This is a genomic window from Acinetobacter sp. 251-1, from assembly GCF_030329305.1.
In the GTDB taxonomy this organism is placed as follows: domain Bacteria; phylum Pseudomonadota; class Gammaproteobacteria; order Pseudomonadales; family Moraxellaceae; genus Acinetobacter; species Acinetobacter piscicola_A.
This window is the reverse complement of record NZ_JACANS010000015.1, coordinates 1-100,530: the sequence shown is the minus strand read 5'-3', so window position 1 is coordinate 100,530 and position 100,530 is coordinate 1. Positions and strand designations below refer to the sequence as shown.

Here is a 100,530-nt window from a genome sequence, read left to right as displayed (position 1 = left end):
CCCACTTACCCAAGTTACGCCTTAAATTTGGATCAATTAGGGGCGCTTTGCATTTCAAATCTTTGTGCAACAAAGCCGTTATAACCTAAATCTGTTATCGCAATACGATTATTTAGTGCAGCAGCTTTCTCAATCCATACATCGTGGTTTTTGTCACCTAAATATTCATCTGCGAGTTTTAAATATGCATCACTATAACCTTTCTTTGCTTGTGACAAATAAAAATTCTTTATTTCACGATTTAAATTATCTTTGAAAGTACTCAAATTTTTATCTAATTCTAAATTTCCAAACCGCTCTAACAATATAATTTTCTCTCCAATTGAAGGCTTAGAAACTAATTTATATTCTCCCACTGCGTCCTTTAATTGTTGTATATATTTATTTTTAAATTCTTCAGTTGAAGGTAACTTTAATTTTTTCAGTGCTTCTTCTTCACAAAACTGCATTCGATATCCTGCCCCCCAAATATCTCCAGTCTGCAAGCCTTGATTTAAATAATCGCATTGTTTTAAATTATATCCTCGATCGCGATACTGTTCATTCAAATCTGCTATAGCAAGAAATGCTCTACTATTTCTTTCCTTCACCCCTTTTATAATCAATGGCATTAATGCATTTATTATTTGTTTTTTATCTGGTGTTTGAAACATATTTTCCTGAATTTTAACTTCAGAGATTAAATTATCTATAGCATCCCAGTTACCCTTTTTAGCTGCTGAAATTCTCAACTCATCATTTAAATATGGGTTTTCTGGTAAATATCGAAAAGCTGAGATGAAATTATAATACTGACTTAATAAATACATCGCCTCTGCATCACCCTCATCAGAGGCTTTTTTCAGCAATGCAATGGCTTTTTGATGATCAATACCGACATTTTCACTGCCTGTTTGCAACTCTTTGGCTTGAGTGACTAAAGGATTTTCAGCAAAGGCAAAAGGCGAAATAAATATCCCTATGGCAAGAATCGATGTTAAAAAAAATGATGTTTTAAATTTTTTTAAAGTTTTATGGTTTTGCATGATTTTTTGCATATTTAGGCTCAAGTTTTTAATTAAAATATTTTGAGCAGCAATTATGCACTGAATCATTCACCATTCAGTACATAATTTACAATTTTATAAATCAAATCAAAATGTTGACAGCCCACTCCATTCCATAAATCGATACACGCCATATTTGAATGTCGATTCATCCGCAAACTTTGAATAATCCACACTCATATTGCGACCATTTAAGTTCGACCAAGCCGTATTAAAATACTGTGTCGCATCCAGAAAAACCTGCTGTTGCGGATTGCCCACAACACGTAAATCTGTTTCCAAATTATAGTTTTTCAGATTACGTGCGGTAAAATTGGCAGAACCTAAAATCAACTCTGCAGACTGCGCATTACGTTTGATGATCATCTTGCTATGACATTGCTCGCCTTGTGTATTGCACCAACGCACATCAACACCTGCATCATGCAATTCAGACGCCACTTGACGGTTTGGAATGCCATTTTTCTGACGACCGAATGCGTCTTTATTTGGATCAAGCAAAATACGCAATTTCACACCACGTTGCTTTGCAGCAATCAATCCTTTGACAATTTTACGCTCTGACAAATAAAACATTGCCAAATCAATTTGATCATTGGCTTTTGCACTTTCTAATAATTTTAAAACTGCATCATAAATTGCGTGTTCAGTCAGCACTTGCACTTGGGGATTGGCTGGACTTTCAGGTAATTTCCCCACGATCACAAAAGGTGTGTCTCCACCTGACATCTGTGCCACAGGTTGTTCAGACTTCAACACATCCGTTGCGACAGCACCATTCACCATCAATGCCACATTAGAATGACGAGAACTGCCATCATGCGGATTTGCCGAAGTGACAATCGTTTTCCAACCTTCGTTCGTATCAACCACAATGGTTTTACGGTGATTGGCTTTGAAATTAAATAAGTTTAAATAACTACGAAGGGTGATCGGCTCTTTACCAAATGGATTGTTTAACCAACCTTTTTCAGCATTATTGCCGACATCTTGACAGCATAAATACCAAAAACCAGACCATGTCGGATTTGAAGCCCGTAGTGGGGTAAGATTGGTTTCAATCACTTCAATGCCACCTTGACGCAATTTACGATATTGTTCAGGGGCAATTCCACCATAAACAGAGTTAATGGGGTCAGTAATAAATTTAATTTCCAGTGTAGGATTGACCACTTTTTGATTAATCAATGCTTCGGTTAATTGATGGGTTAATGCTCTTTGCTGAACTTTAGACTCACCCACCTCACTGTTAAATAGAAACATATCCACCACGATGGTGGTTTTTGCTTGTTTAATCAAAGCTAAAATTTGATCAAAAATATGATGATCTAGCTGCTGTTTACCTTGTGCATCGATATAGGTTTCATCTGCAATAAATTTCACATCAGCATACCGTAAAGGTCCAGTAAAATTCAGTCCTTGTGGTAAAGGTTTCACTGTATGATAAATCGCAGAAGATAAATAACCCAATGCCAATGCAGCAAAGATTAAACTTAAATAACGACGTTTTGACCAATTCAACTTACTGTGAATTTTATGAAAGATACACATATTAAAAAACCTAGTCTACTGCTGTCAGACTAGGTCGAATCTCTTTTATTTTCAATAACGATTTGGTGAATGAATTTAAATTTTAGAATTTATAATCCACACCGATGACAAAGTTTCGTCCCATTTGTGGAATGGTTGACAAGAATGAGCTATGTTCATAGACCGTTTCATCGAGTAAATTATTGGCATTCAAATAAACTTTGGCAACTTGTTTATTGGCAAACGGATGCTGATAAGCCACACCGACATTCACCATATTGTAGCCTTTGGTTTCTCGCTCATAAGAAGCAAATTTATCTTGATTAAACACATGTGAATATTCAGCAGAACCTGACCAGTTTTCATCAAAATTTGCATTTACACGTGTACCTAAACGACCTGCGGGCACACGAGACGCATTTTCATTGTCAATTTTGCCACGTACATAGTCACCAAAAATCGTTGTTTTATACATATCATTCCACTGATAAGCCACTTCTGCTTCAGTGCCATAAAACTTGGCTGTATCTTGGCTATATTCAATCAGACGGAAATTTTCGTACTGATCCAAAGTTTTGGCATAAATGTAATTATCAAACCAATTATGATATAGATGAACATGATAACTGAGCTGATCCCCATCATAATGCAGCCCAACTTCAACATTATTTGACTTTTCTTTGTCTAAATTTTCATTGCCTAATTCATAAGTATTGGTCGCAAAATGTCCACCCTTTGAATATAGTTCTTGTGCCGAAGGTAAACGTTGCTGATGCGATGCCGATAAAGACAATGTGTAATCTGGCTTAAATTCCCAATTTGCTGCACCTGAAACAGAAAAGGCATTGCCATCAAAGTCTTTTTGCGTTGAATCAATATCAATTTTTTGATGATCAAAACGAGTCCCTAACTCTAAATGCACATCACCTAACTGACGATGCTCTAAACCAAATAGACTATATTTTTGAGTTTTATTCGGTGCAAAAATCGCTTCTTCACCTGAAATATCGAGTTTTTGCTGGCTTGCTTGTAGCCCCCACACACCTTCCCACTGCGCTAAAGGATTGTGCACCAATTCAATACGCCCTTCATAACCTTTACTTTTGAAAGTGGTCATTGCCTCATCACCTTCAATTTCATCATGTTGATAATCTGTATAACTGGCTTGAGCACGTAACTTTTTAAAGCCTGCAAATGGATTGTTTAATTCTGAGCGGAAATCATAACGTTCCGTTTTTAAATCGATCCATGGTCCTGCACCTGAGTGATCATGATCATGTCCTTCGTGATCATGTGCCGATTCATCTTCATGTTCATGGTCATCATGTCCGCCACAATGTAAATGATCGCCATGTGGATGACATGATTCATACTCATGACTATGTCCGGGTAAACCATATTGATCTTGGCGGTTGCTATAAGACACGCCTGCAAAACCTCGCTCACCAATCCAAGATAAACCAACATTGACATTGTCTGATTCAGAGAATGTATTGCCCACACGACGCTCTTTCGTGCTGTGTGTATGATCGCCATGATCTTCGGTTACGCTATAATTGGGTGCAATATAATCATTGGCTTCACGCTTTAAACCTTCGACGCGCAACGCAACATTTGAGCCTAAGCCAACTGTCATCCCCGCATGTGCTAATTTTTCATCATTACCTGAGTTATAGCGTAGGCCGACATCCCCTGCATAACCGTCTTTTGGCATTTTTGTCGCAATTTTAGAGTCAACAACATTGACTAAACCACCAACCGAGCCCGCACCATACAGTAAAGTCGAAGGCCCTCGAATCACTTCAATTTTTTCAGCCAATTGCGGGTCGACAGTGACCGTATGGTCGGGTGACAAACTGGATACATCCATACTTTCAGTCGCATTTTGTGTGACTTTTACGCGTGCACCTTCTTGCCCACGAATCACAGGTCGGCTTGAACCTGCACCAAAACTATTAGAATACACACCTAATTGTTGTTTTAGTGCTTCACCTAAAGTAGAGCCACCTTGCTGTAAAGTGTCCCGAGAAACGGTTTGATCGGCAACACCAAAATCTTGCTTTGACTGTTGTAAAGGATGTGCGGTTAAAGTCAATGTATCTAATTGTTGAATGCCGTCCTCATTGGCAATCGTTTTTTGCTGTGGTGTAGCTTGTTCTTCAGCCCAACTGCTTGTAGAAAAGACAGTCAAAATAGAGAGTGTCAAAATATGTTTTGAAAAAGACATGTGATTGCGCTCGAAGCATCATATTTTAAAATTATTGTTATATTATAACATTTCAATATAATTGCAATAAAAAACATTCTGCTTATCAGAAATCGTTAGAATAATAGAGTTTTATATTTTATTTTTTTGATATGCCTTTTACCATTTCTCATGCTGTTTTAGCGCCACCGATTTCTAAACTGACAGGACATCGTTTGCCGATTGCTGCATTGGCGATTGGCTGTATGACACCTGATTTATATCGTTTATTTACCGATGCAAATTATGATCAATCACACCAATGGTCAGGCTTGATCTTTCCCAATCTATTAATGGGCTTATTTTTCTGTGGACTTTGGTATGGGTTGTACCGCCCAATGCTATTTGCCTTTTCAGGGCTCAACAAAGCGTTAAATCTAAAAAATTTAAATGATTACTCAGGTTTTATACTCAGTATTATTGTGGCAGTTTTGGTTGGTGTAACCACACATATTATTTTGGATGGTTTTACTCATGTTGATTTTCGAACGGTTGCGTTTAAGGACGTTTTAAGTCGCCAAATTTCTATTTTTCAGCATAGTTATCCTTTACATCGAGTTTTACAAATTGGCATGTCAGCATTGGCATTACCCATTCTATTTTGGATGATTTATCGCCACCACCAGCATTTTAGGTATACACAACCGATCCATAAAAATATTAAAATTTATGTCATTGCACTCTTTTTTATCTCTATATTTTCAGGTTTTTTAAGTTACTTCAATTTTTCTGAAAGTCTCACTGCAAGTACATTTTCCGATGATTTATATCAGTATATCGGCAGATCAATTAATTATTTCTTTAGAGCATTTTTAGTCGTTTTTAGTTTGGGCAGTTTGATTTTTATCATTTTGCAGAAAACCTGTGCAATATTTTCCAAATCTTAAAATCTTTCATTATTTTAATTGAGCAATCCACGTGAATTTTTATAGTTTTTCGCCCAAGTCCTTGTGACAACATGCTCAAAGAGGCATAATCTCAGTTTACATTTTTAGGCGGTGCGCTGTTTACGTACCCGCTTCCTTAACCCATATAGTTGGATTTCTAACGCTATGATGCGAACTCATTACTGCGGCTCATTGACTGAAGCCCAAATCGACCAAACCGTGACATTATGCGGTTGGGTTCACCGTCGCCGTGACCACGGTGGTGTAATCTTCCTTGACATGCGTGACCGTGACGGTCTTGTTCAAGTGGTGATTGACCCTGATACACCTGAAGCGTTTGCAACTGCAGACAAAGCACGTTCAGAATTTGTATTAAAAATCGTAGGTCGTGTACGTCGTCGCTATGAAGGCACAGAAAATGCCAATATGGTGAGTGGTCAAATCGAAGTTTTAGGTAAAGAAATTGAAGTTCTTGCTTCATCTGAAACGCCTCCATTCCCATTGAATGATGAAAACGCAAACATTTCAGAAGAAATTCGTTTGAAATATCGTTTCTTAGACATCCGTCGTCCAGAAATGATTGACCGTTTACGTTTCCGTTCTAAAGTGACTAACTTAATCCGTAATTACTTAGACGAACACGGTTTCCTTGACGTTGAAACACCGATCTTAACACGTGCTACCCCTGAAGGCGCACGTGACTACTTAGTACCAAGCCGTGTTTCAAATGGTAGCTTCTACGCACTTCCACAATCACCACAATTATTCAAACAATTGTTGATGGTGGGTGGTGTAGACCGTTATTACCAAATCGCGAAATGTTTCCGTGACGAAGACTTACGTGCTGACCGTCAACCTGAATTCACTCAAATCGACATCGAAACATCGTTCTTAAACGATGACGACATTATGGATTTGATGGAAGGTATGACGGTTAAGATGTTCGATGAACTTCTTGGCGTGAAATTCGACAAATTCCAACGTATGACGTATGCAGATGCAATGCGTGACTATGCATCTGACAAACCTGACTTACGTATTCCTTTGAAATTGGTTGACGTTGCAGACATGATGCAAGACGTTGAGTTCAAAGTATTCGCAGGTCCTGCAAAAGATCCTAAAGGTCGTATCGTTGCACTTCGTGTACCAGGTGCAGGCTCACTTCCACGTAGCCAAATCGACGAATATACTAAATTCGTGGGGATCTACGGTGCGAAAGGTTTGGCTTATATCAAAGTCAACGAACTTGAAAAAGGTATCGAAGGTCTTCAATCTCCAATCGTTAAATTCATCGAGCCAATCGTGCTTGATTTGTTGAAACGCGTTGGCGCTGAAAATGGCGACATCGTGTTCTTCGGTGCAGATAAAGCCAAAGTTGTGAACGATGCAATGGGTGCGTTACGTATCAAGATCGGTCATGACATGAATATGGCAACTTGTGAGTGGGCGCCACTTTGGGTTGTTGACTTCCCAATGTTCGAAGAAACTGATGATGGCAAATGGACATCTGTTCACCACCCATTCACACTACCAAAATCAAGTGTTGAAGAAGTGAAGAACAACCCTGGTCAAGCACTTTCAGTTGCTTACGACATGGTCTTGAACGGTACTGAAATCGGTGGTGGTTCACTGCGTATTTATACTTTAGAAATGCAAAAAGCGATCTTTGAAGCGCTTGGTATTTCTGAAGAAGAAGCAGAAGAGAAATTCAGCTTCTTGTTAAATGCATTGAAATTCGGTGCGCCTCCTCACGGTGGTTTGGCATTCGGTCTTGACCGTCTTATCATGTTGATGACAGGTTCATCTTCAATCCGTGACGTGATTGCATTCCCGAAAACCAAGACTGCTGAATGTCCATTGACTCAAGCACCAGCACCTGTTGAAGCAAATCAATTGCGTGACCTTGGCATTCGTTTACGTGAAAAACCAAAAGCTGAAAATAAAGAAGCTTAATTCTTTATTTGAGTGATAAAACCCTGCCTTTGTGCAGGGTTTTTGATTTTTTACGATGAATATTTCCCCATATATTGACTAAAATGATGTTTTGATTGTTTTTGATAACTCATCTGACTTTAAAAGTGTATATGATGAGGTACGCCAAAATAAATATTTTGAAAGTTGGAAATTTCATTCATTTCCATCCTCATTTTGTTCATAAGATTTTTCAAATACCTTGTATTTTAGCCCTGCAATGTTTCTGACGTATTCCTAATCTTTATAACATTTTATTTTCTTCCATTTATTTTTCTCATCATTCAATCTGTCAGATCTTTTTATGTATTATATTCTTAAGTTTATAGCACGCTTTCCATTGGGTGTCTTACAACGCTTTGCCATATGCATTGCAATAATAATGCAGTTTTTTAACTCCTCAATAAAACGAAATACCCATATAAATCTAAAAGTTGCATATCCCACTTTAAGTGATTCCGACCATCATGTCATGCTCAATGAGAGTATCAAAAGCCAATATATGACCTATCTAGAGTCAATCAAATGTTGGGGAATGCCTGCTGCTTATAGTTTAAGCTTGCTTAAAAATATCTATGGTGAAGAGCATTTTGTAAATGCATTAGCAAATAAAAAGGGCGTTATTCTGGTCGTTCCACATTTTGGTTGTTGGGAGCTTTTAAATACATGGATCAATGTATACGCCCAACCTCTCATCATGTACAAACCGAATAAAGTTGCAGGGATTAACCGATACTTATTAGAAGCACGTCAAAAATCAAATGCAAAACTTGTCCCAACAGATGAAAGTGGGATTCGAGCAATTTTCAAACATTTAAAAATGGGGGGATTAACGGTGATTTTACCTGACCATGTACCTAAACAGTCCGGTGGAATTTACTCTCTTTTTTATGGGCAAAATACGCTTTCAAGTACCTTGGTTTCTAAACTTGCACAGAAAACACAATGTAATGTGATCGGTTTAAGCTGCATTCGCAATACAGACCATCGTAGCTTTGACGTGCATTGCACTCGCCTATCTCATGAAATTTTATCAAAAAACTTACAGCATTCTGTGGATTGCCTCAACCAAGAAATGCAAAGAATCATTGACGGTGCACCTGAACAATATATTTGGTCATATAAACGTTTTAGAAAAAATGCTGATCAAATCAATATCTATAAAAAATCTTGACCTTATCATCCGCTCTATTTTTTACAGACTTAGATTTAAGGAATATTATAAAGTCTAACTCAAAAATTAGTTGTGCTTATTGAATTGAGATTAGGTCTTAAAAATGGCATACTAATGGTGCTCTTTGGAACGGTAATTTCTCTCATGGCTATGCGTCCCGATGTTCGTCGTCATACGATCATTCTTATTGCGTTTTCACTTATTCAATGGGGCTTTGTCTTATATATACTCAATCATCAATTGTTTGATTTAGACAAATATCAACGTATTTTATTATTTTGCTTGAGTTGTTTTGGTGGTGCATTTGTCATTATGGGGGCACTTATCTATTTAGTTGTGAAAGGCAATACAGATCGTTAATTCAAATATGGTCAACACATAAATAGAAATGCTATTGATCACAATTAAGATATATACATAGGCATAAATTCAATGCCTATTTTTATTTTAACTCATCAATCATTTTATTCTAGAATTGAATCGATTAAAAACGATAAATAATGACTACTTTTTATATGGCAAGCTTCATATAATATTATCTTTTAAATAGACCGATAACCTTTAATCTATTATCACGAATCGTAATGGACAAGATACATTATGCTTGAAATTATACAAAACAATCTTTATTCTAGAAAATCAACCGTGTTTATTTCCATGTTATTTCTAGTATTTTTCATTTATTATATAATAAATGAAAAATTTAGAATCTGGTATATTTCACTTGCTTTTGTACTTGCTTGTTTCTACGCATTAAAAAAAAATATAGATTTAATAAAACCAAACTTAACACTTATCATATTTTGTTGTATCAATATTTTAACCTGTACATTAAATTATTATTTATTTGATCGCTTAGATGACCTCCCGAGTAAAGGTTATCTAAAAACCTACAAACGTTTAATTGATCAGTACCTTTACTTTTTAGCTTTCTTAACATTACCGACAGTTTTTTATGCTTATAAATTCACACCTAAAATATTTTATGCAATCTTATATATTGCTATTCTATTTACAGGAGTTTATGTTACATATTTCAATATTATCTTTGACTTTAATCGTGGACAACTCTCAGCGTATTTCAACCCGATTATCACCTATAATATTGGTTTAATCTCTCTCACGGTTTTAGCATTATTTTATGCATTTTATGATCAAAGTAAGAAATCTTATATACTTTTAACCCTAACTTTACTCACGATGTTTAGCCTAATTTTACAAGGTACTCGTGGAGCATGGTTAGCTCTTCCTTTTATTTCTATTTTAATTACAATTACTTACATTAAAAAACAAAGTAAAAAATGTCTATTTTTTATAGCCACCATATTGATATTTATTACAATTAATATTGCATTACCCAATTCTCCATTAAAAAATCGGATCAATGCTTTTCATCAGGATTCGACTCATATTCAAGACAGTAATTATCAAAATAGTACAGGGATACGATTACTACTTTGGAAAAATTCAATTGAATTATTTAAAACTCAACCCGTTTTAGGTGTTAGCCTTTATGGCATAGAAAAAAATAATTGTGAGTTGAAAACACAAGGAAAACTTCCAGAATGTTTCCAACATCAACATAGTATTTATTTTAATGAACTCGCTGCAAATGGTTTACTGGGGATATTTGGATTATTCACGACGCTACTTTTACCTTTTATTTATTTTGTCAAAAACTACAATCCATCTGACGAAAAACTCAAATTATTATCACTGTCTGGCATCGCCTTTGTATTTTATTTTGCCGTATGTGGTCTTACTGAATATTATTTATTTTTTCTAAATACGACTTATCTATATTTTTTAACTGTTGCAACACTGATGAGTCTCATTCAGTTAGAAAAACTCAAAATTCAGCAAAAAATATAAAAACAAATAAAACTCCCCCTAAAACTGGGGAGTTTTAAATCATTAAGAATAATATTTTTTCAAAGTAAATTTATATAATCTTTTGATTAATGATATTTTTAAACGCTCAAAAAAAGATTTTTTCCGAACTTTCTTTAGCTGTAGCGTTTTCCGCTCTTGTTCCAAATAACTCTGACCTGCCGCACACTCAACCAATTCAGGATGATTAAATAAATGTGTTGCATAAAAGTTTAATTGTTTATCCTCATCATATAACTCCCCCCAATGATCATAAACTTTTGGAGAATGATGATAATCAACAAAGGCTTGTGCCATTTTACGATCGACAATATAGGCATAAGCATAAGAAAAACGACGAATATAAAGTAAATTTACATTCAAAACTTTTTTATCCATTAACGTTTGCGACAAAAATTGCCCTCTTACATGCCGATTGACATGTAATTGAATACCACCGAGACTTAAAAAAAACTTTTCCTTTAATCCAAGCTCTGCAACTTTTGCCTGTAATACATCTAAATCAATATCAGCGATAGATATCGCATCATCTTCGAAAATGCATGCATATTGTTGATCTGACGCTAAAAAATCTGTCAAAGCAGCAATATGCGATAAAGTACAGCCAAGCTCTGCTGGACTTAATGGTCTTTGCTTAGATGCAACTGCAAGCTTAAAATATTCTGCGGTAGGTATATTGGCACCAATAACCCCAAACTTTTGAAAATCATGATGATATCGCTTAAATGTTTCTTGTGAAAAAAAAGAATTTAAGCGAGGACTTTCAGCACGTTCAATGCTGATAAGATATTTTTTCAAAATTTCACCCAAAGCTTTAAATCATAAAATAAAAACAATTTTATCTGATATAGGATATGATTGATATTAACCAAGACGCTAGTGTTTATTCATGTATATGAATTTTAGGAATTTGATCAAAATTAAATTTTTTCAATTTTTTTTCAGCATAAATAATTAAAAGGAATAAAATTGAAATTAAGATAATTCCAAAAATATTAAAAATAAAACTAAAAATATCAGCATAAGATATTTTAAAATTAAATAAAGCACATAACCCTATTAATATTAAAAATATCTTAATTGTTTTAAAAATTTTCTTTATGCGCTTATCCATTTTTAATTTTAAATAAGCAACATTTAATGGAGAAACTAAAATTTGATCGTAAAAATGATTATTTTCTCTATATAATTGATAATATGCCTGATGTACGATATCTTTATCTCTATTCATTAAATCTGTGAGACTTGATAAGTCTTCATGTTTTCTATAAGAAAATAAATATTCAGGTATAATAAAAACATTTGAATTTAGCTTTGTTATTCTTAAGTATAAATCCCAATCTTCACATACTTTTAGGGATGGATTATAGCCTTCTACTTGATCAAATAATATTTTTTTCACAGCAATAATCGATGGAAATAAAGTATTATGAAAATAAAAATTATCTAAACTAAAAGGTTTTATTTTTATTTTTTTTTGAGAACGCCCAATTTCTTTAACATAGCATGCAACCATCGCAATATTATTATTCTCTAAAAAAGCACCCACAACTTTTTCTATATAAGAAGCATCAATTAAATCATCGGCATCTAAAAAAACAAGTATCTCACCTTTCGCCTGCTGAACCGCATTATTTCGTGCAGCAGCCACCCCCATATTCTGTTGTTGAATAAGTTTGATGCCTGATAAATCATAATTTATTATATCTAAAATGGATGTAGAAGATCCATCATCAATAATAATATGTTCAATATTTTTATAAGATTGTCTTTTAACACTTTCAATTGTTTCAATAATCGTTGCGTGATTATTAAAATAAGGAGTGATAATAGAAACCAAAGGATTTTTTTTCATAAAAAGTTTAGATTAAACTAAATACTTATTCATTATACATGAATTCAATACAAAATTTAAGGATATTTATAATTTTATTAAAATTCAAATAAAATCAGCATATTACATATAACACCAACCCCACCCAATCAACGAAAATAATTATCATTCAATGACATTTATATACTGAGATTGAATATATGCATTAAATGAATTTAACTTAATATCTTTAATATAATTTAATTTATGAATCATGGTTTTATTCACTATATCATTATATTTTTCTTGATCCATCTCTTCATTTTGTACAATTTGCAATAAATGAACAACAGTATCATCTAGTTTTAAAAAATTAGTTTCATTTAAATATTTATGAGTTAATTGATTAAACATAATTTGAAAAAAGAAATAATGTGGAATATTGCTTTGTGTCTTCCAATAATTCAACATAATCTCTAAACAACTATGCATAAGTGGGTTACCTTTTTTTCCAACAATAAAACTATTTAATATATTTACAACGTGTTCATTCCCCCAACCAAAGTAATCTGAATTAAAAGCTGTCCAAAATTCTTGATGTTGTGCAGAGTCTACGCGTTGAAACATAAAAAAATCTTGTTGTAAAATAATAGGATCTATTGGTGCCGTTAATAAAATAGTCGCATCAATCCAAACGCCACCATATACATCTAATAACGCTAAACGGATTAAGTCGGCAAAAAATGCAGGTTTAAACTGCGGATTTGTTTTTTTGTCCCAGACAAAATCAGGTAAATCTAAATATTCTTTGACACTTTCTTCATCTAGCCGAATGACATGATAGTCACCTTTGAAACGATCAACAGAAGCAAAACATAGTTTTACTGTGTCATTTTGCTGTGCGGCAGCCAAGCCTTGCCCCCAATACTGCCAAATAATTTTTTGGTGTGAAAATTGTTTTTTAGCTTTGAGCTGAAAAGACGCTAATTTTCCAGCAAAATATTGATCTAAAAAAATATTCCACAATTGAGCGACATGTTGTTTTTGTAAAATATTGGCATATTGTGCCTCTTGTTTACGTTTAGCTTTCGCTACAAATAATGAATAAAAAGTACGCCAAGGCTGTTTTTTTAAACGCTTTAAACGTATAGTTCGTGCTTCATCTTGAGAAAATAAATGCATTATATTTGCTGTTAATTCAATATTTTCTGGCTGATCTTCTACATGCATAGACATTAGAAATATCCCATGAACTTTTTAAAACGGTTTACGAAATTACTATGGGTTTTTTCATCATAGCGCTTAAACACATCAAACCACTGATCCTCACCCAAATAATGTATTTCAAATAAATCGGGTTGTACTAATAAGGTTTGTAGATAAATGCCTTGATCATCATCAACAATATTTTGCTCAAGCATTTGCTTTTGACACATATAAACTAATTTTGAAAAATTTACCCATTTTTCAGGTGCCGCAACAATCACCCCTCCAATAATGAAAGCCTGATTGTTAAAAATAGCATGCTGTACACTTTCAGCAGTTAATTCAAATGTCTTTTTAATCGAGAAAAAATGCACTTTATTTTCCGCAAATGTAAAATTCCATTTTTTAATTTTACTGAGCATTTTTAAATTACGACAATAACCAAAATCTACCCATGCAGCCAATTGACTATGAACTAATCCTTCTTTAATCGCTTTATTTACGAAGTATGATTTTAAATTTGTAACCAATACATATTCAGGCGACCAGTACTCAGGATTTTTTAATTGCTCAGCCCCAATTTTTTCACGAAAAATTTCACTGTTTTGAATCTTCGAAATTTGCTGTTTAATATCAGCAAATTTTTCATCTAAACAAACATTAATAATCGTTGTTGGCTTATCTCCACGAATTTCTCTAATTTGATCGACATAATCCTGACTGGTAAAAATCACCATGTCATTTTCAAGTTGTGCTAGGTTTGAAAAATATTTGAAATATTTTTCATTAGAACGTTGTAAGTAACATGGATGTCCATTTTCTACGCTCCATCCGCCACGCCCAATATCAAAGAACGCTGTAATAATCGTAATTGACATTTTATTACCTTATTTGGGATATTGACTTAACATGATTTTAAAAATTCTTTTTAAAATAGAAACTTTCCATTTATGAAAAATTGATTTTTTAAATTTTTCTTCTTTATTCAACAATTTGCGCTCTTGCTCAATATAGCTTTGCCCTGTCCCCATTTCATCAAGCTCAGGATGATCAAATAAAAACGTCGCATAAAACTGACATGTTGGATCATAATCACGCATTTGTGACCAATGATCACATCCTTTTGGCATCTCATGATAACGTATTAATAATTCAGCCATTTTACGATCAATAACATAAGCGTAAGTATAAAATAATCGCCCAAAATATACAGGATGCAGCTTCAATACAGGAGCTTGATTGATTGTATTTTCTAAAAAAGTACCTCGTACCGTCTTACTACTTCTCAGTTGAATCCCGCCCATACTAAGAAAACTACACTCTTGCAAATTTAAAGCTGCAACTTGTATCTCTAGGTCATTTAAATCAATATCATTTAGACAAATTGCATCGTCTTCAAAAATACATGCATATTGTTCATCAGATGCTAAGAAATCTTTAAATGCATTCACGTGCGACAAAGTACAACCCAGTTCAGCAGGACTAAGTGCTTTTTTACGTCCCGCCACTGCAAGTTTAAAATATTCAGCAGTCGGCAATTGCGCACCAATCACACCTATTTTTTTAAATTCATTTTGGTATTTTCCAAACGTTGGTTGTGCGAAGAAGCTTGCCAATCTTGCGCTGCCTTCCTTTTCAATACTAATTAAATATTTTTTCACTGCACGAACCTGAAACATTGATTTGGAAAAGAGCCATTATATTTCATTCGCCATTTAAATAGTATTTCCCATGTCATCGATCAATAGATTTTTTACAACAACACGATTATGATGGTCGTTTTTATTGATATGATCGCTTGATATGACTGCACTTGGTTTTTCTTCTGAGTATTACCATATAAAGATTGAAGAACTGCTTCAACTCAGTGATTCAAAGCTTGATCTGCAACTAAAAAATCAATTTCCACATTTCCAAGCAGATGCTGTGATCTTATTTATCGGTCAAGAATCTAAAAATATTGCCGACAGTCTATTTCAAGGGCGTGAAACCTTAATAAAAGCCCAACAACAAGGTTTAACCCATTTCCCTACATGGATCATGTTTGAACAACGAGCACCACATTTAGGCGTGCTAGGGCTACTTAAACCCATTCGTAAAAAATATCTAGACTTTTCAACACAAAGCTATGAAATTGCACTTAGCGATATTATTGATAATCACCTTGAACGTAATTTAAAAACTGAAGAAACTGCTTATAATTATAGCGATCGAAATAAATGGGGTGTGCCAAAAGATCAACGCCAAAGCCGCTTCCACGATATTGATATTTCATTTAAAGAACATGGTTATGATAAAAATCATCCCATGGCAATTATGTTATGCCGTGGTTTAGGTGTAAAAGATAAATTACATCAGGGACATCATCGGATGTTTTTTTGCCGAAAATACAATATTCCTTATGTACAAGTACAATTTTTAGCAACCAATAGTTTTTCAGGGCATTTAAAAACCTTCTTTTTATGGTTAAATAAAACCCTTAAATACAAGCAAGTGAACTAGATATGGCAACAGTTTCTATCTCGGTTGTTTTAACCCATTTTAATAAAGGTCCACTCTTACAACGAACAATAGAGTCCTTGCAACCAGACTTGCCTGAACTTTTAGAAATTATTGTGGCAGATGATGCTTCGACTGATCCAAATTGGAGAAATTTTTCCCAACAATTAGAACAACAATACCCTAAAGTTAAAATTATTCACAATATTGATAATAAAGGTCCTGCCAACCGTCTCAATCAAGGAGCCAATGCAGCACAAGGTGATTATCTGTTTTTTATGGATGCAGATGATGTACTCGCACCTAATCGCCTGAAACAAATTGTCGAATTGATGCAAGCTCAAAACTGCGATTTATTTTATGGTAATAAAGTTAAAATTCGTGATTTAGCAGAAATTCAACAGTATCCAACTATGGATACTTCTAGCATTGAACAACCACTGACCTACATGATTCAGCACAACATCATGGAAATGTGTGTCATGTGTTCAAAAGAGGTCTGGCAAAAATCTCAAGGTTGTAACTCAAACTTATTTATTCAAGATGAATCTCTGGCTTTAGAATTAGGTGTAGTTGCACAGAAATTATTATTTACCGAAACTGCCACCGTTTTTGTAATTTTAGATGCTGAAGAAACCAAAACCAAACGAGGTGATAACCGTTTATCTCAAAATTTAAATCAACAACATTATGATATGTTTTTTACTATTTATGATTTTTTAAATACGCATGATTTAAATCAAACACAGCAAAACTTACTGAAGAAAAAAGCGCTTTCCACCTATTGGAAAAGCCTAAAATCTCGTGATCAAAAAAGTTTAAAAGAGTTTTTTTATTATGCTTTAGCCAAAAGAAATCCACAAAAATGGTGGAGTTCTCGTGCTGAGCAGCTTAAATCTTACTTCTCTCAATTGGATCATGTTCGCAAACCACGTGCATAACTGATTAATACATTTTTCTGCTTTTATTTGAAGAGCTGTTCGAGAATATATTCCATGTCCATTCCTAAAGTGATTCACCAGATTTATTTGCAAGGTGAAGCCAATATTCCTGATAATATCAAAAAATCAGTGATTGAATTGCGTGAACGTAATCCTGATTGGGAATATCGCCTTTATGATGAAACACAAATTTTACACTATATTCAAAAATATTATGATCAAAAAACATTAGATACTTATTTATTGATCCAAGAGAATTATGCTGCTGCTCGTTCTGATTTTTTTCGTTATTTACTCATGTATCAAGAAGGTGGGGTTTATCTCGATTTAAAAAGCTCATGTGCTGTGCCTTTTAATGACATTTTACGTGCAGACGATGAGTTTATTATTTGCGGTTGGGAAAATGAAGAAGGACAACAATATCAAGGTTATGGAATTAATAAACATCTAAAATTTTTAAAATATGGCGAATACCAACAATGGAATATTATTGCAAAACCACATTCACCATTTTTAAAAGCAGTCATAGATGAGGTCAGTTTTCGGATCCATGACTATACCCCAATGAAATATCATGTGGGACGTAAAGGTGTACTGAACACTACAGGACCTGTGCCCTACTCCATTGCTATTGAAAAAATAATTCAAACACAACAATATAAATATCGTTATGAGCGTTTTGCTGGTCAGTTTGGGCTGATTTATATCAATGCAGATACAACCGTGGTGAATAAAAATCACTACCGCCTACAAATCAACCCTGTGGTTAAGCTCAACATATTTAACCAAATACTTTATAAATTATGGCTTTACTTACTGCATCCAAGAAAAGCCTTTAAACGGCATAAATAATTTCTTTGTAAGATTAAGCTCGTTTACCCAACTTCAAACGTAGTCTTACTGCAAACATTGAATCCTTACCGCTGATTTTAATCCGTTGTAGCTGCATAAAGTCAGGGCTTAGACCATCAATGCCTTCTTTGGTGGTAACTGCATTGTGATAACCTGCCTGTTTTGCCAAATCGACATCACGTTGTGAATAGATTCCAAAGGGATAAGCAAAACTGGTCACCGCTTGCTGAGTCAGTTGCTCCAGTTGTATTTTAGAGTCCTGTAACTCATGTAAACACTGCTCATCCGTCAGTTTATCCAGATTGGCATGAGTTAGGGTATGTGACCCAATTTCAACCACAGCACCTTGTGCCAAAAAGCGGACTTGTTCATCATTGAGTTTAGGCTCACGTGCCAATTCACCACTATTATGATGGGCTTTTTTATAGGTGGACCAATCACGATCATGACGATCAACCACCACATAAATCGTGGCTTTGGCTTGATATTTTTCTAAAATAGGATAAGCATTTTCCAGATTATCCAGATAGCCATCATCAAAAGTAATGGCAACCGTTTTTTCAGGGTGTTTGCCCCAATTCTGCTGTAATTCCTGCATGGTCACAAAGTGAAAACCTTGTGCTTTCATCCATGCGATTTGCTTTTCAAACTCAGCAGGTTTGACTCGTAATTTATTGAACTTCGCACCCTCTATATGCTCGCGCACCATGTGATACATCAGAACACGCGGACGTTTCCAATCTACAGCAGGTTTCCACCATGCATATTTCATGCTAAATGCAATCATTAAAACCAACAGTAAAATGAGAATATAAATCACGGTCATGGCCAGTTATTTTGCTAAAAGATATGTTGCCACACGATCTGCTTCTTTAAAAGTCTGTGCTTGTGGTAAATCGGCAATGTTTTCAGCAGTGGAAATCAAATGCGCTGTCAAAATCTGATCGATAGATTGCGTGATTCGATCTTGCTTGCTGCGATCAATTAAAATCACTCCGACTCTACACCCTGCCGTCAATGCCTCAAAAATCATTGAAACACTGTCCTCTGTCACCCAAACTGCTTCTGTCTGTTGCATTTGCTCAAAAATCCAGCCTTGTGGTGTTTGCTCTACAGGAAAAATTTGCAATTTTTCTGCACATTTTTTTTGCTTTAATTGACTCAAAAAATCTGCGGGTGTACGTCTTGATGTGGTTAAAATGATATCGCCATGCGGATTTTGCTGAACAATATTTTCAATTGCAGTTAAAACTTTTTGATCATTCCATGTATGACGTTTCGATGAACCACCCAGTGCAATCAAAATGCGACCTGAAATATGCCGTTGCTCATCCACAATAGGATTCAGCGCACCTTTACTCACAATCACATTGCCCTGTTCTGCCACAGCATCATGTTCAGGAATCACAGCATAATCAAACCATGAGCATGGAAAATTTGGCTTCATCAAAATGACAGTTTTTGCCTGTTTATAGATTTTCCCCAACAACAAAACCCTGAATTGAGTATGGCTTCCCACCCCAAAGATATAATCAGGTGTTTGTTGAAGCTGAGGAATTTTATGTTGCATCATTCCCATCATTAAAGGAAAAATCGAAAGCTCCGCAATTGAGATTTCTTCAAAAGTGACAGCTTGCTGAGATTGTCTTTGCATCGCTTTAAACAAGCCCATTGCCTGTGAACGATGTCCTGCTTTTCCATCACTAACGTAGACAATATGCATGAAAACCCTTATTTAACAGCTCTAAAAAATCATAAAAAAAGGCGAAACCAAGTTCCGCCTTTTTATCTTAACCGATCAACTTATTTTACGTAAGTCAACCAGTGTGCATATTTAGGATCTTTACCCTGAACTGCATCAAAGAATGCTTTTTGAATTTTCTCAGTGATTGGACCACGCGCACCAGAGCCGATTTCACGGTCATCATACTCACGGATTGGCGTTACTTCAGCAGCAGTACCTGTGAAGAATGCTTCATCACCAATGTAGAATTCATCACGCGTAATACGACGTTCAAATACTTCAATACCAAGGTCTTTCGCAATAGTAATGATGGTTTGACGAGTAATCCCATCCAATGCACCACCTGCAATATCAGGTGTATGCAATGCGCCATCTTTGACTAAGAATACATTTTCGCCTGAACCTTGACATACATAACCCTGTGGGTCCATCAACATTGCTTCGTCATAACCAGCTTGAGCAACTTCTTGATGGGCAAGAATAGAAAGCGTGTAATTGCCCGCAGCTTTTGCCTTACACATCGTCACGTTCGGATGATGATGCGTAAATGATGAAGTTTTAACACGAATGCCTTTCGCCATTGCGTCATCACCAAGGTAAGCCCCCCAACTCCACGCTGCTACAGTTGCATGAATCGTGTTGTCTGTTGCAGCAATCCCGAGTTTTTCCGAACCAATGAAAATGATTGGACGTAAATAGCAAGAAGCTAATTTATTTTCACGTACAACATCAATTTGAGCTTGTTCTAAAGTTGCTTGATCAAATGGAACTTTCATTTGATAAATTTTTGCAGAATTTAACAAACGTTTTGTATGGTCTTGGAGACGGAAAATCGCGGTACCATTTGGTGTTTCATAAGCTCGGACGCCTTCAAACACACCCATACTATAATGTAAAGTATGGGTTAAAACGTGAACTTTCGCTTCACGCCAATCAACCATTTGTCCATCTTGCCAAATAAAACCATCACGATCAGCCAAATTCATGGCACACACTCCAAATTTTTACACTATTATTCACTTTCCAAAGCGAAAGTCGCTGTTGGATCAATTAATCTTTGCCATAACTTACAAACGACCTCTCGGGTATCGTGCCAATCAGCTGCGCTAACTTGCATATTATGATTTGCAAGTGCTAAGCGATGGCTCTCGGCGCGTTCACTAAGATAAGCTTGAATCAGTGCGGATACATCGTCGCTGGATAAGCAACCTGCCTTTGCGGCATCCTCAAGAATTCTAACATTGTCGGAATAATGGGCGAGATCAGGATTCGTCCCACTCCAGGCTAATACAACATACTGTGCCATAAATTCAATGTCAACGATACCACCTGCATCCTGTTTTAAATGAAAAATTCCATCTTTTTTCTGTTCTTTTGAAGAACCTAGATGATCTTTCATCTTTTGCCGCATTTTTAATACTTCTTGTCGAACTGTTTCTTCTTCTCTTGGCAAAGTCAGAATTCGACAACGTAGTTGCTCAAACTTGCTTCTTAAGATTGCTTCCCCTGCGATAGAACGTGCTCGTACAATGGCTTGATGCTCCCATAACCATGCATTCTTTAATTGATATTGTTCAAATGCTTTTAGACTGGTCACTAAAAGCCCAGCTTCACCTGATGGACGTAAGCGCGTATCCACCTCATAGACTCGACCATCGAGTGTTTGCGTGGTCATTAAAGACATAAATTTCTGTGCAACGCGCATAGCAAATTCAAAACCACTAATGATTTTCATGCCATCGGTATCGGCTTGCTCATCCATATAATGAATAAATACTAAATCTAAGTCCGAACCATAACCCAACTCAATTCCACCCAATTTACCATAGCCTGCAACAACAAAAGCCATGTGATCAAGTGAACAGCGCTGTCCTTCTGCATCTAATGGATAACCATGCCGTTTCGCCACAGTTTGATAAGCCAAATTTAAAGTCGCAATGACAGATACTTCAGCAATATCAGTCAGTGCATCTGAGACTTTCATGAGGGGGCTTTCAGCCAGTACATCACTTGCCGCAACCGTCAGAACATTCGATTTTTTGAATAAACGCAATACACGCATTTGATCTTCAACTTGATCAATCTCAATGCGTAATAACTGTTGGCGTAAAGAATCTTCCAAATCTTTGCGTTTTGGCAATTCAAAATCCATCGACAAAAATTCATCTAATAACACTGGATAATGAGTCAGCTCTTCACAGATCCAAGGGCTTACCGTTGCCATTTTAACTAAACGCTGCAATGCCCCTTTGCTTTCAATGAGCATGACTAAATAGACAGTACGGCGCATCACCGACTCGACCAAAGGCATCAAACGCATGAGCGCCACTTGCGGTTTATCTGATTGTAAAATCGCTTCAATCAAATGCGGCCAGAACTCTTTTAAGCGCTGTACTGCTTTGGCAGGAAGTTTTTTAATGGCATGTCCGTACCAAAATTCATGAATTAAATTTTTTGCATTTTCATCTAAGACATTTTCTAATTGTTGCTCAAGTTGACTAAAACTTTCCGCAGGTGAATCGTAGCCTTTTTCTTTAATTAGATGTTCAAATTGGTAAATGACTCTACTACGCTTTTCATTTAATACATCAAGAAACTGTTGCCAATCCTTAAAACTCAAAGTATCAACAATACGCTGTCTAAGTTCTGGCTCAGTTGGCAAAGATTGGGTTTGTTGATCATTCAATGCTTGAATAGCATGCTCAACACGACGTAGAAAAAGATAAGCATCCTCAAGATCTAGAACTGATTGTAAGTCTAGTAGTCCAACTTCACCCAAGTGTTTTAGGCTAACTAGGCATTGCCGATCTTGTAATTCTAATTTTGAACCTCCATAAATCAGTTGAAATACTTGAACAATGAATTCAACCTCGCGAATCCCTCCAGCACCTAGCTTAATATCATCAGCAATATTACGACGTGCAACTTCGCGCTCAATCATGGCTTTCATTTCACGCATCGCTTCAAAAGCCGTGTAATCCACGTACTTACGGAAAACAAAAGGTCGTGTCATTTCTAACAGCTCATCCCCCTCTTTTCCACCTGATACGATACGCGCTTTAATCCATGCATAACGCTCCCATTCACGTCCATGCTGACTGAGATATTTTTCTAATGCCACATGACTAATGGCAAGTGCGGAACCATCACCCCAAGGACGTAAACGCATATCAACACGAAATACAAAACCATCTGCGGTGATATGCTCAAGCAAATAAATCAGCTTTTGTCCCCAATGAATACAAAACTGTTGTACATCAACACACTTACGACCGTTGGTTTCACCCTGTTCATCAAAAGCAAAAATCAGGTCGATATCACTCGATAAATTCAGCTCTTGCGCACCCAATTTCCCCATTGCAATGACAATCAGATCTTGCACTTTGCCATTATAACCAATCGGTTCTCCATACTTGGCAATCAATGGAATTCTGGCAAAATCTTTAGCCGCATTAATACTTGCATCTGCAAAATCGGAAAGTTCACGTGTTAAAGTAACCACATTTGTAAGCTGATTAGCATCTTGCCAAATCCAACGAAACATTAAACGTGCACGTAAAATACGAATGGCTTTCATCCATTGCAATTCATCTGAAATTCCAACTAAGGTTTCATGCACATATTGTTGAATTTTTTCGGTTGAAAGCGAATACTGAAACTGATCAATAGCATAATCTTGTTCTAAAAAAGCCTGATGTAAACTTAATACTTGTTCTGCGTATTGACTGGCACGTAACGTTTTTTGCAATTGCTCAGCATTCATTTGGAAAGAGCCTATACTTTTTAATTCACCTTATCTTTATAACAGGTTATCACTGCCACGGGCAGATTTCAGAGGCAAATTTCCGGCATTTTTAGTCAAAATATTAGACATCACGAACGCTTTGCACTCTACTTAAATGCTGTTGATGAATGTTTTATACATTGTTTTTCTGACACGTTTTTTTATCGATTGATGCAGTCACTAAAGCTTGATGACTGTGCTTCGCTGTAGGCAATATCAAAGTAAAGACTGTCCCCTCTCCCATTTTAGAGCTCACTGAAATCACACCATGATTTAAATCAACAAAACGTTTACATAGAACCAAACCTAAACCTGTTCCTCGCTCACCAGATGTTCCTTTAAAGCTGGCATTGATTTCAGGCTCAAAAATGTTCTGCATTTGTTGTTCTGTCATTCCAATCCCTGTATCACGGATTGAAATTTCAATGCCTTCTAGACTTTCTTTTGCACTAAGAATGACTTTGCCTGAACCATCAACATGAGTAAATTTCAATGCATTCGAAACTAAGTTTTGAATAATCGAAGTCACCATATTGATATCAGCATATACTTTAAGATGCTCTGGCACCTCATCCACTAACTGAATATTTTTTTTGATAGCCAACATATTCAGCACATCATAAACAATCTTTGTAGATTGTTTTAAATTGAAGTTAATCGGGTGATAAACAAAGCGCCCACCTTCCGCCATTGCCCAATTCAGTAAATTCTCCAATAACGTATAAGTTGACATGGCAGTATCGTATAAATATTCAGCAATATTCTGAATACTTTCACGATCTAAGGTATCTTGCTCTTTCGCTAAAACCTCAGAAAAACCAATCAAGCCATGAAATGGTGCTCGTAAATCATGTGCAATGATTTGGAAAAATTTAGTTTTACTAAAATTGAGTGCACACTCTTGTTCATAAAGTTCTAAATAATTTTCCGACTCTGTTCTTTTTTCTAAAATCGTCACCAAACCAGAACTTAATTCATCTAATAAACTCATTTGTTCGACAGTAATATCTTCCTCAGCATCATCAAAAAAGATGACCTGACCAAATGATTCGCCTGTTTCACTATATTTAAAATTTAATCCCACTACACGTTGATGAGGTATATTTAAACCACGTAAATGTTGTGAAAATTCTTGATAATTATGATGTTTGGCAGTAATCATTAAATCTTGTTCAAAATAAGGCAGTAAACTTTTATTTTTTTCGATAACGAGCATTCGAAAATCGTACAATGACTCGGTATACCAGGCATAAGGTTCATCATGAAACGAAAAAATTGCTTTTTTTAAATTCAATATGCCACGTGCAACCCGCATATAACGCTCAATTTTATTATCCGAGCTATTTACACCCAACAATAAAGAGAGTTTACAAGCACTTAGCTTATCAGCCTTACTCATTTCTAAGAGTTCTAATGTCATGGCTGCCTCATGGGACGAGTAAAAGAATGTATGACCTAGTTTATTTACAAGATGTCACATTTTATAATATAACAACAATATGTCTAGAATAATACAACCTTCTATCGGTAATAATTCTAAACTCTACTTGATTTAAAAATGATTAAAAAATCAATTACATAAAAACATGATATATAAATTAAAATATAGTCCTATACTTCATTTGGATGTATTAAATTATATTTACCTACATTTGATGATTCTTTAAATCAGATTTATAAACCGAAAAATAGATATATATCCTTCATATAAATTATATTTTAATTTAAATACCATCAATCAAAAATAGATAAAATTAAATAATGTTAAAATTTTACTGATTTTCATTGATATATTTAGTTTCTATCTTATACAAATAATACAATGACCGTTTTCTATTCTAGCTCTATTTTGTTCGATGCTCATACGTCATTACTGTACACCTAATTAAGCATATTTAAACAAATTCTGTTATCATGTCACTAAGTTATAGATTTGCAAATATTGACAGGTTGTGTATTGTTTCGCCAGAACACACACGGTGTTCAATGTGTGAGTGTTTGTCGCGATATAAAAATAAGAAATACTGCGCTGTTACAATTCACTCTCATTCTACACCAAACTTATCCTACACGAGTTGTTCTGTGTTTTGTCGTATAGATCAAGAAACTGAAGGTATTTTCAGATTTACAACCCATGTGACAGATCTCGTCATGAAGCAGTCATACAAGCTCTAGTATCATTTTTTAGCGAAATGTCGTTATCACTAGATCTTACATTGACTGAAAGGAAATGAACATTGATACTTTCAATGTTTTTATTTAAGCAAATCGGTTCGTAGGGACTGAACCACAAGTTTAGTCCTCAAAAACATAATCCAAAGCAAGGGGCTATATATGGCTGGTGGAAAGTCAACTATCATTTACACATTGACCGACGAGGCGCCACTGTTAGCGACCTATTCTCTGCTACCGATCATTGAGACCTTTACTAAGCCCGCTGGCGTAGAGATCGTTAAAACCGACATCTCTGTTGCTGCACGTGTGCTTGCAGAATTTACAGACTATCTAAAAGATGAGCAAAAGGTTAACAATAACCTTGCTGAATTAGGTCGTCTTACTCAAGATCCTGATACCAATATCATTAAATTGCCAAATATCAGTGCATCTGTTGCTCAATTAACAGCATGTATTAAAGAGCTTCAATCGAAAGGTTTTGCGATTCCTGATTACCCAGAAAATCCAACAACTGATGAAGAGAAAGAAATTAAAGCACGTTATGGCAAATGCTTAGGTTCTGCTGTAAACCCAGTTTTACGTGAAGGTAACTCTGACCGCCGTGCACCTACTGCCGTAAAAAATTATGCAAAAAAACATCCACACTCTATGAGTGAATGGAAACAGTGGTCACAAACCCACGTTTCACATATGGATGAAGGTGACTTCTATCACGGTGAAAAGTCAATGACTTTAGACCGTGCACGTAATGTGAAAATGGAATTGATCACCAAGTCAGGTGAAACTATCGTTCTTAAGCCAAAAGTTGCGCTTCAAGACGGTGAAATCATCGACTCTATGTTCATGAGCAAAAAAGCACTTTGCGACTTCTATGAAAAAGAATTAGATGATTGTAAAGAAGCGGGCATTTTGTTCTCTTTACACGTGAAAGCAACCATGATGAAAGTTTCACACCCGATCGTATTCGGTCACTGTGTGAAAATTTATTATAAAGAAGCTTTTGAAAAACATGCCAAATTATTCGCGGAACTCGGTATTAACGTAAACAACGGTATGGCAGGTCTTTATGAAAAGATCGAAACCCTACCGACTTCTTTACGTGAAGAAATCATCGAAGATTTACATGCTTGTCAAGAACACCGCCCTGCTTTAGCAATGGTAGATTCTGCAAAAGGCATCACCAACTTCCATTCACCAAATGACGTGATTGTAGATGCTTCTATGCCTGCAATGATCCGTGGTGGCGGTAAAATGTGGGGTGCTGACGGTAAACAGTATGACTGTAAAGCCGTAATGCCTGAGTCTACATTTGCCCGTATTTACCAAGAAATGATCAACTTCTGTAAATGGAATGGTAATTTTGACCCACGTACGATGGGTACTGTGCCTAACGTTGGTTTGATGGCGCAAAAAGCTGAAGAATACGGTTCACACGACAAAACATTTGAAATTACTGAAGCGGGTGTAGCGAACATTACTGACCTTGAAACAGGTGAAGTATTGATGTCGCAAAACGTTGAAGAAGGCGATATCTGGCGTATGTGTCAGGTGAAAGACGCACCGATCCGTGACTGGGTAAAACTTGCAGTAACGCGTGCGCGTAACTCTGGCATGCCTGCAATCTTCTGGCTTGACCCGTACCGTCCACATGAAAATGAATTGATCAAGAAAGTTCAAACTTACTTGAAAGATCATGACACTGCTGGCTTAGACATTCAAATCATGTCTCAAGTACGTGCAATGCGTTATACACTTGAACGTGTAGCGCGCGGTCTAGATACAATTTCTGTAACAGGTAACATTTTACGTGACTATCTCACAGACTTGTTCCCAATCATGGAATTAGGTACTTCTGCGAAAATGCTTTCTATCGTTCCGTTAATGGCGGGCGGTGGTATGTACGAAACTGGTGCAGGCGGTTCTGCGCCTAAACACGTACAACAACTTGTTGAAGAAAACCACTTACGTTGGGATTCTTTAGGTGAGTTCTTAGCACTTGCTGTTTCTTTAGAAGAAATGGGCATTAAAGAAGATAACGCGAAAGCAAAACTTCTTGCGAAGACTTTAGACCAAGCAACAGGTAAACTGCTCGACAACGATAAATCTCCATCACGCCGTACAGGTGAGTTGGATAACCGTGGTAGCCATTTCTATCTTGCTAAATTCTGGGCTGAAGCTTTGGCTGCACAAGATGAAGATGCTGAGCTTAAAGCGAAGTTTGCACCACTTGCTAAAACACTTGCTGACAACGAAGAAAAAATCGTTGCTGAACTTGCTGCAGTGCAAGGTAAAGCTGCTGATATCGGTGGTTACTATGCAGTAGATACAGCAAAAGTTGATGCAGTAATGCGTCCAAGTGCAACTTTAAATGCAGCACTTGAAGCAGTACAATAAGTGATCTAGCACAAATTTATTTGTGTGATAAAAAACCGATGCCAAGGCATCGGTTTTTTTATTTATAAATGCAAAACTTATACAGATGATTTTTCAATCAACATCGCATCACCATAACTAAAGAAACGATATTTGCTTGCCACTGCATGTTGATATGCATTCAAAATATTTTCTTTACTTGATAATGCCGAAACCAACATCAGTAAGGTTGATTCAGGTAAATGGAAGTTCGTAATTAAACGATCTACGACACAGAACTGATAACCTGGATAAATAAAAATCTGTGTATCCCCTGTCCAAGCACCAATTTTCCCACCACAAGCTTGTGCAGCACTTTCGACTGCACGTGTTGCCGTTGTACCAATGGCAATCACTTTATTACCACGAGCTTGCGTATCTTGAATCATTTTTGCAGCAGATTCTGATACTTCACACCATTCACTATGCATAATGTGATTTTCAATATCTGTGGTACGTACTGGCAAGAAAGTGCCTGCACCAACGTGTAAAGTGACAAAAGTTTTATTGACACCTTTTTGGGCTAATTTGGCTAGAAGGTCTTCATCGAAATGCAAACTTGCTGTTGGCGCTGCAACAGATGCTAACTTAGTCGGGTCATTAAAAACTGTTTGATAGCGTTCAGTGTCAATCGCTTCAGCTTCACGATTAAAATATGGTGGAATCGGTAGCTGACCATAAACCTCTAAAACTTGTAAAATAGGTTGTGAAAACTCCACGACAAATAAATTTTCATGTCGACCAGTGACAGTCACTTTGACTCCATCTTCACCAATAAATAATTCAGCGCCTGCTTTGGGAGAATTACTGGCTTTGATATGACAATGGGCAATGGTTTGGTCAAAAATACGTTCAACGAGAACCTCGACTGCACCACCTGTTGCACGCTTACCTTTAAGGCGAGCTTTCATCACTTTGGTATCATTTAACACCATTAAGTCACCTTCTTCGAACAAATCTAAAATATCGGTGAAATGATGGTCTTGGTATGACCCATCTGCATTGAGATGCAGTAAACGTGATGCACTACGTGTGTCCAAAGGATAGCGAGCAATAAGCTCATCGGGGAGGTCAAAGTTAAAATCAGAAAGTTGCATAAAACGAAAATTTAGGAAATAAAACTCGACTTAGTATAGTCTTTTTTATACTTTATCGCAGAAATTGCTGCTTTTTAATCCAAAAAAATCACATCTGAATTAAAAATAAACAAATATGAAATATCTTGATTGACAATGATCTGAAAAACGCTATTATAGCCACACAACCTCTCCCGAGGTGGTGAAATTGGTAGACGCGGTGGACTCAAAATCCACTGTCAGCGATGACGTGTCGGTTCGAGTCCGACCCTCGGGACCATATATATGAAAAGCCTCTAAGCGCATTAAGACTTAGGGGCTTTTTTATTATCTAAATCAATAGAATAATGCATAATTTTAATTTTTTCCTAAAATGTTCTTCCCTCTCAAAGTCATCATCACAAAGGGAAATAAGTACCCAAATCGATACCCAATTCTAATTTAGATTCAGTAAAAACTGCTGTGTTAAAGCGTTCAAACAAAGCTTTCATTTTCAATTCATATTTAGTCTTTATCATGACTAGCAATTCACCATAAAAACATGGGAAAATAGTCAACTTTTGCAGCAATCAATCAGCGAACTGTTTTTTCGCCAGATTTAGGTCATTTATGAAGTTTGAAAAATTAGGTCAGTCGGGACGTGCCCGTCGTGGTCGTTTAACCTTAGAACATGGCGTTGTAGAAACGCCTGTGTTCATGCCAGTCGGCACTTATGGCACGGTCAAAGGCATGTTGCCGCGTGATATTGAAGATATTCAAGCTCAAATTATTTTGGGTAATACTTTTCATCTTTACTTGCGTCCTGGTTTAGATGTCATTCGTGAACACGGTGGTTTGCATGAGTTTATGAAGTGGGGAAAACCAATTCTCACTGACTCAGGTGGTTTCCAAGTCTTCAGCTTAGGCGCAATGCGTAAAATCAAAGAGGAAGGTGTTACTTTCCGCTCACCTATTGATGGCTCAAAAGTCTTTTTATCACCTGAAATTTCAATGGATATTCAGCATACATTGAACTCAGATATCGTGATGATTTTTGACGAATGTACGCCTTATCCTGCAACGCATGAAGAAGCACAAAAATCATTACAGCTTTCATTACGTTGGGCGAAACGTTGTAAAACTCAGCACCATGATGTATTAAAAAATAAAAATGCATTATTTGGCATTATTCAAGGTGGCATGTACGAAGACCTGCGTGAAGAATCACTCAATGGTCTAAAAGAAATTGATTTTGATGGTTTTGCCATTGGCGGTTTATCTGTAGGTGAACCTAAAGAAGAAATGATTAAAGTTTTGGATCATTTGCCTGCAAAAATGCCAGAAGATAAGCCACGTTACTTGATGGGTGTTGGGAAACCTGAGGACATTGTTGAAGCGATTCGTCGTGGTGTAGACATGTTTGACTGTGTCATGCCAACCCGTAATGCGCGTAATGGGCATTATTTCGTGACTGATGGTTTGGTGCGTATTCGCAATGCTAAATATCGTCATGATCAAAGTCCGCTTGATCCACATTGTGATTGTTATACTTGTACAAATTTTACCCGCGCCTATTTATTCCATTTAGAAAAATGTGGCGAAATGTTGGGTTCAATGCTCGGTACGATTCACAACTTACGTTATTACCAACGTTTTACTCAAGATATTCGTGATGCTTTAGACAATGGTACCTTTGATGAATTTGTCGCTGATTTCTATCAACGCCGTGGCTTAGAAGTTCCACCTTGCCCAGTCGATGAATAATCCTAAGGATGGCGTATTTTTCATTCATCAGGATTTGCGCTGAGCTACAAGACCATGTAAATTGCAGAACAAGTCAATTTAAATGTCATGTTTTTGACACCCGTTATTTAACTTTAGGAAACTAAAATGAGTTTATTTATTTCTGCTGCTCATGCAGCCGATGCACCTGCACAAGGTCCAAGCATGATGGCTAACTTATTGATGATTGCTGTTTTTGTTGCAATCTTCTATTTCCTTATTTGGCGTCCTCAAGCAAAACGTGCTAAAGAACACCGTGCACTGATTGAAAGCTTAGGCGTTGGCAGTGAAGTGGTTTTTGCAGGTGGCTTAATGGGTCGTGTGACAAAAATTGACGGTGACTTTGCAGTAATTGAACTCAACCGTGGTAATGAAGTAAAAATACAACGTGCAAGTGTTATTTCAGTACTCCCTGAAGGCACATTAAATAACCTTTAATCAAAAAGTAGTCGTGCTTCTTGCACGACTTTTTAATTTTAAGAAGAAAGCGAATGCGTTACCCTGCATGGAAATATTTACTGATCCTCGTTGTTCTTGTGGTCAGTACATTATATGCCCTGCCAAGTTTGTATCCTGATGAACCTGCTGTTCAGATCTCTGGTGCCAAAGCTGGTACGCAGATTGATCAGTCTGTCATACAAAAAGCAGAGCAAATATTAAAGAGTGACAATATTGCCACTCATGACAATACCTTTACCAACAATGCAGCATTGTTGCGTGTAAGTTCATCTGATGCTCAGCTCAAAGCCCAAGAAGCTTTGCGTAAAGGTTTAGGTGAAGAGTATGTTGTTGCGCTCAACCTTGCGCCAACCACGCCAGAGTGGCTACAGAAAATTGGTGCAAAACCAATGAAACTGGGTCTCGACTTACGTGGTGGTGTTCATTTCCTACTTGAAGTAGATATGGACAAAGCAATTGCACAACGCATGGAAACTTCGGCAACTGATCTACGTCGTGATTTGCGCGAACAAAAAATCAAATTCAACAGCTTAACGTTGAATAACAACACGATTACCTTATTATTTGCAAATAATGATGATCGCGCTGCTGCGATGGATTTTTTACGTCGTGATGGTAATAAGTATGACCAGCAAGCGCTTGCAACTGAGACAGGCTCTACTCTGAAACTCACTTATAATGATACGACTAAACAAGAAATCCAATCTTATGCTTTAGATCAAAACTTAACGACTTTACGTAACCGTATTAATGAGTTAGGTGTGGCTGAAGCTTTGGTACAAAGTCAAGGTAGCAACCGTATCGTGGTTGAATTACCAGGTGTTCAAGATACTGCTGAAGCAAAACGTGTATTGGGCCGTACAGCGAACTTAGAATTCCGCTTAGTGTCCGATTTGAATGATCAATATGTCATTCCTAATGGTCAGTCTAATGGTCAACCAATTCCACCGGGTACCGAGTTATTTGCTTACGAGTCATTAGACAGTGGCAAACAGCTATTGTTAAACCGTAACCGTATCTTAACAGGTGAACGTGTTCAAAATGCATCAAGTGGGTTTAGTCAAGATACTGGCGGTGCTGAAGTCAACATTACCTTAGACAATGCTGGCGGTAAGCTCATGGCAGATGCAACACGTAATGCTGTTGGGAAACGCATGGCAGTATTGTTTATTGAAAATAAACAAAAAATTGAATTCATTACAGACCCAACAACAGGTGTACAAACTGAAGTACGTACACCATATACAGAATCTGTGGTCATCAATGCAGCAACGATTCAAGCTGTGCTAGGTGCTCAATTCCGTATCACTGGCTTAGACTCGCCACAAGAAGCGGCTGAACTTGCATTGATGTTACGTGCAGGTGCACTTGCTGCGCCAATGTATTTCGTTGAAGAACGTGTCGTGGGTCCAAGTCTTGGTCAAGAAAATATTGATAAAGGTGTACTTTCGACCCAAGTCGGCTTCATCCTTGTTGCAATTTGGATGGTGGTATTCTTCCGTGTGTTTGGTGTGATTGCTGACTTAGCGTTAATGATTAACCTCGCCATGCTACTGACCATCATGTCATGGATTGGTGCTTCTCTTACTTTACCGGGTATTGCAGGTATCGTCATCACCATTGGTATGGCTGTTGATGCCAACGTACTGATCTGTGAGCGAATACGGGAAGAAATGCGTTGGGGTGCCTCCCCTAAACAGGCCATTGTGGCGGGTTATGATCGTGCTTATAACACCATCTTCGACTCGAACTTAACCACCTTTTTGGTTGCATTTATCTTATTTGCGATTGGCACAGGCCCGATTAAAGGCTTCGCTGTTACTTTGATGATCGGTATTGTTTGCTCAATGTTTACTGCGATTACAGTGACTCGCGCTATCGTACAGATCATTTATGGTAAAAAACGCAACTTGAAAAAGTTGAGCATATAGGAGATCGATGATGACTGATGTGACTCAACCTCAAGAGCAAAAAACCAAAAAGTATGGTCGCCCTGATGATGAAAAAATCATCAACTTTATGAAGATTGCGAAACCAGCGGCAATCCTTTCGATCATCCTCACGATTGGTAGTATTTTCTTTATTGTCACCAAGGGGCTAAATTTAGGTTTAGACTTTACTGGCGGGGTTTCTGCTGAACTCAACTATCAACATGAAGCAAAACCTGCTGACGTGATTAGTACTTTAGATAAAGCAGGCTTTAAAGATGCGGTAGTGCAAACCTTAGGGTCAAACAAAGATTTAATTGTACGTATGCCAGTACAAGATATTAATGTTGAAGACTTAAATAACGCACTGACTAAGGCTGTACAACTGCCTGGTAACGCAGCAAATGTCCATAAAGTGGACTCTGTCGGCGGTCAAGTCGGTAATGAGCTTTATATCCGCTCTGCGGGTGCTGTTGCGCTTGCAATGCTGCTCATGCTTGTCTATGTCACTATTCGCTTTGAGTTTAAACTCGCACTGGGTGCAGTGTTATCTTTGCTCCATGACGTTATTGTAACTGTGGGTATTTTTGCCATGATGCAATGGCCATTTGACTTAACAGTTCTCGCTGCGATTCTTGCCTTAATCGGCTTCTCACTCAACGATAATATTGTAGTTTCAGACCGTATCCGTGAAAATTTCCGTAAGATTCGCGGTGCAAGTCCACTTGAAGTCGTGAACTCAGCATTGACTGAAACACTACGTCGTACTATTCACACCTCGATGACACTTTTGCTTGTGGTTATGGCCATGATGTTCTTAGGTGGTGATGGTTTACATTGGTTCTCTGTTGCTATGTTCATTGGGGTATTTGTCGGTACTTATTCTTCAATCTATATTGGTACAGCCTTCGCTTTATGGCGTGGTCTCAACCGTCAAGACTTCATTGTTCAGGTTAAACCTGAGTTTGAAGATGAAGAACAAATTCCACATTAAGACACTATTTTAAAAATAGCCCATCTTCGGATGGGCTTTTTTATTTCTGCATTTTAAACAAGCAAAAATTAATGTTGAATCATCTTAATTTGAGGAAAGGCGAAGCCCTTGCATGAGTGTTCTGAACGCCATGCAATTGTGAGCATACAATTTGGCAAACGATAATTTTGATAGGCAAATACCCCAATCAGAGGATGAGTACATATTCCCCCATGATCAAAAGGGTGTACTTGGGTATTTAAAGTATTCAAACTCAAACGAATACCTAAACCTGAGGCTTTTAACACCGCCTCTTTGGTTGTCCATACCTTAAACCAATATTCTGAGTCAAATTCTACATCTTGCCATGTTTGATATTCTTGAGGATGAAAAGCATGCTTTGCCAATGCTTCAAAACGCACCTTTCGATCTAGATCTTCAACATCAACACCAATGTCTGCCATATTTTGAGACATAATCAAAGCATAGTGCTGCTGGCTATGAGAATGGTTAAATGCAATTTTTTCAAGATGTGCTAAATAAGGCTTACCAAATTCGTTGCGCAGAATATCTGCTTCTGAAATATGGTGCTGTAAAAATACAGACAGGTAATGATTACGCTGCTGATAAATTATGTTTTTTTTATATTGATGATATTCAGGTAAATTTTTAAAATCTGATTTGACTAAATGAATAAATTGAGCCAATGGTTGAACATGGACTTGAATCGTTCTGTTTTTCACTGGCTCAATCATACTCACTTCACATTAAAATTTAGCAATGTCACCTTTCAAAGCAACACCAGCAACGGCTGTACCTTTTGCACAATCATATGTTGTTGTACTACGTGTTTCATTGGATTTATAAAAACTCACGAGATTAGTGACTGCATTTGCACCACGAGATTTTGCCGTATTTTGAAATTGAATCAAGGCTGAACGCAATACATGGTCACAAGCATTTTCTGCTGTTTTACCAAATCCATTGGTCTTTTTATTGGTGACCAAACCTTTTTGAAGTACCTGCCCACCCGACTTGGTACCTGCCAAATAAAATTTTACAGAACCATCTAATACGCCATCAGCAACAGCGCGGTCAACAGCTTCTTGGAAATTAAATTGATGGATTGAATCTGCTGCTTGTACAGAAGCAATGCCACTTACGCCTAACGCTAAAGCGATTAAGATATTTTTAATAGACATGTCGTTACCCTTGTTTATGATCTATTTTTTTGAAAATAATGGACGTATTAATACCTCCAAAAGCGAAATTATTACTCATCAATATTTCGGCATTTATTGTTCGAGCTTTCCCCACAATATAATCTAAATCGCCACAAAGTGGATCAATATTTTCTAAATTTAATGTCGGAATAAATTGCTGTCTTTGCATCATTTCTAGGCTCAGCCATGCTTCAATTGCACCACAAGCCCCCAATGTATGCCCAAAATAACTTTTCAGCGAACTGATCGGTTTACGCCCTAGCACCCGTGCGGTTGCCTGTGTTTCAGCAATATCCCCCTGATCTGTTGACGTGCCATGAGCGTTAACATAATCAATCTGATCAGCATTAATGTTGGCGTCCTTCAATGCCAATTGCATACAACGTCCCATCATCTCTGAGTCAGGACGGGTCACATGCTGACCATCGGTATTGCTACCATAACCGATAATTTCCGCATACATTGTGGCACCACGTGCTTTGGCATGTTCATATTCTTCTAAGATTAAACACCCCGCACCCTCACCGACCACTAAACCATCTCGGTTTTGGTCAAAGGGACGAGGTGATCTCTCAGGTTGTTCATTCATACCACTGGTCGCCAATAACACATCAAAAACGGCACAGCCTGCCGCACTCAGTTCTTCTGCACCACCTGCAAGCATCACAGTTTGCTTACCATACTTAATGGCTTCATAGGCTTGACCGATTGCCATTGAGCCTGAAGTACAGGCACTTGATGTTGGCAATGTCAGTCCTTTTAAACCGAAGTACACGGTCATATTGACTGCACTGGTATGTGACATCATGCGGATATAAGTGGTTGCATTCATTTTATTCATATTATTTTGCAATAACATAGAACCAAACTCAGCGACTGCATCGACACTGCCCGCAGATGAACCAAATGCCACACCTGTTTCACCGTTTTGTAAAATCGGATCATTCAGCAAATTAGCATCGATCAAAGCTTTTTCTGCACAGATCACAGACATTAAAGCCACACGCCCCATGCCACGTGTCACCTTACGGTTAAAGTGCTTTGGCGTTTCAAAAGACTCCACAGGTCCTGCAATCTTACAGCGTAAATCGGTAAATATTTCCCATTCAGGCATGTAGCGAATACCACTTTTTGCCGCAGCAAACTGTTCAAAAATAGAGTCTGCTGTCTCACCTAATGAGGTAATACCTGCCATTCCTGTCACCACGACACGCTTCATTAGATCAAGCCTCCGTTGACTGAAATGACTTGTCGGGTGATATAACTGGCATCATCACTGCACAGAAATTTCACCACTTTTGCCACTTCATCGACTTGCCCGATGCGCTGCATTGGAATCATTTTCAAGGCATGTTCCTGTACATCTTCACTGACCATTTCTGTTTCAATCAGACCAGGTGCAACGCAGTTAACCGTAATTTTACGTTTTGCCAATTCCAATGCTAAGGCTTTGGTGGCACCAATCAGTCCTGCTTTGGCAGCACTATAGTTCACCTGTCCACGGTTGCCCATCACGCCCGACACCGAAGACATCGTGACAATACGCCCGCCTTTTTTCAGACGAATCATCGGCATCACCAAGGGTTTTAAAACATTGTAAAAACCGTCCAATGAGGTGGAAATCACCTCATCCCAATCATGGTCAGTCAATGCTGGAAATGCCGCGTCATGGGTTAAACCTGCATTCAGCACCACACCATAAAATGCACCATGTTCAGCCATGTCTTTTTCTAATATTTGCTGTACTTGCACTCGTTCAGTCACATCAAATAACAGCGCATGACTTTGTCGTCCCATGGCTTGAATTTCAGTAACCACTTGCTCTGCTTCCACTTTTCGAGAACGTGCATGTACTGTGACATCAAAACCCGCTTGCGCCAATTGTAATGCAATCGCTTTTCCAATACCTCGGCTTGACCCCGTTACTAAAATTCTTCTTGTCACACGCTTATCCTAATATTTTCTCATCTTTTCAACTGACGAATGTTATTCAGGTTCATACACACTTAACATGGCATTGATTGTATGTTCTTGATACTGAATTTCACAGGCAAATTGTCCCAATCCTTCATGCAGATACTGACGCTCAGCACGAATGGTCACAACTTCACCCATGGCAAAATATGCAACAGGTAAATGCAACTTTCTTGTGCCCAAAAGAAAACCTATTTTGGGCCTTTGCCCCACTTTTTGACTTTGCGCTCCAGCATATAAACTCACCGTTTGTGCCATCAACTCAATGCTTGACCACGTTGGTAATCCTGCTGCTTCACAAAACATTAATGCAGGTTGAATAGTGAGTGTCGCCTCTGCAAAGTTTTCGCCAACCTCAACCAAATCATCCACGAAAACCATTGGCTTTTCATGAGGTATAAAATCAACAGCAGCTAATTTTTTTGAAGCATTCATGGCAATGTGGTTCCAAAAATTAAACTAATGTTGCTACCGCCAAAAGCAAATGAGTTCGACATGACATAGCTGATTTTTTGTGTCAATTGTGCATCTTCAACAAAATTGTGCATATCCAATTCAGCATCGAATCGTGTATTTTGATGTAAAGGCAACCATGTTTGATCCTGTAGAACCTGTGTGCAAATCATGGCTTCGATTGCCCCTGCTGCCCCAAGGCAATGCCCTGTTTTATGTTTGGTACTACTTAAAGGCACTGCATAATCCTGAAAGACTTGCTGAACGGCTTTAATTTCCATTGCATCATTTTGCAGCGTTGCTGTGCCATGCAAATTTAAATAACCAATATCTTGTGCTTTTAGCTGTGCTAAATCCAAAGCAGCTTGCATGGCTTTGGCTGCGCCTTGCCCTTCAGGATGTGGTGCTGAAATATGCCACGCATCCATCGACTCACCTGCAGATATCAACATGGTTGGAGCTGTTTGCTTTGATAGTAAAAATAAAGCAGCTGCTTCACCAATATTGATGCCATCACGTTGTTGCCCACAAGGCTGACAAATCCCTTGAGATAAACTTTCCAAACTATTAAAACCATTTAAAGTGAGCTTACATAAAGTATCAACACCACCGACCAGCACAGCATCTGAAAGCCCAGCATTGATCAAGCGTTGCCCCGCAGCCAATGCTTTAGCACTCGAAGAACATGCTGTTGAAATGGTATATGCGAGACCTTCCCAAGCCAAATATTGCTGTAAAGCTTTGGCTAAACTGTCCATTTCCTGTTTTTTTTGCAAGACTTGAACGGTTTGATCACCTTGGAAATAACGTCGTAACTCAGGTTCATTATCTGCAATCCCTGAGGTCGATGTCCCGATAATAATCGCCAAACGTTTAGGGTCAAATTGGGCTGTATAAGTCCGTAGCTCAGCTTCAATACGTTGTAGTGCAGTCAAAGCAAAACGTAAATTTCGAGTTTCAACCGCTTTTAAGGCATCAGGCACAGTCTCAATTAAATCAACGGAACAGGCACCGACCCAAACCTTTTTTTCTACAATAAAGTCTGATCTTAAGCTCAAGGTCTGATCCGTTTGGGTTAATGCTTGTCGCATCTGTACTGCATCTGCACCCAAAGCAGACAAGCCCACACTGAGTTGAATGCCAACGGCTGGATTTTGCGTATCAATCTGTTTAGACATTCAATATTTACTCATTATTTTCTAACGTATTTGGCACGGGACTAAAGACCATTTGGTAGGGTACTTGCAGATTATCCAATTCAATCTGTGTCGCGAAATGTCGTATATTTAATACTTTTTGTTTTTTAATTTCAACATCTTGAATTTTCACATCTGCAGCATCCACATATTGTTTTACATGAACCTGTTCAGGTGGATGTTGAATAAAATTGGGATAAGTTGCAAATAAAATATCACGTACCACAAACTCAAAAGGTAATAATTTCATTGCATCAATGCGCTGCTCTACTGTGACCTTTTGCCCATCAAAATGCACTTTAAACAACTGCTGCCCTGTTAAGCTTAAAGCCAGAAACTCCAACTTTTGATCTTGCTGTTGTTGATACAGCAAAAAGCTAAAGCTGTGTTCTTGCCACTGCACTTCCACTTGATCTTGACGTTGGTATTGCTGCGCAGTCCATTGCGTAGTCGCCAGACCTTGAGCTTTGGGCAAGAGCTGCTGACATGCACTCAAGGGTACCATCATCAGCAACGCTAAAAAGCTATTTTTCCATCTCATTCGCATTCTTCGATTCCAATAACAGCTGCTTGTGGCTGATCTTCTCGACAATATGCTGCCAAAGTACTCAAACGTTGCTTGGCATTTTTATGAATTGGGTTGTGCTCATCCCATGCATAGCCTGCTAAAAGCGATGCAATCATACGGCGAATTTTATCATTTTGAGTTTTTGAAAAAACCACATCCTGAAACTCACCCTCATACCAAGACTCCACATAAGCACGGAAGACTTTAATCCCTTTACGTAGCGGCTGTTCATAGTCTTGCATCCAATCTACAGCTTGCCCCTGAAGCACACGCTCAACCAAAGGCACTGCTAAACTTGATGACTTCAGCGCAATCGTCACACCTGAAGAAAACACAGGGTCTAAAAACTCACCTGCATTGCCCAATAATGCATAATTTTGACTCGCCAAGTGTTTCACATTAGCAGAATAACCCACTAAAGTTCGCACAGGAGTATCAAACTTTTTATTACGTAGTACATGTGATAAAGCAGGATCATCCGCTAAGATGCGCGCAAATGTTGCCTGCAAAGTTGCAGGGCTGGCATCATCAAACTGATAATGATCAAAGAAATCTTGTTCAGCGACTATGCCAAAAGAGGAACGACCATCTGCAAATGGAATCAACCAATACCAAGCGCGTGGATCTTTTTCATGTACGGTAATCAAAATCTTTTCACGATCAAAATCAGGATCATCTAAAATTCCATCTTCAATATGAGTAAAAATCGCACGACGCACAGGAAAATTAGACGGACTTTCAAGGTCTAAAAACTTCGGTAAAATGCGTCCAAAACCACTTGCATCAAGTAAAAATTTTGCTTGAATTTGATATTGGACCGCTTGCTCATCTTTAACCGTTAAAATCGGGTGTTGAGATTCAACATCCACTGCGATGACTTCATGTCCAAAACGAATTTCTGTACCATATTCTTCAGCTTGTAATGCCAATAAATGGTCAAAATTAGCACGGCGTACTTGCCAAGTCGTACCTGGACCTTCGCTAAATTTTTCAGTAAAGTCATAGAAACTGCGCTGTTGACCTTTTAAAAAAGCTGCCCCATTTTTAAATTGAAATGCATATTCTTCCACATGCTTTCGAACAGTGTCTAATAAACCTGCTTCTTCTAAAAATACCATCGATTGTGGTAATAAAGACTCACCAATTGAAAAACGAGGAAAATATTGTTTTTCAATGATGGTCACGGCATAGCCTTTTTTGCGTAATAATGCGGCTGCTGAACTCCCCGATGGACCTGCACCAATAATTAATACATCTGTGTGTTGAATTGAATTCATGATTTCCCCAACTTTTAGCTATTTTGCTGATTCTTTTAAAATAATAGAATGTTGATGATCTGCTTTCGTAAAAATAGTCGCGTAAATAAATGAAAATATCACGCCAAATAAAACCGTTAAACCAAAACAATGAATGGCATATGTCGAACTCAATGACAATAAACCAAAACCGAGTAAAGTCGACATCATACATAAGAATAATGCCATACCGACAACTTGTGGATGATCATGCCCATGCCGATAAAAAATCGCATAATCCACCCCAATCCCGATAATCAAAAATGTGCCCATAATACTGAACAAATTAATTTCTACCCCAAGCCATGCTTGGACAGCAAAGGTACTGAGCAATGCCAAACTGACGGGTAAAATCAGTGCAACAATCGCATTAACACCATAAATCAAAGTCAAACCGATCAGCAATGCTGCCAAAGCATAAAGCAGCAAGTATTGTGCTTGAATACGATGATTGTGAAACAAAGTCGATAAATTACTCACCGGCTGCAAAAATTGAATCTGTGCTGTTTGTAACTGCTTCAATGCTTGTACCTGTTGTACGCCTTGCACCATCACCAAACGCTCATGTGCATTGACCTGTAAAAATGCCAAAGGATGCTGTGCAAAATCAGACAGGCTTAATAACGGTTGCTGTGAAAGTTGTTGTTGCCATGCCCATACATCTGCCACATCGAGTTGCATTGCTGTGGCATAACGGCTCAACTCAGCTTTTGGAATCTGTTGTAACAGTTGAATATTGGCACGTTGTGTGGCTAAAGACGGTACAGATTGCCCAATCGCTTGTGTACTTTGTAATATACCCTGTTGCTGTAAGTGATTTAATTGGATCAATAAATCTTGCTCAAGCTGTTCAATTTCAGCCGTATTTTTGCCACGAATGACGAAATAATCATTACTTTGCTGCTGCCCAAAACGTTCCCGCACATAGCGATCTTCTTGTTTCAGCTTTTGGTCCATACTTTGTAAATTACGAATATCATCATTGGCTTTAAGAAAATATAGACTGCCTATCGACACCACTGCGATGACGGTAATCATGCCAAAACGTAAGGTGTTACGCGTTAAAACATAGTCACGTGCACGCCCAATAAAGCGCAAGGTATCAATTGCAGGCTGTGCATTGAGTGCCTTTAAACGTGGCAATAATAAAATACTGGTGATCCACGCAGCACTTAACCCTACAATGGAGAAAACTGCAATCTGCTTAAAGCCCGGAAAGGGTGTAAAGGTCAAAAATACATATGCAACCAAAGTCGTCATCAAGCCCATAAACAGACTTGGCAAAACAGGTTTTAGAACCTTAAAACCATCGACTTTACGATGCTGTGATTGCAATGCCATAAAATAAAAAGAAAAATCGACACACACCCCAACTAGACTGGCACCAAACACCAAGGTCATCAGATGGATTTCACCAAATACCCAATGCGTGACTGCAAAAGCCACCAGACAGCCACTACTGACTGCAATAAATTCCGTCAGCATTGGACGTAATGAACGGAAACCAAACCAGACCAACAACAACACACCCAAACTTGAGCCTAATCCGATTGTCGAAATTTCTTTTTCAGCCGACTGCGTACCAAAGCTTGAAAATAATAACGTCCCTGTCCAATGGGTTTTTGCCCCGATTTTTTGCATCTCTGAATCGAGATTATGCATCCAAGTCGTTGTATTTTCTTGATAATCAATATTATAAGGGCTTTGTGTGAGTAATAAACTAAAAAACCGTGAATGTCCTTTTTCATCATGAATGGTGGCAAAGCCCTGTTCCATTTCAATGCTTTGGTCTGTTTTCTGATTGGACAGATTCATTGCAAAACGCGGAAATAATAACAGCGGATCTTTTTGCAATAATTCAGCCGTGATCGGCATTCCCGGACTCATCACTTGTAATAAAGCTTGCTCTGTAATCGCGGCATAATCTTGCTGTTTTAACGCAGTTATATCTTCTGCACTTAACAACCCTGCATGGTGCTGATAGAGCGTTTGCGCAAACTGATCAGTGTCTAATTGTGGTTTTAATGGCTGCCATAACGCAGTCTCAGCGACCCGTTGTTTCAGTAAATCAGTCGCATGTTGTAAAACCTGATCATTGGGCGCATCTATGACCAAAAACAATTGATTATTCAACTGTTCACTGACATATTTTTGCGTTTGCTCAGAGGCTTTGTCTTGGTTTTCTTTCGGTAACAGTGAAAAAATATTGGTTTGAATATGAATATCACGCTGCACCCATGCATAGGCTAAGCAAGAGATCACAATCAATAAAATAGCAAGCCACAGCGTAGTGAGTTTATTTTGCCAATTTGAAAAGAGCATCTTCTGTCGCCATCATTTGAACAGGTTGGGTCGTATGCTGACTAAATAGAATGGTCGTTGCATTATTGGCTTTTTCAGTGATCACAATACGGTCCACAAAGCGCTGACCTTGTGCATCTACACGCACAAATAGCTTTTTAAATAAGCTACTTTTTGGGGTTAATGTTACATTCCATTGCGTTGGGGAATAATGAGCTGAAACGATATTAAAGTTTTTTGCCAATGCCGCTTCATTGCCTGACATCAACTGTAAAAACATGGTGGCTACTGAGCCATAAGGTGATTTATCAATTTCAATTTGGCTCAAAGTCCGTTGGGTTTTTTGCACCAATTTTTTTGGAGTCACAATCAAACTGGCTTGTACAGGACTTTGAATCTGCCATAACACACCATTTTGTTTGGAAAATAAAACCGTCCCATGAGAAACAAAGGTTTTATTCAAAGATGCCAATTTCTTTTGCTGTTGAAAATTGGCACGCACTGTCGGTGTGGCTGACAATTGTTTAAAGATCTGCCCCACTTGGCTAGTTTGCGCAAAACTTGTCGTGGAAAATGTCATACTCAACACCATCGCACACAAGCACACCCACAACAACTTCAATAGCAGAGCAGATGTAAATTTGGTCTGCTGTAGCGCCAATGCTTGCGATGCGACTTTCATATTTTGCATGACAATTTCCTCTAAATTCACACTAAGCAGGCTGAAAAGCCGACCATGCATTTAAACGTTCAAACAGGACAGATGGCGATTGAAAACACATTTCACGCGTTTCAATATGAACGGCAACCTGTGAGGTAAAGCCTTTGGTCAAACGCTTACCTGAGTCTGCATCAAAAATCTGATATTCAATTTTCAGACGGTTTTCCCATTCTTTTAAAATGGCACGCACACGTATTTTTTGTTGAAACTCGATGCCTTGTACATAACGTACATAGCTTTCAATGACTGGCCATGCATAGCCCGATTGTTTCATTTGTACATAGTTATACTGAAATTCATCGAGTAATTTACAACGTGCGATTTCAAAATATTTGATGTAATGCCCATGCCACACAATGTTCATGGTGTCGACATCATGAAATGGTATTTCAATGATCACATCAGCATGCATAACTCAGCTCCATTTCAACTGTTGATCATGACCATTGAGCAAATCAAACTGTTCAAAACGGTCAACCAAACGCTGTAAATCCTGTTGTAAAGGGCGATCTTCCTCTACAAAGGTGAAGCTTTCAAGCACCCACTGTTGGAACTGCGTTAACACCTGCCCCAATTGTGTATTCAGTCCTTTGAGTTGAATTGCTTGTACTGCGGCACAACTGAGTGCTGCCATCACTTGCTCGGTCAATAGGATCACTCGGCTTGCATCACGTGCAGCAATGGTGCCCATACTAACTTTATCTTGATTGTGACATTCAGTCGAACGTGAAAAAATTGAAGCTGCAACGGTTTGTTTTAAGGCTTCTGCCGTCCATGCGGATACCCCAATTTGCACAGCTTTAAAGCCATGATTGAGTGGCAAACGCTCAAGACTTGAACCTGTTAAATTACGCGGCAAACCATGATTCATTTTGTGATCGACCAATTGTGCAAGCTGTCGATCCATTAAATCGGCAATATTGGCGATCATGATTTTTAAACTGTCCATGGCTTGGGCAATGTGTCCACCATAAAAATGCCCCCCATGTAATACCCGTAAATTGACAGGATCAATCAAAGGATTGTCATTGCTTGAATTTAATTCATTTTCAATAAACTGACGCAGCCATACTTTAGAGTCTTCAAATACCCCAATCACATGCGGTGCACAGCGTAGTGAATAACGGTCTTGTAAACGTGGGCTTTGGTGCGCTGTTTGTACTTCACTGTTTAACCAATGGCGTAATTGCGCCGCAATCTGCTGTTGTCCCTGATGCGGTTTTTGTGCAAATAAAACTTCATCAAAATGGCTCGGATTACCCTCTAAAGCCAAGACATTCATGGCTGTGACCAAGGTGCTGCTGAGTGAAATCTGTTCCGCTTTTTTATAGTTCAGGCATGCGATGGCAGTCATAACCGCAGTACCATTCATCAGTGCCAAACCTTCTTTTGGACGCAGTACCAAAGCCTCTATTTTCTGTTCAGCATAAACATCTGCAATGGGAACGATTTTTTGCTGTGACTGAAAATACACATCACGCTCACCAACCAAAGCACCAGCAATATAAGACAATGGTGTTAAATCACCACTTGCCCCGACAGAACCTTCAGATGGAATCACAGGAATAATATTTTCATTGAGCATCCAAACCAGACGTTCTAGCAATGCCAAAGACACACCTGAATAACCACGTGCTAAAGAACATAAACGTGTTACCACCACGGCACGTGCAGTGATTAAATCAAGATTCTGTCCCAAACCACAGCCATGAAAGCGTGACAAATGCAGGGGGAGTTCGTGCACCTGATGCGTTGGAATTTCTACAAGACAGGAGTCGCCATAACCTGTGGTCACGCCATAAATCACACCTTCATCTTCAAGCAACTGATCCAAAAAATCAGCACCACGTTGAATCAACTGACGCCATTCTACCGTTTCAGGTAATGCCACATGGCAACGATGTTGTGCCACAGCCACAATCTGCTCGATGGTTAATGCCTGTTCCCCGACGACTAAAACTTGCATATTGTTATTTTCCAATTATTTATTCCAAAAATGATAAAAATTAAACCATTGATACGGTGCACGTATGCAATGTTGTTCTAGCAACTGTACATATTGGCGTGTCATGCGATGGATCGCAGCAGTACGTTCACGGCGTGGCAATTGCATTTTCTCAGCCAACAGATGAATATGCACATCAAAACCCTGTTGTTGACGATAACAAAACACCGCTAATAACGGCACTTTCAGCAAATTTGCCAAGATCCATCCCCCTTGTGGCCAAAGTGCATCTTCACCTAAAAACTGTACACTTTGCACACGGTCTGACTGTACAGGTACACGGTCAGCCGCAATCACGACCCATTCCCCTTGGTCAACTTTATCTTGTAGCAGTAAAGCGGTGTCTATTCCTAACTCATCGACCGCAATCAGTCGTACATCGGCCTTACTGTTTAATTTTTTAATAAAATCATTAAACTTGGTGGCATGCTTTTGATAAACCAAGACATTAATTTTTTGTGTATGTTCTGACTTAATGGCACGTAACAATTCGGTATTGCCAAAGTGCGATACAACAATAATCGCTCCCTTTTGATAATGTGCCCGAAAATGTTCATGCCCATGCAAATTCAGCTTCTGCTCAGAAATATGCCCCAACCAACCTTCAATTTTATCTAAAAGACATTCGCCAAATTGCATGAGATGGGTATAACTATTCGCAAGCGTAGGTGCATGAGTAAACGGTGACTGTTCACCTGCAAATTGATGTAATTTGCTGAGATATTGCAAAGAAGCTTGCTTCGCGGTTTTAGAAAATAGCCAATACCACATAATCACAAAGTACAACACGATACGACATAAAAAACGCCCCCCTAAGCGATAGAACCACAACATCAGCATCAAAGGCAGTGCACCACCTTTTTCTTTGAGCTCATTCCAACGCGGTGATCCTGCTTCAGACATCTGCCGAACCTTTATATTTATTTTTGAGCAGTTTAGGCAAGCGCAATAACATTCCAGCAAACAAACGAGAATGCGCTTGAGACATGCCTAAATTATCTCGCCACACATGAAAGTGTGAAATACCTTGCTCAGGATAAATTACTTTGGTTGGTACATTAATAAAAGGGATATTTTCCCATTTCAGACGCACTAAAATTTCACTGTCAAAGCCCATACGTGCTTGAAATTTTGCAGTATTTAATATTTGAATGGTCGCTGCCAATGGGTAAATCCGAAATCCACACATACTGTCTTTAATGTCAAAAGACAGACTATTGATCCATACCCAAATATGCGTTGCATAACGTCCATATAAACGCTTTTTCGGTACAGTGTCATCAAAAATGGGCTGGCCGATCACCATTGCTTTTGGGTGCTGCTGTGAGATCTGTAAAAACTTAGCGATATCCTGCCAGTCATGCTGACCATCTGCATCAATTTGTAATGCATGGCTAAGACCTAAATCAAAGGCTTTTTGCAGCCCTGTCATGACGGCTTGCCCTTTGCCTTGGTTCATTGCATGTTCAACCAAAATAACATGTTCAAACTGCTGATCCAGCATATGCAAGAGCTGTGTGCATTCCGCATCACTACCATCATTTACCATAATGACAGGCAAGGCAAAATCATTTAAATGCTCAAGCAATGCTTGAATATAATGTGGATGATTATAAACAGGGATCACAAAACCATACTGCGCCATATTCATCTCCTAGATCGTATCGGTTTGCTGTTGCAGTACAAACAGTAAACGCCCTGATGCCAAAAGCTGTTGTTCTGAGCGCATTTGGAAATATACTTTGTGTTGTTTACGCTCTAAAAGCAAAGTCACCACAGCAAAAGGTTTAATCAAATCTTGAAATTTAAGTTGCTCATAGCCATTGCACCATGCTAAATCTGCCCATGCTTGTTTTGCAAACTGCTGAATAAATCCAATCTGCCCAACACCAGGATAAATAGGATAATTTGGAAAATGCCCTTTAAAACATTCAAGTTCAGGTGTAAATTCCAATAGATATTGTACCGATTCTGCGGTGTATGACTGATTCAGGACGACGGGCGTCAATAAAGGCTGAAACAAAGATTGCATCATCTGTTTATTCAGTTTAGATTGACTGTTACGAGGCAATTGTGACAAAAAGCGCCATTGCCGTGGTATTGCTATACTTTCTAATTTATCAGTTAGTTGTTGTTTGAGTTGTGCCACAAACTGTGCTTTACCGACTTGCGCTAAATGCTGTCTTGCACTTTCAGATAAAACAGCGACACACACTAAAATGTACCGATGTTGTTTTTCAATTAACAGCGTATGACATTCAAGCACATCGGTTAAAGTTAAGATTTTTTGCTCAATCGCATCCAAACTTAGCCGTTTTTCTTCAAGTTTAACAATACGATCTAAACGTCCAAGTAACTGAAAAGCAGATTGAGTTTGTGCTGCATCTACAGCCTGCGCACGATCACCCGTAAAAATCCAGTCGTCAGTAAATGCATGATTGGTTTTCACGCCTAACTCTTCTTGTGCTGTGACCTGTATTTCTACATTAGCAAAAGGGGTCCATATAGCCTCATCCTGCTGACGATGGGCGATTCCACCTGTTTCCGAGCTCCCCAACACTTCCACAATCGGACGATTCAGCAAAGGGCGTATGCCTGACTCTAATTTTCCACCCGAAGAATATACAGACTGACAATCTTGCAATACCACGTCCCTTGTCCAACGCTTCAATAAAGCAGGACTTGAAATCACATAATTTTTACGTTGCAAATGCTTTAATTTTTGCTGTACTGCGACCACATCTTCGGGAAAGGCGAGCTGTGGAAGATAAAAACTGCGCCCCGTTGCTAAAGGCAAAAGGATTTTAAATAACAACCCATAAATATGCTGATGACTGACCGTTGCGATGGCAATACTGTCCTGATCTAAATCAAAACTTTGATCTAAACCTTGTACTTCATTCAGCAGTTGACGCAATGTTCTGGGAATTTTTTTCGGTTGTCCTGTAGAACCCGAGGTATAAAAGTAAACTTGTGCTTGTGTCAGAAATGCATCATCTAAAAGGAGCGAATCAAAATAAAATGGTGCTTTTACATCTGTAGTATGTTCTACAATCGGCTGAGGGCTTAAAAAATAAATATCTTGTGCTGCCAATTCAAGTTCCAAATCTTTCACACGATTCGGTGCCAACAGCAATTCTTTATTGGCCAATAATGCTGCAAAAAACAGCACCAAAAATGTATAGCTGTCATTTTCCCAAAGTGCATATTGTTTTGCTTTTAACTGTTGTATCGCATTGGCTTGTTGACAGACCTCTTGCCAAAAATCACGAAAACTGATTTGCCCCAAATCTGCTTGGACACACAACGTTTTCAAAGATTGGATATGCGTTTGGAAATGACACAACAACATTTTAAATCACTCTTTCTTTTGGTTATTTAACTCAGCCAATTGCTGCTGATTTAAACGCTGATGGCGTTTACGCAAAATAAACTCACCTAAAAACAAAATTCCCATCAACATATAGGAAATAAAGCCATTATAAATGACCCAAATTTTCATGGGTGCAGCGATCACCGTATATAAAGCAATGGCAGCATTAAATACAAAGAAAATGCACCAAACAATGGTGACCTTTCTTGTCCAAATCACCCCTGACTCAGGTAAATTCGGCTCAACCAAACGCGCAAAACGCTCAATCATTGAAGGTGGTTTGATTAAGGTTGAAGCAAAAATAATCCCTGCTCCCACACTCATCAATACCGGGTACATTTTTAACCAAGCGTGCTCTTGGAGCAATAGACTAAGCCCACCACACAGAATGGCAAACCATGTCAGTGGCAAGAGTAAGGGATGACCTTGACTAAATAATCGGATGACACCGAGGACAATCAAGACGACACTGACCCAAACGAATTGTCCTTGAGATAAGCCCCAACCAACGAAAAAGGGATATGCAATCATTAAAATGACAACAATCCCTTTAAAAATATGCTTCATTCAACTGACATGTTTTGAATGACCGTCACCACATCTTGAACTGTGCGGACATTTTTAAAGTCTTCAGGCTGCACTTGCTTCCCTGTTAATTCTTTAATTTTCACAACTAAATCAATCGCATCAATACTGTCTACATCTAGATCAGAATACAAATTTGAATCCAACTGAATATCATCAGGTTCAATTTCAAATAACTCTTCCATCCACTCACGCAGTTTTTCTAAGATTTGTTCTTGTGTTAACATCTTATCCTCTTATGCTTTTTGTTGGCTTTCAACCAAAGCCACTAAACTTTGAATTGATTTAAAATGCTGTTTAGTGTCTGCTGACTCAGCATTGAGATGAATGTTGTAGCGTTTTTTCAATGCTAAACCTAATTCTAATGCATCAATTGAATCTAAACCTAAGCCATCCCCAAATAAAGGGGCTTCAGTGTCGATGTCATCTATGCTGATGTCCTCGAGTGCAAGTACATCAATAATCATTTGTTTTAATTCATCAGCAAGATTGCTCATTGTTGGATAGCTCTTGATTAAAAAATTGTTGAAGTTTTTGATTTAATTGACGAACACGCTTTGGCGAAACCTGAGTATCCTCAAGTAACTCATCAATTTGAATCGCATCTAAAACTTTGATTTGGATATGAAAAGGTTCAGATGGCACATGATACCATTTTTCATTTTTGGTTAATGTCGATGGCGTACAACGAATTAAAATTGGACGAATCGGCACATTGGCACGTAATGCAATATTGGCTGCACCGCGTTGAAACTCATTCAGTATTTCACCTTTCGCTGTGCGTGTTCCTTCAGGGAAAATCAATAAGGAAGCCGCATGATCTTCTTGCAATCGTGCGACACAATCTTGAATAAACTGCTCAGAACCTGCATTTAAAATATAGCCTGCTGAACGTACTGGACCTTTAGTAAATGGATTTGACCACAGCGCCTCTTTCACCACACAATTGGCTTTTTCCATCAGTCCAATTAATACGACGACATCCACCAATGTTGGATGATTCGCAATCACCAATTCTTGACGGCTTTGTTGTAACTTTTCTAAGCCTTCAATGTCATAAGTCATGATGCCCAATTTGACCATCATTTCAGTAAAACCTTTGAAACTGTGGCGAATCACTTGCTGTGCACGATTTTGTCGAATTTTGGCATCGGAACTCGATAAATTCACCAAAGGAGCAATAATCCCACCGATCGCCACACCACCTAAGCCAAAACTAGCAAAACTGAATCCCGTTGCACCCACACGCCAAGCATAGTTTATTTTTTTACGAAGTTGTTTCATCATTCACATCTTGACCAAGCACCACAGCTTGACTGTGATGGGTTCGTCCAAAAATTATAAAAATTATCTGCATCTAAATATTTAGGTTCTACTTCTCGCACAGCACGTTCATCAAGTTGTACATTTTCCGCCCTTAAATCCAATACAGCAGCAAAGGCAAAACCTTGAAATGATTGCTGTTCCACATAAATATCTGGCAAGGTTTGGTCATAATATACCACCATTGCCCGACCTTGAGGACACATGGTTTTTAAATACGCATAAGCCTCTAATACTGCTTCAGACCAATTTGCACATAAACTGGTAGAGAGCGTTGCATCCTGACATAAAATCGAATACAAACCGCCGATTGCATTGTGTACAGAGGTTGAAAACTGTGTCGGTGAAGGCGTTAAACCTTGCAAAACATCTTGTAGAATTTTATAGGTTTTATGTTCATCACCATATTGAGATGCCCATACAATATAATCTACAGGGTTTTCCTCAACACATTCAATGGCAGTATTTAATGCTAATTTTGCAAGAGAAGATAATCGTCTACGCTGCATGGCAGGAATATGCTCAAGCGCAGGCAAACTTTCTCCTGCACAACGATATTTAAACTGTGAGATATTCAATTGAATCATGTTGAATCTCTGCCTACGTCATCACTATTTTCTATTTTTTGCAACCTATAAAAATTGCGCGATGATTATATCACCGCATATAAAAAATACTCATCAAAAATCAATCTGTTTTTTGTATTTTTCAGTAAAAATATTTAACCAAATGAACAAAACCCAAAGCGAACTTTGGGTTTTTCTTTTGAAAAAATATAAGATAATGAAAGTTAACGATTAAATTTCTTTTCTGCTTTCTTAAATTTCTGAATATAACGACGACGACGTGCTGCTGTACGCTCATCCACCTGAGATTTACGTCCTTCAAATGGGTTTTCCGAAGTTTTAAAATCAATGCGTACAGGTGTACCTTCTAACTTGTAGACTTTACGGAACACATTTTCTAAATAACGACGATAGTCCGCAGGCGTTTTGTCGACTTTATTCCCATGAATCACAATCGTCGGTGGGTTCTGTCCGCCCATATGCGCATAACGCATTTTGATTCGTTTACCACTAAACATTGGCGGTTGATGTGCATCAGTCGCATCATTCAAAATTTGTGTTAATTTTGCAGGTGAAACTTTTAAGTGTGAAGAATCATAAGCACGATGAATCGAAGGATATAAATCCCCTACACCTGTGCCATGTAATGCTGAAATTAAATGAATTTTTGCCCAGGGAATAAAGTCAAAACGACGATCGACATCCAATTTACACTGTTTGCGGTCATACTCAGACATATTGTCCCATTTGTTAATGGCGATGACCATGGCACGCCCTGCTTCAAGCGCATAACCAATTAAATGTAAATCTTGTTCAACAATCCCTTCACGTGCATCCACAACCACGACCACAACATGTGCATCTTTCATTGCCTGTAAAGTTTTCACAACTGAGAATTTCTCAATCATTTCATCAACTTTACCTTTACGACGTACCCCTGCGGTATCAATCAGTGTATATTGACGACCATCACGTTCAAAGGGAATATAAATCGAGTCACGTGTTGTCCCTGGTTGGTCAAATGCCACCACACGTTCTTCACCCAATAATCGGTTAACTAAGGTTGATTTACCGACGTTTGGACGCCCAATAACAGCCAAACGTAAACCCGTCGCTTTATCGTGCTCTGCTTCATCTTCATCTTCAGGAACATCCGCAAGGACATCTTCAAGCATTTGCTGCACACCACGACCATGACTTGCAGCCACTTGTAGGGGCTCACCCATACCAAGTTTAAAGAACTCAACCAAAGCCGCTTCAGCATGTACGCCATCGACTTTATTGGCAACTAAAAAGACTTTTTTACCTAAGGTACGAAGCTCACGGGCAATTTGTTCGTCTGAAGCCAACAAACCTGCACGTGCATCAACCACAAATACAATAATATCAGCTTCATTGATGGCAGTTTTTGACTGCTCCGCCATGTAGGAGTCAATTCCTCCTTCATTTTCACCAATACCGCCAGTATCAACAACAATAAACGATTTATTTTGGTATACAGCATCACCGTATTTACGGTCACGTGTAAGACCTGCAAAGTCTGCAACAAGTGCATCACGACTCTTGGTAATCTGGTTAAATAACGTTGATTTTCCGACGTTCGGACGTCCAATGAGCGCAATTACGGGTTTCATAGATTAACCTTAATTCAAGATCAGCCAGTTGGACTGGTCTGAACATCAGAGAGCGAGGAAGAATGTGGGAGTAAATACTCCACGATCTTTCGATCAAATTCACTAAAATAAAGAACTCGGGGTATTGATTTTCAATCACCCCGAGTCATAAAAAATATATAGGTATTAGTTTAACACATGCGTTAAAAAAATTAACGGTTCTGCCAAACAGTTAATTTACCTGTGCGGGTTGCAACATACAGTTGATTATCAATCACACGTAGTGTACGTACTTCACCACTGGTTTTTGCACGTCCCACAATTGTACCTGAGTTAGGGTCAATCAGATGCAACACACCATCCAAATCACCGACAACTAAATATTGCCCAAGCACAACCACATTACTCAGTTCACGATTTAACAATTGATCATTTGACCAAATGACTTGACCCGAAGTTAAGTCAAATGCTGCAACCTTACCATTCGTTTGTGCAACAAAAACTTTGTTATCATACACTTCTGGACGTGTTGAACTTCCTGCATCAACACTCCAAATCACACGTTGTGAAGCTAAGTCCAATACAGTGACTTGACCTTGATAACTATTGGTCACGACAAACTGACCCACCACCACAGGTTCACCATCCACATCAATAAGACGCTGAATATCTGAGCGACCATCTGTCACTGCAACACGGCGCTGCATACGTGGCATACCCGACAAACTATCAATCGCATACACATAGCCCGTCGATGTCGCTACCGCAATGGTCCGTGGATCTAACTCTACAGGTGCAGCTTGACCACGTAAACTAAATGATGCATTCGATAGCTTGTATGTCCATGCTTGTTGACCTGTTTCTTGATCAAAAGCATAAACCGTACCATCATTGGCAACCACAATCACACGACCCGTTTGGATATGCGCTGGGCTAATAATCGCACCAGAAAGCTGTGCTGCCCATTTTTGCTCACCTGTTGCTTGATCTAAAGCAAACAATTGACCCTTACTATTACCAACAATCACAAGCCCTTGTGCTGCTTCAACACCTGAACTCAAACCGTTTTTAGATACTTTTTTTGACCATAAGCGTTGTTTACCTTGGTATGCTTCAACTTTACCATTCGGATCAAGTAAGAAAATTTTACCGTTATCTGCATCAAGTCTTAAACGTAAAGGATCTTCTTTTGCAGTCGAAGAAACACTTTGCGAAAACACTTGGACAAGACCTGTTGCTTGCGCAATCTTAGGAAGTGGGTTGGGTTTAACTTTTTCTTCTTTGACTTTGTTGCTTGAACAACCAACCAATGCAACTGATAATATTGCCAAAGCAAAAGGTATTTTATATTTTCTATCCATTAAGACTCATCCACTTGTGTTTCTAAGATTGGGCGTTCAAAATCAGGATCATCCACTAATACGCCGACACTTTCGAGTTTAATTTGTAAAATTTGACGCTCTTGTTTACGTTCCAATAACGCATCCCATGCAGCTTGATATGATTTTTTAGCATTCTCAATATCATTTTTTGCCACATAAACATCACCTTTCATTTCTTCCGCAGTCGATTTGAATGTAGGTTCATTCACTGCAGATAACGTTTTTAAGGCTTCATCATATTTCTTTTGTGCAAATTGTGCATCTGCTAGACGAATTTTAACAGCTTGTAAAATACCTTTATCGTCAATTTTAGAGTTTTCGACTTTTTTCAGCTCACGCTCAGCTTTGGCATAATCTGCTTGATCATACGCCAATTTCGCCATAGTAAATTGGGTCTGAATCGCCTGAATCGAGTCTGGATCTTCTTTAACGAGCTTATCTGCTGCTGTCGTTAATGCCGCTGTTGCTTTTGCATCACCATTTGCCGCATGTGCTTGATCAAACAATTGCTGCACTTTGGCAGTCTGATTTTGCGCTTTTGCCAAATTATTTTTTTGCCAATACTGCCAACCAAAAAAGGCGATCAACGCAATGAGAACCCCGCTCACCATAGCTGAGCCATATTTCTTAAAAAATGACTTCAAACTATCTAGTTGTTCTTCGTCAGTCATTGCGCTCATAAGATTGCCCTTTTATTCATGTTTTCAATTATTTTGCAGAAAATTTTTCTATAGAAAATGCAACTAGATCAGTCACGGCAACTTCATGCTGCTCAGCAGTTGCAAGTTCTTTCACCAAGACCTGCTGTGCTGCGGCTTCACGCTCACCATAAATCAATGCGTAAACTGCACCCGATTGATCCGCTTTTTTCATTTGGCTCTTCATCGAACCTTGTGAACCTGTTTTCAAGCGAATTGAACAATTTGCAGCATCCAGTTGATCACGAATTTGCTCAGCAAGTACCAACGCCTGACCTTGAGTCGCAGGGTCAGACACCAAGAACATTTCACATTCACGTACGGGTGTATTGTCTTCCACTTGCTCAAGTAGAAGTAATAAACGCTCCATTCCCATCGCAAAACCAACAGCAGGAACAGATTGATCAGGCTTACCTTTTAACTGTCCAACTAAACCATCATAGCGACCACCTGCACATACTGTGCCTTGTGAACCTAAATGTGTTGTTGTCCATTCAAAAACAGTTTTATTGTAATAATCCAAACCACGTACTAATTTTTGATTAATTACAAATTTTATACCTGCATCGCTCAAATATTGCTGCAATTGAGCAAAATGCTGCATGGTCTCTTGACCCATAAAATCATGCAATTTTGGCGCATTTTGCAAAATTTCTTGGGTACGTGCATCTTTTGAATCTAAAATTCGAAGTGGATTGGTACTTAAACGACGTTGAGAGTCTTCATCTAATTCTGCTTTGTGTGCATTTAAAAATTCAACCAATGCCGTACGATATTCAGCACGCTCATCTGACTCGCCCAAAGTATTCAATTCTAATTGAACTTTATCTGCCACGCCCATGCGTTTCCACAAACGTGCAGTCATTAAAATCAGTTCTGCATCTTGGTCAGGTGTAGCGACACCAAAAGTTTCCACACCAAATTGATGAAATTGACGATAGCGCCCTTTTTGTGGTTTTTCATAACGGAACATTGGCCCCACATACCAAACACGTGGGTTTGCACCACGCAGTAAGTTATGTTCAAGCATAGCACGCACACAACCTGCAGTTCCTTCAGGACGCAAAGTCAAAGACTCGGGTGGATTGCCTTTGTCTAAGAATGTGTACATTTCTTTTTCAACAATATCCGTTGCATCACCAATTGAACGCTTGAACAAATGGGTCTGCTCAACCATGGGCAAACGAATTTGTTGATAGCCATAGGCATCCATCAACGATGCTAAATGCTGTTCTAAACGTCTCCACGCAGGCGTTTGCATTGGAAGAATATCGTTAAAACCTTTAATTGCGACAATTGAACTCATGACTTACTCAGAAAAACTTGTGCGGATAATCTCTTTAGCTTTCGCTTCTTCAAGCTCTACAATACGTTGACGAACCATTGCTTCGATTTCATCAACAAGCTGATTAGTATCAATCAAATGGCTCTTTTCACCATTACGATAGACCAATGAGCGTGGGGCTGCCCCAACCACACCAATATCAGCTTCTTTCGCTTCACCTGGCCCATTCACTTTACAGCCAATCACCGAGACATCCATTGGTGTGCGCACATCTTCTAAGCGCTCCTCCAATGTTTGCATCACTTTGATGACATTAAATTCTTGACGTGAACAACTTGGGCAAGCAATAAAATTAATCCCATTAGAACGTAAGCCTAATGATTTTAAAATATCAAAACCGATTTTAATTTCTTCTTCAGGCTCTGCTGCCAAAGAAATACGCATGGTATCGCCAATGCCTTCCATCAACAAACCACCCAAAGCAATCGCTGATTTCACTGAACCTGTGCGATATACACCTGCTTCAGTCACCCCCAAATGCAATGGATTGTCAATTTGTGCAGACAATAAACGATAAGCATCCAGGGTTAAAAACACATTCGATGCTTTCACTGAGACTTTAAACTCTTGGAAATCCAAACGATCTAAAATATCAATATGGCGCATTGCAGACTCAAGCAAGGCTTGACCTGTCGGCTCACCATATTTTTTTTGAATATCTTTTTCTAACGACCCAGCATTTACCCCAATTCTCATCGAAATATCATGATGTTTTGCCGCAGCAACCACTTCACGAATTTTCGCTTCCGAACCAATATTCCCAGGATTAATACGTAAACAATCCGCACCAAAGTCAGCGACAGCAAGCGCAATTTTATAGTCAAAGTGGATATCAGCAACCAAAGGCACTGAAACACGTTTACGAATTTCACCGAAAGCTTGAGCTGCTTCCATGCTTGGCACAGACACACGCATGATGTCCGCACCAACGTCTACACAACGTTGAATCTGTGCAACAGTCGCTTCGACATCACACGTTTCAGTATTGGTCATGCTTTGGATGCTAATCGGTGCATCACCACCAACATACACTGAACCGACACGAATTTTTCGGGTTGGACGACGTTTAATTGGATTTTCAATCATTGTACCGCTCGACTTAATTTAAATTAACGAGATAAACGGAATTCTGCTTTCCCGTTCACAGTATATGGAGACAATGAAATCTGTTCATTATTAAGGCTTAATGACACAGCAGCAGCATCATCAAGTCGAATCTGGAATGGAGATTCACCTGTCAATGTTAATGTTGATGATTGACGACCCGTCGCCAACACTTTACCTGTGCTATCCACAATATTGACAGAGGTTGGGCGACTAAAGTTCAACACCATCTGATCGCCAGAGCTATGACTTGAGCTATTGTTCATCGACAACACTTCAACATCGGATTGTTGTGGTTTGGCATCTGAACCGTCATTTTTACTTGATGACCATTTTTGAATCCCTGCAACCACCGCCCAAATCACCGCCAATGCAATCACGGCAATTAAAGCACGTTTCAACCATTTTTTGTTGCGATCACTGTTAGAACCCGGCAATTTCCCCATGATTTTAATCGGAGAATTGTTTAATGCATGGTTGGGCATCAATCCAGTATCATTTTGATAAATATCATCAAAACGTTGAATGATTGCAGTTGCATCAACATTCAAATATTTTGCATACGAGCGATAATAGCCTTTAATAAACGTGGCTTCAGGCAAAGATTTATATTCATCTTTCTCTAAAGCTTCTAAAGTTTTTAAAGGCATATTTAAGTCTGTAGCAACGGCTTTAATATCACGATGCTGTGAAACACGAACTTGACGTAAGTACTCGCCCGGACGCTGAACATTTCCTAAACCATTAGGTGCTACGTTTGAACCAGTAGGTTGCTGTGAATTAGGATTTACTTCCATACGGCCTCAGTACTGTACTGTAATTGCAAATAACGTTGATATTCTTGGCTTTCAGGAAAAAGTGCGCGTAATTGATTGACCAATACTTGCGACCCCATCTGATCACCATTCGCTCTCGCGATACGAATTCCGATCCAAAGCGCTCTTGAGTCTTGATTTTTCTGACCCACTAAACGCACAAACTGCTCATACAGTTGACTGGCTTGAGCAGTTTGCTGTTTTAAATATAATAGTTCTGACAACTCGATTAAAGATATAACAGAATCTCGATTGACTTGTAGCGTTTGCTTGAACGTTTTTTCAGCATTCTCTTTATCGCCTACAATCATATAGACTTTACCGAGATTTTCCAAAGCTCTATAGCGTTGGTCATAGCCTAAACTCGCACCTGCAAACTGCAGTTGTTCAATGGCGTCATTATAACGCTTCATCAAATATAAGTAAGTCCCATAATTATTACGGGCTTGTGCATTGTCTGGATCACGGGAAATAGCACGTTTAAAATAACTATCCGCTTTATCCATGCTGACTTTACTGCCTTCTTGTTGCAGTAAAACCCCCATCATCATATTGGCAGTCGAATCACCTGAATCAATTTCTAAGGCTTGATCAAGTGAACGTTTTGCGGCATCTAAATCATGCGTTCGGATATATTCAGCAGCCAATTGAGTACGTACTTTGACTGCTTTTTCAGGATCTTTTTTTAAAACTGACCCTGTTTGTGTCGTTTCACAAGCCGTCAAGAACACAGCACAACTGATTGCAGCGACTGTGATCAATTTTTTGTACATATGATTTCTCAAAGCTTGCTCCCCATATTTAATTTTAAAAATGGTCAACCTTGTGAACGCAAAATCTCGTTCTGCTGCGCAACTTTTTTCTTCCATTGTTCTGCACGGCGAGTACGGTCAGCCACCTGACCAACCAATTGACCACACGCAGCATCAATATCATCACCACGTGTCTGACGAATCGTACACACAAATCCTGCATCAGACAAAGTTTTTTGAAAAGAAATAATTCGATTACGGCTTGAACGACCATAAGGTGCATGCGGAAACGGATTAAATGGAATTAAATTAATTTTACTTGGTAAATTTTTCAACAACTTAATCATTTGCTGTGCATGTTCAGGCTGATCATTCACCCCTTCCAACATGACATATTCAATGGTGACATGTTTACGTGAACTTTCATTGCCATCTTTGGCAATATAACGCTGACATGCTGCAATGAGTTGTTCTAATGGATATTTTTTATTAATTGGTACTAATTCATTACGCAGTTCATCATTTGGTGCATGTAAAGAAATGGCTAAAGCAACATCGATATCCTGTGCCAATTGATCAATTTTTGGCACCACACCTGATGTAGACAAAGTCACGCGACGTTTAGACATACCATAAGCAAAGTCGTCCAACATGATATTCATTGAACTTAAAACAGCATCATAGTTGAGTAATGGCTCACCCATTCCCATCATCACAACATTGGTCACCGAGCGTTCACGCTCTGCAACTGGCACTTCTTCCATATACGAGTAGTTCGCCATCCATAACTGACCAATAATTTCACTCGGCGTTAAATCACGTTGAAAGCCCTGTTTACCTGTTGAACAAAATGAACAGTCCAATGCACAACCCACTTGTGAAGAAATACATAAAGTTTTACGCGAACCTGTTTTATCTTCAGCAGGAATTAAAACAGTTTCAACCAATGAGCCTTCCCCTTCGCCCACTCGAAACACCCATTTACGGGTACCATCTTTTGAATAATTACGATGTACGACTTCTGGTGCTTCAATCACACACACTTTTTCTAATTTTTCACGCAACTTACCTGAAATATTAGTCATTTCAGCAAAATCTGTGACGAAAAATTGATGAATCCATTTCATCACCTGTCCTGCACGGAATTTTTTCTCCCCCATATCTTCGAAGAATTTTTCCAATTGTGGACGTGACATGCCCAGTAAATTCACTTTCTGTACATGTGTTTGCTGTGCAGATTTTGATGATGCAGGCTTCTGTTCATCTTGCGTTAATGACGAAGCGACAACTTCAGAATTCATGAGTATTACCTAAAAAACATGCCGATGGGTAGGATTCGTTCAATATTCGAACATTAAAAATAAAAAAACCAGACAAGCAGTATAACACTTATCTGGTTCAGGGTCTGTTTACAATTTACAAAACGTAAAACGCTTCTGTGAATTTTAAGACAACCCTATTGACTCAGAATTAACGAGTACGTGGGCAAACTTCAGTTTGAGCGAAGAAGTAGTTTACTTCACGGTCAGCAGAAGCTACAGAGTCAGAACCGTGAGCAGCATTTTCATCGATGCTTACAGCGAAATCTGCACGGATTGTACCAGGAGCAGCTTCTTTAGGGTTTGTAGCACCCAAGATTTCACGGTGAGCAAGAACTGCATTTTCGCCTTCAAGAACTGAAACAACCACTGGACCAGAAGTCATGAATGCAACTAGGTCAGCAAAGAAACCACGTTCTTTATGTTCAGCATAGAAACCTTCAGCTTCAGCTTGAGAAAGGTGTTTCATTTTAGTCGCAACGATTTTAAGACCAGCTTTTTCGAAACGAGCAAAGATATCACCAATGTGGTTTTTAGCAACTGCGTCTGGTTTTACGATAGATAAAGTACGTTCAATAGCCATTGATTGGCTCCTTAAGTCAAATTGACACGAAAATTTTGGCGCATTATACCGAATAATGCGCGATTTTCCGCGGTTTAAACTGTAAAAAAATGATTTTTTAGATAGATTGAGTTGATTTTTTAACTTGCTTCGTCAATCCAAGCCATTTGGATCGCCTCTAGCAACCCTTCCGTTGACTTGGTTGGGTCATCACTAAAGTCAGGTAATGCACAAATCCATGCATGTAAATCTGTAAAACGCACCCATTGCGGGTCAACATCTGGGTGAGCTTCATATAGCTCAATTGCGATATCTAATGTATCAGTCCAACGTAAACCCATTGAGGTCATCCTATCCGTTCAATTTATTGAACTACTTTAACAAAATCCGTAGCATTGCCAAAATAGATTTTATTTTTAAACCTGCTGATTTTTCATCAACTCCACTTTGATCAAATAAAATACTTACAAAGCAATACTCAGAAATGGTGCAGCGACCAAAATCAGACTCGCTACCGTTGCCCCAATTAAAGCCCCCACAATCACATCACTCGGATAGTGCAACCCCAAGACCATACGTGACAATGCCACTAAAATTGTAAAAGGCATCATGATCAATAACAGCACAGGTTGAATATAACCAAGCACGACTGTCGTCATCACGGCGTGCAAAGTATGTCCCGAAGGAAAACTAAAATGATCCAATGGACGCTCACCTAAACGAATCACTTGATGTACTTGGTATGGACGTGGACGTACTGTTTTATGCTTTAATATTTTATAGATGCCTGTGCCAATCAAGGCACTTAAAACTACATATAACAGTTTCAATCCATAGAGCAAACCTTTGTTCAACCAAACAATAAACAACATTAGGTACCAAAAAGCACCATCCCCCAACCGACTGATCACTTTAAAAAACACAGCAATATGTTGTACGTGTGACAAATTATTGAGATATAAGCAGCCTTTTAAATCTAAATCGAGTATTTTTATTTTGGTCTCTTTAAAATTCATTGTCGCTCTCCTCTCTATCCGAGATGATTTTAAGTCACTAAAACCTGATCTTGCGTGACTTGATAAAGTGCCTGTTCAAATTGTTGTACCGCCTGTTGCCAACCAATATTTTGCACATCACGCATCGCATGTTGCCCCATGTCATGCAAAATCGAATTGTTTGGAAGTCGAAGAATATTCTGAATAAATTGATCTGTTGCACCCAAAGGACAGACCCAACCTGTTTGTTGATGTTTCACATAAAGTTGTGTGCTTGCATAGTTATACGCAACGATCGCCAAACCACTTGCCATCGCCTCAAGCACCACATTACCAAACGTTTCAACCTGACTTGCAAAGACAAAGACATCTGCACTCGCATAAGCTTCAGCAAGTTGCTGACCACTCAAATTCCCTGTAAAAATAATATGTTCCGCAGCAAGCATTTGTTGCAAACGCTTACGATCAGGTCCATCACCCACGATGACCAATTTCACTTTTTTATTCCGACAATTTCTCATTGCCGCATAAGCATCAATCAAAACATTGATTTCTTTCTCAGGAGATAAACGTCCGACATACAATAAAACAGTGGTATCTTGGTCAACACCCCACATGCGTCTCAGCTTTTCTGAGCGATGTTTTGCCGAAAACTTTTCAACATCCACCCCTCGTCCCACCACTTGCATTGGACAAGTCACACCAAATTGGCGCAATGCTTTTTCAGTATCAACACTAGGGACACAAGTAAGCTGCGTATTATTATGAAACCATTTCAAATAATGCTGCACCGGTTTTACTAAAAATGCTAAATCAAAAAATCGGCTAAACTCTTGAAATGGTGAATGAAAACCACTTGATACAGGGATACGTTTTGCCTTCGCCGCATGTAAAGCCGTAAAACCTAAGGGCCCTTCAGTCACGATATGAATAATATCTGGCACAAAATCAGAAATTGCTTGGGATACTTTTAAATATTGTGGCCAACCAAAACGCATATCAGGATATTTTGGAACGGCTTGAGCTGTCACTAAGCACTCTTTATTGGGCGAAAATTCATAACATACATGTTTTTGTTTTGGGCGAATCAGTAAAATTTTATGCCCTTGTTTCTGCAACCCCTTGCATAACTGCATCAATGACATTGCTACCCCATTAATTTCAGGCGGCCATGTTTCTGTCACAATGACGATTTTCAGCCGTGGACGAACAAGTTTTTGAAGCGTATTTAAATTCTCTGAAATATGAGTGGGATTTTTATTTTTCTTTAAATAAAATTTAAAATAGTCTGGAAATTCTTGTTGTTTATACAATAAGGTTTCTGCGTACGTCTTGGTCATACGTTTACCCCAATCTTCTCTTCATTTTTGAATAGTTTAAATTTTCTTTTTTACATTTCGATGATGATGCAATGACGTTTTGCTTACAGCATTATTGTTTTGTTAAATTGAATTCTAAAAATGCATAAAATGCTTCATTACGAACGGAATAAATATGTTGATGATTAAACATACTTCGCACACACTCAGCAAAAGGACCTATTGTATTTGTCCAGTTTTCTAACAATACTCCCCTCTCACTCACCCTAGACACAATTTCAAAAGATGTACCCTGATAAAACTGTGCACAAAAACCAATAGAAACTGAAAGCGGCTCTGCATAAGAGCGATTTAATTGTGATTTTTCTTGTTCAGTTAAACTATTTTCATATTCAATGGCTTGTTCTTTCAATAGGTCATAATCTATGACTTGTGCATGAACAACTCCCACTATCAAGACTAAAAATATTTTCACAACCTGTTTTAGCATAAAAATTTAACCTAAATTTAGCCTTAAATCACCAACAAATATGCTCATTACATCCCTTGAGCTCTGTGCATGTGCCCCCTAGACCATAAAGTATCTCCTAGGGGTTACGCATATTATCGAAAATTAAAAGCTAAATTCGATTTAATAAGCCATTTTTCACTTGATATACTCGACCACCTCCAAAATCAATTTGCTGTTTTTCACCATGTAAATTTGGGAAACCGATGATTTTATCAAGTTGTGGCGAACGCTGAAATTGTCCTGTTTTTGGATTATACATCCAATAAATATAACGCTTATCTTCTACAGAATAAGACTGTGAAATATCAGATAAAATGACATCATAATAACCATCAAAGTTAATATCCATATAACCTATACTTTTTGGATAGGCAACAAACCCCGTCAAGGACTGAATCGTCTGATTATTACTTTTATTAACCACATCTACACGCTGTAAAGGTGCACCATAGGTTGTCGTTTGATCACCACTATAAAATTTAAAGACAAATGAAGGCTTGTTGCTCACTTTCACAGCCGGTTCAAACTGAATATTTTTACCAAAAGTATCACCGCCTGCTGAGAGTAAAGTTTTGAAATAACCCGTATTTGCATTTAACGTTCCCATCAACTGATAAGCACCATTTTCAATTGCATCAGTTTCAGAATTTACTGACTTTAGCGTGAGTTGATCTGCTTTTTGTAAACCTTTAAATGCAATATTTTTATTTTCTACTAAATCCGTCAGTACCGCATGTGGATTCCAAATACCCGCATACAGGCTTAAAAAATAACGTCCTTCGGTAGAACGCAACATCCGTTGCATAGAAACACGAACTTCGTTCAGCGGTTTAAACTCTTTTGAATTTATTACAGTTTCAGCATGATTTAAATTTGAAAATGTTATAGCAACCATGCCCAATAAAATTTTAAATTTCATAATTTCACCACATTTAAAAACAGCAAAATAATGCGTAATTTATCACAAAAAAAAGCCCACTCAATAGAGTCGGCTTTGATAAAGTTAAAAACTTAAACTTAGTTTTTATTTTATCAACAATTCTATTTACTTGAATTCAAAGTATGAACGAGGACTAGCAAAGTACTGCTTTGTTATGTTTTAAAGCATGTAGTGAATACTCATTTCTTTAGAACATAAAAAAAGCCCTTGTTTTAACAAGGGCTTTTTGACTCAAAAATTAGAACTTAGTTCTTTTCTTTGTCTACGATTTTGTTCGCTTGAACCAAGGCACGAAAAAATGGGAAAGCACTGCTTTCCCATTTTTAAGGCACGTAACGTAACCTTAGTTCTTTTCTTTATCAACGATTTTGTTCGCTTGGATCCAAGGCATCATCGCACGTAACTTATTACCAGTTACTTCAATACCATGTGCAGCATTTTGACGACGACGAGCAGTCATAGATGGGTAGTTTAATGCACCCTCTTGAATGAACATCTTCGCGTATTCACCAGATTGAATACGTTTAAGTGCATTACGCATTGCTTCACGAGACTGTTCGTTGATTACTTCAGTACCTGTTACATATTCGCCATATTCAGCATTGTTCGATACTGAGTAGTTCATGTCAGCGATACCGCCTTCGAACATTAAATCAACGATCAATTTAAGTTCGTGTAGGCACTCGAAGTAAGCCATTTCTGGTGCATAACCCGCTTCAACCAAAGTTTCGAAGCCCATTTTAACCAATTCAACAGCACCACCACAAAGAACTGCTTGCTCACCGAATAAGTCAGTTTCAGTTTCTTCACGGAAAGAAGTTTCGATGATACCAGTACGACCACCACCTACGCCTGAAGCATAAGAAAGCGCAACGTTACGTGCATTACCAGAAGCATCTTGGTGAATCGCGATTAAGTCAGGAACACCTGAACCACGTTGATATTCTGAACGTACAGTATGACCAGGTGCTTTTGGTGCAACCATGATTACGTCTAAGTCAGCACGTGGAACAACTTGGTTATAAAGAACAGAGAAACCATGAGCAAATGCTAAAGTTGCACCTTGCTTGATGTTTGGCTCAATCACATCACGATAAAGTTGTGATTGGAACTCATCAGGCGTCAAGATCATAACTAAGTCAGCTTGAGCTACAGCAGCAGGAACTTCTGAAACTTTAAGACCAGCATTTTCAGCTTTTTTCCAAGAAGTAGAACCAGCGCGTAGACCTACAGTTACGTCAACGCCTGAATCTTTAAGGTTAAGCGCATGCGCATGGCCTTGTGAACCATAACCAATGATTGCTACTTTTTTGCCTTGGATGATAGATAAGTCACAGTCTTTATCATAAAAAATTTGCATTGCTGTCTCCGCTTAAATGCTTTTGTTTCCTTTAACTTAGTTGGTACGGCTTTATTGTGTACTGGTCAACTAAGCCTCTCCTTTTTTCTAGGAGAGGAGTATAGGTGAATAAATTAAATAGTTAAAACTTTTTCGCCGCGTGCCACGCCTGACACGCCCGAACGTACAACTTCAAGAATGGTATTTTCAGCAAGTGCATCAATAAAACCATCAATTTTTTCAGTTGTACCTGCAATCTGAATGGTATAAGTCGTTGGTGTTACATCGACAATTTGTGCACGGAAAATATCGGCTGTACGTTTAATTTCAGCACGTGCTGAACCTAAAGCCTTAACCTTAATGAGCATCAATTCACGCTCAATATGTGCACCCTCTGATAAATCAACCACTTTGACTACTTCAACCAATTTGTTTAGTTGCTTGGTAATTTGCTCAATTTTGTGCTCATCACCATACGTGGTTAATGTCAAACGTGACAAAGTTGGATCTTCTGTGGGCGCAACATTTAATGTTTCAATGTTATAGCCACGTTGACTAAATAAACCCACCAAACGAGAAAGCGCACCAGCTTCGTTTTCCATGAGTACAGAAATTATATGTCTCATTGTGTACGCTCCCCTTTAGACAACCACATATCTTTCATTGATTGACCCGCGATCAGCATCGGATAAACATGCTCTGAACGATCAACCATGACATTAATAAATACGCATTTATCATTAATTGCCATTGCTTCTGCAAGTTTAGATTCAAGCTCGTCCGCATGGTCAATTTGAATCCCGACATGGCCATAAGCTTCCATCAATTTAGCGAAGTCTGGTAATGACTCAACATAAGAACTTGAATGACGACCTTCGTAGTTCATGTCCTGCCATTGCTTAACCATCCCTAAAGCACGGTTATTCAAACACAGAATTTTCACATTTAAGCCATATTGCTTACATGTTGAAAGCTCTTGGATACACATCTGAATCGATGCTTCACCTGTAATACACACCACTTGTTGATCTGGGAATGCAAGCTTAGCAGCCATTGCATATGGTAAGCCTACACCCATTGTTCCTAAGCCACCCGAGTTAATCCATTGACGTGGACGAATATAGGTGTAGTACAGTGCACCAAACATTTGATGCTGACCCACATCAGAGGTAATAATCGCTTGGCTATTGGTCACTTTATCGAGTGCTTGAACCACTTGTTGTGGTTTCATTACACCGTCTTGACCTGCTTCATATTTCAAACCATGAACTTTGCGCCATTCATTGATTTGATCCCACCAAGCTGCAATTGCTTCTGGATTTGGTTTTGAAACATTCATTTGTTTCAATTGAACCAACATTTCTTGTAATACAGGCTCAACTGCACCCACGATCGGGATATGCGCCATGATGGTTTTAGAAATGGTTGCAGGGTCAATATCAATATGAATGACTTTAGCATTTGGACAGAATTTAGCTGGATTATTGGTTACACGGTCATCAAAACGTGCGCCAATGGCTAAAATTAAATCTGCATTTGCCATGGTCATATTGGCTTCATACGTACCATGCATCCCCAACATACCCACAAATTGTGGATCATTACCAGGGAAAGCACCTAAGCCCATTAAGGTATTGGTTACAGGATAGCCCAATAAATGTGCAAGCTCCGTTAATAACGCAGAAGCATTCCCTTGAACCACACCACCACCTGTATAAATGACAGGACGTTTTGCATTAACCAGCTCATCAATTGCTTTACGAATCTGACCAGAATGACCACGATGCGGCGGTTGATACGAACGCATTTTCACCTTTTCAGGATATTCGTATGCAAATTTTTCAGCAGGATTTGTTGCATCTTTTGGAATATCAACAACAACTGGACCTGGACGACCACTTGAAGCAATATAAAATGCTTTTTTAATAATTGCAGGAATTTCGCTTGCATGGCGCACTTGGAAACTGTGCTTCACGATCGGACGAGAAATACCGACCATATCCGTTTCTTGGAACGCATCCTCACCGATTAAATGGCTTGCAACCTGACCAGACAAAATCACCATAGGGATTGAGTCCATATAAGCGGTCGCAATTGGCGTTACGGTATTGGTCGCACCTGGACCAGATGTTACAAGTACAACACCTGTCTTACCTGTCACGCGTGAGTAAGCATCAGCCATGTGACCTGCTGCTTGTTCATGACGCACGAGGTAATGATTGATTTTCTCTTGTTGAAATAGCGCATCATAAATATGCAAAACTGCGCCGCCTGGGTACCCAAAAACATGTTCAACGCCTTCGTCCGCCAATGCACGAACAAGCATTTCACCACCAGATAAAAGTTCCAACGTATTCACCCTAATCTTTTTTCCACAACACTATGGGAGACATAGTTTGTGTTTTCATTCATTGATTTGTGTGCTCTGTTATAACACACATATTTAATAGTTTTTGCAGCAATAAAAAATTAAATCATCACACAGCCGTTTGGGCTGTATAAATCACTAAAAAATGTTGGGATAAACATCTTTCGGTTAGGTTCGACTTCTCGGCTTAGAGAAAACGTTATTGCTTGCTTTGATATTTTTATTCGAAGGGTGATCGAATAAAAGCATATAAAACTGTTTCAGCATTTTTGTTGTTTTAGCAAGCAAAGTCAAGGTTTCTATTCGCTTTTTTATTGATTATTTCCCATACGCATTTTTTTTAAACTATTCCTTTTTTTTAACTTAGTTATAACTAAATTTTCAAATAGTTATAACTTAATAAATTTATGATAAAAATCTGCATTCTTTTAAAATTTTGTTTAAAATAACAGCACGAAAAATCACTATAACAATTTCTTTATTTTAAGTCGCTTTGCAACACCGCATACTTAAAATATTGATAAGTTCAGTAATAAGGTTTAGGTATGTATCATCTAAAAAAATTAAAAATGGCTTTGATTTCAGGCATGGGGTTACTTTTGACTCTTGGCGTGACTGCTCCAAGTTTTGCCAAAGAGTATTATAAATGGGTCGATCAAAATGGGTCGACCCATTATTCAGAAACCCCTCCGCCACGTAATGCAAAGCACAAAACCACGGTAACAACCTACGGGCACAATGTTTCAAGTTCAGCAAGTGCTGCTGCGCCTGCAAATACAACACCTACAAATACAACGACAGCAGCACCTACAAATGAAGTCCCGCATACAGACCAACAAAGTGAGGCAAATGCTGCACTACAAAAAGGTCAGTTAGAGCGCGCACCGCAATAATTAAAAAATGCCATGAAACAAAATAGAAAAAGCCTTTCAAAATGAAAGGCTTTTTTATGGTCATTTTAGATTGAGCGATTGAGTTCTTTAAAATTTAACGCACATCGACACATTGCGTTAAATAGCAACCTTTTACATAAATTGCGTGCGAAAATCTGACATTTTTTTAGGTTTTAAGCTATGCTGTGTGACACATTTTAACTTTGTTCTTATTAAATACGTTTATTTACTATGACTAATCCTCACATTGACCCTGAATATCAAGCGAGTGCGATTGAATCTAATGTCCAACAAGACTGGGAAACTCGCAAAGCATTTAAAGTTGCCGACACTGTAGAAGGTCCACGTCGTTATATCCTCTCGATGTTCCCTTACCCAAGCGGTAAACTGCATATGGGTCATGTGCGTAACTATACCATTGGTGACGTGATCAGCCGTTTTCACCGTCTTAAAGGTGAAACTGTCCTACAACCTATGGGGTGGGATGCCTTTGGTCTTCCTGCTGAAAATGCTGCGATTGCTCACCACGTGGCGCCTGCAAAATGGACATTTGAAAATATCGCTTACATGCGTGACCAATTAAAAAAATTAGGTCTTTCAGTTGACTGGGATCGTGAATTTGCCACCTGTACCCCTGAGTACTATCACTGGGAACAATGGTTATTTGTTCAGCTTTATAAAAAAGGTCTGATTTACCGTAAACTCTCTACCGTAAACTGGGATCCTGTAGACCAAACTGTTCTTGCCAATGAGCAAGTGGAAAATGGTCGCGGTTGGCGCTCAGGTGCATTGGTTGAAAAACGTGATATTCCAATGTACTACTTCCGCATTACCGACTATGCACAAGAATTACTTGACGATTTAGACACTTTAAAAGATGGTTGGCCACAACAAGTCTTGACCATGCAACGCAACTGGATTGGACGTTCACAAGGGATGGAAATTACCTTCCCTTCAGCGAATACAGACGTTTATGCTGATGGTTTAACGGTATATACCACGCGTGCCGATACCTTAATGGGTGTGACTTATGTTGCAGTAGCAGCAGAACACCCTATGGCATTAAAAGCAGCTGAAAGTAACCCCGAACTTGCAGCATTTATTGAAGAATGCCGTATGGGTTCAGTCGCAGAAGCTGATCTTGCCACTGCTGAAAAGAAAGGTATGGCGACAGGTCTTTCTGTTAAGCATCCTGTGACTGGTGAAGAAGTGCCAGTTTGGATCGCGAACTATGTGTTGATGTCATATGGTTCAGGTGCTGTGATGGCGGTTCCTGCACATGATGAACGTGATTTTGAATTTGCCAATAAATACAACTTGCCAATCAAACAAGTGATTGATGCCAAAGGTGCTGATGATGCAGATTACTCTGCAACTGAATGGCAAGAATGGTACGGTTCTAAAGAAGGTAAATTGGTCAATTCAGCTGAATTTGACGGTTTAGATTTCCAAGCGGCTTTTGATGCATTCCTTGCAAAATTACAACCACAACAACTTGCAAATTCTAAAGTTCAATTCCGTTTACGTGACTGGGGTGTATCTCGTCAGCGTTATTGGGGTTGTCCAATTCCAATGATCAACTGTGACAAGTGTGGTCAAGTACCTGTTCCTGAAGATCAATTACCTGTGGTATTACCAACAGATGTTGTTCCTGATGGCTCAGGTAACCCACTGAATAAAATGCCTGAATTCTATGAAACCAAATGTCCATGTTGTGGTGGCGACGCACGTCGCGAAACCGATACTTTGGATACTTTCGTAGAGTCGTCTTGGTATTATGCACGTTATGCGTCTCCTGATTTCACGGGTGGTATGGTGAAACCTGAAGCTGCACAATCTTGGTTACCAGTGAACCAGTACATCGGTGGTGTAGAGCACGCGATCCTTCACTTACTTTATGCACGTTTCTTCCATAAATTGATGCGTGATGAAGGGGTAGTTCAAGGCAACGAACCATTCACTAACCTTTTAACACAAGGCATGGTCCTTGCTGATACTTTCTATCGTGAAGCTGAATCTGGTAAGAAAACTTGGTTCAACCCTGCTGATATTGAGTTAGAAAAAGACGAAAAAGGTCGTGTTCTTTCTGCAAAATATAAAGGTGATGGTCAAGAAGTTGTGGTTGGTGGTCAAGAAAAAATGTCGAAATCGAAAAATAACGGTATCGACCCGCAAGCCATTATTGACCAATACGGTGCAGATACTGCTCGTGTCTTCATGATGTTTGCTGCTCCACCTGATCAATCACTTGAATGGTCAGATGCAGGTGTTGAAGGTTCAAACCGTTTCTTAAAACGTGTATGGCGTTTAACCACAGGCTTCCTTGAAAAAGGCAACAATGCATCTGCTATTGATACTGCAAAACTATCTCAAGATGCGCAAGATTTACGCCGTAAAACGCATGAAACGATTCAGAAAGTCGGTGATGACATTGAACGCCGTCATGCCTTTAACACAGCGATTGCTGCGTTAATGGAATTGTTAAATGCCAATAACAAGTTTGATGCAAAAGATGACAATGATATCGCGGTTGCTCGTGAATCGATCATCACATTGCTGACTTTACTTGCACCATTTGCACCGCATTTAAGTCAGACTTTATTAGCGCAATTTGATATTGATTTAACTACAGTATTATTCCCTGCTGTCGATGAGTCTGCACTCACGCGTAATACGCAAACGATTGTGGTTCAGGTGAATGGTAAACTTCGTGGCAAGTTAGAAGTGTCTGTAGATGCGTCTAAAGATGACATCTTGGCACAAGCGAAAGCTTTACCTGAAGTGCAACAATTTTTGACAGGTCCAACCAAGAAAGAAATCGTTGTACCAAATAAATTAGTAAATTTGGTGGTTTAAAATCCTTACACCCCTTCTCCCTTTGGGATGAGGAATATATTCCGCAAGGGGATGAGGGTTCTTAAATAAATTACCTCTCCCCTTGCGAAACAGTGTTTCTCATCTCCTAAAAAGAGAGGGAATTTAAGGCTAAAAACAAAACCCTAACAAAGCCCGTTGTTATTCAACGGGCTTTGACTTTACAATCCATCCCAAGATCTTTAAATTATTTTCCATTTTGGAAAAATCAGAGGACACCACATGCATTTGGTTCAACGTGTTGCCGCAGTTGTATTAACTTTGGGTTTCAGTGCAGGCTTAGTGGGTTGTGATTTCCATTTAAAAGGCACAAACCAATATGTAACCCCTTTGGTTTATACCAAACTTAATCTACAACTTCCTAAAAATACAGACGATCTAGAAAGTAAACTAAGTGTTTATTTGACAGCATCAGGCGTACAACTCGGCAATAGCAGTGATGCCTATGTATTACGTGTGTTAGATTACAAACCGATTCGTCATGAACTCAATGGTCAATTGATTGAAACCCTATTACGTCTCAGTGTGACTTTTCAAATTGAAGATCAACAAGGTCATGCGATTACTGAGCCACGTACCTTGACTGCATCACGTAGTTACCAATATGACGTTGCGACGGTCAATACCGATGATCAACAAGAAAAGTATTTAAAACAAGTTATTATTGATGATATTGCACAACAAATTAGTCGTCAAATCTCAGCAAATCGTTTACCTAAAGCGCAACATTTATTGAACCCAGCACCACAAACTGCACAGTAATCTGATTTAATTATGAAACTTGACTATCTCCAAGCCTTAAAACGTGTTGATGAAGCTCGTGGGGCTTGGATTATGTACGGTCAAGAACCGTTATTAGAACAAAATCTACTCGATGCTTTTCGTAAAAGTTGGAGTACGCACGACATTGAACGTCAACGTTATGATTTAACGAGCGTCAGTGATTGGAAACACGTATTTAATGCATTAGATAGTTTGTCATTGTTTTCTCAGCATTTGGCTGTGGAAGTGCATGGCAATATTAAGCCTGATGCCAATGGACTCAAACAACTTAAACATTATCTTCAACACAATGAGCATAATTTATTGCTCATTGTAATGCCAAAACAAGATACAAATAGTTTAAAGTCTAGTTTCTTTCAAACCGTTGAAGCCAATGGGGTTATGGTACAGCTTAGTGCCAATTCCCCCAAAGATCGTCAACGAATTTTAACCATTGAAGCTGATCAATTGGGTATTCAATTGGATCAAGATGCTTGGCTATGGCTTGAACAGCATCATGAGCATAATTTATTGGCTGCAAAAAATAGCTTAATGCGTGTTGCCGATACATTTCCTGAACAAAAACAGATCAAGATTGAACATCTATATGAATGTTTACAGGATCAATCACGTTATAACAGTTTTGACTTAAGCGATGCATTTTTGGCAGGAGATTTTGCTCAAAGCATCAAAATTTTAAATTATTTATTTGAGTCTGGTGAAGCACCCAGTCTACTGTTATGGACAATTAGTAAAGAAATGCGCCTGTTGATGCAATTGTATGAACAGCCGCAAAATGCTTTACAGCTTGGCATTTGGAAAACTAAAATTGCCACTTATCAGCAAACATTACGCCGTTTAAATCCACAAACCTTTTTATTATGGCCCGCGTTATTACTCAGCATTGATGCCTCAATTAAAGGTTTAAGTCAGGAAAATCCTGAACATTTAATCCAGCAAGCGATTGCTCTACTGTGTGGAAAAAGCTTATTCACCAATCACTAAAGAAAATAATTATCATTTAGCTTTGTGAAAAAATTCACTGTTTATCCTTATTTACATCTTATAATTTAACCAATTATCTTAGTTTACCTGCGACCATCATGCCCAAAATAAAACCGTCCAAAATCATTGTAATTGTGGTCTGTATTGCCATTATTGCTGCAATTTCATGGTTTATGTTGAAGCCAAAAGATGAAAAACCGCAGTTCATCACCTCAGAAGTAGTACGTGGAGATATTGAAAATGCTGTCCTTGCCACAGGAGGTCTTGAAGCCACAAAAATGGTCAGTGTCGGCGCACAGGTTTCAGGTCAGGTCAAAAAAATGTATGTTCAACTTGGTGACCAAGTCAAACAAGGTCAATTGATTGCACAAATTGACTCAGTACGCCAGACCAATGATTTAAAAACGGCAGAAGCCAATATTAAAAATCAACAAGCACAGTTGGCAACCAAACAAGCGACTTTAGCAAAAGTTGAAGCTGAATATAATCGTCAAAAAAATATGTATGCACAGGATGCAACATCAAAAGCTGAATATGAAAGTGCACTTGCTGCATTTAAAACAGCACAAGCTGATATTGCTGCAATGAATGCACAGATCGAACAATCTCGCTTAACACTTGCAACAGCAAAAGAAGATTTAGGTTATACCCAAATCCTAGCACCAATGAATGGTACAGTCGTAGCAATCGTCACAGAAGAAGGTCAAACCGTAAATGCGAATCAAAGTGCACCAACGATTGTAAAACTTGCTCAACTCAATACTATGACCATCAAAGCGCAAATTTCTGAAGCTGACGTGATGAAAGTAGAAGAAGGTCAAAAAGTTTATTTTACAACTTTGGGTGATAGTGAGAAAAAACGTTATGCAACTTTACGTCAAGTAGAACCTGCACCTGAGTCGATCAATACTGAAACATCAAATAACAGTTCATCATCTTCAAGTAATGCTGTTTATTATAATGCTTTGTTTGATGTCCCAAATGATGATGGCAAACTGCGGATTGATATGACGGCACAAGTGTATATCATCCTTGCCGAAGCAAAAAATGTACTGACTGTTCCTGCTGCTGCATTGCAAAGTTCAAACCGTCCACAACGTGCTAACCGCAATAATGCCGATAAAAAACTAGAAACAACTCAGAAAGACAAAACAGACCGTCCACAACGCCTAGAACTCACTGCGGACGAAAAAGCTTTAATCGATCAGGGCAAAGCATCTGTGGCGATAGTTCGTGTCGTGCAAGCAGATGGTACAGCCAAACGTCAACAAGTTTTGGTTGGTTTAAACAATCGTGTCACTGCTGAAATTATGCGTGGTCTTAAACAAGGTGATCAAGTGGTCATTGCAGATGGTTCTGACACCAGTAATGATTCAGCAAAACGTAGCAATCGAGGCGGAATGAGATTTTAATCATGAATCAGCATCAGCAACCTCTACTTGAGGTGAATAATCTGATCCGTGAATTTCCCGCTGGTGATTCGACTGTTCAGATTTTAAAAGGGATCGACTTAAAGATTTATGCAGGTGAATTGGTTGCCATTGTTGGTCAGTCAGGTTCAGGTAAATCAACGTTGATGAATATTTTAGGTTGTTTAGACAAACCTACTTCGGGCAGTTATCAAGTGAAAGGACGTGAAACACGTGAACTTGAACCCGATGAACTGGCACAGTTACGCCGTGAATATTTTGGTTTTATTTTCCAACGTTATCACTTATTGGGTGACATCAATGCGGCAGGCAATGTAGAAGTTCCTGCAATCTACGCAGGGATGAATCCCACTGCCCGCCAAGAACGCTCTAAAGCATTGTTGACTGAACTAGGACTAGGTGAAAAAACTCAAAACCGTCCAAACCAATTATCAGGTGGTCAGCAACAACGTGTCTCTATTGCACGGGCGTTAATGAATGGCGGTGATGTGATCCTTGCTGATGAACCAACAGGTGCATTGGACAAGAACAGCGGTATAGAAGTGATGCGTATTTTACGTGAACTGAATGCCAAAGGTCATACCATTATCTTGGTAACCCATGATATGAATGTGGCAAAAAATGCAACGCGTATCATTGAAATCAGTGATGGTAATATCATTTCAGATACACCCAACACCCCCGAAGCTGAAAGGATTGCAGCAACAGAAAATGCACTTGATGGTATAGAAAAGCAAAAAAAATCTTCTGCTTGGCGTTCGATATTAGACCGTTTCAGTGAAGCTTTTCGCATGGCATTATTGGCCATGAATGCACATCGTATGCGTACATTTTTGACCATGCTTGGGATTATTATCGGGATTGCTTCGGTCGTTTCGGTTGTGGCGCTCGGGAATGGCTCACAAAAACAAATTTTAGAAAATATTAGCAGTTTGGGTACCAATACCATCACGGTATTTCAAGGGCGAGGCTTTGGAGATAACTCCAAAACTGCCCAAGTCAAAACCCTGATCCCTGCCGATGCCGACGCCTTAGCAGAACAGCCTTATGTACAAGCGGTCAGCCCATCAGTTAATTCAAGTTTAACTGGGCGTTTCAAAGATACGGAAGCTGCAATTACGGTTAATGGGGTCAGTAGTGACTTTTTTGATGTCAAAGGCATGAGCTTTACCTCAGGACAAGCTTTTGACAAACATAGTGTGATTGAGCGTGCTCAAGATGTGGTCATTGACACCAATACAAAAAATACTTTTTTTGCTGATGGAACAAATCCCGTTGGACAAGTCATTTTATTAGGGACTGTACCCAGTCGAATTATTGGGATTGTAGATGCTCAAAAAGGGATGATGGGCTCAGACAGTTTAAATGTCTACCTGCCCTATTCAACAGTGATGAGTCGTATGTTAGGGCAATCTAACGTACGCAGTATTATCGTTCGTGTGAAAGATGAATATCCTACAGCAATCGCGGAAAATGCCATTCTCAGCTTACTTGAACAACGTCATGGTACACAGGATGTCTTTACCCAAAACTCTGACAGTATCCGTGAAACCATTGAACAAACCACTGCAACAATGACCTTACTCGTTTCAGCAATTGCCGTCATTTCTTTGGTGGTCGGTGGAATTGGCGTCATGAATATTATGCTGGTATCGGTGACTGAACGTACCCAAGAAATTGGGGTACGTATGGCTGTGGGTGCTCGACAAAGCGATATTTTACAACAATTCCTGATTGAAGCGATTTTGGTTTGTATCTTAGGCGGGATTTTAGGGGTGCTCTTATCTTTAGGAGTTGGTCAACTGATTAGCCACTTTGCCGGTGATAGTTTCCAAATGGCGTATTCTACAACCTCAATTATTGCAGCTTTCGTCTGTTCAACCTTAATTGGTGTGGTATTTGGCTTTATTCCTGCCCGTAATGCTGCACAACTTGATCCCGTCGATGCTCTCTCACGCGAATAAACAGAATAAGGAAATTATTATGCAAATGAATTTAACAAAGCTTGCAACTGCCTTGATTCTTGGAAGTTCTTTGGTGGGATGTGCGGCTGTGGTAAAAACCCCTTATCAAGCACCTGCGGTTGATATTCCAAACCAATTTGCTTATAGCAAAGTCAATCAACAACAGATTCATACAGCGCTAAATGCCGACCAATGGTGGAGCTTATTTGGTGATGCTCAACTCAACAGTTTGGTTGAACAGGTCATTGCAAAAAATGCAGATTTAGCTGTTGCTGGAATCAATTTACAAACTGCTCGCTTAAAAGCGGGTTTAGCTCGTGATCAACAAGGACCTCGTGTCAACTCAGGCGTATCGACAGGTCATTCATTTGATTTAAATTCAGGGGATGACAGTGCGAAGGGTTTATCGCTCAGTACAGGCGTCAGTTATGAAGTTGATCTGTTTGGAAAATTGGCTCGTCAAACCGAAGCGGCAAAATGGGAATCTTTAGCGACCGAGCAAGATTTACAAGCCACAGGGCAAACACTAATTGCCACGACAGCAAATCTATATTGGCAATTAGGTTATTTAAATGAACGCTATAGCGTAGCACAGCAAAGTTTAGCCACCACGCAAAAACTGTACGAACTGGTACGCACGCAATATCGTGCAGGTGCGGTTTCAGGCTTAGATTTGACCCAAGCAGAACAGTCTGTACAAAGTCAAAAAGCCAGTTTGAGCCAAATTGAACAACAGCTGGTCGAAACACGTACTGCTTTGGCGGTGCTATTACAAATTCCTGTACAGCAGCTGAATATTCAAGAACCCAAAAAACTGCCACGCATCAGCTTACCGTATATTGCAACAGGCTTACCTGCCGATATTTTGTCACGTCGCCCCGATTTACGTGCTGCTGAGTTACGCTTGCGTGAAGCGCTCGCCTCTAAAGATGCAACCAAAGCCAGTTATTATCCTTCGATCAGTTTGACGGGGAACTTAGGCTCAAGCAGTACTTCACTCACCAATTTACTGAAAAATCCTGCACTGACGCTCGGTGCCAGTTTGAGTCTGCCCTTTTTGCAATATAATGATATGAAAAAGGACTTAAAAATTAGTGAATTGGATTATGAAAAAGCCATTATTCAATATCGTCAGACTTTATACCAAGCCTTTGCTGATACTGAAAATGCACTTTCAAATCGCATTGAATTAGATAAGCAAGTTGCTTTGCAGCAGAAAAATTTAGAACTGGCTGAGAAAACTGAACGTTTAACAGATGTACGTTATCGCAATGGCGCGATTGCTTTAAAAAATCTGTTAGATGCGCAAGAAACCACACGTAATGCACGACTGTCTTTAGTACAAGTCAAGCAAAATCAATACAATGCTTATGTAACCTTAATGCAAGCATTAGGGGGTAGCCCGATTCAGCAATTACCAAATATCACTGGCACTGAAGTCACACCATAAATTTCATATAAAAAAGGCACTGAATCCAGTGCCTTTTTACCATCAAGTCATAAATAACTTATTCGCTATCCATCATTGATGCACTCATACCCACAGTATTGAAACCTGCATCTACATACAAAATTTCACCTGTAATCCCATTTGCCCAAGGTGAACAAAGGAAAAGTGCGGCATTTCCTACATCTTCAATCGTCACATTACGTTTTAACGGGGCAATTTTTTCATTCGCATCTAACATTTTACGGAAAGATTTAATACCTGACGCCGCTAAAGTACGGATTGGACCTGCCGAAATCGCATTTACACGAATCCCTTCAGCACCTAAGCTTGATGCTAAATAACGTACACCTGCTTCTAAAGATGCTTTTGCCATGCCCATGACATTGTAGTTTGGCATGACTGACTCAGAACCTTGATAAGTCAATGTGAGTAAGCAACCTTGACGCGCAAGCAACAACGGTTTTGCTGCACGTGCCATTGCAATAAAGCTATATGCGCTAATGTCATGTGCAACTTTAAAACCTTCACGATCGGTAACTTCAGTAAAATCACCATCTAAGGTATGTGCAGGTGCAAAGCCGATTGAATGCACAACACCATCTAAACCGTCCCAATGTTTTGCCAACTCAGTAAATGCATGATCAATTTCAGCATCAACCGCAACATCACAAGGAAAAACCAAGGTAGAACCAAATTGCTCTGCAAAGTCGTCTACACGTTTTTTCAATTTTTCGTTTGGATAAGTAAATGCAAGCTCTGCTCCTTCACGATGTAGCGCTTGCGCAATACCAAATGCAATCGATAATTTACTTGCAATTCCTGCGATGAGGAAGCGCTTACCTGCCAAAAGTCCTTGTGCCATGAAATTCTCACTTACAATAAGTTTGTATGCATAATGCCAAGAGTTTAATCAGAACAAAATTGCATAATCCACCTTTTTTCAGAACTTTACTCAAATCATAAAAAAATCGCCCATAAAGGACGATTTTTGAATTTATAACAAGGTGAGAACTTAATCATCGCCTTGCAATAAACTAAATAAACGCATGAATGAATAATACATCCAAACTAAAGTGGCTAATAATGCGATACCACATAGCCATTCAAACGCTTTTGGTGCACGTTGTGCAGCAGCATTTTCAATTAAATCAAAATCTAAAATTAAGTTCAATGAGGCAATAACCGCAACAAAAGCAGCAAAGCCTATGCCCAACCAAGAACTTTCAAATAGCCCAGGAATGCTTGAACCAAATGCCAAATTCATGATGAACTGCACAACAAAAACTAATGCAATCGCAATCGTTGCTGACATCACAATCGATTTAAATTTTTCAGTGGCACGAATAATTTTAAAACGATACAAACCAAACATCACAAAAGTGGTGACAAAAGTTGCCAACAACGCTTGTAACGGTACACCCGGAAATTTCAATTGGAAAATAACCGATGCACCACCTAAAAATGCACCTTCAAACAGCGCATAAGGAATTGCTAAAACACGTGCAGTATTTGGTTTAAAAGTTGCAACTAATGCAATGATGAGACCACCAATTGCGCCAACCATTGCAGCTGCATAGGCCATACCAAAATTCATGGTTGCAAAACTATAAATGAAAACACCCAAACCAAGCACAGCAGCAATCACAGTCATCAATATCGACTTTTGAATTGCACCCTGCACGGTCATCGGCTGACTGTAGTCCGCATGTGTTTCCACACGGGTTAAAATAGGGTTATTACTTTGCATATCTCAACTCATTGTAATATTTAAAATATAAAGGGATTGTAAAACGAATAATTGTCAAATTAATGTACAGCTTACTTCTTTTTGTAACAAAAGCAAAAATGTTGCCTAAATTAGTATAACTTAATTTTTAAAAATACACAGTGCATAAAAAAGAGGCAATTTCTGCCTCTTTTAATCATTTTCAATATGCAATTAATCTTGATTTGAGATAAAGAAATACTGACGATAGTATTTTAACTCCGCAATTGAATCACGAATATCATCCATTGCTAAATGTGAGGCATTTTTCTTCAGACCGCTCATAATCTCAGGGCGCCAGCGTTTTGCCAACTCTTTTACAGAAGAAACGTCTAAATTACGATAGTGGAAATATTGTTCCATTTCAGGCATTAAACGATGTAAAAAACGACGATCTTGGCAAATTGAATTACCACACATTGGCGATGATTTTGGATTGACCCATTTCTTTAAAAATTCCAAAGTCTGTAACTCTGCATCACGTGCAGTCAATTTACTACGACGGACACGTTCAATCAGACCTGACTGACCATGCTGTTTGGTATTCCACTCATCCATTGCATTTAAAATAACATCTGATTGATGTACTGCGAGCACTGGACCTTCCGCAAGAATATTTAAATGATCGTCCGTTACAATGGTGGCAACTTCAATAATTTGATCGTTGTCCGTATCAAGACCTGTCATTTCAAGATCAATCCAAATCAAGCGTGTATCTGGGGTGCTGCTGCTCATAAAGTGCAATCTTATTAGGCTATAAAACATGAATAGTAGCAAATTTCTGACATCTGCGCTGTAATTCATTCGTTCAGCATGTTATTTTTGCCTTCTTATTTTTACGGTTTTTTAGGATATGAATGGCTTTAATTCGTAAACGTCGTTTAACTGAACAGCAACAACGTCGCATTCAGAAACAACATAAAACACGTCAAGAAGAAATCGACACTTCAAATGACCTCGAAGGTTTAGTGGTCCAACATTATGGACGTCAACTTGAAGTACAAGCCCTTTCTGTTCCTGATCAACATCCTGAAAAACCACAAGTTAAAGCAGGTGATCCCGAACCCTTTTGGAAAGCCATTGAGCTAGACAGTGTTTGGCGTTGCCATACGCGTACCAACTTAGAACTTTTGGTCACAGGCGATAAAGTCAAATGGCAAGCTGATCCCAATACAGGTTTAGGGATTATCACAGCCATTCATCCACGAACATCATTACTCACCCGCCCTGATCGTTATCACAAAGTTAAACCCGTGGCAGCTAATATTAGTTTGATTGTCATTGTCTTTGCAGCTTTACCCGAACCTGCACCGACACTGATTGACCGTTATCTGGTTGCTTGTGCTGATGCCGATATTCCTGTGTTATTGGTACTGAATAAGTCTGACTTACTTAAAGAAAATGATCCTATTTTAGATATGCTTAAAGAGTATCAAGCTTTAGGCTATGAAGTCCTCATCACACGTTCTGATGGTGATTTGACGCCACTCGCACAACGTCTTGATAATGAAACGGTTGCTTTTGTGGGGCAATCTGGTGTGGGCAAAAGCTCTCTGATCAATGTCATCGTGCCTGATGCAGCGCAAAAAACCAATATTATTTCTGAAAACTCAGCTTTAGGACAACATACCACCACATCTACGCGTTTAATTCGCTTTGGTGAAAATGGTGCGCTGATTGACTCACCGGGCATTCGTGAGTTTGGACTTTGGCATTTAGATTTAGAAAAAATTGATGCTGGATTTTCAGATATTGCCAATTTTTTAGGGCATTGCCAATACCGCAATTGTACCCACACGCATGAAAAGCAATGTGCACTGAAACAAGCTGTTGCCGAAGGTGAAATCTTAGCAAGACGCTTAGACAGTTATTTGCGCTTGGTAGACGAAATTACCGAGGCGCAACAAAAAAATTAATTTTCTTTAAATCTAGCCTTGAAGCAGTGATTTTGATCACCATATATATAGGCTATACTCGACACAAATTTTGATTGTAATTAGGTGAATTGTGGAACGTTGGTTTGAGTTTATGGGGAATCACCCCTTCTTATTTGGTGTTTTAGGGGTTCTGATCATTTTGTTCTTCGTATTTGAAGGTCAACGCAGTGGTCGTAAAATCTCTCCTCAATCACTCGGTATTTTAGTGAAAGCAAAAAATGCCATGTTGATCGATTTACGTGATGCCAAAGATTTTAAAGAAGGTCATATCAGCGGTAGTCGCAATATCCCTTACAGCAAAATTACAAGTCATTTAGAAGAGTTAAAAACTGCTGATCGTCCATTGGTCTTTATTTGTAATATGGGTCAAGTTGCAGGCAGTGCATTGCAACAAGTCGGTCATACAGATAGTTACCGCTTAGACGGTGGTATTAGCAATTGGAAAGCCCAAGGCTTACCATTGATCAAAGCGAAATAAGTTTAAGGAGTTGAAAATGACTGCTAATGTAATTGTATATTCTACAGTTTCTTGCCCATATTGCGTTCGAGCAAAACAACTTCTTGAACGTAAAGGTATTGAGTTTAAAGAAATTAATCTTTCAAATGAAGCACCTGAAGTTCGTGTAGAACTCATGCAACGTACAAAACATCGTACAGTGCCACAAATTTTTATTAAAGATCAATTCATCGGTGGGTTTGACCAACTTTATGCGCTTGAAAAAGCTGGCAAACTTGACGAATTACTCGCTTAATCACTTCATAATATTTAAGGAATATAAAGAATGAGTGAAGAACAACAAGCTCAACCACAACTTGCTTTAGAACGTTTATATGCAAAAGACTTATCTTTTGAAGTTCCTGGGGCGCAAGTTTTTACTAAAGAATGGCAACCTGAGCTGAACATCAATTTGTCTTCTTCTGCTGAAAAAGTAGACCCAACACACTTCGAAGTTTCTTTGAAAGTGGTTGTTCAAGCGAACAATGGTGGTGAGACTGCTTTTATCGTTGATGCAACACAAGCGGGTATTTTCCTGATTGATGGAATCGAAGAAGAACGCTTACCTTACATTTTAGGTGCTTACTGCCCGAACATTTTGTTCCCATTCCTTCGTGAAGCGGTGAATGATCTTGTCACTAAAGGTAGCTTCCCACAATTGCTTCTTACTCCGATCAATTTTGATGCTGAGTTTGAAGCAAATATGGAACGTGCTCAAGCCGCTGCTGCTGAAGGTCAAGCTTAATTTTTTCGAATTAAGTGTTGATTGAAAGACCGCTTTATGCGGTCTTTTTTATGACAAATTTAAAAATGACTAAAGCTTTATATGTGGTTGTTCATCAGAGCTATTTATAGCTTGGTTTACTTAAACGACTCCGTAAACACCCTCTTTAACTTCCTAAGCCTCAATTGTAGGATTATTTTCTTACTTATCTTATCGATAAAAGGATTAAAATACTTTTAGATTATCCGTACTTTTCTCATATTTCATGTCATAAAAAACCGCATCTCAATGCGGTTTTAAAGGGAGCAGGTTTAACGCGGTGCTTCAACTGATCAATTTAACGATAAATTTTATGCCCTTGATCACGAATCTCAGCAATTTTCTTTGCTTCTATTTTAGCATGGTCTAAGTGACCACCTTTTACTAGCGATTGAGTTTTATCAATTTCTGCAATGATCTGATCATATAATTGCGTTGAGGTGACCGCTTGCGCTTCGCCACGACCTTTGAGTTTAACTTTTTTAGCATCATTTGCAGCTAGGCGCATATTATCTAAAGCTTTATTGGCTTCAGCAGCATTATTACTCTGATTAAATGCTTTATAGTTTTTTGCAAGTGTTTTCATATTCTCTTCTAGACTTGCAGCAAAGCTCATAGAACTCATGACACATGTTGAAGCAAGTAGAAAAGTGGCTAAAGTTTTTTTGATCATCTCGATCATCCTTTAAAACTGTGGCTGTCAATAAAAATTAAATAGCGCAATACTGTTATATTTATTGTCCATTTATATGCTTAAACATAAGTTAAAATCATTCAAAATTGCAAATAAAAAATGCAACGGATTCGTTGCATTTTCTTAGACTAATTGCATCTAAAATCTTAAATAAACGATTAAACAGGCTCTATTTCATGATGTAAGGCATCGTGAATTGCTTCAATAAGTTGCTGCGCGATCTCCTGTTTTGATGCTTTTTCTAGATCACGTTTTTCCATTTGGTATTGCTCTGCAAAAAATACGGTCATGGCGTTTTGATCTGACGCAAAACCAATATCTGCACGAGATACATCATTACAAGCAATCATATCGAGCTTTTTAGCCACCAATTTTCCTGCAGCATATTCTTCAACATGACGTGTTTCTGCTGCAAAACCCACCATAAATGGACGTTTCTTTTGCTGTGCAATTGTTGCCACAATGTCGGGGTTTTTAATCAATGCGACATTGAGCTCATCACCCGCTTTTTTAATTTTATGTTCAGCAACTTCAGCCACTCTATAGTCTGCTACGGCTGCTGTCGCAATAAAAATATCACAGCCTTCTTCAAGCTGTTTCATGCTTTCATCTAGCATCTTTAAGGCAGATGAAACATTAATACGTTTTACACCATTTGGTGTATCTAAGCTCACAGGACCTGCTAACAATGTCACTTTGGCTCCTGCACTATAACATGCTGCTGCAATCGCAAAGCCCATTTTTCCAGTACTATGATTTGAGATATAACGCACGGGATCAATCGCTTCACGTGTTGGCCCTGCCGTAATTGTCACTCGTTTCCCTGCCAATAAACCAAATTTTTCTGCAATCGCTCTTTGTGCTTGATGGAAATAATCTTTGACTTGATCTGCTAAATGCTCAGGTTCAGGCATACGTCCTAAGCCAACATCTCCACAAGCTTGTGAACCTGCATCAGGCATAATGACATGTACACCATCTTCAACCAGAGTATTTAAATTACGCTGCGTTGCTTTGGCTGCCCACATTTGCTGATTCATCGCAGGTGCAACCCAAACTGGCGCTTTGGTTGCTAAATATAAAGTGCTGAGTAAATCGTCTGCTAAACCAGCCGCAAACTTAGCAAGGGTGTCACAACTTGCAGGTGCAACAAGGAGCAAATCTGCCCAACGTGCCAGCTCAATATGCCCCATACCTGCTTCAGCTTCTGGGTTTAATAATTCAGTATGGACAGGATTTCCCGACAATGCTTGAAATGTTAATGGGGTAATAAATGCTTGAGCGCCATGGGTCATCACCACACGCACGTTAAAACCGTAATCCTTTAAACGGCGGACGAGAATGGCACTTTTATATGCGGCAATTCCGCCTGTGACAGCGAGAAGAATATTTTTATTAGAAAATACACTGAGATCGAAACTCACGATCAAGTCACCTTTCTGTTGCAGTGGCGCTCACAATAGCATTAAATAATCTAGATCCCAAGACATTCACTTGGGAAATTGAAAAGTAAAATAAATCAAAATAGTGAATAATAATGAATAATTCCACTAAAACGACATCAATTAAACAATGGCCTGAACAAGAACGTCCAAGAGAACGTTTACTCAACCAAGGGGCTGAAAGCTTGTCTGATGCTGAGCTTTTAGCAATTTTCCTACGTTCAGGCTCAAAACAACATTCTGCTGTAGAGTTGGCACGTATACTCATCCAACATTTTGGGCATCTCAATGCCGTATTTGATGCAACATCTGATGAAATCAAACAGTTTCATGGCATTGCAGATACCAAATACTCTCAGCTCATGGCAGTTAAAGAACTTGGACGACGTTATCTCAAACAACAACTCTATCAAGGCGTAGATTTAAGTCGCTCCGATTTAATTGGTGATTATCTACGTTATGAATTACTTGGTGAACGTCAGGAAGTCTTTGCCGTTCTATGTTTGGACAGCCAATTACGCAAACTTAGCTTTAAAAAATTATTTTATGGTTCAACTAACTATTGTGATATTTCAATCAATCAACTATTACGCTATGCCATACAAAAACAAGCCAGTTTTATTGTAATCGCGCATAATCATCCCAACGGCGCTGCCGAACCTTCTATTGCAGATCAGCAGCTTACTCAACAGATTTTAAAAGCATGTCAGCTTGTGGAAATACAATTGCTTGATCATATCATTGTCACAACAACACAAAATTATTCATTTGCTGAACATCAACAAATCATTACCACGGGTTTTGTACCAAATCATATTGACAATAACCATTAATGTGAGGAAGATCATAGAAAAATAACAGATTCGATTTACATGATTGTTCGGGAACAAAACGACACTTTTAAACTACTTTTTTCATGGCGTGGTACAATTTTACCGAAGGTTTTACCGCCTTTAGGTTTTGTCATGCTGATTTCTGCGATCGTAGGAGGAATTGAATATACGGGTTTATATCGTTTCCCAGAATTACCTTTAGTCGGATTTACTTTAATCGGTGTTGTACTTTCAATTTTTTTAGGCTTTAAAAATACAGCTTGTTATGATCGTTGGTGGGAAGCCCGAAAACTTTGGGGAATGCTGATTGCCAATGCACGACATTTTGACCGAGACTGTCGTATGTTTCCTCAAGGTCGTCGTGAACGTATCATTCAACATGTGATTGTTTTTGCAAATGTATTACGCGATCGCCTACGCCATCAAACCGCAAGTCCAGATGTTTTAGTTGAAACCAGTGGTATGAGCCAACAGGCTTTAAAACAACTCTATCAACAATCTAATGCACCTCAATACACACTCAGCCTAATCCAATGGGAACTGATGCAAGCGCTAAAAGAAGGTGAAATTTCCGATATTATTTATACTCAGCTCAATGAGCATGTCAATGAACTCAGCCTCGTACAAACAGGTTGTGACCGTATTGCCACCACGCCTTTGCCCTTTGCTTATTCTGTGTTGCTCAATCGTACTGTCTATTTCTTCTGTTTTATGCTGCCCTTTAGTTTGGGCTCATTATTGGGGTTAGGTACACCACTTTTGGTCGGAATTTTAGCATACACATTTTTAGGCTTGGATGCTTTAAGCTCTGAAATTGAAGAACCTTTTGGTACCCAAAGCAATGATTTACCCTTAGATGCAATGGTTCGTACCATCGAAATCGAGCTTTTAGGCACTTTAGGTAAACCAACACCACCACCGATTCAGGCACAGGATCATAATTTGTTGTAATGTGTATTTTCTGTTCTTCATCTCCATTGTTCCACCTAAATAGTGAAAATGAAATTAAACAGAACGCATTAACGAAAATACTCCCAAATCCCCACTTGTCCTTCTTTTACACGTGGAATATTGCCGAGTTTAATCCAAGGCATATGACTACCATGAAAATCACTTCCGACAGAAACCTTTAAAGTAAATTGTGCAATCATCCGATCTACCATTTGTCGGGTAGATAAAGTTTCGATCGCAGGTGGAAGTTCTACAGCGTCCCCCCCAAATTGGGCAAAAACCTCAATCAAATAACGAATATTCGTTGCTGATAAATCATAACGTGTGGGGTGTGCCAAAACAGCAAAACCTTGGCTGTCATGAATCACTTGAATGGTTTCTGCCAAACCTAAACCATCAAATTTTACATAGGCTTTTTTACCTTCTTTGATATATTTATCAAATGCTTGTTGTACTCGACTCACAATGCCTTTTTGCACCAATATTTTAGCAATATGGGTACGTGTCACTCGATCTGCCTCACCCTCTACCATCAATAAAACTTCAGGATAAATATCCTGCCCAATGAGGGGGATAAGTAATTGGCAAATTTTTTCGGCACGTTCAGCACGAATACGTTTTTGTTCGGCAAGTAATTTCTCTAATGGCGCAGGATTTTGCATATTCAGCGCCACAATATGCACACCATAGGTTTTTTTAGTGGCAGGACGTGACCATTGACTTGAGATTTCTACACCTGAAATCAGTTGCATGCCTAAGGCATCAGCACATTTTTTCGCACGTTGTACACCATCCATCGTATCATGGTCAGTCAATGCAAAGGTCTTTATTCCCAATGCATGTGCAGCTTCAATCAGCTCTTCAGGTGTAAGTGTTCCATCTGAAATATTACTATGCGTATGTAAATCGACACCAATCATTGTTTGTATTATGCTAAGTCACCAAAATTTGATGACTCTACTGTAGCATGAAAGCGCTATTTGATTATTTACCAATTATTATCTTCTTTTATTTTTATAAAACGACAGATCCCAAAGATAACCATCACCCATTATTAGAATTAGTGGGAAGTACAGGCAATGCAGACCAAAACCATATTTTAGTTGCAACCTGTGCCTTATTAATCTCAACCTTAGTGGTTTATGGGTGCTTATTCTTCGCACAAAAATTCAGACTGGAAAAAATGCAATGGTTTATTGTCATTATGTCTGTCATTTTTGGTGGAATTACCCTCGCATTTAGTGATGTGACCTATATCAAACTTAAAGCAGTCATCTTAAATTTAGGCATTGGTATTGGCTTTTTAGTTACACCATTCTTCAATAAAGAACGTTTACCAATTATTCAAAAAATGTTAGGTTCGATGCTTGAACTCACACGCCAAGGTTGGATGCGCTTGAACTGGGCATGGTGTGGTCAATTCTTCCTACTCGCTGCTTTACATTACTTTTTCGGTTTCTTGTATATGAATGGCAAATATTGGGGCGAATTTACCGCTTTTGGCGATATTATCGTATCCTTGAGCTACCTTGCTGTTATACTATTTTGCTTGCGAAAACATTTTAAATCTTCAGAGTAAATCAGGTTTTTTCCATGCCTTTATTTGTGATTACCTGTACCGATCGAGATGGTACAGTTGAAAAACGTCTTGCTGTGCGTCCTCAACATTTGGCACGTTTAGAAAAATTAGATGCCGAAGGTCGCGTCATTGTCGCAGGCGCTATGCCCAAAGACCGTGAGAATCCACAAGCAGGTTTTTATGGTAGTACCATGATTTTAGATTTTGAAAGTCGTGAAGCATTGGATGAATGGTTGCAGGATGAACCTTTTGTCAAAGAAGGTGTGTATAGCCACGTTGATGTTAAACCATTTAACAAAGCTCTACCAAAAGGATAAGCCAATGCGTGTTGTTGTCCAAAGTTTATTGGGTTTTTCTTTATTCTGCTCATCTGTCGTTTGGGCAGAACCGACAGCTACAACACCAACCAATCAAGCTGCACAAATTGCTGCGGCAACGCCTCCCCCAAAACCCTCTATTCTGCCTGCGGTTGCGGGTGCTAATGCGATTGTACAAAATCAAGCGCAAGCACAGGAAAATAAACCATTAACCGCAGAACAGATCATCAAAGAAAAAGCCGCGCAAGATGCCAAAGTCAAAGCTTTGGTCAAAGATCAAGCGACTCGCTTACAGCAACTTGAAAAAGCCAATTTGGAAGCATTATCACAAAACCAAGAATTACAATTGAAAAATGACAATCTTGGTGTGCAAGTTCAAGTTTTACAGAGTGAACAAAGTGCACAAATGTTTTTATACGGCGCCGCAACCATTGCTGTGGGTGTATTATTAGGCTTCTTGATTGCCAGTTATATCTATACCAAGCGTCGTCGTCAGTGGTAAGCCACTGACCTCACCGACTTGATTTAAGCGTTTTATTTAAAATTTCAAAAGGTATATAACATTGCCAAATACCATTCAAACTGCTGACTTGGATTGGCAATGTGTTGATGGAATTGAAGTTCCTGTCTCTAAACAATTCGGTGATGTCTATTTTTCCAAAGACAATGGACTACTCGAAACACGCCATGTATTTTTAAATGGCAATGATCTTTCCACCCGCTTAGCCGATTTACATAATTTTGAATATTTCACAGTCGCTGAAACAGGTTTTGGCACAGGTTTAAATATTTTAGCGTTATGGCAACTTTGGCAACAGGTTCGTCCTGATAATCATAGCCATTTACATGCCATCAGTGTTGAAAAATTTCCATTGTCCAAAACGGATCTGATACGTGCTTTAAATGCTTGGGATGAACTCAAGCCTTTAGCAGATCAACTGATCCAGCAGTACCCTTTACCTCTTGCGGGTTGTCATCGTCTAAACTTTCCATCTGAGCGCTTTTCCATTGATTTATGGCTCGGTGACGCACAGGATGTTTTCCCCATCATTCCAAAAACCACATCGGTGAATGCATGGTTTTTAGATGGTTTTGCGCCCTCGTGTAATCCTGATTTATGGGCAGAACATATTTTCAATCATGTCGTGCGTTTATCTGATTATGGGACGAGCTTTGCCTCATTCAGTGTTGCAGGTGTTTTAAAACGAGCTTTAAAACAACATGGCATTTTTATTTCACGCCCCAAAGGTTTTGGGCATAAACGGGAAATGCTCAAAGCGATTTGGATCAAACCAGAGGCACAATCAGCGCCGCATAACAATGATGATGCAAAGCAACATCGAGAGGTAGTGCAACAAAAATCTGAAACCAATATTGCTCAGTACAACAAACAACGCCATATTGCGATTATAGGCGCAGGAATCGCGGGCTTAAGCTGTGCTTGGGCATTTGCCGAGCGTGGGCATCAAGTGAGCATCTACGACCAATCAGCGCCATTGGCAGGTGCTTCGGGTAATCCCCTCGCGTTACTTAACCCTAAACTCAGTCCGATTGCACAAAGTGCAGATCATCTGATGACCTTGTCATGGCAATTTGCACAACATTATTACCCGCAATTTAAAGCCTTTCGGGCAATTTCAGTGCAGCAACTGATTCAAAAAAATCTGCAAGAGGCTTTAGATTTAGTCAATGATTATTCTTCTGAGGTTTTAGAATATTTCACTGCTGAGCAATTAGATCTGCAAACCCACTATGCCAGTGTGCAACTTAAACAGGCAGGTGCAATTTCACCGCAGCAACTACGTGATCAAATCCTTGCGCATGATTTAATTGATTTTAAAATCGCACAGATTGAACAATGCCAAAAATTAGACAATAAACAGGTTCAGCTTTTAGATGTTCATAAAAATATCTTAGGGCAGTTTGATCATGTTGTGGTGTGCTGCGCACGTGAAAGTCAGAAGTTTTTCTCACACTATCCACGCTTAAGGGCCATTCGCGGGCAAGTGAGTTGGCTCAAAAATACAGGATTGGCTTTAAATCCCCAACATGCCTACAGTTTTGGTGGTTACTGTATGCAACTTGATGCTGAACATTTGATTTTAGGTGCATCATTCCATCCTGAATGCGATGATTCAGCTGTAGCACAAGCCGACCATGTGCATAACTACGAACTTATCCACAATGCCTTTCCTGCCTATGCTGAAGCATTGCCTCAAATAGATAGTTGGCAAGGGCGTGCCTCTGTACGTGCGCAAACATTGGACTATTTTCCTGTACTTGGGCAAGGCGTAGATGATCTAGAGATGTATAGCTTTGCAGGCTTAGGTTCGAAAGGTTTTTTATTTGCACCGCTTTGTAGTGAAATTTTAGCAGCATTGGTTTTAAAGGAAGCCTGCCCTATTTCGCAAAATTTATTGAATATGCTCAGTCCTACACGTGGTCGAAAAAAGATCAGGGTGCGTAAACCCTATTATCAAGCACCACAAATTTAAATTTTTATTTATGCTCAGAATTTAAAACGCTTCTATCATTACAGAAAAAGCGCCTTGCGGCGCTTTCCTTTATGCTTCTTGCTCTAAAGGCAAGCCTGCATCACGTGCTGCACGTGTACCACCCATAAGTACGACATAATCACGAGAGCTATCTAAGCTTTCTAACTTTTCAGCTGCACGTGGGGCTTTACTACCACCGCCACATAAAATGTATATGGGTTGATCCGAATTCACTTGAGTTAAGCTCTCCGCCGATAAATTATCAATAGGCTGATTAACAGCACCTTTGATATGACCTTCAGCATAAGCTTTTTGATCACGGACATCCCAGATAATTGCATTTTCTGGGAACTCAAATGTTGTAATTTCTTGTTTACGGATCATTGCGCACTCCTTTGATGTAAACAACACTTGGCAAATGAAGAAAACATCCCTAGCATCTCAGATATTCTTTCCATTTGTAAAGGTCTAAACTATGCCATCTTTCGATATTGTTTCAGAATTAGAGATTTTTGAAGTAAATCATGCCGTTCAGAACACACAAAAAGAGATTGCGACTCGATTTGACTTTCGTGGTCAAGACGTTTCGATTGAAATTAATGAAAAAAACAAAGAAATCAAAATTTCAACTGAAAGTGATTTCCAATGTGAACAAGTTTATACCATGCTTGAAAATCATTTCTTTAAACGCAAAATTGACATTCAAGCACTTGATCCACAAAAAATGACAGCTTCAGGTAAAAATGTGATTCAAATCATCAAACTCAAAGATGGTCTTGACTCTGATACTGCAAAAAAAATTAATAAAGCCATTAAAGAAAGTGGTGTTAAAGTGCAATCATCTATTCAAGGTGACAAAATTCGTGTAACTGATAAAAAGCGCGATACTTTACAGCAAGTCATGGCATTTTTAAAAGAACAGCAGTTTGGTGTCCCACTCCAATTCAATAACTTTAAAGACTAAGGTCTTTTCATCAGGGATCTCATATGACTCAGACCAATCGTTTAGCAAAAATCGTCAAAGCAACATCTAAATTGCCTTCAGGTATTCGTAGTACCGTTTTAAGCAAAGCGTTTGGTCGAGTCGTCCCGATGGTGGGAACGGCAAAACTACGTTATATCGACATCACACCCTCACGTGTCGAAGTCAAAATTGAAAATAATAAAAATATGCAAAACCATATCGGACAATCGCATGCGTGTGCAATGGCCTTAGTGGCAGAAACTGCGACAGGTTTTGTGACAGGTATGAATATTCCTGATTCATGCATCGTCCTCATTAAACATATGAATATTCAGTTTAAACGCCCATCAAAAGGTGGGTTAACTGCGATTGCAACATTAACCGAAGAACAACGTAAGCTCATGCAAGACACCGAAAAAGGTGAAACTGTTGTCGCTGTCACAGTCACAGATGAGTCAGGTCAACAACCTATTGAAGCAGAAATGTTGTGGGCTTGGGTATCAAAAGCACATCTTAAAAACAAATAAATGTAAATAAAACTTACTTTTGAGTAAGTAAAAATTTTACCAAATCACTCAAAATCAGAGACGAATATTCACTATATTCTCTCGTATTTAATCTTCAAGATGGTGTATATAAACATCATCTTGAGAATAATCATGTTGCACGCTACTTTAAAAAAAGCGCTTATTTCTAATGCTATTGTACTGCCATTACTCATCACTGCATGTAGTCAAAGTCCAATACAAAATTCACAATCTTCAGCTACAACAACGCTCACAACAGCACAAAACAGTGCAGAACAAAATAAAAAAATCGTCATCGATTTCTATGAAGGTGTATTTTTAAAACATCAAGTCAAAGAATATGCTGATCGTTATATCGGTGATCAATATATTCAACACAACCCACATGTCCCTGATGGTAAAGCACCATTTGTCAATTATTTCATAGGACATTTCAAAGAGAATCCTGAAGCTAAAAGCGTGATCAAACGTGCTGTTGCAGAAGGAAATCTAGTCTTTTTACATGTACATTCAACACAAAATGCCCAAGACCGTGGCGTTGCCATTGTCGATATTTTTAGAGTAGAAAATGGTAAAATTGTAGAGCATTGGGATGTACAACAGGCTATTCCTGAACAAAGTGCCAATAGCAATACGATGTTTTAAAGTAAATATTTAAAATCACATAGACATAAAAAATCCCAAACATAATTGGGATTTTTTATTTTTAATCTTTACAAAAAGTTAAGCACTTTGCGATGCAGCGTATTGTACTTTCACTTCTTCAGGAATTTGACGTTTATTCCCAGCAACATCAACAGCAACAAAGGTAAAGACGCCTTCTGTTACACGTTTTGCTGAACGAGAACTGTCATGACTATCCCATACCTCAATCTGCATTTGAATTGAGGTATTCCCCACTTTTAAAATCTTCGTATAACAACTAATCACGTCACCGACTTTTACAGGAACTAAAAAAGTCATCTGATTAATTGAAATCGTTGCACAACGTCCTTTACTAAAACGTTCTGCATGAATTGCACCTGCCAAATCCATTTGCGAAACGATCCATCCACCAAAAACATCACCACTCCAGTTGGTATCCGCAGGCATTGCGATGGTTTGAAGGGAAAGCGTACCTTCAGGTTTTACATGAGAATCTGACACATGAACTCCAAATTGGTCAATTAACTAAAAAGATTTTAACTGCTCATCTAACCAATCTTGTAACTGGCTAGAACGTAAAGCGCCGCTTATTCTAGCAATTTCTGTGGTTTTATTCATTAAAACTAACGTTGGAATACTACGAACATTAAATGCACTGCTCAAACGCGGGTTTGCTTCCGTGTCAATTTTAGCAAATACCACCTGTGGATTATGCTTTGCAACTTCTGCAAAATGTGGTGCCATCATTTTACAAGGTCCACACCAATCCGCCCATAAATCAATTAAAATGGGTAAATCACTGTGACTGACAAAATTGCTAAATTTTTGTTCATTTAACTCAATTGGTGCGAGTGGAATAAGCGCTTGATGACATTGACCACACGTGGGTTGTGCATCTAATTTTTCATCAGGTACGCGATTTTTAGCGCCGCAAGCTGGGCATACAATGATCATGAGCTCACTCCAATATGTTGATGTAAAAACTCTAATTGGGTCAAAATGGCTTTTTCCAACCATTGCCCATGATAAATATCATAATGAGACATGTTCCATTCGTAATATTTTACAAATGGTGCAATATTTGTTGCTGTTTCACGGCTAGATGAAATAGGAACAACACTGTCTTTTTTCGCCGCAATAAACAACACAGGAATATTAATCCTTCTCACGATTTCAATCGGACGATAGCGAATCAAATTAAAGAACACCCGTGCAGGAACTTCACCACTCCAATAATAATCAGGATTGACTATCGACATATAACCGTTATAGCTGTCCCTTGTCGGAATAAAACACAAACTAAAAGGATGTACCACAGGCAATGTTTTTGGCTGCATCCCTATTTTTGCACTCATATAGTCTTGGCTAGAGAGTTTCAGCGCTTTCGGTAAATGATGAATCGGATAAAGTTTAGCCGTTTCATTACCATCCACAAAAGGAATTTGCACCATGACCGCTTGAATATTTTTCACTTCTGCTGCGAGTGTTAAGACATATCCCCCACTGAGTGATGTTCCCCACAACACCATTTTACGTGAGTTAATACTTTTTTTACTACTCACGTAGGTGATCACTGTTTTCCAATCTTCTAATTGATCGGTCAAGGAAATTTGTTCACGGGGTTGCCCAGTACTCCCCCCCCAATAACGATAATCAAATAGTACAACCGCATAACCTGCTTGAGCAAAACGCTTGGCATATTCGATTAAACGAAATTGTCTTAAGGCTGCAAATCCATGCGCCATCACAATCACTGCTGGTTTTTTTATATTTTTAGGTCTATAGAAATCAGCAGCAATCACCTCCTGACCGCTTGGAACATACAGTGGTTCGACTGTATAAGCGTACATAGGCACTCCATTCCATTATATTTTGTTGGTTTTATCTTATAAATCTACTTCATTACTAAATCGTAATACAAAGCTTAATGCTATGATACTAACATAGTTTTTTTAAATATTGTGGAGCATCATCATGAGTGAAAATGTTGGATTTGCAGGTCAAATTAGTCCTGAACATATTTCCCAAGTTGTTGAAAAAGGTTTTAAATCGATTATTAATAATCGCCCAGATTTAGAAGGTGGTGCTGAACAACCAACAAGTGCTCAAATTGAGGAAGCTGCACGTAATGCTGGCTTAGATTATGTACATCAGCCTGTGGTTGCAGGTCAAATTACAGAAGTAGATGTACGTACTTTTGCGAATCATTTTAATGAACTTCCAAAACCTGTGCTAATGTTCTGTCGTACAGGGAATCGTTCAAACAACCTTTACCAACTTGCAAAACAAATGGATCTCTTAGATGACTAAGAAACAATTTACCTTTTGGATTGTTTTTCTTTGTTTTAGTATTTCAAACACTTTTGCAGAAACACTTTTTGATCGAACTACACTGACACCATCAGTCAGTGTAGCAGGGAAAATGACTATCGATAAATTTCAAGTTTTGCTCACTCAAGGCTTTAAATCTGTCATTGTGAACCGACCTGATAATGAAAGGGGTAATCTTGTTACAGCATCTCAATTGCGTCAAATATCTGAAAAATCTCAAGTCAGTTTGGTTTATCAGCCTGTCATTTCAGGTAAGATCTCACAGCAAGATGTCATTGAATTTTCAAAATATTACAATAGTTTACCCAAACCTATTTTAATGATTTGCAAAAGTGGCTCAAGATCAACCTCATTATTTAATCAAGCAAAAGAGGCGGGACTTCTTCATGAATAAAGTCATTTTAGTAATTATGAGTGTTGTACTTTTAAGCGCTTGTAGCAGTATGAATGTTAAACCAACTGTTGGCGTGAGTATGGGGGCGTCGATTTAAATTAGAAGAAATATGATATGGTGCTATTTGCACCATATTTTAACTGTGCTATCTTTACATAATATAAATAAATTTATACATACATTTCAAATCATTTTTTTGGGGTACTCATGAATTTTCTGAAAGGAACATTAGCATTAAGTCTGTCTTATTTACTCGTTGCGTGTGGCGGTGGAGGTAGCGATGGTTATTATGATAATAAAGTTACTGATAATATACCTCCAACAACACAATCTGAAGAAACTATCAAAGCACAAAAAACATTAGATCTACTAAAAACTGAAGGGCAATATTTATTTGGAAACTATGATCCAAATGATTCTACAACGGCTAAAGGCTATATTGATCATGCTTTAGATACATTTTCTCAAGGTCCACTACAGCTAGCTATAGATGCAAAAAAACTATTTGATAAGGACAAAACAGCTTTCTATTATCGTGAAAAATGCATGGACTCTGGAACATATGCAAATACTGGCTGCTATATTCTTTTCGGCGACAATGTGATTAAAAATGCCTTAAATAATATTAACCCTCAAAAATATACTTCTTGGGATTTTGATGTAAACGATAATGAAATTGCAGGAATGAAACTTTCAGAAGATCAAATTAATAAATTTACCGGTAAAACAATGATCATCATATTTGATAATCGTAATACTGATAAAAAATATAATGATATTTGGGTCACTGGTGTATTTGGATATCCATACAAACAATCGTGGGGGCTCACTCAAACTGATCAACTAAGAATTGTTTCTATGAATGAAGCTGATAGTAACTATCAAGTAACATTAACTTATGATGATGAGACTACCGAAACTAAAGGTGCTTTAAGTATTTATAAAGACCCAACTTCAAAAGATGGTGAATTATACGTACTCCAAAACAATTCATCATTTGACGTTCTTACAAATGACAACCCAAATACTCCTGAAGTAGAACCTGTATCCTTTACAATTAATTCAATTCCAGGTGATAATTCAGCTTTAGCTACTTATCGCATTAAGTCAAACCTAACACAAGTACTTAATTTACCTAATGTATCAGCAATTTCAGGTACACGTATCGAAAATGAAACTCCATCAGCCAATACCCAAAATTTTACGGGAAGTATTTATCTTGAAGGTAGAAATATTTTTACATTTAAACAAGCCCTAAATGGTTCAATCTTGAAATTCAAACATGCACTTAATGGTATTACGTTTGAGGGACAATCTGTCAATCAGAATGGTAAGATTAGCACAACTTTAACTCAACCAAATAACATCAAATACTAATGTAAATATTTGCAAGAAAGCCTTCATTTGAAGGCTTTTTTTATTATATTCTTTTTAAAATAGTGAGTTATGAGTTATTTTTTATGTACGATATTATTATTATTGGTGCTGGCACAGCAGGCATTTCAGCCTATAAAGAAGCTGCAAAATACACTTCAAACCTACTGATCATCAATGATGGTCCTTGGGATACAACATGTGCACGTGTTGGCTGCATGCCAAGTAAAGTGCTGATTTCAAGTGCAAATCGTCTATATGATATACAACACGCAGATGAAGTTGCATTAAACATTAAAGCAGAGATTAATACGACACAAATTATGCCTCATGTCCGCCAACTGCGTGACCAATTTACACAAGCAACATTAAAAGATGTAGAAAGTTGGAATTCTACCCATAAAATAAATGGCAAAGCCAAATTTATTAATTCCAATACAATCGAAGTCAATCAACAACAATTTCAAGCAAAAAGTTTTATTATTGCCGTAGGCTCAACACCAAGTTTTGATGTTGCATGGAAACAAGAACTCAAAGAACACCTTATTACCTCAGATCAAATCTTTGAATTAGAGCAACTTCCTAAATCACTCGCAGTCATTGGCAGTGGTGTAATTGCAATTGAGCTAGCACAAGCCATGCAGCGTTTAGGTGTAAAAACAACTGTTTTTGCACGAAGTAAGAAAGTCGGTTCACTTTCTAGCCCACAATTGCAAGAATTAGCACAACAAACTATTGCCAAAGAAATAAATATTTTATTTGAAACACTGCCACAAAAAGTTGAAAAAACAAAAAATGGTGTAAGAATTCATTATCAACTTGGAAATGAAAATATAACTTTAGAGGTCGACTACTTATTAATAGCAACAGGTAGACAATCTTTGCTGAACACCTTGAATTTAGAAAATATTCATCCTGAATATCAAGACCTAAAAAAACTTCCGATCCATCCCCAAACGAAGCAATTAGCAAGCTTACCTATTTTTATTATTGGAGATGCATTTACAAATACACCTATTCAACATGAAGCAGCTCATGAAGGTAGAATAGCTGTACACAATTGTCTAAATACCCCAATTAAAAATATTAAGACATTAACACCACTTGCGATTATGTTTAGCTCACCTGAAATGGCAACAGTAGGACAGAGTTATAAAGCATTAAAAGACCAAGAGGTTGATTTTATCACTGGTTTCGCATCCTATCAAAAACAAGGACGTGCTCTTGTACTCGGTAAAAATAAAGGTGGCATTGAAGTTTATATTGATAAAACATCACGAAGACTTTTAGGTGCAGAACTTTTTGTAGAATCCGCTGAGCATATGGCACATTTACTTTCTTGGATGATCGCTGAAGAAGTAACACTTGACGATCTTCTTACAAAACCCTTTTATCATCCAACACTTGAGGAAGGGTTGCGTACTGCTTTAAAACATGCAAGAAGACAATTAAATCAATAAAATATAATAAGGAATAATTGAAATAATTATTCCTTATTTATAAATACTATTTTCCCACCCGCCATAAAAAACACCCCCAACCTTACGGTTGGGGGTGTTTAAATTTAAAAGCTGGCGATGACTTACTCTCACATGGGTAATCCCACACTACCATCAGCGCTAAGAGGTTTCACT

At 38.6% G+C, this 100,530-nt stretch carries 98 protein-coding genes and 1 tRNA gene; 38 read left to right on the top strand and 61 right to left on the bottom strand.

What is annotated here, in order from left to right; translation table 11 throughout:
• Positions 1-32: 32 nt before the first annotated feature.
• From HX129_RS13520 to znuD, 3 genes are all read right to left on the bottom strand, one after another.
• On the bottom strand, positions 33-1,037 hold the full coding sequence (locus tag HX129_RS13520; protein ID WP_286436290.1) for an SEL1-like repeat protein: 1,005 nt from the start codon (positions 1,035-1,037) through the stop codon (positions 33-35).
• A 96-nt stretch (positions 1,038-1,133) separates the two neighbouring features.
• Positions 1,134-2,597 carry a phospholipase D family protein gene (locus HX129_RS13515; protein WP_286434517.1) on the bottom strand — a complete coding sequence of 488 codons (1,464 nt, stop codon included), beginning with the start codon at positions 2,595-2,597 and terminating at the stop codon, positions 1,134-1,136.
• Positions 2,598-2,679: 82 nt separating this feature from the next.
• On the bottom strand, positions 2,680-4,803 hold the full coding sequence (znuD, locus tag HX129_RS13510) for a zinc piracy TonB-dependent receptor ZnuD (protein ID WP_286434515.1): 2,124 nt from the start codon (positions 4,801-4,803) through the stop codon (positions 2,680-2,682).
• A gap of 131 nt (positions 4,804-4,934) precedes the next feature.
• Here znuD and HX129_RS13505 point away from each other — a divergent pair, with 131 nt between their 5' ends.
• From HX129_RS13505 to HX129_RS13485, 5 genes are all read left to right on the top strand, one after another.
• On the top strand, positions 4,935-5,708 hold the full coding sequence (locus tag HX129_RS13505; RefSeq protein ID WP_286434513.1) for a DUF4184 family protein: 774 nt from the start codon (positions 4,935-4,937) through the stop codon (positions 5,706-5,708).
• 165 nt (positions 5,709-5,873) lie between these two features.
• The gene (gene aspS / locus HX129_RS13500; protein WP_286434512.1) at positions 5,874-7,661 is read left to right on the top strand and encodes an aspartate--tRNA ligase; all 1,788 of its coding nucleotides are present in this window, start codon (positions 5,874-5,876) and stop codon (positions 7,659-7,661) included.
• Positions 7,662-7,983: 322 nt separating this feature from the next.
• On the top strand, positions 7,984-8,853 hold the full coding sequence (locus tag HX129_RS13495; protein WP_286436289.1) for a lysophospholipid acyltransferase family protein: 870 nt from the start codon (positions 7,984-7,986) through the stop codon (positions 8,851-8,853).
• Positions 8,854-8,997: 144 nt separating this feature from the next.
• A complete protein-coding gene (locus tag HX129_RS13490; protein WP_286434508.1) occupies positions 8,998-9,213 on the top strand; it encodes a hypothetical protein in 216 nt (71 codons plus the stop codon).
• Between the two features lie 240 nt (positions 9,214-9,453).
• A complete protein-coding gene (locus tag HX129_RS13485) occupies positions 9,454-10,725 on the top strand; it encodes an O-antigen ligase family protein (protein WP_286434506.1) in 1,272 nt (423 codons plus the stop codon).
• A gap of 42 nt (positions 10,726-10,767) precedes the next feature.
• Here the strand turns inward: HX129_RS13485 and HX129_RS13480 are convergent, their stop codons facing one another.
• The 5 genes from HX129_RS13480 to HX129_RS13460 form a co-directional block, all read right to left on the bottom strand.
• The gene (locus tag HX129_RS13480) at positions 10,768-11,553 is read right to left on the bottom strand and encodes a glycosyltransferase family 25 protein (RefSeq protein ID WP_286436288.1); all 786 of its coding nucleotides are present in this window, start codon (positions 11,551-11,553) and stop codon (positions 10,768-10,770) included.
• 73 nt (positions 11,554-11,626) lie between these two features.
• Complete coding sequence (locus HX129_RS13475) at positions 11,627-12,598, bottom strand: glycosyltransferase (RefSeq protein WP_286434503.1); 972 nt, start codon at positions 12,596-12,598, stop codon at positions 11,627-11,629.
• A 144-nt stretch (positions 12,599-12,742) separates the two neighbouring features.
• Positions 12,743-13,792, bottom strand: coding sequence for a capsular polysaccharide synthesis protein (locus HX129_RS13470; protein ID WP_286434502.1), 1,050 nt, complete (start codon positions 13,790-13,792; stop codon positions 12,743-12,745).
• Complete coding sequence (gene yibB / locus HX129_RS13465; RefSeq protein ID WP_130074181.1) at positions 13,792-14,640, bottom strand: protein YibB; 849 nt, start codon at positions 14,638-14,640, stop codon at positions 13,792-13,794. The genes HX129_RS13470 and yibB overlap by 1 nt, the downstream gene beginning before the upstream one ends.
• Positions 14,641-14,649: 9 nt before the next feature.
• Positions 14,650-15,423 carry a glycosyltransferase family 25 protein gene (locus tag HX129_RS13460; RefSeq protein WP_213072963.1) on the bottom strand — a complete coding sequence of 258 codons (774 nt, stop codon included), beginning with the start codon at positions 15,421-15,423 and terminating at the stop codon, positions 14,650-14,652.
• Positions 15,424-15,565: 142 nt separating this feature from the next.
• On the opposite strand from HX129_RS13460, the gene HX129_RS13455 reads away from it, so the two are divergent.
• From HX129_RS13455 to HX129_RS13445, 3 genes are read left to right on the top strand one after another with little or no spacing between them, the layout of a single operon-like run.
• The gene (locus tag HX129_RS13455; RefSeq protein WP_286383266.1) at positions 15,566-16,264 is read left to right on the top strand and encodes a hypothetical protein; all 699 of its coding nucleotides are present in this window, start codon (positions 15,566-15,568) and stop codon (positions 16,262-16,264) included.
• A 2-nt stretch (positions 16,265-16,266) separates the two neighbouring features.
• Positions 16,267-17,202 (top strand): glycosyltransferase family 2 protein, encoded by a 936-nt coding sequence (locus HX129_RS13450; protein ID WP_286434499.1) that lies wholly within the window; start codon positions 16,267-16,269, stop codon positions 17,200-17,202.
• A 54-nt stretch (positions 17,203-17,256) separates the two neighbouring features.
• Positions 17,257-18,054, top strand: a complete 798-nt coding sequence (locus tag HX129_RS13445) for a glycosyltransferase family 32 protein (protein ID WP_286434497.1) — start codon at positions 17,257-17,259, stop codon at positions 18,052-18,054.
• A 13-nt stretch (positions 18,055-18,067) separates the two neighbouring features.
• Here the strand turns inward: HX129_RS13445 and HX129_RS13440 are convergent, their stop codons facing one another.
• The 5 genes from HX129_RS13440 to HX129_RS13420 form a co-directional block, all read right to left on the bottom strand.
• Positions 18,068-18,874 carry a polysaccharide deacetylase family protein gene (locus HX129_RS13440; RefSeq protein WP_130074249.1) on the bottom strand — a complete coding sequence of 269 codons (807 nt, stop codon included), beginning with the start codon at positions 18,872-18,874 and terminating at the stop codon, positions 18,068-18,070.
• A 12-nt stretch (positions 18,875-18,886) separates the two neighbouring features.
• The gene (locus HX129_RS13435) at positions 18,887-19,777 is read right to left on the bottom strand and encodes an ELM1/GtrOC1 family putative glycosyltransferase (protein ID WP_286436287.1); all 891 of its coding nucleotides are present in this window, start codon (positions 19,775-19,777) and stop codon (positions 18,887-18,889) included.
• Positions 19,778-19,857: 80 nt separating this feature from the next.
• The gene (locus HX129_RS13430) at positions 19,858-20,784 is read right to left on the bottom strand and encodes a branched-chain amino acid transaminase (RefSeq protein ID WP_130074175.1); all 927 of its coding nucleotides are present in this window, start codon (positions 20,782-20,784) and stop codon (positions 19,858-19,860) included.
• 26 nt (positions 20,785-20,810) lie between these two features.
• A complete protein-coding gene (glnE, locus tag HX129_RS13425) occupies positions 20,811-23,561 on the bottom strand; it encodes a bifunctional [glutamate--ammonia ligase]-adenylyl-L-tyrosine phosphorylase/[glutamate--ammonia-ligase] adenylyltransferase (RefSeq protein WP_174493302.1) in 2,751 nt (916 codons plus the stop codon).
• Positions 23,562-23,715: 154 nt separating this feature from the next.
• A complete protein-coding gene (locus tag HX129_RS13420) occupies positions 23,716-25,002 on the bottom strand; it encodes a sensor histidine kinase (RefSeq protein ID WP_286434493.1) in 1,287 nt (428 codons plus the stop codon).
• Between the two features lie 914 nt (positions 25,003-25,916).
• On the opposite strand from HX129_RS13420, the gene HX129_RS13415 reads away from it, so the two are divergent.
• Positions 25,917-28,151, top strand: coding sequence for an NADP-dependent isocitrate dehydrogenase (locus tag HX129_RS13415; protein WP_130074172.1), 2,235 nt, complete (start codon positions 25,917-25,919; stop codon positions 28,149-28,151).
• Positions 28,152-28,228: 77 nt separating this feature from the next.
• Here the strand turns inward: HX129_RS13415 and queA are convergent, their stop codons facing one another.
• Positions 28,229-29,266: a tRNA preQ1(34) S-adenosylmethionine ribosyltransferase-isomerase QueA gene (queA, locus tag HX129_RS13410; RefSeq protein ID WP_174493303.1), complete on the bottom strand. Its 1,038-nt coding sequence runs from the start codon at positions 29,264-29,266 to the stop codon at positions 28,229-28,231.
• A gap of 172 nt (positions 29,267-29,438) precedes the next feature.
• Between queA and HX129_RS13405 the strand changes: the two genes are divergently transcribed.
• From HX129_RS13405 to secF, 5 genes are all read left to right on the top strand, one after another.
• A tRNA-Leu gene (locus tag HX129_RS13405) sits at positions 29,439-29,525 on the top strand.
• Between the two features lie 329 nt (positions 29,526-29,854).
• Positions 29,855-30,988, top strand: coding sequence for a tRNA guanosine(34) transglycosylase Tgt (tgt, locus tag HX129_RS13400; RefSeq protein ID WP_286434490.1), 1,134 nt, complete (start codon positions 29,855-29,857; stop codon positions 30,986-30,988).
• Positions 30,989-31,114: 126 nt separating this feature from the next.
• Complete coding sequence (gene yajC / locus HX129_RS13395) at positions 31,115-31,444, top strand: preprotein translocase subunit YajC (protein WP_111858849.1); 330 nt, start codon at positions 31,115-31,117, stop codon at positions 31,442-31,444.
• A 53-nt stretch (positions 31,445-31,497) separates the two neighbouring features.
• The gene (gene secD, locus HX129_RS13390) at positions 31,498-33,396 is read left to right on the top strand and encodes a protein translocase subunit SecD (protein ID WP_130074126.1); all 1,899 of its coding nucleotides are present in this window, start codon (positions 31,498-31,500) and stop codon (positions 33,394-33,396) included.
• A gap of 7 nt (positions 33,397-33,403) precedes the next feature.
• Entirely contained in the window at positions 33,404-34,387 is a 984-nt protein-coding gene (gene secF / locus HX129_RS13385) for a protein translocase subunit SecF (protein ID WP_286434486.1), read from the top strand.
• 68 nt (positions 34,388-34,455) lie between these two features.
• Here secF and HX129_RS13380 read toward each other — a convergent pair whose 3' ends face one another.
• The 37 genes from HX129_RS13380 to HX129_RS13200 all read right to left on the bottom strand — a co-directional run bounded on the left by HX129_RS13380 (position 34,456) and on the right by HX129_RS13200 (position 68,993).
• Positions 34,456-35,121, bottom strand: a complete 666-nt coding sequence (locus tag HX129_RS13380) for a 4'-phosphopantetheinyl transferase family protein (protein WP_174493305.1) — start codon at positions 35,119-35,121, stop codon at positions 34,456-34,458.
• 12 nt (positions 35,122-35,133) lie between these two features.
• Positions 35,134-35,568, bottom strand: a complete 435-nt coding sequence (locus HX129_RS13375; protein ID WP_286434484.1) for an excinuclease — start codon at positions 35,566-35,568, stop codon at positions 35,134-35,136.
• A gap of 4 nt (positions 35,569-35,572) precedes the next feature.
• Complete coding sequence (locus tag HX129_RS13370) at positions 35,573-36,808, bottom strand: beta-ketoacyl-ACP synthase (protein ID WP_286434482.1); 1,236 nt, start codon at positions 36,806-36,808, stop codon at positions 35,573-35,575.
• Positions 36,808-37,533: a 3-ketoacyl-ACP reductase FabG2 gene (locus HX129_RS13365; protein ID WP_286434480.1), complete on the bottom strand. Its 726-nt coding sequence runs from the start codon at positions 37,531-37,533 to the stop codon at positions 36,808-36,810. The genes HX129_RS13370 and HX129_RS13365 overlap by 1 nt, the downstream gene beginning before the upstream one ends.
• 42 nt (positions 37,534-37,575) lie before the next feature.
• The gene (locus tag HX129_RS13360) at positions 37,576-37,998 is read right to left on the bottom strand and encodes a hotdog family protein (protein ID WP_130074120.1); all 423 of its coding nucleotides are present in this window, start codon (positions 37,996-37,998) and stop codon (positions 37,576-37,578) included.
• Positions 37,995-39,194 carry a beta-ketoacyl-[acyl-carrier-protein] synthase family protein gene (locus HX129_RS13355; protein ID WP_286434477.1) on the bottom strand — a complete coding sequence of 400 codons (1,200 nt, stop codon included), beginning with the start codon at positions 39,192-39,194 and terminating at the stop codon, positions 37,995-37,997. The genes HX129_RS13360 and HX129_RS13355 overlap by 4 nt, the downstream gene beginning before the upstream one ends.
• A gap of 7 nt (positions 39,195-39,201) precedes the next feature.
• Positions 39,202-39,759, bottom strand: a complete 558-nt coding sequence (locus HX129_RS13350) for a DUF3261 domain-containing protein (protein ID WP_180045235.1) — start codon at positions 39,757-39,759, stop codon at positions 39,202-39,204.
• Complete coding sequence (locus tag HX129_RS13345; RefSeq protein ID WP_286434474.1) at positions 39,750-41,057, bottom strand: NAD(P)/FAD-dependent oxidoreductase; 1,308 nt, start codon at positions 41,055-41,057, stop codon at positions 39,750-39,752. The genes HX129_RS13350 and HX129_RS13345 overlap by 10 nt, the downstream gene beginning before the upstream one ends.
• 18 nt (positions 41,058-41,075) lie before the next feature.
• Positions 41,076-43,397 carry an MMPL family transporter gene (locus tag HX129_RS13340; RefSeq protein ID WP_286434472.1) on the bottom strand — a complete coding sequence of 774 codons (2,322 nt, stop codon included), beginning with the start codon at positions 43,395-43,397 and terminating at the stop codon, positions 41,076-41,078.
• Positions 43,372-43,968, bottom strand: a complete 597-nt coding sequence (locus HX129_RS13335) for a LolA family protein (protein ID WP_130074247.1) — start codon at positions 43,966-43,968, stop codon at positions 43,372-43,374. The genes HX129_RS13340 and HX129_RS13335 overlap by 26 nt, the downstream gene beginning before the upstream one ends.
• 121 nt (positions 43,969-44,089) lie before the next feature.
• Complete coding sequence (locus HX129_RS13330) at positions 44,090-44,509, bottom strand: acyl-CoA thioesterase (RefSeq protein WP_174493313.1); 420 nt, start codon at positions 44,507-44,509, stop codon at positions 44,090-44,092.
• Between the two features lie 3 nt (positions 44,510-44,512).
• The gene (locus tag HX129_RS13325; protein ID WP_130074114.1) at positions 44,513-46,063 is read right to left on the bottom strand and encodes an HAL/PAL/TAL family ammonia-lyase; all 1,551 of its coding nucleotides are present in this window, start codon (positions 46,061-46,063) and stop codon (positions 44,513-44,515) included.
• 15 nt (positions 46,064-46,078) lie between these two features.
• Positions 46,079-47,005 (bottom strand): lysophospholipid acyltransferase family protein, encoded by a 927-nt coding sequence (locus tag HX129_RS13320; protein ID WP_130074113.1) that lies wholly within the window; start codon positions 47,003-47,005, stop codon positions 46,079-46,081.
• Positions 46,998-47,747 (bottom strand): glycosyltransferase family 2 protein, encoded by a 750-nt coding sequence (locus HX129_RS13315; RefSeq protein WP_286434468.1) that lies wholly within the window; start codon positions 47,745-47,747, stop codon positions 46,998-47,000. Before HX129_RS13315 ends, HX129_RS13320 begins: the two co-directional genes overlap by 8 nt.
• 9 nt (positions 47,748-47,756) lie before the next feature.
• Positions 47,757-49,451 (bottom strand): ApeI family dehydratase, encoded by a 1,695-nt coding sequence (locus HX129_RS13310; protein WP_286434594.1) that lies wholly within the window; start codon positions 49,449-49,451, stop codon positions 47,757-47,759.
• Between the two features lie 9 nt (positions 49,452-49,460).
• Positions 49,461-50,042 (bottom strand): COG4648 family protein, encoded by a 582-nt coding sequence (locus HX129_RS13305; RefSeq protein WP_130074111.1) that lies wholly within the window; start codon positions 50,040-50,042, stop codon positions 49,461-49,463.
• Positions 50,039-50,287, bottom strand: coding sequence for an acyl carrier protein (locus tag HX129_RS13300; RefSeq protein ID WP_130074110.1), 249 nt, complete (start codon positions 50,285-50,287; stop codon positions 50,039-50,041). Before HX129_RS13300 ends, HX129_RS13305 begins: the two co-directional genes overlap by 4 nt.
• 9 nt (positions 50,288-50,296) lie before the next feature.
• A complete protein-coding gene (locus HX129_RS13295; protein ID WP_111858831.1) occupies positions 50,297-50,557 on the bottom strand; it encodes a phosphopantetheine-binding protein in 261 nt (86 codons plus the stop codon).
• The gene (locus tag HX129_RS13290) at positions 50,541-51,347 is read right to left on the bottom strand and encodes a lysophospholipid acyltransferase family protein (RefSeq protein WP_174493318.1); all 807 of its coding nucleotides are present in this window, start codon (positions 51,345-51,347) and stop codon (positions 50,541-50,543) included. The genes HX129_RS13295 and HX129_RS13290 overlap by 17 nt, the downstream gene beginning before the upstream one ends.
• Complete coding sequence (locus HX129_RS13285; RefSeq protein ID WP_286434463.1) at positions 51,344-51,970, bottom strand: beta-ketoacyl synthase chain length factor; 627 nt, start codon at positions 51,968-51,970, stop codon at positions 51,344-51,346. The genes HX129_RS13290 and HX129_RS13285 overlap by 4 nt, the downstream gene beginning before the upstream one ends.
• A gap of 203 nt (positions 51,971-52,173) precedes the next feature.
• Entirely contained in the window at positions 52,174-53,583 is a 1,410-nt protein-coding gene (gene der / locus HX129_RS13280) for a ribosome biogenesis GTPase Der (protein ID WP_130074107.1), read from the bottom strand.
• A 191-nt stretch (positions 53,584-53,774) separates the two neighbouring features.
• Positions 53,775-54,923 carry an outer membrane protein assembly factor BamB gene (gene bamB / locus HX129_RS13275; RefSeq protein ID WP_286434460.1) on the bottom strand — a complete coding sequence of 383 codons (1,149 nt, stop codon included), beginning with the start codon at positions 54,921-54,923 and terminating at the stop codon, positions 53,775-53,777.
• Positions 54,923-55,624: a YfgM family protein gene (locus HX129_RS13270; RefSeq protein WP_174493321.1), complete on the bottom strand. Its 702-nt coding sequence runs from the start codon at positions 55,622-55,624 to the stop codon at positions 54,923-54,925. Before HX129_RS13270 ends, bamB begins: the two co-directional genes overlap by 1 nt.
• Positions 55,625-55,652: 28 nt before the next feature.
• The gene (gene hisS / locus HX129_RS13265; protein ID WP_286434458.1) at positions 55,653-56,948 is read right to left on the bottom strand and encodes a histidine--tRNA ligase; all 1,296 of its coding nucleotides are present in this window, start codon (positions 56,946-56,948) and stop codon (positions 55,653-55,655) included.
• Between the two features lie 3 nt (positions 56,949-56,951).
• Complete coding sequence (gene ispG, locus HX129_RS13260) at positions 56,952-58,073, bottom strand: flavodoxin-dependent (E)-4-hydroxy-3-methylbut-2-enyl-diphosphate synthase (RefSeq protein ID WP_130074103.1); 1,122 nt, start codon at positions 58,071-58,073, stop codon at positions 56,952-56,954.
• A gap of 23 nt (positions 58,074-58,096) precedes the next feature.
• Positions 58,097-58,888 carry a helix-turn-helix domain-containing protein gene (locus HX129_RS13255; protein ID WP_130074102.1) on the bottom strand — a complete coding sequence of 264 codons (792 nt, stop codon included), beginning with the start codon at positions 58,886-58,888 and terminating at the stop codon, positions 58,097-58,099.
• Positions 58,879-59,679, bottom strand: coding sequence for a type IV pilus biogenesis/stability protein PilW (gene pilW, locus HX129_RS13250; RefSeq protein WP_174493322.1), 801 nt, complete (start codon positions 59,677-59,679; stop codon positions 58,879-58,881). Before pilW ends, HX129_RS13255 begins: the two co-directional genes overlap by 10 nt.
• A gap of 44 nt (positions 59,680-59,723) precedes the next feature.
• On the bottom strand, positions 59,724-60,959 hold the full coding sequence (gene rlmN, locus HX129_RS13245) for a dual-specificity RNA methyltransferase RlmN (protein ID WP_130074100.1): 1,236 nt from the start codon (positions 60,957-60,959) through the stop codon (positions 59,724-59,726).
• 169 nt (positions 60,960-61,128) lie between these two features.
• Positions 61,129-61,560 (bottom strand): nucleoside-diphosphate kinase, encoded by a 432-nt coding sequence (gene ndk, locus HX129_RS13240; protein WP_016166212.1) that lies wholly within the window; start codon positions 61,558-61,560, stop codon positions 61,129-61,131.
• Between the two features lie 119 nt (positions 61,561-61,679).
• Positions 61,680-61,880: a Fe-S cluster assembly protein IscX gene (gene iscX / locus HX129_RS13235; RefSeq protein WP_130074099.1), complete on the bottom strand. Its 201-nt coding sequence runs from the start codon at positions 61,878-61,880 to the stop codon at positions 61,680-61,682.
• Between the two features lie 123 nt (positions 61,881-62,003).
• Positions 62,004-62,555 carry a phosphatase PAP2 family protein gene (locus HX129_RS13230; protein WP_286434454.1) on the bottom strand — a complete coding sequence of 184 codons (552 nt, stop codon included), beginning with the start codon at positions 62,553-62,555 and terminating at the stop codon, positions 62,004-62,006.
• Between the two features lie 29 nt (positions 62,556-62,584).
• Positions 62,585-63,874 carry a glycosyltransferase family 4 protein gene (locus HX129_RS13225; RefSeq protein WP_286434452.1) on the bottom strand — a complete coding sequence of 430 codons (1,290 nt, stop codon included), beginning with the start codon at positions 63,872-63,874 and terminating at the stop codon, positions 62,585-62,587.
• A 91-nt stretch (positions 63,875-63,965) separates the two neighbouring features.
• Complete coding sequence (locus HX129_RS13220; RefSeq protein WP_286434450.1) at positions 63,966-64,343, bottom strand: hypothetical protein; 378 nt, start codon at positions 64,341-64,343, stop codon at positions 63,966-63,968.
• Between the two features lie 130 nt (positions 64,344-64,473).
• Positions 64,474-65,283, bottom strand: coding sequence for an XAC2610-related protein (locus HX129_RS13215; protein WP_286434448.1), 810 nt, complete (start codon positions 65,281-65,283; stop codon positions 64,474-64,476).
• A 364-nt stretch (positions 65,284-65,647) separates the two neighbouring features.
• Complete coding sequence (gene ilvC, locus HX129_RS13210) at positions 65,648-66,664, bottom strand: ketol-acid reductoisomerase (RefSeq protein WP_174493326.1); 1,017 nt, start codon at positions 66,662-66,664, stop codon at positions 65,648-65,650.
• Between the two features lie 113 nt (positions 66,665-66,777).
• Complete coding sequence (gene ilvN / locus HX129_RS13205; RefSeq protein ID WP_130074093.1) at positions 66,778-67,269, bottom strand: acetolactate synthase small subunit; 492 nt, start codon at positions 67,267-67,269, stop codon at positions 66,778-66,780.
• Positions 67,266-68,993, bottom strand: a complete 1,728-nt coding sequence (locus HX129_RS13200) for an acetolactate synthase 3 large subunit (RefSeq protein WP_180045221.1) — start codon at positions 68,991-68,993, stop codon at positions 67,266-67,268. Before HX129_RS13200 ends, ilvN begins: the two co-directional genes overlap by 4 nt.
• Before the next feature lie 563 nt (positions 68,994-69,556).
• Between HX129_RS13200 and HX129_RS13195 the strand changes: the two genes are divergently transcribed.
• The 7 genes from HX129_RS13195 to HX129_RS13165 all read left to right on the top strand — a co-directional run bounded on the left by HX129_RS13195 (position 69,557) and on the right by HX129_RS13165 (position 79,389).
• Positions 69,557-69,904: a DUF4124 domain-containing protein gene (locus tag HX129_RS13195; protein WP_174493327.1), complete on the top strand. Its 348-nt coding sequence runs from the start codon at positions 69,557-69,559 to the stop codon at positions 69,902-69,904.
• A 231-nt stretch (positions 69,905-70,135) separates the two neighbouring features.
• The gene (gene leuS / locus HX129_RS13190; protein WP_286434445.1) at positions 70,136-72,760 is read left to right on the top strand and encodes a leucine--tRNA ligase; all 2,625 of its coding nucleotides are present in this window, start codon (positions 70,136-70,138) and stop codon (positions 72,758-72,760) included.
• Positions 72,761-73,000: 240 nt separating this feature from the next.
• Entirely contained in the window at positions 73,001-73,540 is a 540-nt protein-coding gene (locus tag HX129_RS13185) for an LPS-assembly lipoprotein LptE (RefSeq protein ID WP_130074090.1), read from the top strand.
• Positions 73,541-73,552: 12 nt separating this feature from the next.
• Positions 73,553-74,545, top strand: a complete 993-nt coding sequence (gene holA / locus HX129_RS13180) for a DNA polymerase III subunit delta (RefSeq protein WP_180045219.1) — start codon at positions 73,553-73,555, stop codon at positions 74,543-74,545.
• 98 nt (positions 74,546-74,643) lie between these two features.
• A complete protein-coding gene (locus tag HX129_RS13175) occupies positions 74,644-75,957 on the top strand; it encodes a MacA family efflux pump subunit (protein ID WP_286434442.1) in 1,314 nt (437 codons plus the stop codon).
• A 2-nt stretch (positions 75,958-75,959) separates the two neighbouring features.
• On the top strand, positions 75,960-77,939 hold the full coding sequence (locus HX129_RS13170) for a MacB family efflux pump subunit (protein WP_286434441.1): 1,980 nt from the start codon (positions 75,960-75,962) through the stop codon (positions 77,937-77,939).
• Between the two features lie 19 nt (positions 77,940-77,958).
• Complete coding sequence (locus HX129_RS13165) at positions 77,959-79,389, top strand: efflux transporter outer membrane subunit (protein WP_286434440.1); 1,431 nt, start codon at positions 77,959-77,961, stop codon at positions 79,387-79,389.
• A gap of 58 nt (positions 79,390-79,447) precedes the next feature.
• Here HX129_RS13165 and HX129_RS13160 read toward each other — a convergent pair whose 3' ends face one another.
• From HX129_RS13160 to orn, 3 genes are all read right to left on the bottom strand, one after another.
• Positions 79,448-80,251, bottom strand: coding sequence for an enoyl-ACP reductase FabI (locus tag HX129_RS13160; protein ID WP_286434438.1), 804 nt, complete (start codon positions 80,249-80,251; stop codon positions 79,448-79,450).
• 150 nt (positions 80,252-80,401) lie between these two features.
• Complete coding sequence (locus HX129_RS13155) at positions 80,402-81,136, bottom strand: Bax inhibitor-1/YccA family protein (protein WP_130074084.1); 735 nt, start codon at positions 81,134-81,136, stop codon at positions 80,402-80,404.
• Positions 81,137-81,328: 192 nt separating this feature from the next.
• Positions 81,329-81,889, bottom strand: a complete 561-nt coding sequence (gene orn / locus HX129_RS13150) for an oligoribonuclease (protein WP_171457479.1) — start codon at positions 81,887-81,889, stop codon at positions 81,329-81,331.
• 122 nt (positions 81,890-82,011) lie between these two features.
• On the opposite strand from orn, the gene rsgA reads away from it, so the two are divergent.
• The 4 genes from rsgA to secB all read left to right on the top strand — a co-directional run bounded on the left by rsgA (position 82,012) and on the right by secB (position 84,332).
• Positions 82,012-83,070 (top strand): ribosome small subunit-dependent GTPase A, encoded by a 1,059-nt coding sequence (gene rsgA / locus HX129_RS13145; RefSeq protein WP_130074082.1) that lies wholly within the window; start codon positions 82,012-82,014, stop codon positions 83,068-83,070.
• Positions 83,071-83,161: 91 nt separating this feature from the next.
• Entirely contained in the window at positions 83,162-83,569 is a 408-nt protein-coding gene (locus HX129_RS13140) for a rhodanese-like domain-containing protein (RefSeq protein ID WP_111858804.1), read from the top strand.
• Positions 83,570-83,585: 16 nt separating this feature from the next.
• A complete protein-coding gene (gene grxC / locus HX129_RS13135; RefSeq protein ID WP_130074081.1) occupies positions 83,586-83,843 on the top strand; it encodes a glutaredoxin 3 in 258 nt (85 codons plus the stop codon).
• Positions 83,844-83,873: 30 nt separating this feature from the next.
• Positions 83,874-84,332, top strand: coding sequence for a protein-export chaperone SecB (gene secB, locus HX129_RS13130; RefSeq protein WP_130074080.1), 459 nt, complete (start codon positions 83,874-83,876; stop codon positions 84,330-84,332).
• A gap of 316 nt (positions 84,333-84,648) precedes the next feature.
• Here secB and HX129_RS13125 read toward each other — a convergent pair whose 3' ends face one another.
• Entirely contained in the window at positions 84,649-85,023 is a 375-nt protein-coding gene (locus HX129_RS13125; protein ID WP_130074079.1) for a cytochrome b562, read from the bottom strand.
• 179 nt (positions 85,024-85,202) lie between these two features.
• The gene (coaBC, locus tag HX129_RS13120) at positions 85,203-86,468 is read right to left on the bottom strand and encodes a bifunctional phosphopantothenoylcysteine decarboxylase/phosphopantothenate--cysteine ligase CoaBC (protein WP_174493335.1); all 1,266 of its coding nucleotides are present in this window, start codon (positions 86,466-86,468) and stop codon (positions 85,203-85,205) included.
• Between the two features lie 113 nt (positions 86,469-86,581).
• Here coaBC and radC point away from each other — a divergent pair, with 113 nt between their 5' ends.
• Both radC and HX129_RS13110 read left to right on the top strand, forming a co-directional pair.
• Complete coding sequence (radC, locus tag HX129_RS13115) at positions 86,582-87,319, top strand: RadC family protein (protein ID WP_286434434.1); 738 nt, start codon at positions 86,582-86,584, stop codon at positions 87,317-87,319.
• A 39-nt stretch (positions 87,320-87,358) separates the two neighbouring features.
• Positions 87,359-88,270 carry a bestrophin family protein gene (locus tag HX129_RS13110; RefSeq protein WP_130074076.1) on the top strand — a complete coding sequence of 304 codons (912 nt, stop codon included), beginning with the start codon at positions 87,359-87,361 and terminating at the stop codon, positions 88,268-88,270.
• A 68-nt stretch (positions 88,271-88,338) separates the two neighbouring features.
• Here HX129_RS13110 and HX129_RS13105 read toward each other — a convergent pair whose 3' ends face one another.
• On the bottom strand, positions 88,339-89,190 hold the full coding sequence (locus HX129_RS13105) for a PHP domain-containing protein (protein ID WP_286434433.1): 852 nt from the start codon (positions 89,188-89,190) through the stop codon (positions 88,339-88,341).
• A 47-nt stretch (positions 89,191-89,237) separates the two neighbouring features.
• Here HX129_RS13105 and HX129_RS13100 point away from each other — a divergent pair, with 47 nt between their 5' ends.
• The 4 genes from HX129_RS13100 (at position 89,238) to mnmC (ending at position 92,661) form a co-directional block, all read left to right on the top strand.
• Entirely contained in the window at positions 89,238-89,849 is a 612-nt protein-coding gene (locus HX129_RS13100) for an inner membrane-spanning protein YciB (protein ID WP_130074074.1), read from the top strand.
• Between the two features lie 14 nt (positions 89,850-89,863).
• Positions 89,864-90,166 (top strand): YciI family protein, encoded by a 303-nt coding sequence (locus HX129_RS13095; protein ID WP_130074073.1) that lies wholly within the window; start codon positions 89,864-89,866, stop codon positions 90,164-90,166.
• 4 nt (positions 90,167-90,170) lie between these two features.
• Complete coding sequence (locus HX129_RS13090; protein WP_130074072.1) at positions 90,171-90,668, top strand: SH3 domain-containing protein; 498 nt, start codon at positions 90,171-90,173, stop codon at positions 90,666-90,668.
• A gap of 61 nt (positions 90,669-90,729) precedes the next feature.
• Positions 90,730-92,661, top strand: coding sequence for a bifunctional tRNA (5-methylaminomethyl-2-thiouridine)(34)-methyltransferase MnmC2/FAD-dependent 5-carboxymethylaminomethyl-2-thiouridine(34) oxidoreductase MnmC1 (gene mnmC / locus HX129_RS13085; RefSeq protein ID WP_286434432.1), 1,932 nt, complete (start codon positions 90,730-90,732; stop codon positions 92,659-92,661).
• Between the two features lie 69 nt (positions 92,662-92,730).
• On the opposite strand, the gene HX129_RS13080 is transcribed toward mnmC, so the two are convergent.
• The gene (locus HX129_RS13080; protein ID WP_130074070.1) at positions 92,731-93,045 is read right to left on the bottom strand and encodes a rhodanese-like domain-containing protein; all 315 of its coding nucleotides are present in this window, start codon (positions 93,043-93,045) and stop codon (positions 92,731-92,733) included.
• Positions 93,046-93,136: 91 nt separating this feature from the next.
• On the opposite strand from HX129_RS13080, the gene HX129_RS13075 reads away from it, so the two are divergent.
• From HX129_RS13075 to HX129_RS13065, 3 genes are all read left to right on the top strand, one after another.
• Complete coding sequence (locus HX129_RS13075; RefSeq protein WP_130074069.1) at positions 93,137-93,625, top strand: YajQ family cyclic di-GMP-binding protein; 489 nt, start codon at positions 93,137-93,139, stop codon at positions 93,623-93,625.
• Positions 93,626-93,648: 23 nt separating this feature from the next.
• Positions 93,649-94,152 (top strand): DUF4442 domain-containing protein, encoded by a 504-nt coding sequence (locus HX129_RS13070; protein ID WP_286434431.1) that lies wholly within the window; start codon positions 93,649-93,651, stop codon positions 94,150-94,152.
• Positions 94,153-94,284: 132 nt separating this feature from the next.
• Entirely contained in the window at positions 94,285-94,797 is a 513-nt protein-coding gene (locus tag HX129_RS13065) for a nuclear transport factor 2 family protein (protein ID WP_286436286.1), read from the top strand.
• Positions 94,798-94,875: 78 nt separating this feature from the next.
• On the opposite strand, the gene HX129_RS13060 is transcribed toward HX129_RS13065, so the two are convergent.
• The 3 genes from HX129_RS13060 to HX129_RS13050 all read right to left on the bottom strand — a co-directional run bounded on the left by HX129_RS13060 (position 94,876) and on the right by HX129_RS13050 (position 96,647).
• Positions 94,876-95,244 (bottom strand): acyl-CoA thioesterase, encoded by a 369-nt coding sequence (locus HX129_RS13060; RefSeq protein WP_218946370.1) that lies wholly within the window; start codon positions 95,242-95,244, stop codon positions 94,876-94,878.
• A 78-nt stretch (positions 95,245-95,322) separates the two neighbouring features.
• Positions 95,323-95,751, bottom strand: coding sequence for a thioredoxin TrxC (gene trxC / locus HX129_RS13055; protein ID WP_286435322.1), 429 nt, complete (start codon positions 95,749-95,751; stop codon positions 95,323-95,325).
• Positions 95,748-96,647 carry an alpha/beta hydrolase gene (locus HX129_RS13050; RefSeq protein ID WP_174493342.1) on the bottom strand — a complete coding sequence of 300 codons (900 nt, stop codon included), beginning with the start codon at positions 96,645-96,647 and terminating at the stop codon, positions 95,748-95,750. The genes trxC and HX129_RS13050 overlap by 4 nt, the downstream gene beginning before the upstream one ends.
• 124 nt (positions 96,648-96,771) lie before the next feature.
• Here HX129_RS13050 and HX129_RS13045 point away from each other — a divergent pair, with 124 nt between their 5' ends.
• From HX129_RS13045 to HX129_RS13030, 4 genes are all read left to right on the top strand, one after another.
• Positions 96,772-97,107: a protein tyrosine phosphatase family protein gene (locus HX129_RS13045; RefSeq protein ID WP_286435325.1), complete on the top strand. Its 336-nt coding sequence runs from the start codon at positions 96,772-96,774 to the stop codon at positions 97,105-97,107.
• The gene (locus HX129_RS13040; protein ID WP_180047494.1) at positions 97,100-97,522 is read left to right on the top strand and encodes a protein tyrosine phosphatase family protein; all 423 of its coding nucleotides are present in this window, start codon (positions 97,100-97,102) and stop codon (positions 97,520-97,522) included. Before HX129_RS13045 ends, HX129_RS13040 begins: the two co-directional genes overlap by 8 nt.
• Positions 97,523-97,729: 207 nt before the next feature.
• Positions 97,730-98,899 carry a hypothetical protein gene (locus HX129_RS13035; RefSeq protein ID WP_180047495.1) on the top strand — a complete coding sequence of 390 codons (1,170 nt, stop codon included), beginning with the start codon at positions 97,730-97,732 and terminating at the stop codon, positions 98,897-98,899.
• Between the two features lie 83 nt (positions 98,900-98,982).
• Positions 98,983-100,356, top strand: coding sequence for a dihydrolipoyl dehydrogenase (locus HX129_RS13030; RefSeq protein ID WP_286435328.1), 1,374 nt, complete (start codon positions 98,983-98,985; stop codon positions 100,354-100,356).
• Positions 100,357-100,530: the final 174 nt, after the last annotated feature.

Coding starts and splice junctions, on each gene's coding strand:
- HX129_RS13320 (WP_130074113.1), bottom strand. CDS start 47,005: ATGTCTGAAGCAGGATCACCGCGTTGGAATGAGCTCAAAGAAAAAGGT.
- HX129_RS13490 (WP_286434508.1), top strand. CDS start 8,998: ATGGCTATGCGTCCCGATGTTCGTCGTCATACGATCATTCTTATTGCG.
- HX129_RS13035 (WP_180047495.1), top strand. CDS start 97,730: ATGAATTTTCTGAAAGGAACATTAGCATTAAGTCTGTCTTATTTACTC.
- HX129_RS13220 (WP_286434450.1), bottom strand. CDS start 64,343: ATGCTAAAACAGGTTGTGAAAATATTTTTAGTCTTGATAGTGGGAGTT.
- HX129_RS13155 (WP_130074084.1), bottom strand. CDS start 81,136: ATGCAAAGTAATAACCCTATTTTAACCCGTGTGGAAACACATGCGGAC.
- HX129_RS13415 (WP_130074172.1), top strand. CDS start 25,917: ATGGCTGGTGGAAAGTCAACTATCATTTACACATTGACCGACGAGGCG.
- secF (WP_286434486.1), top strand. CDS start 33,404: ATGATGACTGATGTGACTCAACCTCAAGAGCAAAAAACCAAAAAGTAT.
- HX129_RS13430 (WP_130074175.1), bottom strand. CDS start 20,784: ATGAATTTGGCTGATCGTGATGGTTTTATTTGGCAAGATGGACAAATG.
- ndk (WP_016166212.1), bottom strand. CDS start 61,560: ATGGCTATTGAACGTACTTTATCTATCGTAAAACCAGACGCAGTTGCT.
- HX129_RS13435 (WP_286436287.1), bottom strand. CDS start 19,777: ATGCATATTGTCTACGTTAGTGATGGAAAAGCAGGACATCGTTCACAG.
- HX129_RS13170 (WP_286434441.1), top strand. CDS start 75,960: ATGAATCAGCATCAGCAACCTCTACTTGAGGTGAATAATCTGATCCGT.
- HX129_RS13330 (WP_174493313.1), bottom strand. CDS start 44,509: ATGCATGCTGATGTGATCATTGAAATACCATTTCATGATGTCGACACC.
- HX129_RS13045 (WP_286435325.1), top strand. CDS start 96,772: ATGAGTGAAAATGTTGGATTTGCAGGTCAAATTAGTCCTGAACATATT.
- HX129_RS13515 (WP_286434517.1), bottom strand. CDS start 2,597: ATGTGTATCTTTCATAAAATTCACAGTAAGTTGAATTGGTCAAAACGT.
- trxC (WP_286435322.1), bottom strand. CDS start 95,751: ATGATCATTGTATGCCCAGCTTGCGGCGCTAAAAATCGCGTACCTGAT.
- HX129_RS13340 (WP_286434472.1), bottom strand. CDS start 43,397: ATGCTCTTTTCAAATTGGCAAAATAAACTCACTACGCTGTGGCTTGCT.
- HX129_RS13455 (WP_286383266.1), top strand. CDS start 15,566: ATGACTGCACTTGGTTTTTCTTCTGAGTATTACCATATAAAGATTGAA.
- HX129_RS13175 (WP_286434442.1), top strand. CDS start 74,644: ATGCCCAAAATAAAACCGTCCAAAATCATTGTAATTGTGGTCTGTATT.
- HX129_RS13165 (WP_286434440.1), top strand. CDS start 77,959: ATGCAAATGAATTTAACAAAGCTTGCAACTGCCTTGATTCTTGGAAGT.
- HX129_RS13160 (WP_286434438.1), bottom strand. CDS start 80,251: ATGGCACAAGGACTTTTGGCAGGTAAGCGCTTCCTCATCGCAGGAATT.
- ispG (WP_130074103.1), bottom strand. CDS start 58,073: ATGATTGAAAATCCAATTAAACGTCGTCCAACCCGAAAAATTCGTGTC.
- HX129_RS13080 (WP_130074070.1), bottom strand. CDS start 93,045: ATGATCCGTAAACAAGAAATTACAACATTTGAGTTCCCAGAAAATGCA.
- tgt (WP_286434490.1), top strand. CDS start 29,855: ATGAAGTTTGAAAAATTAGGTCAGTCGGGACGTGCCCGTCGTGGTCGT.
- hisS (WP_286434458.1), bottom strand. CDS start 56,948: ATGAGTTCAATTGTCGCAATTAAAGGTTTTAACGATATTCTTCCAATG.
- HX129_RS13505 (WP_286434513.1), top strand. CDS start 4,935: ATGCCTTTTACCATTTCTCATGCTGTTTTAGCGCCACCGATTTCTAAA.
- rsgA (WP_130074082.1), top strand. CDS start 82,012: ATGGCTTTAATTCGTAAACGTCGTTTAACTGAACAGCAACAACGTCGC.
- HX129_RS13065 (WP_286436286.1), top strand. CDS start 94,285: ATGTTGCACGCTACTTTAAAAAAAGCGCTTATTTCTAATGCTATTGTA.
- HX129_RS13195 (WP_174493327.1), top strand. CDS start 69,557: ATGTATCATCTAAAAAAATTAAAAATGGCTTTGATTTCAGGCATGGGG.
- grxC (WP_130074081.1), top strand. CDS start 83,586: ATGACTGCTAATGTAATTGTATATTCTACAGTTTCTTGCCCATATTGC.
- yibB (WP_130074181.1), bottom strand. CDS start 14,640: ATGTCAATTACGATTATTACAGCGTTCTTTGATATTGGGCGTGGCGGA.
- HX129_RS13475 (WP_286434503.1), bottom strand. CDS start 12,598: ATGAAAAAAAATCCTTTGGTTTCTATTATCACTCCTTATTTTAATAAT.
- HX129_RS13375 (WP_286434484.1), bottom strand. CDS start 35,568: ATGTCTATTAAAAATATCTTAATCGCTTTAGCGTTAGGCGTAAGTGGC.
- HX129_RS13485 (WP_286434506.1), top strand. CDS start 9,454: ATGCTTGAAATTATACAAAACAATCTTTATTCTAGAAAATCAACCGTG.
- HX129_RS13095 (WP_130074073.1), top strand. CDS start 89,864: ATGCCTTTATTTGTGATTACCTGTACCGATCGAGATGGTACAGTTGAA.
- HX129_RS13305 (WP_130074111.1), bottom strand. CDS start 50,042: ATGAAGCATATTTTTAAAGGGATTGTTGTCATTTTAATGATTGCATAT.
- HX129_RS13360 (WP_130074120.1), bottom strand. CDS start 37,998: ATGAATGCTTCAAAAAAATTAGCTGCTGTTGATTTTATACCTCATGAA.
- HX129_RS13350 (WP_180045235.1), bottom strand. CDS start 39,759: ATGCGAATGAGATGGAAAAATAGCTTTTTAGCGTTGCTGATGATGGTA.
- znuD (WP_286434515.1), bottom strand. CDS start 4,803: ATGTCTTTTTCAAAACATATTTTGACACTCTCTATTTTGACTGTCTTT.
- HX129_RS13355 (WP_286434477.1), bottom strand. CDS start 39,194: ATGTCTAAACAGATTGATACGCAAAATCCAGCCGTTGGCATTCAACTC.
- HX129_RS13325 (WP_130074114.1), bottom strand. CDS start 46,063: ATGCAAGTTTTAGTCGTCGGGGAACAGGCATTAACCATCGAGCAGATT.
- HX129_RS13185 (WP_130074090.1), top strand. CDS start 73,001: ATGCATTTGGTTCAACGTGTTGCCGCAGTTGTATTAACTTTGGGTTTC.
- HX129_RS13105 (WP_286434433.1), bottom strand. CDS start 89,190: ATGATTGGTGTCGATTTACATACGCATAGTAATATTTCAGATGGAACA.
- HX129_RS13315 (WP_286434468.1), bottom strand. CDS start 47,747: ATGGCGCAGTATGGTTTTGTGATCCCTGTTTATAATCATCCACATTAT.
- HX129_RS13050 (WP_174493342.1), bottom strand. CDS start 96,647: ATGTACGCTTATACAGTCGAACCACTGTATGTTCCAAGCGGTCAGGAG.
- glnE (WP_174493302.1), bottom strand. CDS start 23,561: ATGAATGCTGAGCAATTGCAAAAAACGTTACGTGCCAGTCAATACGCA.
- HX129_RS13285 (WP_286434463.1), bottom strand. CDS start 51,970: ATGATTCAATTGAATATCTCACAGTTTAAATATCGTTGTGCAGGAGAA.
- HX129_RS13495 (WP_286436289.1), top strand. CDS start 7,984: ATGTATTATATTCTTAAGTTTATAGCACGCTTTCCATTGGGTGTCTTA.
- leuS (WP_286434445.1), top strand. CDS start 70,136: ATGACTAATCCTCACATTGACCCTGAATATCAAGCGAGTGCGATTGAA.
- secB (WP_130074080.1), top strand. CDS start 83,874: ATGAGTGAAGAACAACAAGCTCAACCACAACTTGCTTTAGAACGTTTA.
- HX129_RS13445 (WP_286434497.1), top strand. CDS start 17,257: ATGTCCATTCCTAAAGTGATTCACCAGATTTATTTGCAAGGTGAAGCC.
- HX129_RS13070 (WP_286434431.1), top strand. CDS start 93,649: ATGACTCAGACCAATCGTTTAGCAAAAATCGTCAAAGCAACATCTAAA.
- HX129_RS13125 (WP_130074079.1), bottom strand. CDS start 85,023: ATGATCAAAAAAACTTTAGCCACTTTTCTACTTGCTTCAACATGTGTC.
- queA (WP_174493303.1), bottom strand. CDS start 29,266: ATGCAACTTTCTGATTTTAACTTTGACCTCCCCGATGAGCTTATTGCT.
- HX129_RS13380 (WP_174493305.1), bottom strand. CDS start 35,121: ATGATTGAGCCAGTGAAAAACAGAACGATTCAAGTCCATGTTCAACCA.
- HX129_RS13370 (WP_286434482.1), bottom strand. CDS start 36,808: ATGAAGCGTGTCGTGGTGACAGGAATGGCAGGTATTACCTCATTAGGT.
- HX129_RS13110 (WP_130074076.1), top strand. CDS start 87,359: ATGATTGTTCGGGAACAAAACGACACTTTTAAACTACTTTTTTCATGG.
- HX129_RS13300 (WP_130074110.1), bottom strand. CDS start 50,287: ATGTTAACACAAGAACAAATCTTAGAAAAACTGCGTGAGTGGATGGAA.
- HX129_RS13090 (WP_130074072.1), top strand. CDS start 90,171: ATGCGTGTTGTTGTCCAAAGTTTATTGGGTTTTTCTTTATTCTGCTCA.
- HX129_RS13520 (WP_286436290.1), bottom strand. CDS start 1,037: ATGCAAAAAATCATGCAAAACCATAAAACTTTAAAAAAATTTAAAACA.
- holA (WP_180045219.1), top strand. CDS start 73,553: ATGAAACTTGACTATCTCCAAGCCTTAAAACGTGTTGATGAAGCTCGT.
- iscX (WP_130074099.1), bottom strand. CDS start 61,880: ATGGGTTTACGTTGGACTGATACATTAGATATCGCAATTGAGCTATAT.
- rlmN (WP_130074100.1), bottom strand. CDS start 60,959: ATGAATTCTGAAGTTGTCGCTTCGTCATTAACGCAAGATGAACAGAAG.
- HX129_RS13420 (WP_286434493.1), bottom strand. CDS start 25,002: ATGACATTAGAACTCTTAGAAATGAGTAAGGCTGATAAGCTAAGTGCT.
- HX129_RS13450 (WP_286434499.1), top strand. CDS start 16,267: ATGGCAACAGTTTCTATCTCGGTTGTTTTAACCCATTTTAATAAAGGT.
- HX129_RS13470 (WP_286434502.1), bottom strand. CDS start 13,792: ATGTCTATGCATGTAGAAGATCAGCCAGAAAATATTGAATTAACAGCA.
- yajC (WP_111858849.1), top strand. CDS start 31,115: ATGAGTTTATTTATTTCTGCTGCTCATGCAGCCGATGCACCTGCACAA.
- HX129_RS13075 (WP_130074069.1), top strand. CDS start 93,137: ATGCCATCTTTCGATATTGTTTCAGAATTAGAGATTTTTGAAGTAAAT.
- der (WP_130074107.1), bottom strand. CDS start 53,583: ATGAAACCCGTAATTGCGCTCATTGGACGTCCGAACGTCGGAAAATCA.
- HX129_RS13345 (WP_286434474.1), bottom strand. CDS start 41,057: ATGAATTCAATTCAACACACAGATGTATTAATTATTGGTGCAGGTCCA.
- HX129_RS13230 (WP_286434454.1), bottom strand. CDS start 62,555: ATGAATTTTAAAGAGACCAAAATAAAAATACTCGATTTAGATTTAAAA.
- HX129_RS13040 (WP_180047494.1), top strand. CDS start 97,100: ATGACTAAGAAACAATTTACCTTTTGGATTGTTTTTCTTTGTTTTAGT.
- bamB (WP_286434460.1), bottom strand. CDS start 54,923: ATGGATAGAAAATATAAAATACCTTTTGCTTTGGCAATATTATCAGTT.
- HX129_RS13215 (WP_286434448.1), bottom strand. CDS start 65,283: ATGAAATTTAAAATTTTATTGGGCATGGTTGCTATAACATTTTCAAAT.
- aspS (WP_286434512.1), top strand. CDS start 5,874: ATGATGCGAACTCATTACTGCGGCTCATTGACTGAAGCCCAAATCGAC.
- HX129_RS13225 (WP_286434452.1), bottom strand. CDS start 63,874: ATGACCAAGACGTACGCAGAAACCTTATTGTATAAACAACAAGAATTT.
- ilvC (WP_174493326.1), bottom strand. CDS start 66,664: ATGCAAATTTTTTATGATAAAGACTGTGACTTATCTATCATCCAAGGC.
- HX129_RS13100 (WP_130074074.1), top strand. CDS start 89,238: ATGAAAGCGCTATTTGATTATTTACCAATTATTATCTTCTTTTATTTT.
- HX129_RS13060 (WP_218946370.1), bottom strand. CDS start 95,244: ATGCCTGCGGATACCAACTGGAGTGGTGATGTTTTTGGTGGATGGATC.
- HX129_RS13295 (WP_111858831.1), bottom strand. CDS start 50,557: ATGAGCAATCTTGCTGATGAATTAAAACAAATGATTATTGATGTACTT.
- HX129_RS13030 (WP_286435328.1), top strand. CDS start 98,983: ATGTACGATATTATTATTATTGGTGCTGGCACAGCAGGCATTTCAGCC.
- HX129_RS13255 (WP_130074102.1), bottom strand. CDS start 58,888: ATGGAAGTAAATCCTAATTCACAGCAACCTACTGGTTCAAACGTAGCA.
- orn (WP_171457479.1), bottom strand. CDS start 81,889: ATGAGCAGCAGCACCCCAGATACACGCTTGATTTGGATTGATCTTGAA.
- secD (WP_130074126.1), top strand. CDS start 31,498: ATGCGTTACCCTGCATGGAAATATTTACTGATCCTCGTTGTTCTTGTG.
- HX129_RS13290 (WP_174493318.1), bottom strand. CDS start 51,347: ATGATGAAACAACTTCGTAAAAAAATAAACTATGCTTGGCGTGTGGGT.
- HX129_RS13335 (WP_130074247.1), bottom strand. CDS start 43,968: ATGGTGTTGAGTATGACATTTTCCACGACAAGTTTTGCGCAAACTAGC.
- ilvN (WP_130074093.1), bottom strand. CDS start 67,269: ATGAGACATATAATTTCTGTACTCATGGAAAACGAAGCTGGTGCGCTT.
- HX129_RS13270 (WP_174493321.1), bottom strand. CDS start 55,624: ATGAGCGCAATGACTGACGAAGAACAACTAGATAGTTTGAAGTCATTT.
- radC (WP_286434434.1), top strand. CDS start 86,582: ATGAATAATTCCACTAAAACGACATCAATTAAACAATGGCCTGAACAA.
- pilW (WP_174493322.1), bottom strand. CDS start 59,679: ATGTACAAAAAATTGATCACAGTCGCTGCAATCAGTTGTGCTGTGTTC.